Source organism: Arthrobacter sp. SD1074B, from assembly GCF_056780195.1.
In genome coordinates this window covers 55,816-168,376 of the sequence record NZ_JBRAZT010000003.1, presented here as the reverse complement: position 1 = coordinate 168,376, position 112,561 = coordinate 55,816, and the positions used below count along the sequence as shown (strand labels likewise).

At 63.6% G+C, this 112,561-nt stretch carries 109 protein-coding genes, 1 tRNA gene, 7 pseudogenes and 1 other annotated feature (1 of these 118 cut by a window edge); of the genes and pseudogenes, 51 read left to right on the top strand and 66 right to left on the bottom strand.

Features of this window, described 5'->3' with window-relative positions:
- Positions 1-242: 242 nt before the first annotated feature.
- The gene (locus tag ACUYM2_RS19225) at positions 243-887 is read right to left on the bottom strand and encodes a helicase associated domain-containing protein (RefSeq protein WP_481601616.1); all 645 of its coding nucleotides are present in this window, start codon (positions 885-887) and stop codon (positions 243-245) included.
- A gap of 451 nt (positions 888-1,338) precedes the next feature.
- Between ACUYM2_RS19225 and ACUYM2_RS19220 the strand changes: the two genes are divergently transcribed.
- Positions 1,339-2,544: an IS110 family RNA-guided transposase gene (locus tag ACUYM2_RS19220; RefSeq protein WP_481601615.1), complete on the top strand. Its 1,206-nt coding sequence runs from the start codon at positions 1,339-1,341 to the stop codon at positions 2,542-2,544.
- Positions 2,545-2,561: 17 nt separating this feature from the next.
- On the opposite strand, the gene ACUYM2_RS19215 is transcribed toward ACUYM2_RS19220, so the two are convergent.
- The 3 genes from ACUYM2_RS19215 to ACUYM2_RS19205 form a co-directional block, all read right to left on the bottom strand.
- Positions 2,562-3,161, bottom strand: a complete 600-nt coding sequence (locus ACUYM2_RS19215) for a TetR/AcrR family transcriptional regulator (protein WP_481601614.1) — start codon at positions 3,159-3,161, stop codon at positions 2,562-2,564.
- A 101-nt stretch (positions 3,162-3,262) separates the two neighbouring features.
- Positions 3,263-3,994 (bottom strand): ABC transporter ATP-binding protein, encoded by a 732-nt coding sequence (locus ACUYM2_RS19210; protein WP_481601613.1) that lies wholly within the window; start codon positions 3,992-3,994, stop codon positions 3,263-3,265.
- A complete protein-coding gene (locus ACUYM2_RS19205; RefSeq protein ID WP_481601612.1) occupies positions 3,991-5,133 on the bottom strand; it encodes an ABC transporter permease in 1,143 nt (380 codons plus the stop codon). The genes ACUYM2_RS19210 and ACUYM2_RS19205 overlap by 4 nt, the downstream gene beginning before the upstream one ends.
- A 490-nt stretch (positions 5,134-5,623) precedes the next feature.
- Here ACUYM2_RS19205 and ACUYM2_RS19200 point away from each other — a divergent pair, with 490 nt between their 5' ends.
- On the top strand, positions 5,624-6,049 hold the full coding sequence (locus tag ACUYM2_RS19200) for a hypothetical protein (RefSeq protein ID WP_481601611.1): 426 nt from the start codon (positions 5,624-5,626) through the stop codon (positions 6,047-6,049).
- Positions 6,050-6,183: 134 nt separating this feature from the next.
- Here ACUYM2_RS19200 and ACUYM2_RS19195 read toward each other — a convergent pair whose 3' ends face one another.
- Positions 6,184-7,422, bottom strand: coding sequence for an IS110 family RNA-guided transposase (locus ACUYM2_RS19195; protein WP_481601610.1), 1,239 nt, complete (start codon positions 7,420-7,422; stop codon positions 6,184-6,186).
- 741 nt (positions 7,423-8,163) lie between these two features.
- On the opposite strand from ACUYM2_RS19195, the pseudogene ACUYM2_RS19190 reads away from it, so the two are divergent.
- Positions 8,164-9,207, top strand: a pseudogene (locus tag ACUYM2_RS19190) (IS110 family RNA-guided transposase); the annotation flags it as partial.
- 137 nt (positions 9,208-9,344) lie between these two features.
- On the opposite strand, the gene ACUYM2_RS19185 reads toward ACUYM2_RS19190, so the two are convergent.
- On the bottom strand, positions 9,345-10,367 hold the full coding sequence (locus ACUYM2_RS19185; protein ID WP_481601609.1) for a hypothetical protein: 1,023 nt from the start codon (positions 10,365-10,367) through the stop codon (positions 9,345-9,347).
- Between the two features lie 258 nt (positions 10,368-10,625).
- Between ACUYM2_RS19185 and ACUYM2_RS19180 the strand changes: the two genes are divergently transcribed.
- From ACUYM2_RS19180 to ACUYM2_RS19155, 6 genes and pseudogenes are all read left to right on the top strand, one after another.
- The gene (locus ACUYM2_RS19180) at positions 10,626-11,183 is read left to right on the top strand and encodes a hypothetical protein (RefSeq protein ID WP_481601608.1); all 558 of its coding nucleotides are present in this window, start codon (positions 10,626-10,628) and stop codon (positions 11,181-11,183) included.
- Positions 11,184-11,316: 133 nt separating this feature from the next.
- Positions 11,317-11,676: pseudogene (locus ACUYM2_RS19175) on the top strand (DNA-processing protein DprA); the annotation flags it as partial.
- 562 nt (positions 11,677-12,238) lie between these two features.
- Complete coding sequence (locus tag ACUYM2_RS19170; protein WP_481601607.1) at positions 12,239-13,264, top strand: DUF4192 domain-containing protein; 1,026 nt, start codon at positions 12,239-12,241, stop codon at positions 13,262-13,264.
- 492 nt (positions 13,265-13,756) lie between these two features.
- Positions 13,757-13,909 (top strand): hypothetical protein, encoded by a 153-nt coding sequence (locus ACUYM2_RS19165; RefSeq protein ID WP_481601606.1) that lies wholly within the window; start codon positions 13,757-13,759, stop codon positions 13,907-13,909.
- Between the two features lie 508 nt (positions 13,910-14,417).
- Positions 14,418-15,761 (top strand): annotated as a pseudogene (locus ACUYM2_RS19160) (ParB/RepB/Spo0J family partition protein).
- A gap of 374 nt (positions 15,762-16,135) precedes the next feature.
- Entirely contained in the window at positions 16,136-18,613 is a 2,478-nt protein-coding gene (locus tag ACUYM2_RS19155; protein WP_481601605.1) for a helicase C-terminal domain-containing protein, read from the top strand.
- Between the two features lie 51 nt (positions 18,614-18,664).
- On the opposite strand, the gene ACUYM2_RS19150 is transcribed toward ACUYM2_RS19155, so the two are convergent.
- From ACUYM2_RS19150 to ACUYM2_RS19115, 8 genes are all read right to left on the bottom strand, one after another.
- Positions 18,665-19,519, bottom strand: coding sequence for a hypothetical protein (locus tag ACUYM2_RS19150; RefSeq protein WP_481601604.1), 855 nt, complete (start codon positions 19,517-19,519; stop codon positions 18,665-18,667).
- A 3-nt stretch (positions 19,520-19,522) separates the two neighbouring features.
- Positions 19,523-20,599 carry a DNA adenine methylase gene (locus tag ACUYM2_RS19145; RefSeq protein WP_481601603.1) on the bottom strand — a complete coding sequence of 359 codons (1,077 nt, stop codon included), beginning with the start codon at positions 20,597-20,599 and terminating at the stop codon, positions 19,523-19,525.
- Between the two features lie 163 nt (positions 20,600-20,762).
- Entirely contained in the window at positions 20,763-22,862 is a 2,100-nt protein-coding gene (locus ACUYM2_RS19140; protein ID WP_481601602.1) for a KAP family NTPase, read from the bottom strand.
- Positions 22,863-23,131: 269 nt separating this feature from the next.
- A complete protein-coding gene (locus ACUYM2_RS19135) occupies positions 23,132-23,848 on the bottom strand; it encodes a DsbA family protein (RefSeq protein ID WP_481601601.1) in 717 nt (238 codons plus the stop codon).
- 72 nt (positions 23,849-23,920) lie between these two features.
- The gene (locus ACUYM2_RS19130; protein ID WP_481601600.1) at positions 23,921-24,526 is read right to left on the bottom strand and encodes a cadmium resistance transporter; all 606 of its coding nucleotides are present in this window, start codon (positions 24,524-24,526) and stop codon (positions 23,921-23,923) included.
- 51 nt (positions 24,527-24,577) lie between these two features.
- Positions 24,578-25,096 (bottom strand): signal peptidase II, encoded by a 519-nt coding sequence (lspA, locus tag ACUYM2_RS19125; RefSeq protein ID WP_481601599.1) that lies wholly within the window; start codon positions 25,094-25,096, stop codon positions 24,578-24,580.
- Complete coding sequence (locus ACUYM2_RS19120) at positions 25,093-27,045, bottom strand: heavy metal translocating P-type ATPase (RefSeq protein ID WP_481601598.1); 1,953 nt, start codon at positions 27,043-27,045, stop codon at positions 25,093-25,095. The genes lspA and ACUYM2_RS19120 overlap by 4 nt, the downstream gene beginning before the upstream one ends.
- The gene (locus ACUYM2_RS19115; protein WP_481601597.1) at positions 27,042-27,443 is read right to left on the bottom strand and encodes an ArsR/SmtB family transcription factor; all 402 of its coding nucleotides are present in this window, start codon (positions 27,441-27,443) and stop codon (positions 27,042-27,044) included. Before ACUYM2_RS19115 ends, ACUYM2_RS19120 begins: the two co-directional genes overlap by 4 nt.
- A 120-nt stretch (positions 27,444-27,563) precedes the next feature.
- On the opposite strand from ACUYM2_RS19115, the gene ACUYM2_RS19110 reads away from it, so the two are divergent.
- Entirely contained in the window at positions 27,564-28,313 is a 750-nt protein-coding gene (locus ACUYM2_RS19110) for a cytochrome c biogenesis CcdA family protein (RefSeq protein WP_481601596.1), read from the top strand.
- A gap of 13 nt (positions 28,314-28,326) precedes the next feature.
- Entirely contained in the window at positions 28,327-28,956 is a 630-nt protein-coding gene (locus tag ACUYM2_RS19105) for a TlpA family protein disulfide reductase (protein ID WP_481601595.1), read from the top strand.
- Positions 28,957-29,124: 168 nt separating this feature from the next.
- Here the strand turns inward: ACUYM2_RS19105 and ACUYM2_RS19100 are convergent.
- A protein-coding gene (locus ACUYM2_RS19100) for an IS3 family transposase (RefSeq protein WP_481598994.1) occupies positions 29,125-30,389 on the bottom strand; the annotation gives its coding sequence in 2 pieces (ribosomal slippage) (positions 29,125-30,116 and positions 30,116-30,389; 1,266 coding nt in all).
- Positions 29,986-30,120, bottom strand: a sequence feature (AL1L pseudoknot). Its footprint overlaps the gene before it by 135 nt.
- Here ACUYM2_RS19100 and ACUYM2_RS19095 point away from each other — a divergent pair.
- Entirely contained in the window at positions 30,388-30,966 is a 579-nt protein-coding gene (locus ACUYM2_RS19095) for a DinB family protein (protein ID WP_481601594.1), read from the top strand. The two genes, ACUYM2_RS19100 and ACUYM2_RS19095, sit on opposite strands and share 2 nt — an antisense overlap.
- A 63-nt stretch (positions 30,967-31,029) precedes the next feature.
- Positions 31,030-31,341, top strand: a complete 312-nt coding sequence (locus ACUYM2_RS19090; protein WP_481601593.1) for a thioredoxin domain-containing protein — start codon at positions 31,030-31,032, stop codon at positions 31,339-31,341.
- 399 nt (positions 31,342-31,740) lie between these two features.
- Here the strand turns inward: ACUYM2_RS19090 and ACUYM2_RS19085 are convergent, their stop codons facing one another.
- Both ACUYM2_RS19085 and ACUYM2_RS19080 read right to left on the bottom strand, forming a co-directional pair.
- Positions 31,741-32,265: a DUF3105 domain-containing protein gene (locus ACUYM2_RS19085; protein ID WP_237739579.1), complete on the bottom strand. Its 525-nt coding sequence runs from the start codon at positions 32,263-32,265 to the stop codon at positions 31,741-31,743.
- 171 nt (positions 32,266-32,436) lie between these two features.
- Positions 32,437-33,624, bottom strand: a complete 1,188-nt coding sequence (locus ACUYM2_RS19080) for a TDT family transporter (protein WP_024366863.1) — start codon at positions 33,622-33,624, stop codon at positions 32,437-32,439.
- Between the two features lie 106 nt (positions 33,625-33,730).
- Here ACUYM2_RS19080 and ACUYM2_RS19075 point away from each other — a divergent pair, with 106 nt between their 5' ends.
- The 5 genes from ACUYM2_RS19075 (at position 33,731) to ACUYM2_RS19055 (ending at position 39,454) form a co-directional block, all read left to right on the top strand.
- Positions 33,731-34,684: a LysR family transcriptional regulator gene (locus ACUYM2_RS19075; protein WP_024366864.1), complete on the top strand. Its 954-nt coding sequence runs from the start codon at positions 33,731-33,733 to the stop codon at positions 34,682-34,684.
- Between the two features lie 246 nt (positions 34,685-34,930).
- Positions 34,931-36,595 (top strand): Mu transposase C-terminal domain-containing protein, encoded by a 1,665-nt coding sequence (locus tag ACUYM2_RS19070; RefSeq protein ID WP_481601592.1) that lies wholly within the window; start codon positions 34,931-34,933, stop codon positions 36,593-36,595.
- 2 nt (positions 36,596-36,597) lie between these two features.
- Complete coding sequence (locus ACUYM2_RS19065; RefSeq protein ID WP_481601591.1) at positions 36,598-37,506, top strand: TniB family NTP-binding protein; 909 nt, start codon at positions 36,598-36,600, stop codon at positions 37,504-37,506.
- Positions 37,506-38,732, top strand: coding sequence for a TniQ family protein (locus tag ACUYM2_RS19060; RefSeq protein ID WP_481601590.1), 1,227 nt, complete (start codon positions 37,506-37,508; stop codon positions 38,730-38,732). Before ACUYM2_RS19065 ends, ACUYM2_RS19060 begins: the two co-directional genes overlap by 1 nt.
- A 101-nt stretch (positions 38,733-38,833) precedes the next feature.
- Entirely contained in the window at positions 38,834-39,454 is a 621-nt protein-coding gene (locus ACUYM2_RS19055) for a recombinase family protein (RefSeq protein WP_481601589.1), read from the top strand.
- Between the two features lie 100 nt (positions 39,455-39,554).
- Here ACUYM2_RS19055 and ACUYM2_RS19050 read toward each other — a convergent pair whose 3' ends face one another.
- The 10 genes from ACUYM2_RS19050 to ACUYM2_RS19005 form a co-directional block, all read right to left on the bottom strand.
- Positions 39,555-40,127, bottom strand: a complete 573-nt coding sequence (locus tag ACUYM2_RS19050) for a sulfocyanin-like copper-binding protein (protein WP_481601588.1) — start codon at positions 40,125-40,127, stop codon at positions 39,555-39,557.
- On the bottom strand, positions 40,124-40,381 hold the full coding sequence (locus tag ACUYM2_RS19045; RefSeq protein ID WP_463886290.1) for an SHOCT domain-containing protein: 258 nt from the start codon (positions 40,379-40,381) through the stop codon (positions 40,124-40,126). The genes ACUYM2_RS19050 and ACUYM2_RS19045 overlap by 4 nt, the downstream gene beginning before the upstream one ends.
- 194 nt (positions 40,382-40,575) lie before the next feature.
- Entirely contained in the window at positions 40,576-40,986 is a 411-nt protein-coding gene (locus tag ACUYM2_RS19040) for a DUF302 domain-containing protein (protein WP_481601587.1), read from the bottom strand.
- A gap of 210 nt (positions 40,987-41,196) precedes the next feature.
- The gene (locus tag ACUYM2_RS19035; RefSeq protein WP_301226316.1) at positions 41,197-41,466 is read right to left on the bottom strand and encodes an SHOCT domain-containing protein; all 270 of its coding nucleotides are present in this window, start codon (positions 41,464-41,466) and stop codon (positions 41,197-41,199) included.
- 178 nt (positions 41,467-41,644) lie between these two features.
- Complete coding sequence (locus ACUYM2_RS19030) at positions 41,645-42,106, bottom strand: hypothetical protein (protein WP_481601586.1); 462 nt, start codon at positions 42,104-42,106, stop codon at positions 41,645-41,647.
- Between the two features lie 7 nt (positions 42,107-42,113).
- A complete protein-coding gene (locus ACUYM2_RS19025) occupies positions 42,114-42,992 on the bottom strand; it encodes a F510_1955 family glycosylhydrolase (RefSeq protein WP_481601585.1) in 879 nt (292 codons plus the stop codon).
- Positions 42,993-43,070: 78 nt separating this feature from the next.
- Positions 43,071-43,682: a DUF305 domain-containing protein gene (locus tag ACUYM2_RS19020; protein ID WP_481601584.1), complete on the bottom strand. Its 612-nt coding sequence runs from the start codon at positions 43,680-43,682 to the stop codon at positions 43,071-43,073.
- Positions 43,683-43,820: 138 nt separating this feature from the next.
- Entirely contained in the window at positions 43,821-44,282 is a 462-nt protein-coding gene (locus ACUYM2_RS19015) for a hypothetical protein (protein WP_481601583.1), read from the bottom strand.
- A gap of 74 nt (positions 44,283-44,356) precedes the next feature.
- The gene (locus ACUYM2_RS19010) at positions 44,357-46,486 is read right to left on the bottom strand and encodes a copper-translocating P-type ATPase (RefSeq protein WP_481601582.1); all 2,130 of its coding nucleotides are present in this window, start codon (positions 46,484-46,486) and stop codon (positions 44,357-44,359) included.
- 72 nt (positions 46,487-46,558) lie between these two features.
- Positions 46,559-46,861 (bottom strand): heavy-metal-associated domain-containing protein, encoded by a 303-nt coding sequence (locus ACUYM2_RS19005; RefSeq protein ID WP_481601621.1) that lies wholly within the window; start codon positions 46,859-46,861, stop codon positions 46,559-46,561.
- A 287-nt stretch (positions 46,862-47,148) separates the two neighbouring features.
- Between ACUYM2_RS19005 and ACUYM2_RS19000 the strand changes: the two genes are divergently transcribed.
- Both ACUYM2_RS19000 and ACUYM2_RS18995 read left to right on the top strand, forming a co-directional pair.
- Positions 47,149-48,378, top strand: a complete 1,230-nt coding sequence (locus ACUYM2_RS19000) for an MFS transporter (protein ID WP_481601581.1) — start codon at positions 47,149-47,151, stop codon at positions 48,376-48,378.
- A 4-nt stretch (positions 48,379-48,382) separates the two neighbouring features.
- Positions 48,383-48,742, top strand: a complete 360-nt coding sequence (locus ACUYM2_RS18995) for an ArsR/SmtB family transcription factor (RefSeq protein WP_481601580.1) — start codon at positions 48,383-48,385, stop codon at positions 48,740-48,742.
- On the opposite strand, the gene ACUYM2_RS18990 is transcribed toward ACUYM2_RS18995, so the two are convergent.
- The 3 genes from ACUYM2_RS18990 to ACUYM2_RS18980 form a co-directional block, all read right to left on the bottom strand.
- A complete protein-coding gene (locus ACUYM2_RS18990; protein WP_481601579.1) occupies positions 48,717-49,082 on the bottom strand; it encodes a recombinase family protein in 366 nt (121 codons plus the stop codon). The two genes, ACUYM2_RS18995 and ACUYM2_RS18990, sit on opposite strands and share 26 nt — an antisense overlap.
- 154 nt (positions 49,083-49,236) lie before the next feature.
- Positions 49,237-49,710, bottom strand: a complete 474-nt coding sequence (locus ACUYM2_RS18985) for a universal stress protein (protein ID WP_481601578.1) — start codon at positions 49,708-49,710, stop codon at positions 49,237-49,239.
- A 37-nt stretch (positions 49,711-49,747) separates the two neighbouring features.
- Entirely contained in the window at positions 49,748-50,827 is a 1,080-nt protein-coding gene (locus ACUYM2_RS18980) for a YeiH family protein (protein ID WP_481601577.1), read from the bottom strand.
- A 162-nt stretch (positions 50,828-50,989) separates the two neighbouring features.
- Here ACUYM2_RS18980 and ACUYM2_RS18975 point away from each other — a divergent pair, with 162 nt between their 5' ends.
- Positions 50,990-51,922, top strand: a complete 933-nt coding sequence (locus ACUYM2_RS18975) for a LysR substrate-binding domain-containing protein (RefSeq protein WP_481601576.1) — start codon at positions 50,990-50,992, stop codon at positions 51,920-51,922.
- A gap of 268 nt (positions 51,923-52,190) precedes the next feature.
- Positions 52,191-53,507, top strand: coding sequence for a transposase (locus tag ACUYM2_RS18970; RefSeq protein ID WP_481601575.1), 1,317 nt, complete (start codon positions 52,191-52,193; stop codon positions 53,505-53,507).
- Here ACUYM2_RS18970 and ACUYM2_RS18965 read toward each other — a convergent pair.
- Entirely contained in the window at positions 53,495-54,697 is a 1,203-nt protein-coding gene (locus tag ACUYM2_RS18965) for an IS110 family RNA-guided transposase (protein WP_481601574.1), read from the bottom strand. The two genes, ACUYM2_RS18970 and ACUYM2_RS18965, sit on opposite strands and share 13 nt — an antisense overlap.
- A 185-nt stretch (positions 54,698-54,882) precedes the next feature.
- Here ACUYM2_RS18965 and ACUYM2_RS18960 point away from each other — a divergent pair, with 185 nt between their 5' ends.
- Positions 54,883-55,401 carry an IS30 family transposase gene (locus ACUYM2_RS18960; protein ID WP_481601573.1) on the top strand — a complete coding sequence of 173 codons (519 nt, stop codon included), beginning with the start codon at positions 54,883-54,885 and terminating at the stop codon, positions 55,399-55,401.
- A gap of 347 nt (positions 55,402-55,748) precedes the next feature.
- A complete protein-coding gene (locus ACUYM2_RS18955) occupies positions 55,749-56,273 on the top strand; it encodes a DUF2199 domain-containing protein (RefSeq protein ID WP_481601572.1) in 525 nt (174 codons plus the stop codon).
- A gap of 216 nt (positions 56,274-56,489) precedes the next feature.
- Here the strand turns inward: ACUYM2_RS18955 and ACUYM2_RS18950 are convergent, their stop codons facing one another.
- The 6 genes from ACUYM2_RS18950 to ACUYM2_RS18925 form a co-directional block, all read right to left on the bottom strand.
- Positions 56,490-56,984: a DUF1801 domain-containing protein gene (locus ACUYM2_RS18950; protein WP_481601571.1), complete on the bottom strand. Its 495-nt coding sequence runs from the start codon at positions 56,982-56,984 to the stop codon at positions 56,490-56,492.
- A 204-nt stretch (positions 56,985-57,188) separates the two neighbouring features.
- Entirely contained in the window at positions 57,189-57,461 is a 273-nt protein-coding gene (locus tag ACUYM2_RS18945; RefSeq protein WP_226774167.1) for a DNA gyrase subunit A, read from the bottom strand.
- 100 nt (positions 57,462-57,561) lie between these two features.
- Complete coding sequence (locus tag ACUYM2_RS18940; protein ID WP_175323851.1) at positions 57,562-58,818, bottom strand: IS110 family RNA-guided transposase; 1,257 nt, start codon at positions 58,816-58,818, stop codon at positions 57,562-57,564.
- Between the two features lie 88 nt (positions 58,819-58,906).
- A complete protein-coding gene (locus ACUYM2_RS18935; protein ID WP_175323851.1) occupies positions 58,907-60,163 on the bottom strand; it encodes an IS110 family RNA-guided transposase in 1,257 nt (418 codons plus the stop codon).
- Positions 60,164-60,826: 663 nt separating this feature from the next.
- A complete protein-coding gene (locus ACUYM2_RS18930; RefSeq protein ID WP_476982621.1) occupies positions 60,827-61,027 on the bottom strand; it encodes a hypothetical protein in 201 nt (66 codons plus the stop codon).
- A gap of 339 nt (positions 61,028-61,366) precedes the next feature.
- Positions 61,367-61,996: a hypothetical protein gene (locus ACUYM2_RS18925; protein ID WP_481601570.1), complete on the bottom strand. Its 630-nt coding sequence runs from the start codon at positions 61,994-61,996 to the stop codon at positions 61,367-61,369.
- Between the two features lie 110 nt (positions 61,997-62,106).
- On the opposite strand from ACUYM2_RS18925, the gene istA reads away from it, so the two are divergent.
- The 4 genes from istA to ACUYM2_RS18905 all read left to right on the top strand — a co-directional run bounded on the left by istA (position 62,107) and on the right by ACUYM2_RS18905 (position 66,052).
- The gene (gene istA / locus ACUYM2_RS18920) at positions 62,107-63,648 is read left to right on the top strand and encodes an IS21 family transposase (protein WP_476975978.1); all 1,542 of its coding nucleotides are present in this window, start codon (positions 62,107-62,109) and stop codon (positions 63,646-63,648) included.
- Entirely contained in the window at positions 63,645-64,424 is a 780-nt protein-coding gene (istB, locus tag ACUYM2_RS18915; protein WP_476975977.1) for an IS21-like element helper ATPase IstB, read from the top strand. Before istA ends, istB begins: the two co-directional genes overlap by 4 nt.
- Positions 64,425-64,645: 221 nt before the next feature.
- Positions 64,646-65,119, top strand: coding sequence for a GNAT family N-acetyltransferase (locus ACUYM2_RS18910; RefSeq protein WP_476982623.1), 474 nt, complete (start codon positions 64,646-64,648; stop codon positions 65,117-65,119).
- A gap of 705 nt (positions 65,120-65,824) precedes the next feature.
- The gene (locus ACUYM2_RS18905) at positions 65,825-66,052 is read left to right on the top strand and encodes a hypothetical protein (RefSeq protein WP_476982624.1); all 228 of its coding nucleotides are present in this window, start codon (positions 65,825-65,827) and stop codon (positions 66,050-66,052) included.
- Positions 66,053-66,151: 99 nt separating this feature from the next.
- On the opposite strand, the gene ACUYM2_RS18900 is transcribed toward ACUYM2_RS18905, so the two are convergent.
- The 7 genes from ACUYM2_RS18900 to ACUYM2_RS18870 all read right to left on the bottom strand — a co-directional run bounded on the left by ACUYM2_RS18900 (position 66,152) and on the right by ACUYM2_RS18870 (position 70,826).
- Entirely contained in the window at positions 66,152-66,595 is a 444-nt protein-coding gene (locus ACUYM2_RS18900; RefSeq protein WP_476982625.1) for a hypothetical protein, read from the bottom strand.
- A 450-nt stretch (positions 66,596-67,045) separates the two neighbouring features.
- On the bottom strand, positions 67,046-67,255 hold the full coding sequence (locus tag ACUYM2_RS18895; protein ID WP_476982626.1) for a hypothetical protein: 210 nt from the start codon (positions 67,253-67,255) through the stop codon (positions 67,046-67,048).
- Positions 67,256-67,283: 28 nt separating this feature from the next.
- Complete coding sequence (locus ACUYM2_RS18890; RefSeq protein ID WP_481601569.1) at positions 67,284-68,579, bottom strand: ABC transporter permease; 1,296 nt, start codon at positions 68,577-68,579, stop codon at positions 67,284-67,286.
- Between the two features lie 5 nt (positions 68,580-68,584).
- Positions 68,585-69,463, bottom strand: coding sequence for an ABC transporter ATP-binding protein (locus ACUYM2_RS18885; protein WP_476982628.1), 879 nt, complete (start codon positions 69,461-69,463; stop codon positions 68,585-68,587).
- 143 nt (positions 69,464-69,606) lie between these two features.
- Positions 69,607-69,768 (bottom strand): hypothetical protein, encoded by a 162-nt coding sequence (locus ACUYM2_RS18880; protein WP_476982629.1) that lies wholly within the window; start codon positions 69,766-69,768, stop codon positions 69,607-69,609.
- Positions 69,769-69,879: 111 nt separating this feature from the next.
- A complete protein-coding gene (locus ACUYM2_RS18875; RefSeq protein ID WP_481601568.1) occupies positions 69,880-70,182 on the bottom strand; it encodes a DUF4193 domain-containing protein in 303 nt (100 codons plus the stop codon).
- A gap of 335 nt (positions 70,183-70,517) precedes the next feature.
- On the bottom strand, positions 70,518-70,826 hold the full coding sequence (locus ACUYM2_RS18870; protein WP_481601567.1) for a hypothetical protein: 309 nt from the start codon (positions 70,824-70,826) through the stop codon (positions 70,518-70,520).
- 244 nt (positions 70,827-71,070) lie between these two features.
- On the opposite strand from ACUYM2_RS18870, the gene ACUYM2_RS18865 reads away from it, so the two are divergent.
- The 4 genes from ACUYM2_RS18865 to ACUYM2_RS18850 are packed head-to-tail and all read left to right on the top strand — an operon-like array spanning position 71,071 to position 75,212.
- Entirely contained in the window at positions 71,071-71,466 is a 396-nt protein-coding gene (locus tag ACUYM2_RS18865; protein WP_481601566.1) for a plasmid mobilization protein, read from the top strand.
- A gap of 7 nt (positions 71,467-71,473) precedes the next feature.
- Positions 71,474-73,078, top strand: coding sequence for a relaxase/mobilization nuclease domain-containing protein (locus ACUYM2_RS18860; protein ID WP_481601565.1), 1,605 nt, complete (start codon positions 71,474-71,476; stop codon positions 73,076-73,078).
- Positions 73,079-73,087: 9 nt separating this feature from the next.
- Complete coding sequence (locus ACUYM2_RS18855) at positions 73,088-73,846, top strand: hypothetical protein (RefSeq protein WP_481601564.1); 759 nt, start codon at positions 73,088-73,090, stop codon at positions 73,844-73,846.
- Between the two features lie 55 nt (positions 73,847-73,901).
- Complete coding sequence (locus tag ACUYM2_RS18850; RefSeq protein WP_481601563.1) at positions 73,902-75,212, top strand: PDDEXK nuclease domain-containing protein; 1,311 nt, start codon at positions 73,902-73,904, stop codon at positions 75,210-75,212.
- A gap of 895 nt (positions 75,213-76,107) precedes the next feature.
- Here the strand turns inward: ACUYM2_RS18850 and ACUYM2_RS18845 are convergent.
- The 11 genes and pseudogenes from ACUYM2_RS18845 to ACUYM2_RS18795 all read right to left on the bottom strand — a co-directional run bounded on the left by ACUYM2_RS18845 (position 76,108) and on the right by ACUYM2_RS18795 (position 85,399).
- Positions 76,108-77,184: a maleylacetate reductase gene (locus tag ACUYM2_RS18845; protein ID WP_476975729.1), complete on the bottom strand. Its 1,077-nt coding sequence runs from the start codon at positions 77,182-77,184 to the stop codon at positions 76,108-76,110.
- Positions 77,168-77,425, bottom strand: a complete 258-nt coding sequence (locus tag ACUYM2_RS18840; protein ID WP_476975998.1) for an aromatic-ring hydroxylase C-terminal domain-containing protein — start codon at positions 77,423-77,425, stop codon at positions 77,168-77,170. The genes ACUYM2_RS18845 and ACUYM2_RS18840 overlap by 17 nt, the downstream gene beginning before the upstream one ends.
- Before the next feature lie 26 nt (positions 77,426-77,451).
- The gene (locus ACUYM2_RS18835) at positions 77,452-77,601 is read right to left on the bottom strand and encodes a hypothetical protein (protein ID WP_350005786.1); all 150 of its coding nucleotides are present in this window, start codon (positions 77,599-77,601) and stop codon (positions 77,452-77,454) included.
- A 137-nt stretch (positions 77,602-77,738) separates the two neighbouring features.
- Positions 77,739-77,934, bottom strand: a pseudogene (locus ACUYM2_RS18830) (iron-containing alcohol dehydrogenase); the annotation flags it as partial.
- 60 nt (positions 77,935-77,994) lie between these two features.
- A complete protein-coding gene (locus ACUYM2_RS18825; RefSeq protein WP_481601562.1) occupies positions 77,995-79,593 on the bottom strand; it encodes a 4-hydroxyphenylacetate 3-hydroxylase family protein in 1,599 nt (532 codons plus the stop codon).
- 29 nt (positions 79,594-79,622) lie between these two features.
- On the bottom strand, positions 79,623-80,195 hold the full coding sequence (locus ACUYM2_RS18820) for a flavin reductase family protein (protein WP_476975903.1): 573 nt from the start codon (positions 80,193-80,195) through the stop codon (positions 79,623-79,625).
- Between the two features lie 5 nt (positions 80,196-80,200).
- The gene (gene catA / locus ACUYM2_RS18815) at positions 80,201-81,049 is read right to left on the bottom strand and encodes a catechol 1,2-dioxygenase (RefSeq protein WP_476975902.1); all 849 of its coding nucleotides are present in this window, start codon (positions 81,047-81,049) and stop codon (positions 80,201-80,203) included.
- 94 nt (positions 81,050-81,143) lie between these two features.
- Positions 81,144-83,006 (bottom strand): FAD-dependent oxidoreductase, encoded by a 1,863-nt coding sequence (locus tag ACUYM2_RS18810; protein WP_476975901.1) that lies wholly within the window; start codon positions 83,004-83,006, stop codon positions 81,144-81,146.
- A 189-nt stretch (positions 83,007-83,195) separates the two neighbouring features.
- A complete protein-coding gene (locus ACUYM2_RS18805; RefSeq protein WP_476975900.1) occupies positions 83,196-84,173 on the bottom strand; it encodes a helix-turn-helix transcriptional regulator in 978 nt (325 codons plus the stop codon).
- Positions 84,174-84,480: 307 nt separating this feature from the next.
- Positions 84,481-84,684, bottom strand: coding sequence for a hypothetical protein (locus ACUYM2_RS18800; protein WP_481601561.1), 204 nt, complete (start codon positions 84,682-84,684; stop codon positions 84,481-84,483).
- 556 nt (positions 84,685-85,240) lie between these two features.
- On the bottom strand, positions 85,241-85,399 hold the full coding sequence (locus ACUYM2_RS18795; protein WP_476975898.1) for a hypothetical protein: 159 nt from the start codon (positions 85,397-85,399) through the stop codon (positions 85,241-85,243).
- Positions 85,400-85,826: 427 nt separating this feature from the next.
- Here ACUYM2_RS18795 and ACUYM2_RS18790 point away from each other — a divergent pair, with 427 nt between their 5' ends.
- Positions 85,827-86,543, top strand: a complete 717-nt coding sequence (locus ACUYM2_RS18790; protein ID WP_476975897.1) for a GntR family transcriptional regulator — start codon at positions 85,827-85,829, stop codon at positions 86,541-86,543.
- 161 nt (positions 86,544-86,704) lie between these two features.
- On the opposite strand, the gene ACUYM2_RS18785 is transcribed toward ACUYM2_RS18790, so the two are convergent.
- The 6 genes from ACUYM2_RS18785 to ACUYM2_RS18760 all read right to left on the bottom strand — a co-directional run bounded on the left by ACUYM2_RS18785 (position 86,705) and on the right by ACUYM2_RS18760 (position 92,106).
- Complete coding sequence (locus tag ACUYM2_RS18785; RefSeq protein ID WP_481601560.1) at positions 86,705-87,154, bottom strand: FCD domain-containing protein; 450 nt, start codon at positions 87,152-87,154, stop codon at positions 86,705-86,707.
- 66 nt (positions 87,155-87,220) lie between these two features.
- Positions 87,221-88,609, bottom strand: coding sequence for an MmgE/PrpD family protein (locus ACUYM2_RS18780; RefSeq protein WP_476975895.1), 1,389 nt, complete (start codon positions 88,607-88,609; stop codon positions 87,221-87,223).
- The gene (locus tag ACUYM2_RS18775) at positions 88,606-89,748 is read right to left on the bottom strand and encodes a CaiB/BaiF CoA transferase family protein (RefSeq protein WP_476975894.1); all 1,143 of its coding nucleotides are present in this window, start codon (positions 89,746-89,748) and stop codon (positions 88,606-88,608) included. The genes ACUYM2_RS18780 and ACUYM2_RS18775 overlap by 4 nt, the downstream gene beginning before the upstream one ends.
- Positions 89,748-90,617: an HpcH/HpaI aldolase/citrate lyase family protein gene (locus ACUYM2_RS18770; protein WP_476975893.1), complete on the bottom strand. Its 870-nt coding sequence runs from the start codon at positions 90,615-90,617 to the stop codon at positions 89,748-89,750. The genes ACUYM2_RS18775 and ACUYM2_RS18770 overlap by 1 nt, the downstream gene beginning before the upstream one ends.
- Complete coding sequence (locus tag ACUYM2_RS18765) at positions 90,614-91,135, bottom strand: MaoC family dehydratase (protein WP_476975892.1); 522 nt, start codon at positions 91,133-91,135, stop codon at positions 90,614-90,616. Before ACUYM2_RS18765 ends, ACUYM2_RS18770 begins: the two co-directional genes overlap by 4 nt.
- 404 nt (positions 91,136-91,539) lie before the next feature.
- Positions 91,540-92,106 (bottom strand): hypothetical protein, encoded by a 567-nt coding sequence (locus ACUYM2_RS18760; protein WP_481601559.1) that lies wholly within the window; start codon positions 92,104-92,106, stop codon positions 91,540-91,542.
- A 184-nt stretch (positions 92,107-92,290) separates the two neighbouring features.
- Here ACUYM2_RS18760 and ACUYM2_RS18755 point away from each other — a divergent pair, with 184 nt between their 5' ends.
- From ACUYM2_RS18755 to ACUYM2_RS18700, 12 genes are all read left to right on the top strand, one after another.
- Entirely contained in the window at positions 92,291-93,451 is a 1,161-nt protein-coding gene (locus ACUYM2_RS18755) for an acyl-CoA dehydrogenase family protein (RefSeq protein WP_476975890.1), read from the top strand.
- A 14-nt stretch (positions 93,452-93,465) separates the two neighbouring features.
- Positions 93,466-94,278, top strand: coding sequence for a citryl-CoA lyase (locus ACUYM2_RS18750; RefSeq protein ID WP_476975889.1), 813 nt, complete (start codon positions 93,466-93,468; stop codon positions 94,276-94,278).
- A 155-nt stretch (positions 94,279-94,433) separates the two neighbouring features.
- Positions 94,434-95,441: an AraC family transcriptional regulator gene (locus tag ACUYM2_RS18745; RefSeq protein ID WP_476975905.1), complete on the top strand. Its 1,008-nt coding sequence runs from the start codon at positions 94,434-94,436 to the stop codon at positions 95,439-95,441.
- A gap of 251 nt (positions 95,442-95,692) precedes the next feature.
- Positions 95,693-96,193, top strand: a complete 501-nt coding sequence (locus ACUYM2_RS18740) for a flavin reductase family protein (protein WP_481601558.1) — start codon at positions 95,693-95,695, stop codon at positions 96,191-96,193.
- 51 nt (positions 96,194-96,244) lie between these two features.
- Positions 96,245-97,816, top strand: coding sequence for a 4-hydroxyphenylacetate 3-hydroxylase N-terminal domain-containing protein (locus tag ACUYM2_RS18735; protein ID WP_476975866.1), 1,572 nt, complete (start codon positions 96,245-96,247; stop codon positions 97,814-97,816).
- Positions 97,817-97,861: 45 nt separating this feature from the next.
- Positions 97,862-98,140, top strand: coding sequence for a muconolactone Delta-isomerase (catC, locus tag ACUYM2_RS18730; RefSeq protein WP_476975865.1), 279 nt, complete (start codon positions 97,862-97,864; stop codon positions 98,138-98,140).
- Between the two features lie 73 nt (positions 98,141-98,213).
- Complete coding sequence (locus tag ACUYM2_RS18725) at positions 98,214-99,044, top strand: dioxygenase family protein (protein WP_476975864.1); 831 nt, start codon at positions 98,214-98,216, stop codon at positions 99,042-99,044.
- A 59-nt stretch (positions 99,045-99,103) separates the two neighbouring features.
- Positions 99,104-100,207, top strand: coding sequence for a mandelate racemase/muconate lactonizing enzyme family protein (locus ACUYM2_RS18720; RefSeq protein ID WP_476975863.1), 1,104 nt, complete (start codon positions 99,104-99,106; stop codon positions 100,205-100,207).
- A gap of 9 nt (positions 100,208-100,216) precedes the next feature.
- On the top strand, positions 100,217-101,011 hold the full coding sequence (pcaD, locus tag ACUYM2_RS18715; protein ID WP_476975862.1) for a 3-oxoadipate enol-lactonase: 795 nt from the start codon (positions 100,217-100,219) through the stop codon (positions 101,009-101,011).
- A 10-nt stretch (positions 101,012-101,021) separates the two neighbouring features.
- Positions 101,022-102,587 (top strand): AMP-binding protein, encoded by a 1,566-nt coding sequence (locus ACUYM2_RS18710; protein ID WP_476975861.1) that lies wholly within the window; start codon positions 101,022-101,024, stop codon positions 102,585-102,587.
- Positions 102,584-103,402, top strand: coding sequence for a citryl-CoA lyase (locus tag ACUYM2_RS18705; protein WP_476975860.1), 819 nt, complete (start codon positions 102,584-102,586; stop codon positions 103,400-103,402). The genes ACUYM2_RS18710 and ACUYM2_RS18705 overlap by 4 nt, the downstream gene beginning before the upstream one ends.
- On the top strand, positions 103,399-104,967 hold the full coding sequence (locus ACUYM2_RS18700; RefSeq protein WP_476975859.1) for a 4-hydroxyphenylacetate 3-hydroxylase N-terminal domain-containing protein: 1,569 nt from the start codon (positions 103,399-103,401) through the stop codon (positions 104,965-104,967). The genes ACUYM2_RS18705 and ACUYM2_RS18700 overlap by 4 nt, the downstream gene beginning before the upstream one ends.
- 148 nt (positions 104,968-105,115) lie before the next feature.
- On the opposite strand, the gene ACUYM2_RS18695 is transcribed toward ACUYM2_RS18700, so the two are convergent.
- A tRNA-OTHER gene (locus ACUYM2_RS18695) sits at positions 105,116-105,188 on the bottom strand.
- Between the two features lie 452 nt (positions 105,189-105,640).
- Here ACUYM2_RS18695 and ACUYM2_RS18690 point away from each other — a divergent pair.
- The 3 genes and pseudogenes from ACUYM2_RS18690 to ACUYM2_RS18680 all read left to right on the top strand — a co-directional run.
- Positions 105,641-106,795: an IS30 family transposase gene (locus ACUYM2_RS18690; RefSeq protein WP_476975858.1), complete on the top strand. Its 1,155-nt coding sequence runs from the start codon at positions 105,641-105,643 to the stop codon at positions 106,793-106,795.
- 72 nt (positions 106,796-106,867) lie between these two features.
- Positions 106,868-107,155 carry a hypothetical protein gene (locus ACUYM2_RS18685; protein ID WP_481601557.1) on the top strand — a complete coding sequence of 96 codons (288 nt, stop codon included), beginning with the start codon at positions 106,868-106,870 and terminating at the stop codon, positions 107,153-107,155.
- A 315-nt stretch (positions 107,156-107,470) separates the two neighbouring features.
- A pseudogene (locus ACUYM2_RS18680) lies at positions 107,471-108,062 on the top strand (transposase); the annotation flags it as partial.
- A 220-nt stretch (positions 108,063-108,282) separates the two neighbouring features.
- Here ACUYM2_RS18680 and ACUYM2_RS18675 read toward each other — a convergent pair.
- Positions 108,283-108,468 carry a hypothetical protein gene (locus ACUYM2_RS18675; RefSeq protein WP_476975856.1) on the bottom strand — a complete coding sequence of 62 codons (186 nt, stop codon included), beginning with the start codon at positions 108,466-108,468 and terminating at the stop codon, positions 108,283-108,285.
- Between the two features lie 27 nt (positions 108,469-108,495).
- Complete coding sequence (locus ACUYM2_RS18670) at positions 108,496-109,539, bottom strand: LLM class flavin-dependent oxidoreductase (protein ID WP_476975855.1); 1,044 nt, start codon at positions 109,537-109,539, stop codon at positions 108,496-108,498.
- A gap of 109 nt (positions 109,540-109,648) precedes the next feature.
- Here ACUYM2_RS18670 and ACUYM2_RS18665 point away from each other — a divergent pair, with 109 nt between their 5' ends.
- Complete coding sequence (locus tag ACUYM2_RS18665) at positions 109,649-109,861, top strand: hypothetical protein (RefSeq protein WP_275216452.1); 213 nt, start codon at positions 109,649-109,651, stop codon at positions 109,859-109,861.
- Positions 109,862-110,023: 162 nt separating this feature from the next.
- Here ACUYM2_RS18665 and ACUYM2_RS18660 read toward each other — a convergent pair.
- A pseudogene (locus ACUYM2_RS18660) lies at positions 110,024-110,265 on the bottom strand (NAD(P)-binding domain-containing protein); the annotation flags it as partial.
- Positions 110,266-110,360: 95 nt separating this feature from the next.
- Between ACUYM2_RS18660 and ACUYM2_RS18655 the strand changes: the two are divergent.
- The gene (locus ACUYM2_RS18655; RefSeq protein WP_275216454.1) at positions 110,361-110,867 is read left to right on the top strand and encodes a MarR family winged helix-turn-helix transcriptional regulator; all 507 of its coding nucleotides are present in this window, start codon (positions 110,361-110,363) and stop codon (positions 110,865-110,867) included.
- Positions 110,868-111,336: 469 nt separating this feature from the next.
- On the opposite strand, the pseudogene ACUYM2_RS18650 reads toward ACUYM2_RS18655, so the two are convergent.
- Positions 111,337-111,509, bottom strand: a pseudogene (locus ACUYM2_RS18650) (IS256 family transposase); the annotation flags it as partial.
- Positions 111,510-112,239: 730 nt separating this feature from the next.
- On the opposite strand from ACUYM2_RS18650, the gene ACUYM2_RS18645 reads away from it, so the two are divergent.
- Positions 112,240-112,561 carry the 5' portion of a LysR substrate-binding domain-containing protein gene (locus tag ACUYM2_RS18645; protein ID WP_275216456.1) on the top strand. The gene runs 590 nt beyond the window's last position, so only the first 322 of its 912 coding nucleotides appear in the window; its start codon is at positions 112,240-112,242; the stop codon falls past the right edge of the window.

Sequence of the window (112,561 nt, the reverse complement as noted above, 5' to 3'; positions counted from 1 at the left end):
GCTTTGAGCTGTGCGGAGGGCTCCACCTGACCCCAATGGGCACAACCCGCAAGGACAGTGGGGGGACTGTGTTCAGGATGGCCTGGCCGCGGTGGGGGACAGGGCATGAGGAAGCCCCCGCGCGAATCCAAGGACTCAAGCGTGGGGGCTCCCGGCTCTCCACGCTGGGGGGACTGGAGAGCCTTCACGAGTTTACTGGCAGGGAACGACGGGACGGGGGAGTTTCCGGGACGGTGGCGTGTTCACCGGCGGGCCCGGCGGCCGCGGCCCCGACCGGCCCGCCAGCCGGGTGCGGCGTCATCGAGGAGCCGGACCCTGTACGGATCCAGATTGTCGTTGCGGTGACTTTGCCGCTGGGAGTGGATCCACACCCCGAGGGTGTGTTCCTGTTCCGAGGCGTAGCCGCGATGGCGGGGCCAGTCGTTGCCTTCGGCGCGGAAGCGCACGAGCTCGGCGAGCCGATCATGCCACCGGGCCTCGTCGGCGGCTGCCCTGGCGTTGGTATCCCAGCCGGGGACCCGGGCGAGGCCTTTCCGGTAGACCGGGTGAGGTGTGCCGTCGGCTGCTTCGTGCCGGCGCTGTCCGAGCCAGGCGCCCATCGATCGTTCGCTCAGGTCCTGCGAGTTGCTGCGGGGGAACCGCCCCTGGGCGCTTGTCCAGGCGATGATCTCTTCCATCCGGGCCGTGGCGGCGGGGGAGAGGGCCGTGCCTGCAGCGGCCTGGTGGGCGGCTTCGAGGCCGGGGTCTTGGCGGCGGCCGACGGCCAAGTGGTAGCCGACGGTGGCCGGTGCAGCGCGCACGAGCGCCGCGATGCGTTTCCGGCTCAGTCCGTGCCGGTACATCAACACCCATTCCGGGTCCGGGGCGTGGCGTAACCGTCTGTCCATAATGGGGCCCATCCTGCCACGGTGACCGGCCCTGAGCCGGGCAGCGGGGGCGTGCCGCGGTGCCCGGGCGAAGTGACTGGTTTCCGCTGCGCTCCAACCAGTTGGCGGGCGTCCGCTGGCGCGGCCGGCTGTTGGGTCCAGTGCCTCCGTCGCAGAGCTCCGGCTGCCCTGTCCCTGTTGTTGACGTCTTCGACGTTTTTTGGCTGCTGTCCTTATGTTGTTACCGGGATCAGTTCCTCGGCCGTTGTAGGGTCGTGGCTACCCAGGGGAGGAGGGTATGGCTTTGGTTGCTGTGCCGGACATGTTGTGTGACGGCTTCGAAGGATTGGCCGCCCGCCACCCCGCGATGACCCGACCGCTGATTGAGAGACGCGACATGATCGCCGGATAAGGACACGACGGCGCGGTTATCTGCTGGGCCCCACCCAAACCGACAGACTGGAGGCTGTTCTTGGTGAACCTATGGGCCGGTATTGACGCCGGCAAAGCCCATCATCACTGCGTTGTGATCGACGCCGACGGAAACCGGCTGCTCTCCCAACGAGTCCCCAACGACGAACCAGCCCTGCTCCAACTCCTCGCCAGCGTGCTCGAGATCGCGGACAGTGACGAGGTGGTGTGGGCGACCGACCTGAACCATGGCGGACCGGCGCTGCTGATCGCCCTGCTCATCGGCCACGGCCAGAACATCCTCTACATCCCCGGCCGGACAGTGCACCACGCCTCCAAGATCTACCGCGGCGAAGGCAAGACAGATGCCAAAGACGCCGCAGTCATCGCCGATCAGGCCCGGATGCGAACAGACCTGCAACCGCTGCGTGCAGGGGATGAGATCAGCACAGGGCTGCGGCTCCTAACCGCCAGGCGTGCCGACAAATCCGCGGACCGTACCCGGGCAATCAACCGCCTGCAGGCCCAACTGCTGGAATACTTCCCCGCACTGGAAAGGGCCTTCGACTACAGCCGCTCCAAGGCAGTCTTGACACTGCTAACCAAACACCGGACGCCGGACGGGATCCGCCGCGCAGGGCAGGCGAGGATCCACGCCTGGCTGAAGAAGCAAGGGACCCGGTCCTCGGCCGCCGTTGCCGCAACCGCGGTCGAGGCCGCCAAATCTCAGCACACGATCGTTCCGGCCCAGCAGATGGGGGAGGGGATCGTCGCCGCACTCGCCCGGGAAATCCTGACCCTGAACGAAGAGCTGACCGAACTCGACGCGCTGATCAGCGCGACAGTCACGGAACACCGGCACACGCAGACCCTGCTCAGCATGCCCGGATTCGGGCCCGTTCTCGCCGCGGAGTTCCTCGGCGCCACCGGCGGGGACCTCACCGTCTTTGAAACCGCGGACCGGTTCGCAGGCGTCGCCGGGCTCGCCCCGGCACCCCGTGACTCCGGCAGAATCAGCGGCAACCACCACCGCCCCCGCCGCTACGACCGCCGGCTCCTGCGGGTCTTCTACCTTTCCGGGCTCTCAGCCTTGAAAAGCTGTACCGCCTCGCGCGGCTATTACGACCGAAAACGCGGTGAAGGCAAAACCCACATCCAAGCCATGCTCTCCCTCGCCAGACGCCGACTCAACGTCCTCTGGGCCATGCTCCGCGACGGCACAATCTATGCTCCTGCAACGGCTCGGATGGATCCGATGGCAGCCTGACTCTCGGCTCCCGAGACTTAAATCCGGGTGTCTTCGGCGTTTTGGTGTTCGGTCACGAAGGGACCGAGCAGCGTGCTGAGGTGGGAGTGGACCTGTTCCAACGTTTGCCCGGATTCGAGCATGCGGGTGCCGGCGTGGACGACGGAGTTGATCATCTCTGCCAGCGACTCGGGGTCCGCAACCCCAAGCTCTGTGAGGGTCTCTATAAGCGGTTCCTGAAGCTGGCGGTGCATCCGGGTCGCTTGTTCGTCGAGTTCGGCGCCCGGGGCCAGCGCGGCCAACGCTGCCCCGACGGCGTGAGCTCCTTCGGCTACAAGATCCACGTTGGCTGTGGCGTAGGCCAGGATGCGGTCCGCTTTGGTGGGGGCATCGGCCATGGCGTCGGTGACGCGCTCGGTCCAGCGTGGGAAAATGTCGCGGACCAGAGCCTGAAGGAGGTCCTGTCGGGAGTCGAAGTACTGGTAGACGCTGGGCCTCGAGAGTCCGGCCCGCAAGGCCACGTCGGCCATGGTCGGCGATTCCGAGGTTTCCTGCAGCAGTTCGTGGGCAGCGTCCAGCAGTGCGCGCTCCTGTGCGGCGCGGTGCTCCACGACGGTGGCGGCACTGATTCTGGGCATTGCGGGATCCTCTGACACTGACAGACTTACGCATTAAGAGTACGGGGCGGGACGGCGGCCTGCTGAGCAGGCCGCCGTCGTCGTGCCGCAGGCGAAGCGTCTTAGCGGACCGGGGCAGGTGCACCCAAGCGGCCGTCCACCATTTCAACGACGCGGTCGCAGTAGCCGAGGACGTCGTGGTCGTGGGTGACCATGACGGTTGCTACGCCGTGCTCGTGGCTTTGCCGTGCGAGGAGTTCTACGACTTCGCGGCTGCGGGCCCGGTCAAGGGACGCGGTCGGTTCGTCCACGAGAAGGAGTTTCGCCCCGGAGACGAGTGCCCGCGCGATGCCGACGCGCTGGCGTTCGCCGCCGGAGAGCTGGCCGGGACGGTTGGCGGCACGGTGGGCCATGCCGACGGATGCCAGCAGCGCAACCGGGTCGAAGGTCTTCGGACCGCCCGCGAGCCGGTTCACCAGCCGGAGCTGGTCCGCCGCGGTCAGGGCCGGGATGAGGTTGCCGGACTGGAAGACGAAGCCGATGTTGGACAGCCGGAACGCAGCCCGTTTGCCCTGGCTCAGCTGGGAAAGGTCCTGGCCGTTGACCGCGACCGTGCCGGAATCCGGGCTGGCGAGGGCGCCGGCGACGGCGAGCAGGGAGGATTTGCCGGAACCGGACGGCCCGACAATGGCAAGGAACTCGCCCGGGGCAACGTCGAGGCTGACGTCATCAAGGGCTGTCACCCGGGTGTCGCCGTCGCCGAGTTCCATCACCGCGTGGCGGATGGACAGGCCGGTGGGTTGGGGTGTGTCGGCACGGCTTGCGCCGGCGGCGGGAAAGGTGGAGCTGGTCATCGCTGTCCTCCGAGGGCGTTGAGCGGGTCGATCCGGGAAATGCGCACCACGGCCACGGCGGCACCAATCAGGCCAAGCCCAATGGTCAGAGCCGTGGCGGTAGCGATCGGGGCCGCCTCCAGCGCGAACGGCATGGCGTCCGGCATGGCGGCGCCGAGTCCCAGACCGGCGGCCACGCCCAGCGCGGTGAATCCCACCAACAGGATGGCGGCCTGGGCCAGCCCGTCGCGCAGCAGGTAGCCGGTCGAGGCGCCGATGGCCCGCAGGACCGAGATTTCGTGCTTCCGCTGAATCGTCCAGACGGTAAAGAACGCGCCGACCACCAGGGCGCAGATCGCGTAGAGGAAGACCTGGATCATGGACAGGGTCATGGTCTCGGCCTCATAGCCAGGAGATGCATTGAAAGCAGCGGACAGGGACTTGCTGGACGTTCCGGCGGCAGCGTCGCCGGCGGCAAGGTCCACCTTGGCTCCGGGCTTGGCCTGGACGGCCACCACGCTGGCGGTGTCGAAATGGAGTGCGGACAGTTGCCCGGCGGTCGGGGCTCCGGCGGCGGCCTGGCCGGAGGCGATCAGCTGCCAGGTTTTCAGCGGCAGGTAGGCCACGTCGACGTGGCCGAACGTCGCCTGCCCATCGGTGAAGCCAACAACTTTGAGCTTCGTGCCGATCCTGTCCAGCGTCACGACCGTGCCGAGATTAATGCCCTCAGCCTTTGCGGTCGAGGACAGGACGATGCCGTCAGTCCCGCCGAGGCCGGTACCTGCCGAGCGGGACGGTTCAAGGAAGGACCCGGGCTCGACGCCGAAAAGCGTCAGGTCAATCTGCTTGCCGGAATCGGTGGTGGCATTGGCCATGCCGACGCCCATCTTTTCGGCGGCGGCCACGCCCTCGACGCCGCGCCAGGCATCGAGCTGCTGGTCATCGATCGCGGAGCGGGAGAAGGCGTTGTCGGTCTTGGTGCCCTGATCAAAGGCAAACGCGGTCACGGGCATCGATTTGAGGCCTGACACGCCGTCGTTGACGAGGCCGGAGGAAAGGCCGGAGAGCATCACCATCAGCACGGCGATGAGCGCAATCACACCGCCCATCAGGCTGAAGCGGCCACGCGCGAACATCAGTTCGCGGAGTGCAAGGAACATTGGCAGTCCTAGGTTCGGAGGAGGATGAATTAAGTTGCTGACAAGCTGTCGGCATCTTTCCGACAGCTTGTCAGGAAAAAGTGATTCTTTCAAATCTAGGACCCGGTCGCGTGGCGGCCTCACCCGTTACACGCTGCCTGACCTGCCCGGGTACTTCCGGCCAACACTCGGCGACCGAGCCGGGAGGAAAAGGTCCTCGCTGCGCTCGGGCTGCAGGAGCATTTTCCTCATTTTTGCCTGCTGTCCTGCGGATCGTACGTGCCCGCTCCACCGGCGCAACCGTCCTGCGGACGGCAGCGCACCGGATGCCTTGTGTCGGCGCTTCGCTTATTTCCTCCCACAACCCATCCGCTGCTTGCCCTTCGGGTTGTCCCGGCTCCGTCGGGCACAGCTACGCGAAGCTTCGCCAGCAGGCAAAAAACATGGTGGGGGAGATGGAAGCCGGTACTTTCGGCGCCCGCCCCGCCCGAGCGAAACGGAGCATCACCTCATGAGCAAAACCATGACCCGCGCGGTCACGACCGACACCGCGGAAGCGGTTTCCGCCCCGGTCCTTCCCGCCGATGACCGGTCAGGGGACGGGTACGACTGGATGGACACCCTCGATGGCACCGCCTGGTCGGCCCTGCCGAACTGGGGCAGTGAGGGCTGGGACGCCGGTTCCTGGCCCTACATCATCTTCGCCGTCGCCCGTACCCGCGACGGGAACGGGGAACTGTTCGGCTACGGCACCTACGTCGAGGGCGACACCGCCACGCACTGGTTCCGGTCCCAAGACGCCTGCTTCCAAGCGATCACCGCCGAGGTCTTCTTCCACTGGGCCTCCGGGCAGTCCGACGGCCCGGAGAACCTCCCCGCCACGGCCGCCGGACTGCCCGACCAGGACCGCGGGCCCTACCCCGGCTGGACGAGCTAGAAGCTCCTGAGGTGTCCCGGCCGCCACCGGCCGGGACACAGGAGCGGCACACAGATACCCGTTGACAACATCATTGAGATTCCTTCGGATCGTACGTGCCCGCTCCAGCCCGTCTAATACGAAAGTAAGGGTTGTCAGGCTGCGGTGGCCGGGGTGATGGTCACGTCAAAGCCGAGGCTGTTGAGCTTTTTGATGGCGTTGGTTTTGGCTTTGATCGGGTCAAGACGGGTATATCGGTCGGCGCCGGGGTCGGCATAGCATTCGCCGTCGGCGAGCATATGCCAGGCCGCGCTGAGGATGGAGTGTTCTACGGCGACGAGGGCTTTCATCGGTCCGCGGCGGGCAGCAATGCGCCGGTATTTGGCGGCGAGGTAGGTGTCCTTGCTTCGGGACGCGGAGAGGGCCGCGATGCCCAGGGCTGCTTTGAGGTATTTGTTGCCGGGCAGGATGTGCGCGGATTTAATCCGGCCGGCGGATTCGTTGGATCCGGGGCAGACACCGGCCCAGGACGCGAGCCGGCCGGGGGTCTCGAAGACGGTCATGTCCGCCCCGGTTTCGGCGATGATCACCTCGGCGACTTTGAGTGAGATTCCGGGGATGGTGGCCAGGAATTCCCTGGCGGCACGAAAGGGTTCCATCGCCTCCTCGATCCGCTCGGTGAGTGCGTCGATGATACGGGACTGGGCGTCGATCTGGTCCAGGTGCAACCGGGCCATGAACGCGTGATGGGACTTGAACCGGCCGGTCAGGGCGTCGACGAGCTCGGGGATTCTGGAGCGCAGGGTGCCTTTGGCGAGACCGGCCAGGACTTCCGGGTCCCGTTCACCGCTGATGAGGGCTTCGAGCATGGCCCGGGAGGACACTCCGGTGAGGTCCGCGACTACGGAGGAGAGCTTGATCCCGGAGCCTTCCAGGAACTTCTCCAGACGCTGGATCTCCCGGGTCCGGTCACGGATGGCAATAGACCGGGCCCGGGTCAGGTCCCGCAGTTCACGGATCGGCTCCGGCGGGACGAACGAGGCCCGTAGCAGTCCGTGCGCGCCGAGCTGGGCCAGCCAGGCCGCGTCCGAGACGTCGGTTTTGCGGCCGGGGATGTTCCGTGCGGCCTTGGCATTGACCAGCATCACCGGCAGCGTCTCTTCGAGGAGATAGTAGAAAGGCTTCCAGTAATCACTGGTCGCTTCCATGACGACCATGGTGACGTGCTCGCGTTCCAGGACATCCCGCAGCTGAAGAATCTGCCCGGTGGTCGCACCCCAGGTGGTGACCGTTGAGGTGTAAGTTCCGGCCCGTTGCCCGGGGACCCGGAGACAGACCTTCGCGTCGCGTTTGGAAATATCCAAACCGGCTGCCCGTTCATGCACGATATCCATGACAGTTCCTCCTGACACCTTGACCTGGCCATCTGGCGTCTGCCATGGGGAGGACAGGGAAAATTCAGGAATCTAACACTCGTGCTCCAAGGCAACAATCCACGGTTCCCGTGGAAGCCCTCCGCGCCACGCTAGCCCACAGGCTCACCCACAGCACCATAGACGAACCGGCGTCCACCACGGCAGACACCACCATGATCCGCCGGAAACCTCATCCCAGACCAGAGCCCGGGGCGAGGTAACCGCATACTTTCTCCCGCCACGGCGCGACAGCGACGCTGGACCGCTAGCCCCTCCGTTCCTCCGGGGCCTGCGGTGCAGGAATTTCCCTCCGGCGCTCCTTCGTCGCTTATTTCCTCCGGGAATTTCCCGCCCCTTGCCCTCGCGGGTAGACAGGCCTCCGTCGGGCACAGCTCCGCAAGCTCCGCCAGCAGCCAAAAAACAACTGTGAGTCTTGACGTGGTTGGTCTGGGACTAGCTGGCAGTGTTGATGCCGGTCGTTCTGCCTGGCGCGTGACTCGAAAAAACAATTGCCCCTTGAGGGTGCGTTTCCCCCGACTTGTCCGCGCTGGGTGGAGCGGCCGGCGTTGACCTGTCCCACGTCGGTGGCTTGATTAGAAGCTTGCCCGGCCCCTTTGGGGTTGTGGCTCATCACAGTATTGCCTCGAAGTGACTCTTCCCAGGTCCAGTGCCGGTCGTGATGCGATCCGTCTTGCCCGTTCGAAAGGAAGGAGGGCCGCGTTGACTATCGTTGCGCAGACCCGCCCGTTCGTCATCGGTGTGGACTGCCACGCCCGCACCCACACGTACGCCATCATCGAGGCCAGCACCAAGCGACAGGTCGCGTGCGAGCAGTTCCCGACCACCCCGGCAGGGATTTCCCGCGCTCTTGCCTGGGTCGGCCGACGGACAGACGGCGACATGGCCTGTCTATGGGCCGTTGAGGGTATCGGCTCTTACGGGGCGCGCCTGGCCCGGGCAGTAACCGACGCCGGGTACGACGTCGCTGAAGCTCCGCGGATGAACGCCCGCGGGCGCCGGGGAATCGGCAAATCCGACCCGCTGGACGCCGCCGCCATCGGAACCGCAGTCCTGGCCATAGAGGAGTCCCAGCTCCGCGCCCCGCGCAAGGATGAAGGAACCCGCGCCGGACTAAGGATCCTGAGCGCAGCACGGGACCAGCTGACCCGGGAACGAACAATGAACGTCAATGCACTCATCGCCCTACTCCGGGCACACGATCTGGGAATCGACGCTCGTAAACCGCTTGTACCCGCCCAGATCGCCACAATCACCAGATGGCGGGAACGACACGAGCAGATCGAACTGTCGATCGCGCGCGAGGAAGCAGTTCGGTTGGCGCGCCGCGTTCTCGAAGTGACCACCCAGCTGGCCGCGAACCAGAAGCGCATGACAGAGCTGATCCGGGAAAGCCCCGCTGCGCCGCTGTTGGAGATGGTGGGCACCGGGGCTGTCACAGTCGCCACCGTCCTGACAGCTTGGTCGCATCCAGGAAGGGTCCGCAGCGAAGCTGCCTTCGCCTCACTGGCAGGGGTGAACCCCTTGCCAGCCTCAAGCGGTAACACTGTCCGCCACAGGCTCAACAGGGGCGGTGATAGGCGCCTCAACCGAGCCTTGCACACCATCGCCATGACCCGGATGGTCCACGACCCCGGTACCCGGGACTACGTCACCAAACGCACCCAAGAAGGCCGCAGCTACCGCGAAATCCGCAGATCCCTCAAGCGCTACATCGCCCGAACGCTCTACCGCCAGCTCAACGCCCTTTACGCCACCGCGGAACCAACCTGGTCCCATGCTGCCGGGCAGACCCCTACCCGGAATAGGCGCTTCTGTGCCAGTAATGGTGCAACCGATAGCTGCACCTAGCGTCTGCCCGCTCGGATTGCTCGTGCTGCGTTCTACTCGGCGTAGACGAAAAGCACATCATCCACCGGCGTACCTCGGGTTATGCCATCGCCGCTGTCGAGCCAAAATAGGCCGGCTCCATCTTGTCCCGTAAGCATGTATTTCCGCTGGCCGTTCTCGCCGTCCCAAGGCGTGGATTTCAGTCCGTGCTTAGTCAGCGCGGCATGGACCTCGAAGAAATCGGTATCAGTCCAGCCAAGGTTGTGCGTCACTGTGCCACCAACCGTCTCGATCCGCAGTGCGCAGTCAGGCTTCGGGAGGTCGATACCAAGAGGTTTGGAATACTCCTGGGGACTCAGCCACTCCGCATGCGCGACAGTGGGATCGGAACCGTTCTTGATCGCTGTCAGGTAGCCCTCGCAGACACCTGCAGCCGAGTTGTCGGAGACGCTCTTCCCGGTGCTGTTCTCTGATGCTCCACCGCACGAGGTGCACGCGGTTACCAGACCTTTTGTTGCCGCGGTTAGCCACGACTGTGCTTCGCCACTGGTGATGGGTCCGGATTTCGCTGCTCGCTCGACGCGGATGCTCAACCCGCCGTTTGGCGACGCTGCAGCGTACTCGAACACACTGCGGTCATTGCGGTCGCATATCATTGCTGTTTCATCGGGCATTCCGATCGATACCTCGGGAAGGGAGGCGCCCTTTGGGCACTGCTCCTTCGCGTTCGCGGAGCCGTCGACGAACAGGGCGAAGGTCGACGCCCTGTCGGTGACGTTGAACAGGTCGTAGTTGACGGTGACTTTCGCGAGTTGTGCGTCGCCCGAGGAGACGCACCACAGAGCCCGACCGTGTTGTTCCATCTGATCGTCAACAGCGACGCCAGGGAGGGCGACCGGCGCCAGCACGTTCCGCGTGATGTGGCACAGGCTTTCGCCGGTAACGTTTTGCGCGAGCGTCACATCCGTTTTCTGCGGGCTCGTAGCTTCGCCGGTGAGCGGTTGGGCAACGGAGGCACATCCCGCCAGAATGATTACGATTGCTGTCGACAGGGCGACGTGGACTGCGCGCTTCATCTTTTCCCCCAAGGTATTGGCGCCGGCCCCAAACGAGCTGGTTTTGAAGACCTTAGCAGGAGCGTCGTGGGCGGGGTATGGCCCCGCATGGCCGGGTCAAGGCCGTCGAGGACGGCGTGCGCCCGACGATTAAGGAGCGAGGGTGACCGAGATCGTGGAACGCCCGTCCGGGCCCCCGGCAAACCGAGCCGGGGATACAGGGGCCGTTCAAACGCCGAGTATGTTCCATTTCGCGGTGGCGCTGCTATTTTTTTGCACATGGGGTTCGCAGATGACATTGAGCAGCACATGGCTGCGAGGCAGCGCAGCGAGGCCGATTCCGCGGCAGCGATGCGCCGGGCCGATGACCATTTCTCGCGGTTGAAGCGACAATTTATTGGGCGTTTCCAAGAGGCGACTGACTATCTGCGCAGCGAGGGTGTGCTGGAGCGACGGGTGGTGGCGATCCAGCGTGGTTCTCTCGGATTCGTGAACCTCGAGCGCGTGTATTCATATTCGGCTATCGACATCGGAACCTGGTTCCTGCACGAAGGGGAGTTGCACCGCGGGTATGAAGAGACTGCCGGCGTGTCTTCGCTGCTACGTCGCGTGCGAAAGCACGATTGGATCATCAATGCAAAGGAATTGTCCGTCTCCCAGCGGCTGAAGCTGGCTCCCGATAACGGATACTCCCGCCCAGGTTTGTCTCCGGGGGATCTCTGTGTCGTCGAAGAGTACGACGGTGAGTCCTATTACAATGCCGACCAGTGGCTCTTGGAGAAGACCGAGATCCGGCTCCAGCGGGCACGCGAGCGGCGGAATATGAGGTCCGGGTGAAGGGCCGGCTGCCTCGAGAACCCGGGTCTTAGGCGGCACTCGCACGAAACAGCCGCCCCGCGGTCCAGGCAGGGCGGCTTTTTCATTGTGAGGGAGTTCCCTTGTTGGTTCCTGGCCAGGCGGCCCCGGCGGCATGGGATGTGGGCCACGCCGACCCCCTCCTGCCGGTAATACTTATCTCGCGGCCGCGATCCGTGGCAACGGCCTGAGCCTCTCAGAGCTCCCGCCCGGTTCCGCCCCGACCCGGCACAGGTTCCTGCAGAGAAACCGCATCATCGCCGCCCTCGCAGGCGTGACCTGTGTCGTGGAAGCCCGCTGGCGGTCAGGGGCGCTGAACACCGCCCACCACGCCGAAACCATTGCCCGGCACATCGCGGCCGTCCCCGGCAGCGTGCACAGCGCCAACTCCGCAGGATGCCACCGGCTCCTGAAAGAAGGCGCGGCGGTGCTGGTCTCCGATGCGGCCGAACTGGCCGAACTGCTCGCCGGCTAGTCCTTTCAGGTGGCCGTCCCGTTGCCGGGGCGGTCACCGCTGGCGGTCCGCCGTCTTGGCCGGCTTGGGCGGTGGGTTGGCCGCGGCGGACCGCCAATCGCACACGCAGTGCCGGGGATCGGGGGTGCGCGGCCGCCGGTGCCATGGACGTCGTGAGCAGACCCGGGGTGGTGATGGAAGGGTTCGCAGGGCTCACCCAGGAAAGGGCGTCCGCTGGCGCGGCCGGCAGTGGGTCCAGTGCCGGCTCCGCAGGGCTCCGCCGCCCCCGGCCCTGGTCTGTCTACGACGTTTTGGCTGCTGTCCTGTCGGATTGTACGTGTCCGCTCCGGCCCGTCTAGCCCCTCCTTCGTCGGGGCCTGCGGGACACGAAATTTCCCTGCGGCGCTCCTTCGTCGCTGATTTCCTCCGGGAATTTCCCATCCCTTGCCCTGCGGGTAGACAGGCCTCCGTCGGCCACAGCTCCGCAAGCTTCGCCAGCAGCCAAAACAACGGGGGAGAGGGGAAGCTGGCCGGTCACCACGAGCCGCCCCACCCACCATCATCCTCAGCAAAGGACTCGAACATGAACGACGCAATCCGCATCTCCAGCCCCGCCGACATCCTCGGTTTCATCCCGCACACCCTCGGGTTCGTACCGCAGGAATCCTTCGTGTTCCTGACCATGCGGGGCAGGACACTGGGCGCGACACTGCGCGTCGACGCCCCCGCGTCAGCCGAACCCGCCGGGTTCGCCCGCTCCATGGTGGACTACCTCGCACTGGACACTCAGGCCACGGCGGTGTTGCTGGCCATCTACACGGCCGGCACCCCGGCACCCGGTCAGCCCCGCCCCTTCCACGACCACGTCGAGGCTTTCATTGAGGCCCTGGACAGCGCGGGTACCCCGCTGCGGGACGCGTGGCTGGTCACCCCGTCGCACTGGCAAAACCTCCTGTGTGACAGCGACGCCGGGTGCTGCCCGCCCGAACCGCTGGAATCCATCACCGACGGGCAGCTGAACGCGGAACTGGTGTTCCGCGGCAGTAGCTACCAAAAGACGCCCGGCACCAGCTACGCACCGTTCGCAGGACCGGCAGACAGGGAGGAACAGATCCGCCACGCGCTCCCGGGAGTGCTCGGCGCGGACCTGCGCCCGGGCCGGGAACTGTGGGCAGGGGCCCTGGCCCGGGACAGCTGGACGGACCCGCAGACGGCGGCGGAGCTGCTGGCGTGCTTCCAGCGCCCGGACCTGCGCGACGTAATGTTCTGCAACGTCATCGACCCGGAACGGACCGACGCCGAGGAAAGCGGGAACCTGCTCGTGGGGGAGGGGATCGCGCCGGACTGGAACCATGTGGACCGGGCGCAGGAAACCGTCCGGAACCTCATCGACGCCGCGCCGGAGGGCTACCGGGCGCCCCTGCTGACCTTGATCGGCTGGCTGGCGTACCTCAAAGGCCAGTCGTCGGTAGCTTCGGACCACTTCAAGCTTGCTCTGGCTGATACGCCGGGCTACCGGCTCGCGGAACTGATGGACCAGCTGGTCAGCCGGGGAACCATAGCCCCGGTCGCGAAGAACCAGGACACTGCCTACAAGCGGCACCGCTAAAAACAAACGGGGCCGGACCGGGAAATCGGTCCGGCCCCGTTGGGTGCGTCGGCGGCCTCCCCCGCATGCGCTCCTCCGGCCGCCGATGGCGCGACAACGGCGCAACTCGGGTAAGGCGTGGCCGGATTGGGAGCTGGTACCAGAGGCCGTAGCCGCACTGGACTTGAAGCGCTCAGACCACAGGTTCTGATTCTCGGGCTTTATCCAGATCGTATGAACGCAACCCGTGCTTCACGCCGAGGCGAATAATCCAGCGCGATTGCAGCTAAAACCCCAGGCGCAACCACCCACACCACGCTAACGACTATCGAAATGTCCAAAGTACTTCCCCCGAAAGTGAGTCTTTGCGTAAAGCCTCTCATGAGGGTAGGAACATCTCCTCCGGCCGCCGATCGCGATTCCGCGGGCGCAGCACCACAAGCGGGCAACCGGCCCGACGCCGGGCTACAGTGGAAAAGGAACACGATCCACTGAGAGCCCTGGGGGCAGCACATGAGCCACGAATACATCCTGACGGACGATGACGCAGCACCTGCCGACGCGACCCACGCCCAGGACATCCTCGAGCTCTCGATGTTGACCATGCCGCAGCCAGACGCCCCCATCGTTGATATCTCCTGGGAGAAATCCCCGCTGGACCCGTAAGTTACCTGTAGCGATGACGCCGCAGCACTGAGTTTCCTTTTGCTGAGGGAAAGATGAGGCCGGCCCTAACGGGCCGGCCTCATCCCTTTTAACGCTGGAAAGGGCCTCGCTCCGCTCGGGCTGCAGAAGCGGTCTTCTTGTTTTGGCTGCTGTCCTGACGGATTGTACGTGTCCGCTCCGGCCCGTCTAGCCCCTCCTCCGTCGGGGCCCGCGGCGCACAAAATGTCCCTGCGGCGCTCCTTCGTCGCTGATTTCCTCCGGGAATTTCCCGCCCCTTGCCCTGCGGGTAGACAGGCCTCCGTCGGCCACAGCTCCGCAAGCTTCGCCAGCAGCCAAAACAACGGGGGAGAGGGGAAGCTGGCCGGTCACCTGAGCCGCCCCGCTATGGTCCGCGCCAGCACCCTTTTCCAGCCGCTTGACAGACATAGAAGCGTCGGGGGGAGAGGGGAGCTGGCCGGTCACCTGAGCCGCCCCACCCACCGGAATCCTCTGCAAAAGGAGCACCACCATGAGCACCAACCCGACCCTCGAAATGCTCGACCCGGCCACCCTGACCGTCGACATCAACGTCCGCAAAGACGCGGCCCTGACCGCCGACTTCATCGCCAGCATCAAAGAACACGGCGTGATGGAACCGGTGATCGCCCACCGGAAGGAGGACGGCACCGTGCACGTCCTGATGGGCCAGCGCCGCACCCGCGCCGCCGTCGAAGCCGCCCGGACCCTGATTCCGGTGATGATCATCGAATCCCCCGAGGAAGCCGAACGGATCGTGACCCAGGTCGTGGAGAACATCCAGCGGGCCGAACTGACCGAAGCGGACGAAGCCGACGCCTACCACCAGCTTTCCCTGATCGGCGTCTCGGCCGCCGCGATCGCCAAGAAGACCGGACGGACCAAAACCACCGTCGAGGGCGCACTGAAGGCCAAAGCCTCCGACGCCGGAGCCGCCGCCCTGGGCAAGGGTTACAGCATCGATGAAGCGCTCATCATGGCCGAATTTGAAGGCGACGAAGAGGCCACCGAGGAATTGGAGTCAGTGCTGGCGGACGAAGCCGACCAGCTCCTGCACGTCGCACAGCTCCTGCGTGACCGCCGGGCCAGCGAAGCCGCACGCGCCGCGCTCATCGCCGAGCTCGAGGCAGCGGGCAAGACCATCGTCGAGGATGCCGGGCACTACGCCGACGAGGAAAACCTTTACGTCTCGGCCGCGAAGCGGGCCGACGAGGAACCGGCAACCGACGAGGACGCCAACGCCTACAAGATCAGCACCGACTACCGGGGCCAGCACAACGCCACCCCCGTCATCACCGGCTGGAAAGACCTGGGCTTCACCCCGTAGTACGAACGCTACGACGGCGGCACACAGGCCCAGAAAGGCCCGATGACCGAGGAGCAGAAAGCCGAACGCAAGACCCTGATCGCGAACAACCGCGAGATGGAGAGCGCGACCAAGGTAAGGCGCGAGTTCGTGAAGACCCTGCTCTCGCGGAAGACCGCGCCGAAGGGCTGGCAGTACTTCACCGTCCACGCCATCACCCACTACTCCGAAACGGCCAGCGGCTACGACGGCAAGGTCGCCACCGAAATGCTTGGGGCCAAGACGGGGGAGGACGCCGACCGGTGGGGCTGGAACCCGCTCCGGGACCACACCGCCAAAACCACCGCACGCCCCGAGTTCTCCCTGATCGCCCTGATCTGCGCCGGGTACGAGAAGACCATCCAGAAAGACTCATGGCGATCAGCTGAGAAGCGCCACTTCGACTACCTGAACCAGCTCACGCAGTGGGGATACGCAGCCAGCGCCGTCGAAAAATTCATCCTCGACAAGCACACCGCCGAGTCCGAATAATTGGAAGTGGGCCGGGCGGCTGGACCCCCAAAACAGCCGCCCGGCCCTACCATTCCCAAGGTACGGAGCCTGCCGTACGCCGGGCGGTCCGCCGCCCAGGACGAACCACAGGAGCCACGCACCAGCGACGGACCGCCATGAATCGCGACCACGCAGCTAGCCAGTTCCCAGCCGCGCGACCAGGAACAACGAGGTACCGGACCGTGGCAGCCCCACATAGGGAGCGCCGGGCCGCAGTTATCCCGATCGCCGGCACCAAACTAGCGTTACCCCTCGGACGGGCTCTTTCCTGGCTGTTTGAGACGGGCGGGGCTGTAGCCTGATACCACCTCGCCGGAATCCTGATCGGCGACCAAGCATCTGTTGGGGGAACCATGGATTTCGGTAGCTTATTGCGTGAGGAAGTCATGGGGGCGGTCATTGAGCCCCGAGAGCTCCACAGTCAACTGCCGAATAAGACGGTTGGGTACGGCTATCTGCGAGATGTGCAGGCCCAGGTCCTGACAGCGTGGCATGAGCGGCGAAACGAACGCGACCTCGTAATGAAGGTGAACACGGGTGGTGGCAAAACCATCGATGGATTGGTGATTTTGCAGAGTTACCTCAATGAGGGCCTCGGCCCCGCGTTGTACGTTGCACCTGACAAATACCTGGTGAAGCAGGTACTGAAGGAGGCCAAGAAGCTTGGCATCGACACCGTGGCCGATCCTGACGACTCTCGCTATTTGGCCGGAGAAGCTATTGCGGTCGTGAACGCATACAAGCTCTTCAACGGGAGGACAGTCTTTTCGGACCGGCGCACGGCCAAGCCGGCACTCCCGATTGGCTCGGTTGTAATCGACGATGCACATGCCGCACTTGCTACGACCCGAAAGCAGCTTTCCCTCACCGTAGAGCGAGGCACCGTCGCCTATCACACGCTTCTGGATCTCTTCCACGAGGACCTGAAGCAACAATCACCCGACGGCGTACTTGACCTGGTTGAAGACAGCAACAGCGCTCTCGTTCGGGTCCCCTTCTGGTCGTGGCGTGCAAAGAATGATCAGGTCAGGGAGATATTGAGAAGCATTGCTTCAACTGATGATGATCCGCTCTACTTTCAGTGGCCAGCAGTCCGCGAAGCTCTACACCTCTGCCGAGCAGTATTTACCAACAAGTCGGTTACCATCACTCCTCCATGCCCGCTTGTGAAACATGTCAGCGCTTTCTCCCAGGCGCAACGGAGGGTATATCTCACGGCGACCCTCGCAGACGATAGTGTTCTGGTCACAGACTTTGGCGCCGACCCGACGAGCATCGCGACAGCGATCACGCCTCTGACCGCCGGGGACATTGGCGAACGCATGATTCTCGCGCCCCAGGAAATCAACCCGAGCGTCACCGAACAGCAAATTCGGGACGAGATTGTGAAGCTCAGCAAGAATTACAACGCTGTGGTCTTGGTTCCGAGCGATTCCGCTGCTTCGCTTTGGCCGGAGGCAGACATAGTTGCATCCGCAGACGAGATCGAGACCGTTGTAGATCGACTCAAGGACGGTAAGCACCTGGGCCTAGTCGTCTTTGCCAACAAATACGACGGCATAGACCTTCCACAAGACGCATGCAGGATACTAGTCATCGACGGTCTGCCCGCGGCCTTCAACGGCGAAGAGAGGCTGGAGTCCCTACTTACGAGCTACGAATACGGTGTAGACGACCGTCAGGTTCAACGTATCGAGCAAGGTATGGGGCGAGGCGTACGGAGTAATGAGGACCACTGCCTCATTTTTCTCATTGGATCGAGGCTCGCTCAGCTGACCGTGGATCCCAGGACTGCCTCGCGATTTAGCCCCGCGACTCAGGCGCAACTAAAACTGTCTCGTCAAGTGGCCCGGCAAATGGACAATCAGCCCCTCTCGAAAATAATCGAAACGGCAAACCAGGCGCTCAACCGCGATGCAAACTGGGTCAAGCTCGCGAAGCTCTCGCTACGCGGAATCGGACCTCAGCAAGGGCACATCTCGGACAGCGCATCGGCCCGCCGAGAAGCGTTCGATTCGGCCCTTCGAGGGGACATCAATTCTGCGGTTCAGCGCTTAGAGACCGTTGCGGACGAAGCTGAGGTATTCAAAATGAAGGGCTGGCTGCTTGAACAAGCAGCCGCCTATCTAGATCAAATAGACCCGGCTCGGGCGCAGGCTGTACTGGCGGTTGCTCACGCGAAGAACAACCACGTCACTCGCCCTCTGTCCGGCGTGACATTTCGCAAACTTGCGTCCACCGGGGCGCAGGCCGAACGTGCGGCACAAGCGTACGCCGGGAAGTTTGGGAACCCGTCCTCACTCCGACTCGGGTTCGAGGCCATACTCGCTGACCTGAAGTTCGACCCAGAGGCAACTGAAGACTTTGAGGAAGCCTGGTTTCAACTTGGCATAGTCCTTGGACTCGGCTCTCAAAGGCCTGAACATGAAATGGGCGAGGGACCCGACAACCTCCTCCATCTCTGGAACAACGCCTACTGGGTTATCGAGGCCAAAAGTGGCGCCACTAGCACTGCCATTGGAAAGCGAGACGCCGCCCAGCTGGGGCAGGCGATGCTGTGGTTTAGCAAACGGTACGACCCCGCTGCAAAAGCCCTCCCGGTCATGGTGCATCCCAGCCACGCCCTCTACGGAAATGCAACGGCAGTTCCAGGAATGAAGATACTCACACCGAGAGGCCTCGGTCAGCTCATATCGGCTGTTCGCTCTTACAGTGAGGCGCTGGCCTCAGTCACCTGGACCAACGCAACAGACATCGAACGATTGCTTACCGGCCATAATTTGGCAGCGGAAAACCTCGAATCCTATCTGGCGGTGCCTACTCACAAGTGAGCCGTGTTCCGGTGCAGCTCAGTTCCGAGCCAGAACCGTCCAAGGGCGATTTCAGGGCCCAGTCAGTCGCAGGATCGCTGCGGCCTCTGCCAGGTCTTCCTGAAATTGTCCCAGCGACGCCATCGTGTACATGCCATTAATCTGACCGGAAGACCACAGGTTGTAAATCCGGCGCAAGTCGTTGATGCGCCCCTTCCACCCGATGCCGTCGATGACAGCAAAGACAAACTGGGTTGGCTTACGTACAAGTGCCATCTCTTCGATCTCTCGAACGGCATCGGTGAGTTTGCTTCCGGTGGACCCGAATGATTTGGCCGCTACGACGATCTGAGCTTGGGAGTCACCCGCGGGCAGCGCCAGATCACAGGGGGCCGTGGCGGTCCTGCCCTCAAACCTGCATCGGGTCTGGTACGGCAGACCAAGGTTCTTGGCGATTTCTTCGATTTCGTCTTCGAGTTGTCTGCCGGCCTGGCCTGCGCGCGTTGCAAGAGCTCTTGTTCCGGCTCTGGCTACGAGAACGTCGCCAAAGTCATATTGGCGGTGGCGTTGGGCTTCCAGGAGGCTCAACAGCGAATATTCGGCGTCCATGTACGCAACGAGACCAAGAGGATTCTCACGGGCCAATTTACCGAACGCGGGGGAGCCTAGCCCATGCCGCAGGCTGTTCCTCAACCGTTCTTGCGACAATCCTACGACCAGTCCAAAGACACCAACTCCAGAACCGGACGGTTGGGCAGCAACCCAAGAAGCGAGAGTTTCCTGGGTGATCGTTTGAAGGCCGGCCAGCTCATCGGCGGCCCCCTTGATGAGGCGTCCTTCTTCGTTCTCCAGGGTCGGATCGACATGGGCGGTCAGAGCTCCGAGGGAGGCTACATACTCCTCGAAGCTGGGTATCGCGGTAGGCACGTGTCATTCTCTCCCGATGAAGATGTATTCCTGGACAGAGCGCCTCGATGCCGCGGAGTGGGTCCCGAAATGATACTGGTGGTCAACCATCCGTACTTCGACATTTGGTTTTACCTCGCCGAGCAGCTCTTTGATTCTGGCGTCGCCCGGAAGCGCGTTTGATGAATAGGACAGCACGATCGCCCCGGAGTCTTTGAACTTGTCGAACGTCCGCTCGAGAGCGTCTTCTATGGTGCGCTTGTTGGCGAAGACCGACCGCTGCTTGGGGATTTTTTTGGTTTTGGTCTCCTGCATGATTTCGCGGCCCACCCAGTAGTCCGAAAGACCCTCGAGGAAGTGATAACGCTTTGTATAGTCTGCGTCATCGCTTGGGGGTGCGTACGGAGGGTCCAGATACACGACGTCGTAGTCCGTCTTTTCCAGGTCGAAGATATCCCCGGTGAACGCACGCCCGGTCCGCCCTGTGGCGAAGACTGCGGCGTTGTACTCAGCCGCACGCTCCCGGAAATGATCCCGGAGAGGCAAGGAAAGATCCCGCCGGCCGTCGTCATAGTGCGACAAGTCCCCAGAAATCGTGAAGACGCCGCGAGGCTGTTTCCGCGCTGCGGACAAGATGAGGGCAGCAAGGGCGAGATCGCGTTCAGTTCCCGTCATGCAGTCAATGTGCGACCACGCGGAATCCAAGAAGACCCTGTCGTCTTCGGCAAAGAAGACGTCCTTGAATGTGGTTTGGATGAAGTTCCGGCTGTCACGTGCCGGGCCGCAGATCGTTGTGATCATTTCATCGGTCAAGAGAGTGCTCTCGTTGACCATTGAGGCCCGGGAGATTACCGACGGGAAATGAAGATAGTCGTTGGTGGTGACCGCGTAGCCCATGGCCTTTGCCAGGTAACCGACGAAGCCGGAGCCGCTGAACGCATCCAGGAACGTCGTTCCACCTACCTCGCTGAAGACCGTTCCGAGGTGGGGCGCCAGCTTGTACTTGGAACCCATGTAGCGGAGGCGCGGGTACGCGGTTGCTCGCGCCAGCGCGGCAACTATGCTGCGCTGGGGTGTCTTCGTTTCGACTGCGATGCTCATACGACCTATTCCTCCAAGTACCACTGAGGACCCAAAACGCTTCGCATGGGTTGCACGTTTCGGGTCCACTACGAGGTTACCGCCTGGGGAAGACAAAGCTCTGCCAACTGGCCGCTGAACCGATGGGGAGACACACTCAGGGCATTCTGGACGTGCGCTGATCCTACCGTTGCCCGTCAATGCCGGAAGGGGGTCGCCTGACACGGCCGGCAGCATACTTTCGTCGGTTCGCCCAGCTCAGGTCTCTGATATTGACCTCTCGCGCGGGTTCCTCGTACCACGGGTCATCTTTGGGCGGCGCGAGTTGGTTGAACGTCTCTTGGTCGAAGTCGGGTGACAACTGCCAGTCTGGCTTGGTGCCGCTAACTGTTCGAGCCGACACGAGCCTTGAGGCCAAGATCGAGACGTCCACTTCCTTCGACTCAAGGAGTTCGTGGACAGCAGTCCGAAGCTGTTCTGCACGATGGGAGAGAACGAAGAGGACTTGGTATCCAACACCGGAGCTAGTCGCAGCTTCGTCACCTTGCTTGAGGTGCCTTAAGAAGTCGGCGGTTGAGTCATCAGCCAGCATCGCCGTTACTGCGTCGTACCAAGACGGTTTCGCAGATCGATGTGCGCGATCGATGCTGTACTCCAACCTCCTCCATGCCCGGATGCGAAGAGGAGGACGATCGAAAGTCCACATCACGGTCCGGAGCTTTTCCGCAGGCGTTTCTTTATCAAGTCCTACGAGTACGTCACCAATCCAGGAGAGAAGCTGGTCTTGGTCGGTGAACGGCGCGCCGTCGTCCTCCGGGAAATCGTTGGCAATCCCGGCAAGTACTTTAGCCAACTGGATGCGCCCCTCGTCCGTGGCTGGCTGGCTCGCCGGGTTGAGGCATTTGCTCAGGACCAGGTTTCGCAATTCACTCTGGGTTCCGATGAGGAGATCCCTCAAGGAGGCTGCAGCCCCGTCCGTCGCCGCCTTCACCGCGGCTTGGACGGTTGCGTCGCTGACATCATGATCGAGGATCCCCATCGCGAAGTACCGGTCGAAGTATTCCTCGTGTTGCACACTTTGGCGCCGGTGACTCCCATGAACCGAGATCTGGCCCTTTTTGGCAACTTTGGGAAACAGCGAAACCAACAAGTCCCCAGCAGTGAGGCGGAGCGGTTGAGGGACGACCTCTAACAGAGGCCCGATGTCGAACGGCTCGTACTCGATTGACCCGGCATCGACTTTCCATTCACCGGTGTGGCCGGAGATGAGTTCGCTGCGGTACCGCGGTATTGAATTGAACAAGGACGGGAAGCTGACGCGAATGAGAGTCAGCAGTTGAACGTCCTCGTCATCGACCTCGTCGGAAGGTAGGAGCGGAACATGATGTTGCAGCTGGGCGATGTAACGGTCAATGGCTCGAGGAGTCGTAAGTAGGCTCGTGAAACAGTCGACTAGGCCGCTGAGACGCTGGCTGGCCGAACCATCGTCGACAGTTTGCCGTGAGATGCGCGCAAGGCCCTTTCTCAATCGTGAAATCTGTTGGTGTCGCAGCAGCGGAGGTACAAAGAGCGGATACTGAACGATCTTTTCCATGAACCGCTCCGCCGTACCGTCGTGTGGATTGACCCCGCTGGACGCGGACATGCTCCGATAGAGGGTCTCGTCGTCGTAAGCGAGAAGGTACTGAACGCCGTCGAACCTGCCCAACAACCGAACCACTTTCAGGAGCGCCAGCAACTCGTCTCCATGCAGCCGATCGATATCATCGACCACAATCAGAATGGGCTTTTTCAGCTCCTTTAATTCCTCTGATGCCTTACTGAACGCCGCTTGCCACGAAGGCGACTTTGCCAAAGCACCAGCTGCAAGCTTGACTCCTTCGGCGGCGACGTCCCCAGCGATTGGAATGAGCTTCGCAGCAGGGGCAGCGACTGACGCGGTCATGGCGAGTGCCCGCCGTACTTGTTTGCCCTTCTTCTTAGGAAGCACCTCAGCAAGGGACGAGTAAAACTCACTTAGCAGCCCGGGAACATCGCTAGTCGCCCACGGGGTGAACCTTGCTACACCCCACGCTGGGTGATCCTTCTGCAACTCCTCTACGATCATGTTGACCAGTGATGTCTTGCCACTACCCCAAGGTCCAGTGAGACCAAAAACTGCACTTGATTCGAACGAGTGAGTCGTCTGGATAAGTTCCGCGGCGCGTTGTGCATACGGTAGGCGCCCAAGAGCGTCTTGCTTCCCCGCGCTGAGAGCTTCATCTGTCCAAACGGTGTTCGTCATGTGCCAATCATCCCTTGCGACCGGATGGAATTTCCCCGAGCCCCGTAGGGCTAAGTCAATAACGACCCTTTGTGCCTGTGTCGACACGGGCGGCCGGTGACCCCTCCAAATTGTGGAGTTTGCCGATAAATGGCGGCGTTTTGTGATCGCTCTTTGTCGCACCACTGCGCGTCGCCTGTCTTGAATCTCTAGGGATCCGCGACAGATAGGTTTCGAGACACTTCCCCCCGGCCGCAGTCGCCGACAGTGACGTACTACTGGCCGGAGGCTTACTTCGCGGCGGCCTCGAGGAGCTGGCGGAACTGGTCTTCGCTGTTGAGGACGAGTTTTTCGCCATTGAGAAAGAATGTCGGTGTTCCGGTCACGCCTAGGGCCTTGCCGTCGGCGACGTCCTGGCGGATTCGGTCCTTGCTCGCTTCATTGGCGACGGCGGCATCGTAGGCTGCCATGTCCAATCCGAATTCCTGCGCGTAGGTGCGGAAGAGCTCGGCCTGGGATTCCTGCTGTTCGCCCCATTGCGGCTGGGTTTCAAACAGCTTCGAGGACATCTGTTCGTACTTGCCCTGCTGGGCTGCGGCCTCTACAGCCAGTGCCGCCGTGCCGGAATTCCTGTGACCGGGCAGCGGGAAGTACCGGTGAATGAACGTGATCCTGTCCCCGTATTCGGCCTTGAGTTCCTGCACGAGTGGTTCAGCGGCGCGGCAGGACTCGCATTCGAAGTCCAGGAATTCGACCAGCTGTGCCTTTTCTACGGTGGGGGTGGTGACGCGGTGACTGTCCTCCCGGATGAGTTGGGCGTCAATGGCCGCCGGTGTTGGTGCGGGGGCTGGGCGGGTGGCAGTGAAGACCGCGTATCCGGCTACGCCTGCAGCCACGATGATAGCCAACAGAATCCAGATGATCCTGCGGATCCGGCTCGCCTTATCGGGGTTGCCCGGGTGGCTCGGGGTTTCGGTCCGGGCTGTTGGTGTCTGAGCGGGCGTCATGGCTCCATGTTTCTTGTTGTCGGATTTCGGGGCTGGCTCTGTGCCCCGGGGTTGCTGGAAGTTGGTCGCGCCTCAGAGCCAAAGGCCGATGAGGCGTTGCAGGGACCCGGATGCGATGAGGATGGTCAGGCCCAGGCCGATGAAGACAGCCGGGACGAGCCAGTGTTCGATTTTTTCGAGGGTTTCAACGACTTTGTGGTGGGTGCCGATGATTCTGCCCAGGGCGCACCACAAAGCGACGAGGACCAGGAAGACGATGACCGTGATGGCCGTGTCGGAGGGGGCCATGGTGCGGAACACCGGAGTGTAGATCGCGATGTTGTCAGCGCCGTTGGCGATGGTGATGCCGGCGATTCCTAGCAGGCCCAGTCCTTCGGCGAGATTGTTCTCATCATCATCGGCGTGGTTTCTCAGTCCCCTGATGAGGCCCACGATGCCCAGGATCAGCGGGAAGATTCCGAGCAGCCCGACCCATTCGTCCGGGACGATGGTCAGGCCCAGGGCAGCCAGGAGACTCAGGCCGACGAGGGTGATGAATCCCGTGTACTGGCCTCCGACGATGTGCCAGGGACGGGGCCGGCCTTTGCTGGAGGCCAGGAAAAGCGCAGTCAGGACCACGATGTCATCGATGTTGGTCGCGGCGAACATGGCCGCCGCGGCCAAGATGGTGGCAAGCATGGAGGAGTCCTTCCCATGTCAGTAGGCGCCGGGTACCCGTCGTGCGGCTGTTTAGGCCTTCTGCTGTTCCCGGGCCCCGAGCAAGGTGCCCAGGATGTACAGGCCTACGCCAACGGTGACAAAGGCGTCGGCGAGGTTGAAGGTGGGAAACCAGCCGCTGTGCAGGTAGTCCACGACGCCTTTCCCGTCGAGCCGGTCCACCAGGTTCCCGATACCGCCGCCCAGTACCAGCGCTGCTCCGGCCCGTGAAAGGGCCGGCATGGCCGGGGCAGTGGATACCGCATACCAGGTCATGGCCAGCACGATCGTGGCGGTGGCTGCGATGACGAGCCACGGGGCAAGGTCCGCGCCGAGGCTGAACGCGACCCCGGTGTTGTACAGCAGCTTCAGGTTCACCAGGCCCAGATCGACCGTGGCACCGGTGGAGAGCAGGGCTTCGGCCAGGGCCTTGATCCCCAGGTCGGCGGCCGCGAGCACGGCGGCCGAGACGAGCAGGGCGATCTTTATCCGCCGTGCTCGTCTCGGGCCCGAGGGTGAATCCTCTGGGCTTTTCCCGGATTGCTCGCTCACGCGGCCGGTTCCAACGCCGGCGCGGGTGTGGTTGGCTGGAGTGCGGTTTTGCGGCTGATCCGGCCGGCGCGGACGCCGTTGGCGATCACCACGATTTCTGCGAGTTCGTGGATCAGGACGACCGCTGCCAGACCGAGAAGGCCGAACAGGGCCAGCGGGATCAGGATCGCGATCAGCAGCAGGGACAGGCCCACGTTCTGCAACATGATGGACCGGGTCCTGCGGGCGTGCTCCAGGACCTGCGGCAGGTGGTTCAGGTCCTCACCCATCAGGGCGATGTCCGCGGTTTCGATCGCGACGTCGGTGCCCATGGCACCCATGGCGATCCCGGTGTCGGCGGTGGCCAGGGCCGGGGCGTCGTTGACGCCGTCACCGACCATCGCGGTGGGCTGGCGGGACTTCAGGGTCCGGATGATCTCGGCTTTGTCTTCGGGGCGCAGATCGGCGTGGACTTCGGTGATGCCGGCCTCCTGCCCCAGGGCAGCGGCGGTGATGGCGTTGTCACCGGTGAGCATGGCCGTGGTGTACCCGGAGGCCCGCAGCCGGGCGATGACGTCCCGGGCTTCGGGGCGCAGTTCGTCGCGGACTGCGACGGCACCAATAACCTCACCTGCGGATTCGATGAGTACGGCGGTCGCGCCGGCCGTTTGCATCCGCTCGACGTCTGCGGCAAGGGTGCCGGGGTTGATCCAGCCGGGGCGGCCCAGCCGGACAGTTTTGCCTTCGAACAGGCCTTGAAGGCCGGCGCCGGGAACGGTGTCCACGTCGGTCACGTCGGACCGGGCAGGGGACGCGGCGAGGATGGCACGGGCCAGGGGGTGTTCGCTGCGGGCCTCGAGTCCGGCCGCGAGGGCCAAAACCTCTTCGCGGGTCGCGGTCCCTGCGGTGGCGACATCGATGACTTCGGGCTTGTTCCGGGTCAGGGTGCCGGTCTTGTCCAGGGCGATGGTGCGGATCTTGCCGAGGGTTTCCAGGGCGCCGCCGCCCTTGATGAGCACACCGATGCGGCTGGCGGCGCCGACGGAGGCGACGACGGTGACCGGGACGGAGATCGCCAGAGCACACGGGGATGCAGCCACGAGGACGACGAGGGCGCGTTCAAACCACAGCAGCGGTTCTCCGACGATGAAGCCGAAGGCGATGATCAGGGCCGCGGCGATCAGGATGCCGGGGACGAGTTTCTTGGCGATGTTGTCTGCCAGCCGCTGGCCGGGGCCCTTGCGGGACTGTTCTGCCTCGACGATGTGCACGATGCGGGCCAGTGAGTTGTTTTCGGCGGTGCTGGTGACTTCGACTTCCAGCGGCCCGGTGCCGTTGATCGACCCGGCGTAGACCTCGCTGCCGGGTCCGACCTCCACGGGCACGGATTCGCCGGTCAGGGCTGAGGTGTCCAGGGAGGTGCGGCCGGTGATGATCCGGCCGTCGGTGGCCAGGCGTTCGCCCGGGCGGACCACCATCCGGTCTCCGGCAACGAGCTCGGCGGGGTCAACGGTGACCTCGGTTCCGCCGCGCAGGACTGTAGCTTCGGCCGGGACCAGGTCCAGCAGGGCCCGCAGACCGCGCCGGGTTTTGGCCAGCGAGTATTCCTCCAGGCCCTCCGAGATTGAGTAGAGGAAGGCGAGCAGCGCTGCTTCCTCGTACTCGCCCAGGGCGACGGCGCCGGCGGCGGCGATCGTCATCAGGGTCCCGACGCCGATCTTGCCTTTGACCAGGCGCCGGAGGGTGGAGGGAACAAAAGTCCATGCCGCGACCAGCAGCGCCCCGATTTCCAGGACCGGGCGCAGCCATTCCGGGCCGCCGGTCAGGGACAGGATCCAGGCGGTCAGGAGCATTACGCCCGAGATTGCCGCGGCCCTGATTTCGTTGATCTGCCAGAACCCGACCGCTTCCTCGGCTTCTTCGGCCGCTGTTTCGGGCTTGTCGTCGCTGCAGCCGCAGGCGTCGCTCATCGGGTGTTCTCCTTCGTCAGTTCCACGTTTGTCAGTTCCGCTCCGGTGCTTCCGGTGCCGTAGTTCGGGCACAGGCTTACCGCGTTGCCGGTCGCGGCAAGCAGGATCTCAGCCTGGGCAAGCATGTCCATCAATTCCGGTCGGGACAGTGAGTAATAGACGCTACGGCCCTGCGCGCGGCCTTCCACCAGGCCGCAATCGCGCAGGCACGCCACATGCGCGGACACGGTGGACTGGGCAAGCCCCAGCTGCCCGGCCAGATCCCCGACCCGGGTCTCTCCCGCGGCCATCCGCTTTACGATGCTCAGCCTTGTCGGATCGCTCAGGGAATGAAACAAAGCCGCGGCGGGATCGAGCTGGCCGCAGTCATCGGCAGCGCCCCCAATTTGTATCGTCATATGGCGATGATAGCGTAAAGCGGTGATGTTATCGACGAGAAGCTGTTACTGCCGGTCCTCGGGCCGTCCCTCCCCGGCTGCAGCGCGGCCAGGTTCCCATAGCCACCGAGGGGCGCGGACATGACGATCGGCGGATTTTTCGCTGAGATGGTTCAGTCGGGCACCCTGCTCGTAGCCATTCCGCTGGCGATGATCGCGGGGACCGTCTCCTTCATCTCTCCATGCATCCTGCCGCTTGTCCCCGGGTACCTTGGCTACGTTTCCGGCATTTCCGATCCGGGCCGCCCAGATAACCGGCGCCGGGTCCTGGCCGGAGTTGGGTTGTTCATCCTTGGGTTTGCCGCCGTTTTCACTCTTTACGGGGCGGCCTTTGGTGTCATTGGCGGTTGGCTGGTCCGGTGGCAGGACACCCTGATCCGGGGCCTCGGGCTATTCGTCGTGCTGATGGGTCTGGTCCTGGTGGGCAGAATCCCGTTCCTGCAAGCCACCCGCAAACTATCCTTCACGCCCCGGACAGGCATTGCCGGCGCCCCGCTGCTGGGAATTGTCTTCGGCCTCGGGTGGACGCCCTGCATGGGTCCGACCCTGAGCGCGGTTCTGGCCCTCAGCACGACAACCGGCGATCCATGGCGTGGTGCACTGCTTGGATTCCTCTACTGCCTTGGGCTTGGAATCCCCTTCGTTCTGGTCGCGCTGGGCCTGAACTGGGTGAGCAGGACCCTCGGGTACATCCGACGGCACATGCGCGCGTTCAACATCATCGGCGGTTCCTTGCTGATCCTGGTCGGGCTCCTGATGGTCTCAGGCGTCTGGATGCTCTGGATCTACCAACTGCAAAACCTCGCCGCGACCATCACCACACCTGTCTAGGAGATACCAGCACATGAGTTCACAACAGCCCGGCAATCCAATGACAGCGCACCTGCCGACCCGGCGTGGCGTTCTACTAGGAGCAGCATCAGCAGCCATCCTGCTCGCCGGGTGCGCCGGACCGGGCGACTCACTGGCCGCCCAAGCACGGGCGGGGGATAACAAGAACTACATCGCAGGAGACGGATCCGTCTCTGAGTACGCCGCCGAAACCAGGGCGCCGGCGGTTGATCTCACCGGAACCCTCTTTGACGGCTCGGCGGTCAGCTCAGCTGACTGGCAAGGCAACGTCACGATCCTGAACGTCTGGTACGCCGCATGCGCGCCCTGCCGCAAGGAAGCACCCGACCTTGAAGCACTGCATCAGGAGTTCAAAAGCGACGGCGTCAGGTTTTACGGGATCAACGTCCGTGACACCGCTGCCACCGCCGCGGCGTTCGAGCGCACTTTCGGCACCACCTACCCCAGCTTCAACGACGTCGACGGCGGTATCCTCCTGGCCCTGGCCGACCACGTACCCCCACGGGCAGTCCCCACAACCCTCGTCCTGGACAAGCACGGCAAAGTCGCCGCCCGGGTTCTTGGCCTCGCCGAAAAAAGCACCCTCAAGGCCCTGATCAGCAGCGCACTCAGCGAATCGTGAAACGACGCTGCAGGGTCCCCGGCCGAGGGTCATGGAAGTACCACACGGAACCTCAGATTCAGCCTCTCCACGTGCCCGCACTCCCAAAGTGGTTTCATCGTCGATCCCGCACCTCCCCGACGCCACTAAACAACCTCAACACCAGTCCAGACTGAACCGTACCGGGTTTTAGGCCGTCTTCTTGCTGGTGGCCTCGTCGTCTGATGAGGCGTCTATTTGAGCATAGTAGTTCTGCTCGAACTCGTCGGGCGGGATCATGGACAAGGTGCTGTGAAGCCGCTTGGTGTTGTACCAGTGGACCCAGTTCATGGTTGCCTTCTCCACATCCGCCAACTGCTTTAGCGGGCCTGTCATGAAGGGACTGCCTTTGCGGACGCATTCGTTCTTGTACAGACCGATCGTGGATTCCGCGAGGGCGTTGTCGTACGCGTCGCCGACGCTGCCGACGGAAGCCGCCAAGCCTTCAAGCAGCAGTGCCTCTCCGAACCGGATCGAGGTGTACTGGGAGCCGGCGTCACTGTGATGAACCATGCCAGCAGGGACCGGCGTTCCGGCATGATCCCGGCGCCAGAGCGCCATCTTCAAGGTGGTGAGCACCATGTCCGTGTCCTTGATCGTCGAGCCGTGCCACCCCACGATCGCCCGGGAGAAGACATCAATCGCGAAGGCCACGTACGCAAAGCCGGCCCACGTTCTGACATAAGTGAAGTCGGTGACCCACACGGCGTTCGGCCGGGCCGCGGTGAAGTCCCTGTTCAGCAGATCCGGGGCCCGCTGGGAGTCCTTCGCTGGCGCACCGGCTCTGGGTTTCCGGCCCCGGACGAGGCCGTTCATGGCTTCATCCCGCATGAGCCGGTCGACGGTACATCTGGCCACTTCGTGGCCCTCTCTGCGCAGCCAGGCTGTCATTTTCCGCCGTCCGTACAGGGACTCGGGTTTCTCTGCGGTGTCTTTCAGCGCGTTGACGATAGCAGCGTCCGTGACAGTCCGGGCAGCGGGTGCTTTGGATTTCCAGGACCGGTAAGTCCGCGGGGCGACCTGAACGCCCTGCTCACGCAGGACCTTGCAGGCCGGCTCGACCCCGTGGCCATCGGCACGCATTTCGTCGATGAATCCGGCTATTTGCGGCGGCGAGGGTCGAGCTCCCTCGCGAAGAAAATCGAGGCTTTCTTCAGGATCTCGTTGGCCTCCCGCAGTTCCCGGTTCTCACTTTCCAGCTCCCTGAGCCGGGTCTGCTCGGCACTGGTGACGCCGGGACGTTCGTCGGCGTCGATCTGGGCCTGGAGAACCCACCGGCGCAGGGACTCCCTGCCGATATTGAGCTTGGGTCCGATGGCGGAGCAGGCGGCGAAAACGGAGTCGTACTCACTGAGGTGGTCCAGGACCATCCGCACGGCACGCTCACGCTGGTCCTGGGGGTATCGCTTGGGCATGATCGCCATCCTTCACAAAAAAGGAAGCGGCATCAAACCCGGTACGGTTCAACCAACCAAGGCTGAGATTCTGGCCGGATATAGGCTCGCACGTGCCGAGCTCTCAACCTGGCTGGAGAATGCCACAGCACCTGACCTCCGCCGCCGGAGCAACGGCACCCGCTGGACCAATGAAGAGCTGCTGTTTCACATGGTTTTCGGCTACATGGTGGTCCGGGCCCTCCTGCCGCTCGTTCACCTAATCACCCGTCTCCCGAAACCCGTCGGGAAGGCCTTTGCCGCCCTCCTGAACGCAGGCACGCGCCCGTTTGACCTCATCAACTACTGGGGTTCCCGTAGCGCAGCCCTCTTCTACAACAGCCGGCGAATGGGAAGGAAGCTCGACAAAACCATGGCCGCCATCACACGCAGGCTCGAAAGTGAGAGCCCCGCATCTTTGGCCAGATCGATGCCGTTCCCGGACAGATGGGACCCCTTCTTCGAACCATCAATGACGCTGAACGATGTCTACGCCTATCCCACCAAGCACTTCGACTTCCATGCCCGACAGTTGGACCTCAACGTCCCCGAACCTTAGCCTCGGTCAGCCGGGGGCCACGACGAGGGCAATCAGCTGCCACGGGACCGGGAGAATGGAATCATGAGAATCGAACTGCTTTACATCGATCAATGCCCCAACTCGGACCGGGCATATGAACGCCTGGAAGAAGCGCTGTCTGCCCTGGGACGGAGTGAAGTCAAGGTGGACATGCGGCTACTGACCACACCCTCGGACATCGCGGGCAAGGGATTTGCCGGATCACCGACCATCACGATCGACGGGGCCGACATCTTCCCTGCGGGAGCTGCGGCCGATGAACTCGCCTGCCGGGTCTATCAAACACCGCAGGGCCTCTCGGGACTACCAACCGTTGATCAGCTAATCGAGGCGCTCAGGAACCATGGCCTCTGACAGCCAGCACACCTGCACGTGCTGCGGCAGAACCATGAGCCGCAGAAAACTCCACGCCCTTGGCACGGCCCACACCTATATATGCCGACGGTGCGGCCTGTGGGTAGCCTTCAGGCTCCGGTCTGACCGGCCCTCAACGGGCTACCCCGGAAGCGAAGCGCCACTCCAGTAGGCTGTCTCATTACCCTTGGGATACGAGACGTCTCATTGGCCGTGTCCCGTAAGATCCTGATTCCTGTGAAATCACGCGACTGTGACTTTTAGTCGGAGTTGGCGGTTAAATCGCAGTTTAGATTGGCGGTTTGTCGTCCCGCCAGGGAGCCATCAACGGGTGAGCGGCAGTTCATGGGACAGCGCGCATTGGGGGCTGACCGGTCGAGCGGCGGTATGTCTCCTGATTTATCCGTTGACTCCGCCGCTGCAGGTCTCGCCGGGTTCGGGTGTCTGCGGACCCTGCTGAAATGCTTTGATGAATGCGAACAGCCGCGGATCTGCCGGGTCTGTGACGCTTAGTTGTTTTCCCCAGGCGGTTGCTTCGATGAGGGATCCCTGTCCGGGAAAGGGACTGACCAACACGTGGCTCTGGTTGGTTGCAAGCCGGGCGAGTTTGGCGATGTCATCGGCGGGAAGCCCGGGTTGGTAGCTGATCCAGACGGCACCGTGTTCAAGGGAGTGCACTGCCCGGGTTTCCTGCACGGGCCGGTCGTAGGCTCCGCAGTTCGTCCACACCGGTGAGTGGTCTCCGCCGACGCCGGGACGTTGCGGATAGGTCGCCGCGGTCTGGACGTGGTTCCTGCTCAGGCCGGCATAGCTGATGACTCCTTCGATCACGGTCGGGCCCTTCTCTGCTGACGGGGTCGGTTGACCGCTGCCGTTTGCGGTGAGCCCGTAGGTGAGCGCGCCGGCTGCGAGGAGGAGTGGCACGCCGACGGCGATCAATGGCCGCTGCAATCGGGCGGGCGACCTGGACCCTTTTGTGTTGGTGGGTGAGCGTTGCTGTGAACCGGGTGTTGACCGGGGTTTCATGAGGCCACCTTCGGGCGCTGTTAACGGTTGCTTGTTTGCGTGACGGGTTGCTGGTCCGCTGCGGCCCGCCTACGGTGCGGTCGTGGCAGGCTTCTGGAAGAGGGTGCCTTCGAGGATGCTGCCGTGGAAGGTCCGCGCGGCGACGATGATCCACGCGGCGACCAGCAGGGTGTAGCCTGCGACGGCCATTGCGTCGAACACGGCGAGGTGGGTGTGGGCGGCGAGGCCGGTCAGGCCGGTGACGCAGGTTCCGATGGGGAAGGTGAAGGACCACCAGGTCAGGGAGAACGGCAGGCCCCGACGGGCGGTGCGGATCGTGATGGCGGTTGCGAGGGCGGCCCACATGAGCGCGAAGCCCAGAACCGGCACCCCGTACAAGACGCCGAAGGCTTCCATCGCCCGGGCCAGGGTCCCGGACACGGCGAGGTGGGCGTTCCCGCCCAGGAGGTTCGCGGCGGTGATGGACTGGCCCAGCGGGCCCAGCACGATCCACAAGGTGGGCACTGCCGCGGCGGCCCCGATCTTGTGCCCGGCGAGGCGGTTCCAGATCAGTGTGGTGATGATGATGGAGGCCAGCAGGCTCAGTCCGAACATCGCGTAGCAGCCCATCAGCAGGGTCAGGCGTGCTTGCCCGGCCGGGACGTAGGGCAGCAGCAGGGCCCCGGTGGAAGCCGAAACCATGGGCGGGACGACGGGCATAAGCCAGCCGCCGAACGCACTGTCCTGTGTGACCTGATGCCGGGTGAACTGCAGGTACGGGACAGCGACGGCGCTGGCCAGCCCCAGAAGGGTCCCGGCGATCCACAGCACCGCATCGATGCCGAGTGCCAGCTGTTCGCCCAGGACGTCTTTGCCCAGCAGCAGGGTACCGGCGCCGACGGTGAGCAACGCCATGGGCGGTGCGCCGTAGAAGTGCGCCATCACCGGATGGCCGTGGTGGCTTCGGGCGGTTTCCCGGTGCCGGATCCAGTGCACCCCGGTCGCGGCACTCAGCAGGATCAGCAGCAGGGACGCCAGAGCCCAGACGACGGTGGCGCCAGTGCGCAGGCCGGGAAACTGCAGGGGCAGCGTCGCGGCCGCGGTCGCGACGATCCCGGTACCCATGATGGAGGCGAACCAGTTCGGGGTCAGGTTCGCGAACAGCTCCGAGGACCTATCCAGACGGCGCAGGACGCGCCGGCCCCCAGTACGGCGACCATGGGTCTGTGCCGGTGGTGTGGAGTGGTGTTCGTCGGCGGTCAGCAGCAGAGATTCCATACCTTCCATGCTCCCGGACCGGGACCTGCCGCAGTAGGGGGCATACACTTGTCAGGGTACAAGCCGGACTTGTATCACATGTGACGTTTCTGAAGGAGATTCCCCGATGCTCAGCCCCCGGATACCGGATCTCTCCGCCCTGGAAATGCTCGCCGCGGTCCATGATCTGGGATCCCTCTCCGCCGCCGGGAAACGCCTTGGACTGTCCCAGCAGGCTGTCTCCTCCCGGATGCGTTCCCTGGAGTCCCAGATCGGATCCGCCCTGCTGACCCGGACACCGCGGGGATCCACCCTGACAGAATCAGGTGCACTGGTCGCAGGGTGGGCGGCGGAGGTCCTCGCAGCCGCGGAACGCCTGGACGCCGGAATCGCCTCGCTCCGATCCGACACCGCCCGGCAACTGAAGGTCGCGGCCAGCCAGACCATCGCCGAACACCTGCTGCCGCTCTGGCTGGTCGCGCTGCGCCGCCAGCAGGAGAGCCTCGGACTCGTCCCCACCGTCGTGGAGTTGACGGTGAACAACAGTGAAGCCACCGTAGCCCTGGTCCGATCCGGACAGGCAGCCATCGGCTTCATCGAAAGCCCGCACCTCCCCCCGGACCTGAGCGCAGCGGCGGTACAGAACGATGACATGGTCCTGGTCGTCGCCCCGGAGCACCCCTGGGCCCGGCGCCGGACCCCCGTCACAGCAGCCGAACTGGCAGCAACCGCGCTGGTCACCAGGGAACACGGCAGCGGCACCCGGGACGCCCTCGAGCACCTGCTCACCGCCGCAGGGGCCCCGCCCCTGGCAGATCCGCTGGTGGAACTCTCCACGACGGCGGCCGTCCGCTCCGCCATCGCAGCCGGCACGGCCCCCGGAGTACTCAGCGCACTGGCCGTCCGCGACGACCTCGCCCTGCAACGGCTCATCGCCGTTCCCGTCCGCGGGCTACCCCTGCGCCGCACCCTGACCGCCCTTTGGCAGACCGGCCCCACACCACCGCCCGGACCGGCCCGTGACCTGGCAGCCATCGCCGCCAGAGCTGTCCCGGGAGCCGGCACCCGCCGTAAGTCATGAAACCAGGCGACTTCGCGAAGTAGGGAGGTTGGGCTGCCTAAAACGACCGTATCTGCTACAAACCAGCCGACTCAATTGTCGTTTTTCGAAGTCGTCTGCACTGGCATCCGCGGTAGCCCGGGGGTTGTGCAGGCGGGTTTGAACACGCGTCTGTTCAAACCCGCCTGCACAACGGGCATTCTGTCTCAAAGCCGTCTGCACTACCTTTAACTATGGCTTTGAGGCGCCGACACGGTCGTTGCCGGCATGAATGAAGAGGAACCGCCGATCGTTGAGCGTGGCCTGCTGGCCATGTCCGATCCGGAGTGGGATGAGGCAGTGCGACAGGCTGCGGTGATTGCTCCCTTGGCTGCGTTGGATGTTGTCGGGCAGGGGGCAGTCAATGATGCTGTTGCGCTGCTGGGTGTGTCGCGTCGGCAGGTTTACGTGCTGATCGACCGGTACAGGCGCGGCACCGGCAGAGTCACGGATCTGGTTCCTGGCCGATCGGGCGGCGGCCGCGGAGGCGGCCGGCTGACGCCACCGGTGGAAGCGGTGATCGACGAGCTGATCCGCAAACGCTATCTGAAGCGGCAGAAGCTTTCCCTGGCGGTGGTTCACCGCGACATCGTCCGCGCGTGCACGGAGGAGGGATTGCCTGCCCCGTCGCGCAGCACTGTTGCCCGCCGCGTCGCTGAATTGCATCCAGCGACCGTCGCCCGCCGTCGGGAAGGCGCGGACGCCGCCCGTCCGCTGCAGTCGGCCGGAGGTATCGTTCCGGAAATCTCCGCCCCGTTGGAACAGGTCCAGATCGATCACACCGTGATTGATCTGGTCATCGTGGACGAGCGCGATCGACAACCGGTCGGCCGCCCGTATCTGACCGCGGCCATCGACGTTTACAGCCGCTGCCTGGTCGGCATGGTGGTCACTCTTGAGCCCCCATCGGCAGTTTCCGTCGGGCTCTGCCTGGCCCACGTGTGCAGCGACAAGCGTCCGTGGCTGGAGGGCTTGGGGAGTGGAGGGGACTGGCCGATGAGCGGCAAGCCGCGGCTGCTGTACCTGGATAACGCGTCCGAATTCAAGAGTGAGGCCCTGCGCCGCGGCTGCGGACAGCACGGTATACAACTGGACTACCGACCCCTGGGGCGGCCGCACTACGGCGGCATTGTGGAGCGGGTGATCGGCACGGTCATGGCGCAGATCCATGAACTCCCTGGGACGACGTTCTCCAATCCCGTGGAACGACGAACCTATGATTCGGAGAAGACTGCCGCATTGACGTTGAATGAGCTGGAGCGATGGCTGGCCCTGGCTGTGGTTTCCTATCACGGCAGCATCCATAGCGGCCTGGCCCAGACACCTGCCGCACGCTGGGATCAGGGCATCACCGAATTCGGGAAACCGCTGGTGGTCACCAGCCCCACGGCGTTTCTGGTGGACTTCCTGCCGGTGCTCCGCCGCAAGCTCGGACGCACCGGTTTCGTCATCGACCACGTGCATTACTTCGCCAACGTGCTCAAGCCCTGGATCGCCCGACGGGACCGGTTGGATCGGTTTGTCATCCGTCGGGATCCTCGTGACATCAGTAGGATCTGGGTGCTGGATCCGGAGGGCAACAACTACGTTGAAGTCCCGTACCGGACCCTGTCGAATCCTGCGGTGACACTGTGGGAACACCGCCAGGCTGTAGCGCGGCTGCGCGAGCAGGGGCGTGCGCAGGTCAACGAGCAGGAGCTGTTCCGCATGATCGGACAGATGCGCGAGATCGCCAGCACCGCGCAGCGCGATACCCGGCGGTCGCGCAGGGATCGGGAGCGCCGGAGCCAGCTGAAATCCGGGCACAATCTCAATGTTTTGAAACCGCCGCCGGACGGGACGGCCGGCGAACCTCCGCAGGCCGCGCCGTTTGATGACATCGAGGAGTGGTAGCTGTGGATGAATATCCTTTGGAGGACCTGTCCCATCTCCAGGACTCCGCACGGGAAACAGCACGGTTGCCGGGGCCGGAACGGACCCAGCGGATCCGTGCCGACCGATGGATCGGCTACCCCCGCGCCCAGGAAGCCCTCGCCCGGCTCCAGACCTTGTACGAGTGGCCGGTCAGGCAGCGCATGCCCAACCTGTTGCTGGTCGGGCCGACCAACAACGGCAAGTCAATGATCATCGAAAAATTCCGGCGCCGGCATCCATTAGTTTCCGGACCCGACCGGGAACTAATCCCGGTGCTCAGCGTGCAGATGCCCTCCGATCCCTCGGTCGCCCGCTTCTACGCCGCGTTATTGGCGGCAACGGGAGCTCCCGTCCAACCGCGCCAGCGGCTGGCCGAACTCGAACGGTTAGCCGTGTTCCTGCTGCGCGAGGTTGGGGTGCGGATTCTGGTGATTGACGAACTGCATAACGTGCTGGCAGGCAGGGAGAGCGGCCGCCGGGAGTTCCTGAACCTGCTACGGTTCCTGGGAAACGAACTGCGGATCCCCCTGGTAGGGGTCGGAACCCGGGAGGCCTACCTGGCCATCCGCTCCGATGACCAGCTCGAAAACAGGTTTGAGCCCATGACCCTGCCCTTATGGGAGGTCAACACCGACCTGTTGTCCCTCCTGGCCAGCTTCGCGTCATCCTTCCCGCTACGCCAGCGCTCGGATCTGGCCACCGAGGATATGGCCCGCTACCTGCTCACCCGCAGCGAAGGGACCATCGGCGAACTGACCATGCTGCTGACCGAGGCAGCCGTGGCGGCCGTAGACAGCGGCGAGGAATCCATCAACCACCGGACGCTGACCCTGGCAAGCTACGACGGTCCCGCTGCCCGGCGCCGCAAGTTCGAACGCGAACTGATGTGATGCCCCCGCCGCGCTGGCCCCTACACCCGGCCCCAGCAGAGGCCGAGGCCCTGTCCTCCTGGCTGAACCGGCTGGCCTGCACCTACCGGATGGACACCTCCGCGCTCCTGGAACACGGGCTGGGCCAAGGAAGAATCCAGGACCGGCAACTCGACGAGAACCCACCGGCCACTCTGCTGACGGAACTGGCCAGGTGCAGCGGCGTCGGCCGGGACCGGCTCGGTGCGATGAGCCTGGCCGGCTGGATACCGTGGCTGTTCGACAGCCTGGAACCTGACCCCGAGGCCTACAAAACCTACGTCCATCAGTTCTCCATGCTGCTGCCGCCCGGACGGCGCACACTCTACAGCCCTCCTCGGTGGCTGCCGTGGATCCCGGAACACGGGCCCCGCAAGGCCTGCCCGGACTGCCTGCAATCCCCGGAACCCGCGGCGCTTCTGCTTTTCTGGCAACTGCCACTCATGCTCAGCTGTCCGCGGCACGGCCGCCGCATCGAAACCTACGAGGGCCTGCCCCCCGACTACCTGCGCTGGACCTCCGCGACCGCTGACCCGCCCTCGACCCGGGACGCAGTCACACTCATGGACCGGCGAACCTGGCAGGCAATAACGACAGGATCAGTAGACCTGCCCCGCCGCCGCGTTCACGCGGGCATCTGGTTCCGGCTCCTGCGCACCCTACTGGACGAGCTCTCAACCGCCCAAGGACGATACGGGCGGCAGTTGGCAGAGGTCCGCCTTGTCTGGGAGTACTGCGGTCACCCGTTTCGGGCAGGCATGCATGCGTGGCGCCCGTTCGAGAACCTGCACTGGGAGAAGCAAAAGCAACTGCTCGAAGCCGCCGCCGCCACCATGGAACTCATCGAAGCCGGCACACTCAGGGCATTCGGCACCTCGGCAGACCTCCTGCTGCCCGAGCCCGCCAGCAGGATCGGCGACGGAACCCCGCCCAACCGACCGACAGCAACGGCCGCCAAACGGACAGCAACTGCCAGCCACCGTTCGGAAGCAGCGCCGGGCGACGTGTGGGAGCAGGCGTTCGCTGCGCTGGAGGAAATCGTTGCCGCAGCCAGAGAGGACCCCGCAACCGCCCAACAGTTCTACAGCTTCGCACTGTATGGATGCCGGGATGAAGACTCCGTCCGACGCCTTCGGCAGACCTTCGCCGAACTTCAGATACCCCTCAACTTTCTGTCACAAACAAAAGATCAGCCACCCTTTGCATGACTTAGAATAAATTACGGGTTAAGTGACATCTACTGATTCCAGCGGGACTCGGAATCACGCTGTCACTTAAACGAACGTATAAATGACATAGGAGAACTGTTGTGCTGGTTGGATATATGCGCGTCTCCAAGGCCGACGGATCCCAGACCACGGACCTTCAGCGCGATGCGCTCTTGGCCGCCGGCATCGCCCCCGACTCTCTCTACGAGGACAGGGCCTCCGGAAAGAAGGAAGACCGGCCAGAGCTGGCCGCCTGTCTCAAAGCCCTGCGCCACGGTGACACCCTGGTCGTCTGGAAGCTCGACCGGCTGGGCCGGGACCTGCGGCACCTGGTCAACATCGTCCACGACCTCACCGAACGCGGCATCGGGCTGAAAGTCCTCACCGGGCAGGGCGCTGCCATCGACACCACCACCGCCTCAGGCAAGCTCGTCTTCGGGATCTTCGCCGCCCTCGCCGAATTCGAACGTGAACTCATCTCCGAACGCACCCTCGCCGGACTCGCCTCCGCCCGGGCCCGCGGCCGCAACGGCGGCCGACCCTACAAAATGACGCCCGCCAAGGTCCGGCTCGCCATGGCATCCATGGGCAAACCCGAAACCAAAGTCAGCGACCTCTGCACCGAACTCGGCATCACCCGCCAGACCCTCTACAGGCACGTCTCACCGACCGGGGAACTGCGCCCCGACGGTGAAAAGCTCATCTCCCCAAAGGGTCGGTGAAGTTACCGGGCCACCACCGATGTCGGTGACAGAACCATCTGTCACCAGTGTCGTCTGCTTGCGGGCGTCAATGTCGCGAGGCGGAGACTTCCCGAGGGGACTAGGTGACCGTGAGTTGGGTGTACATGCCGGCGGCGTAGTGGCCGGGGAGGTTGCAAACGAGCTCATAGCGCCCTGGCGGCAACGTGACGGTGACCCAGCCTGACGCGCCGGGAAGGATTCCTTGCCCGGTGCCTTCGGCGCAGGTGTTGGACGCTTCCCCGAGACTGCCCGCCTCATCGATTTTGGCGTCCGCGCCGATCGGGCGGGTACCGGGTATCTGGCTCTCGGGAAGGGGAAGGATGACGAGTTCGTGGCTGATGGTGCCCGCGTTGGTGACCAGGAAGGATACCGGGCCGTGCGCCACAGTGTTTCGGTCTGCCGTCATTCGCATGGCGCCGCCCATCATGCCGTTGGGCCGGCGCATCATGGGTCCGCCCATGTTGGTCAGTGAAACGGAGACGACCGGTCCAGGAAGATTCGGTGCCACGCAGCGGGTGCGGGACAGAAAACCGGTGCCCCCGGGGTTCACAACACTGCCCACAACGCCGACCGCCACGAGGGACAGTGCGGTCAGAAGAATCACAGATGTGATTCCGAGGATGATCTGGCCGCGGCGGCTCAACGAGTTCAATCCTGGCGCCTGAGCGCTGTGCGACGGGCAGTGAACTCCTGCTCGTCGATTTCCCCGCGGGCGAAGCGCTCAGTAAGAATACGCTCAGCGTCGTGGTGCGGCGGCCGCTGTGCGGCCGGTCCCTCACCCGGATGGGGGCGCCGGAGCAGGAGCACAACGACAGTGACTACTCCGCCCCAGAAAATCAGCATCAACACGGCCATGGCTACCCACGCGCCGATACCCCAGCCATTCCCGTCCCAGCCATACATCATGATCAGACCTCCTCTGGCGAAACTACGTCGGTCCCGCTTCCCGGAACAGTGCCCAAAGGCCCGGCGGGTTTATGGCGGGTATATACAGTCTGCTTCAGGGGCCGGCGGCGGCAGCCATGCTCCGATGCGCATGCGGACACAATGATCTCTCTTTTCGCGTCCCATGAGCCGCCGGTCCGGAGGCCGGCCGGGTTTCAGGCGGTTTGGAGCTCTTTCAATGCGGCCCGGAGCCGGTCATCGGCTTCGCCGGCGACCAGGGCGACGGCAGGGGCGTCACTGAGCTTGACCATTGTCTGCGGGTCGATCGTTTGGATGACGGTCGCGTTGGCGTCGCTGCCACGACGGATGACGACGTTGCACGGAAGGAGCAGGCCCATGTCCGGTTCCGCGGTGAGAGCGCGCTGGGCCAGGGCGGGATTGCAGACACCCAGGATGAGGTAGTCGCCCAGGGCCTGTCCGCTCTCCTCCCCGAGCTTGGTCTCGAAGGTTGAGCGGACATCGATTTCGGAGAGGACACCGAAGCCCTGGCCCTGGAGTGCCTCCCTGGTCCGGCGCACCGCTTCCTCGTACGGCAGGGCGACGGTGATGGTGTGTGCGTAGCTCATGGTTATGCTCCTTCATTGGGTTCACTGTGAGTCAATGACGCCGCATCGCCGTATCACTGCTGCGGAGGACCCCGGGTTCACTGATGTCCCGTCCGCCGGACGGCTGGAATCCGGCTCCGGAGCCCCACAACAGGTCAGCCGCGCCCGTCAGCGCGGCTGCGGTTCCGGCGCCGCCGAGGGTGAGGGCAGTGCGTCGGCGGACAGGCCGCATCAGTTGTCGCCCTTGAGGGTCCTGAGTCGCTCGTGGTACTCCTCCGCTGTCAGCTCGCCTCTGGCAAAACGTTCATCCAGGATCTCTCTGGGTGTGTCTCCACTGCCCGCAAGCCCGGCGCCTCTGCCGTCCGGGGATCCCGCGGATCCGCCGCGGCGCCTGCCGGCAGAGAACCATATCCCGAGACCGGCAAGCAGCAGGACCCCGACGATCAGCAGCAGCCAGAACATCCACGTCCAGCCCATGCCGGATCCGTATCCACCCATCATTTACTGTCTCCTTATCCCGCGAAACCGGTACTGACCGGCCTGCAGTGATATTTATGAGGCTACACCTTAATACCCGTAGGGGTATATGCTCGAGCGTTCTCGTGGACGTTCTTGAAAATGTCCTCAATGCGGTCCCGCCGGCCTTCGAGCCTCAGGACTCGCACCGGGGCCACACAGGCTAGCGAAGTATCAAGCTGGCCAGCACGGTGATCAGACCCAGAAGAAAGAGCAGGAGGCGGAGGAAGGCGCCCGTGTATTCGACGGCTTTGATCTGGGCAGGTTCCGCGGGTCTCGGAAGGCCGTAGAGAGCTGTGCCGAGCCACAGCTGGTACCGGCGGACTTCGTCACGGAAGATCGACCACACGACGGCGAGGACCACCATGGCAAGCCCGAGCTCCACGGTGATGCCGCTACGGGCGGAGGATGATGTCCCGATCCCGTATGAGGCGGCAACATCAAGACCAGCCGCGGCCAGCAGGACGCAGCCGGTCAGTTCCCAGCGGCGCACCGTACGCCTGGCCGGGGTGTTCTCCGGACGTCTCCGGGCGCCCTGCCGACCCGGGCGGTTCAGGGCAATCCAAGCCGCGATGGCCGTGAAAATGATGAAGCCCCCGAGCAGGACCATGAACGGGTCACGCATGGCGCGGTCAGGGGGCGTTGGCGGGGCGGAACGTAATTCCGCCGTCGGTGGAGACGACGAGTCCGCTTGCCGTAGCGGCCCAGATCGACAGGGTTGCCTCCGGGCCCTTCACTGCCGCCACTGCCTGGACCGTGCCCTGGATTTTGCCCTTTCGGGTCCAGGTCGCGCCGGCGTCCGCGGAGGTGTGGACTGTCCCGCCGGGTTCGACTCCAACGGCCTCGGCGGGGCTGGCGAAGGCGGCGAACTGGACCACGGGTCCGGAGTCCACCATGGTCCAGGTTTGACCGCCGTCCGTTGAGCGGCGGATCCCCTGTGGCGTGGTGGCCAGGACGGTGTCGCTGGTGGGGTTACCGGCGAGGACGGCCGGGACGAAATCCGCGGCCACCGTGTTCCAGGTATTGCCGTCCGGGCTGGTGCGAAGTGCGCCGTCAAAGCCGACGATCCCGGATTTGGTCGCGGTGAGCGCGTGGAAGTCGGATTCACCCTGTCGGGAGAGCTGTTCCCACGTTTTACCGGAGTCGGTTGACCTGATCAGCCCGATCGGGTTGGGAAGGCCGGAGCCTTCCCCGGGGTGTCCGGATGCGTAGAGGACGCCGTGGTCGGTGCCGGCGGTGAATCCCATCAGGTCGTTGGTGGCGCCGAGTTTGGCAGCTGGTTCTTTCGTGACGTCGAACAGGCCTTCGTGGGTGGCCAGGAGCACCTGGCCGGTTTCGCTGCTGACGCTCAGACCGTGAATGTGCGCGTTAGGCAGTCCGCCGCCGGTGCCGGCCGGTGAGGGTCCTGCCGTGCCGGAGGCGGGACTGCAGGCCGAGAGGGCGAGGATGAGGCCGGCGCCGGCTGCCAGGATGGCGGCGGCGCGGCGGCGGGTATGGCAGGGGTTGGGCATGGTGGCTCCAGGGATTCAGGCGGGGCGTGGCAGGGCGATGGCGCCGGCCTGTGAAGGGCCGGCGCCGGAGGACCCCGGTCAGAGGGTGGCCAGCAGGTCCTGCATTTCCTTGATTTCGGCTGTCTGGGACGTCACGATTGCCTTGCTCAGCTGGATGGCATCGGGGTTCCTGCCTTGACTGATTTCAGTCGTGGCCATCGCCACGGCGCCCTGGTGGTGGGCGATCATCCCGGTCAGGAACAGCTTGGCCGCTTCGCTACCCTGGGCGGTGTCGAGCTTCTTCAAGTCATCATCGCCCATCATCCCGTCGCCCATGCCATGGCCGGAGGCCATCTGCGCCGGTTCGTTCCAGCTCTTGAGCCAGCCCGTCATCTGCTCAATCTCGGGGGCCTGGGCGGCTTTGATCTTGGTGGCGAGAGCGGTGATCCGGGCATCCATGCCCTGCTTCTTGAGCATCATGTCGCTCATTTCCACGGCCTGGGCGTGGTGCGGGATCATTCCCTGCGTGAACATGGTGTCCGCAGCGTTGTGGTCCGAGGCGGACGGGGCGGAGCTGGAGGACATCCCCATCCCGTTTTGGCCCATGCCCGGCATGGAGCTGGCAGGTGTACTTCCGGAGGTCCCGGCGCAGCCCGCAAGGGCTATGACGGAGGCAAGGGCAAGGGCAGAAATGGTCAGAGTTTTCTTCATGGAGTTCAAGTCCTTCAATCATCAAATCGTCGTTGTTGCACGACTGCGGAGAATACGCCCACAACGGGCCGGAACAGCCGGCAGGTGCGTATCGGGTAAGCGGGGCGCGCCGGGCAGGGCACGGCGCAGCTTGGCCGTTTACGTCCGGCTGATGGAAAGTTGGCCCGGAGAAGGACTTCGCGGAATGAACCCGTACCCGGTGTCGGGAAGGCCGGTGATGGGCCCGCTGCTGGAAGGGAGGGGGGTCGTGCCCGGCGGCGGAGCTGCCAGTGTCGTGGTCCCGAGAGAGGGGACGCAGTTCCCGCCCATGGCGGAGATCATCGTGCACCCGCCCGTATCGGCGCATGACGGTCCTGGTGCGTGCGTGATACCCGGAGCTGCAGTGGTCCCCGTGACCGCGGTGATGTCCGCGACGTGGTCGGGGTGCGCCGGCATGGCATGCAGCGCCCCGGTGTCGTGACCGGTGGCCGCCGCCGGCATGGCGTGCGTGCCGATCATGATGTGCATTCCCAAAATGCCGGCGACGATCGCCAGCAATCCCGCGAGAAGGGCACCCCGGCGGAGAGACGCCGTGGCGCGCCCGGATGAGATGGCGGTCATGGTGTTCCTCCTTCCGTGCGGTCTGGTTGGCTTCAAGGTTACCGGCCCGGGATGCGCCCGGGTGGCTGACGGGTTTAGCGGACCTGGGCGGGATTGAGTTTCAGCCGGCGCAGGAGCTGGGCGTTCAGGGCGACGACGATGGTGGAGACGGACATCAGCACGGCGCCGGCGGCAGGGGAGAGCACAACCCCGGCGAAGGCCAGCACGCCGGCGGCCAGCGGGACGGAGATGATGTTGTAGCCGGTGGCCCAGATGAGGTTCTGCCACATTTTCCGGTAGCTGGCCCGGGACAGGTCCAGCATCGACAGGACGGCCCGGGGATCGTTGCCGGCCAGGACCACGCCGGCGGATTCCATCGCGACGTCGGTGCCGGCGCCGATCGCAATGCCGACTTCGGCCCTCGCCAGGGCGGGGGAGTCGTTGACGCCGTCCCCGACCATGGCGACCTTGAGTCCGCGGGCCTGGAGTTCGGCGACCTTCTTGTCCTTGTCGGCCGGGAGGACTTCGGCGAACACCTCATCGATGTTGAGCTCTTCCGCGACAGCGCGGGCGACCTGTTGGGCGTCACCGGTGATCATGGCGACCTTGATGCCACGGCCCTGCAGGGCCTTGACGGCCTGGCGGGACTCGGTGCGGACGGCGTCCTCGAGGCTTACGGCCCCCAGGATCCTTTGCCCGTCAATGACGTGCAGTACGGCCGCGCCGCGGTCCATCCACGCCCGGGTGGTAATTGCCAGTGCCGGCGGTTCTTCCAGGTCGAGGTCCCGGAGCAGAGCCGGGCCGCCGACCTGGACGGTCCTGCCGTCGACCGTGGCGCGGACACCGCGGCCGGTCATGGACGAAAATCCGGAAGCCACCGGAATCTTCAGCGTCTGTTCTTGGGCGGCCCGGACGATGGCCCGGGCCACCGGGTGCTCGCTGTCTGCTTCAACGGCTGCGGCAAGTGCCAGGAGATCGTTCCGGTCCACACCCTCGGTGGCGGCGACGTCCTTGAGCGCGGGTTCGCCCTTGGTGAGGGTCCCGGTCTTGTCGAAAAGTACGACATCGACGGTGCGCATGCGCTCCAGGGCCATCCGGTTCTTGATCAGGACACCGGCCCTGGCCGCCTGCTCCGTGGAGATTGCGATCACCAGGGGGATGGCCAGGCCCAGGGCATGAGGGCAGGCGATTACGAGCACGGTGACGGTGCGGGTGACGGCGTCGGGAACGCTGCCCAGCATTGACCAGACGATGAACGTGATGACGCCTGCGCCGGCGGCGAAGTAGAACAGGAACGCAGCGGCCCGGTCGGCCAGGGCCTGGGCCCTGGAGGAGGAGGCCTGCGCCTCGGCCACCAGCCGCTGGATCCCGGCCAGGGCAGTGTCATCCCCGACCGCGGTGACCTGCACGCGGACGGTGTTGTCGGTGGCCACGGTCCCGGCGATGACCTTATCCCCGGGTGAGCGGAGGACGGTTTTGGATTCGCCGGTAATCATCGACTCGTCGAACTCGGCCTGGCCGTCGACGACCATGCCGTCGGCAGGCATCCGTGCCCCGGAGCGGACCAGAACGGTGTCCCCTGCCGCGAGTTCGCTGACCTTGACGGTTTCCGTGCCCTCAGCGGTGATCCGGTCCGCCTCATCGGGCAACAGTGCGGCCAGAGCGTCGAGCGCGCCCCGTGCCGAGCCGAGGGCGCGCATCTCGATCCAGTGCCCCAGCAACATGATCGCCACCAACAGGGCCAGCTCCCACCAGAAGTCCAGGTCAAAACCGCCGATCCCGAGACTAGTCACCCAGGACGCGATGAAAGCGACACTGATGGCCATAGCGATCAGCAGCATCATGGCCGGTTTCCGGCTCTTCAGCTCCTCCAGGCCACCCTTGAGGAAGGGCTGCCCGCCGTAGAAGAAGATCACGGTGCCCAGCACCGGCGGAATCCAGGCCGAGCCGAGGAAAACCGGGGGCATGTAGCCGAGCAGATCCGCGAACATGGGGCTGAAGTAGACCACCGGCACGGACAGGGCCAGCGTGACCCAGAACCTCTTCTTGAACATCGCAACGCTATGTCCGGCATGCTGGCCATGGGTATGCACCATGTGCTCGTCGTCCATGCCATGGCCATGGACGGCGTGGGCGTCAGGTGCATGCGCGACGGCGGACCCGCCGTGCGGAGCGTTTGGTGCGTCCTGCCGGGCGGAAGGTCCGTTGTGGTGGTCCTGGTCCATTGCTGTGCTCCTTAGGAATTTTGCCGGTGCCGGCGGCCCCGGGGCCCACCCGCGACGGGTGCGCCACCGGGATTACGGGCTGGGCGTGAAGCTGTATCCGGCGCCGGTCACGGCGTCCCTAACCGCGTCTGCGCTGGCGGTCCCGGCTACCGCCAGGCGGGATGTGCCCCCGGCGACGAGTTCAACCGTCGCGGATTCCACTCCGTTCACGGAGGCGACTGCCTTTTCGACGGTCTGGACGCAGTGCCCGCAGGTTAGTCCCTCAATCGAGTAAATGGAACCGCCGGCCGTGGGCGGCGGCGTCGTTCGGGCCCCGGTTGAGCAGCAGCGGCAGCCGGACCGCTCCGGCGCGGCGAGGGGAAGTTCGGTCCGCATCTCTGTTCCGCACATGTCAGCTGGGTCCTTTACGAGAAGGAGTGATGGGGTGCTGGGGTTGAACGGCTGTGACGGCCCGGCGAATTCCGCGGAGCCTGGACAAACCAGTTCACTGACAACACCCTAAACATACCCCTAGGGGGTATATGTGGCAAGCAGGTTCGGGCGTGATGTTCCCCTCATGCGATGCGCCGGCGTTGTTTTGGATCAGGGATGAGATGCACTAGCCTAATAAGTGCGCATATAAGCACGTATTGGCGTATCGGTGGTGGTTTCGAGGAGTCCCTTTGATTGAAGTTCTGGCCGTTCCGGCCTACCGGAAGCTGTTTTCGGCCCAGGTTGTGGCCCTGCTGGGCACCGGGCTGCTGACGGTGGCGCTGGGCCTGCTGGCCTTTGATCTGGCCGGCGGCCAGGCCGGCGCCGTTCTGGGCACGGCACTGACGATCAAGATGCTCGCCTATGTGTTCGTTGCCCCGTTGATGGCGGCACTGGTGGAGCGGCTGCCGAAAAAGGCGGTGCTGGTCGGGGCGGACCTGATACGTGCCGGTATCGCACTGATGCTGCCGATGGTGGATCAGGCGTGGCAGATCTATGTCCTGGTCTTCCTGCTGCAGAGCGCCTCGGCTACTTTCACCCCGGCGTTCCAGTCCCTGATCCCGGTCATCCTCCCCGATGAACGCCAGTACACCCGCGCCCTTTCCCTCTCGCGCCTTGCCTACGACCTGGAGTCGCTGGTCAGCCCAGCCCTCGCCGCAGCGCTGCTGACCGTATTGTCCTTCCACGATCTCTTCCTCGGGACCGTGGCCGGATTCCTGTTCTCCGCAGCCCTCGTGGTCACGACCAGGCTGCCGCGAGCCGCTGCCGTGAAGCAGGAAGGGACGCTGTGGCACCGGACCACCCTGGGCACGCGGATCTTTGCCCGCAACCCTGAACTGCGGGCCCTGATGGCCCTGAATCTTGCCGTCGCGGCCGCCACCGCCCTGGTGCTGGTGAACACGGTCGTCTATGCCCGGGACATGTTCGGCGGTTCCAACGCCGACGTCGCGGTCGCCCTGGCCTGTTTCGGTGCCGGGTCGATGCTCGTCGCGCTGACCGCGCCCAGGATCCTGGACCGGGTGGCGGACCGGGTCCTCATGCGCGCCGGCGCCGTGCTGCTCTCCGCTGGCCTCGTCGGGGCTTTTGCCCTGCTCGCCGTGCCGGGGACCTGGCCGGTGCTGCTGGGCTTGTGGGTGGTTCTCGGAGCCGGGACCTCGATGATCAACACACCCTCCGCCCGCCTCCTGCGCCGGGCGGCAACCGAGAGTACCCGGTCCTACATCTTCACCGCCCAGTTCTCCCTCTCCCATGCCTGCTTCATCATCACTTATCCCGTCGCCGGCTGGATCGGCGCAGCAGCCGGCCAGCCGGTAGCAGCCGCCGTGCTGGCCGTCGTAGCTACAATCAGTACACTGGCGGCGTTCCGATTCTGGCCCGCAGCATCCAGAACCGGTCCTGTGCCGGAGACTGTGAAGGGCTGAGCCGGTGGAAAACGCACAACCCATTCCGGCCGCCAGCCTCAACCACCCCGACGCACCGGATGCCCGCCGGCTGGACGCGGCCACCGCCACGTTCCGGATGCTCTCGGACCCCACCCGGCTGCACCTGCTCTGGCTCTTGGCCCAGCAACCCTCCGACGTCGGAACCCTGGTCGAGCAGACCGGAGCCTCGCGCACCTCGGTCAGCCAGCACCTGGCCAAGCTACGCTTCAGCGGCCTCGTCACCACCCAGAAGCACAGCCGCCACGTCATCTACAGCCTCATAGACGGGCACCTGACCCGGCTCGTCATGGAAGGCCTGAACCACGCCGACCACAAAGTCACCGGCGAACCCGCCCACGACTGACCCGCACCGGGTCCAGTGCTGCCCCGAAGAGAGCCCGATCCTTATCGGCGCAGCAAAACGCCAAGGACACCGGCCAAGGTAGGGCTCGTACCAGACCTTGCACGACCAGTACAGGTCCCGCGCGGAGCCCAAACCATAAGCGGTGCAGACGACTTCTGACATTCCGTGCAGGCGACTTTGGACATTTCGTGCAGACGACTTCGAAAAATGACAACTCCAGAGACCCGGAAGCCGTGTCCGTGAAGATGCGGTAGCAGCCGGCCGCCTTCAACGCGTCCTGCTGCAGAGCCGCGTCTTGGTCCCCGGTCGATACCCGGGCGTAGCCCAACAGATGTCCCATGCGCCCAAATGTACCAATACCCGTCAACCAGCAGAAGAACCGGCACATAGAATTCGGCACTAAGTTCCGCTACAAAATTCGGGGGTGCATTGAACCTCTTCAATGAGTCGGCTGGGTTGTAGCAAATACGGTCATATGTGGCACTAGCGGAGCGTTACTCATTCCACCCGCCGGTTGCAGTATTCGTGGAAGGGGTTGTCCCCGGTGCCGGGTTCTGTGGTAAGAGGAGCACGGGGCAGGGGGATTGGTGTGCGATCTGGTCGCTGATGCTGGTGCCAAGGAAGGCCATCCAGGCGTGGTGGTGGCGGGATCCGAGGATGATGAGCTGGTCCGGGCCGGTGCGAGCCCGTTGCAGTATTTGCTTGCCGATGCTGCGGGCATCGGCGCCCACCAGGTCCGCCCCGGCGGTGATCCCGGCTTCGGTCAGGCTCAGCAGGGCGTGGTTGACCTGCTCCTGGGACCTGGACTTGTCCTCCATGGTCAGGTCCTGGCCTTCGATCCAGTCGTGGCCGATGAAATGGATGATTTCAACGGAAGCACCGGTCGCGACGGCGAGATCGCGTGCCTGCTCCAGGATTGCTTCGCTGTGGGGTGTGGTGTCGATGGCGACGAGGATGCGGGAAAACATGGTCTCTCCTGGGTGAAGGGTGGCTCAGGTGGGGTGGTTAGTTCAGTCCGGTGGCGTATTGGAGTCCGAGGCTGGTCAGGGTGACGATGATCCACAGCAACGCGCCCAGGAAAAGGGGCTTCATTCCGGCGCGGCGGAATCCGCCCAGATCCGTGGACAGGCCGATGGCCGAGAGGGCGACAGTGATCAGGAAGACCGAGAGTGTGCTCAGCCCGGGGTGGGCGGCGTCGGGGATCAGGCCGAGGGTGTTGATGGCGGCGATGAGGAGGAATCCGATCAGGAACCACGGCACGAGGCGGAACACATTCACCCGGGCCCGGGGAGCCGGTCCTGTTTCGGCAACCCCGCTGGCGGGGAGCCGGTTCCCGGTTTTGAGGCGGTGCCCGGCCCAGGCGGCGAGTCCGAGGCAGATGGGGATAATCATCAGGGTGCGGACGAGTTTGACGACGACGGCGAAGTTGGTGGCGGCGCTGCCGTAGCTCGCGGCGGTGGCGACGACGGAGGACATGTCGTTCACGGCGGTGCCGGCAAAGAGTCCGAAGGCGTGCTGGCTCATGCCCAGCAGGTGCCCGATCAGGGGGAAGGTCAGGACGGCGGCGATGTTGAACAGGAAGATCGTGGAGATCGCGTAGGCAACGTCAACACTGACGGCGCCGATCACCGGGGTGACCGCTGCGATCGCTGAGGCACCGCAGATTCCGGTGCCGACGCCGATGAGGGTACGCAGGTCCCCAACGATCCCCAGCCAGCGGCCCAGCAGGTAGGCCGCGGTCAGGCAGACGACCAGGGTGCCGAGCATGACGGGCAGGGATTCCAGACCGACTTGGGCGATCTGGGCTAGGGACAGCTGGGAACCGAGGACGACGACGGAGAGCTGCAGAATGAACTTGCCTGCTGTGTTGATGCCTGGCCGCAGGCGGTCTCCGGGTTTGATGAGCGTGGCCAGTGCCACACCGATGACGATGGCGCTGACCGGGCCGCCCACCAGCGGAACGAAACGGCCGATCACGGTCGCAACTACAGCGATCACCACAGCCAGGGCCAGTCCCGGGACCCTGGCCGCGGTCCCCGAACGCAGGCGGTGGAACCGCCCCGTTGCGCGATGAAGGTTGGGCACGGTTCCTGTGCCTGTGTCTGCTCCGGTGGGTGTGTGCATGGTTCCCATCCTCGCGTTCCCGCAGTCCCGTCAGTAGGGGGCATACACTTGTAGGGTCACAAGCCCCGCTTGTATGTTTGAGTATTAATGAAGGAAGAAGGACCTGCCATTCTGAGTCCGCGAATGCCGGAATTGTCGGCGTTGGAGATGCTGGTCACCGTCCAGGAGCTGGGAAGCCTGTCGGCCGCCGCTGCCCTGCTCGGGTTGTCCCAGCAGGGTGTGTCCTCACGGATGAGGGCATTGGAGACGCAAATCGGATCCACACTGCTGACGCGATCCCCGCGCGGGTCAAACCTGACGGATACCGGCGTGCTGGTAGCCGGCTGGGCCGCCGAGGTCCTGGCCGCGGCCGAACGCCTGGACACCGGGATCGCTTCCATCCGCTCGGAGAGCGCCCGGCAGCTGCACGTGGCGGCCAGCCAGACCATCGCCGAACATCTGCTCCCGCAGTGGTTGGTGAGGTTGCGCCGTCAGCAGCAGGCCCTTGGCTCGACCCCGGCCCGGGTAAGACTGAGCGTGACGAACAGCGCCGAAGCGGCTGCCATGGTCCGTTCGGGGGCGGCCGTGTTGGGTTTCATTGAAAGTCCCAACCTTCCCCACGATCTTGCGACGCAAACCGTGCAATACGACAGCATGGTCCTCGTCGCCGCCCCGGACCACCCATGGGCCCGGCGCCGCAGCAAGGTCAGCCCCGCCGAATTAACCCGCACACCACTGGTGACACGGGAGCCCGGCAGCGGCACACGCGAAGCACTCGAACACCTTCTCAACGCTGCGGCGGCAGAACCGATGCCCGCGCCGGCAGTGGAGCTATCCACCACCGCAGCCGTCCGGACAGCCATAGCAGCCGGAATCGGCCCCGGCGTCCTCTCTGCCCTGGCCGTACGCGATGACCTCCTCCTGCACCGGCTGGTCGCCGTACCCCTGTCCGGAATCACACTCCGCCGACCCCTGACCGCGATCTGGGCCTCAGGCGCCGCACTCCCCGCAGGACCGGCCCGCGACTTGGTCACCATCGCCGCCACTCCCCAGACCGACAAAACCACTCCGAATTGAACCGGACCAAAACAGCCGATGACCCGGTATACGAAACCGGGACCGAAGCACCCAAAGGCGACAAACGGTCCCTCAGAACCGCCATTCTGAGCTGCGAATCAACCGCCAATCAGAACGAACAATCACACCTGGCACCGTCATCGTGGCCTCCGCGAGGTCCGGTGAGACGTCTCGTATCCCATGGGTTTTGAGACAATTCAGCGTGTTGCGTTTAGGGCACGCGGGATTCTGTTGATCGAAGCAACACCTTCTTTCAAGGTGGTTCGACATGTATCTCAGCTCCTCGTCAGCAGCAGGCATCCGGTTTCTTGCTTCGATTAAGCACGGGCACGGTCTCAGACCGTCCGCCCGACATGCTGGCATTGATAAGGAAGTCGGCTACCGCTGGCTGCGCGAGGAATACTTGCGCCTGCGTCGCAACGGCAAGACTCCGAGCGAGACGACAGCGGAGCTCGGGTTCAGCACGTCCCGGCTGGCGGCGTGGGAAGCTGACGTCGGCCAGGTCAAAGACCGCCATCATCTTCGGGTGAATATTGACGAGGAGGCCAGCTTTTGGGCGGCGTTTGGTCGGGAGGAAAGCCTTGGTGAGGCAGCCAAAAACGCGGGTGTGAGCCGTTCGACCGCCTATCGGTGGATGCACCGTCGTTTCGACCAGCTACGTCAGTCCAAGGTGTCCGTTAGGCGGTGCCAAGACCAATTGCGCCTGACCGACCACCTCAGCCTGAACTTCGAACGCGACCGATTATCGCGACTATCGAACGAGCGGAATGCGGCCACGGCGGCGCAGCACGCCGCAGTCCTCTCCTCCGGTCGCTATGCAGACCAGATGCTCGGCGCGGTGCTCTCAGAGGCGCAGCAGCACCGTGCTGCGCGGACCGAGAAGTATTGGCAGCTGATGCGCAACGGGGTGAGCAACGCAGAAGCATGCAGACTTCTCGGTATGCACCGAAGAACAGGGACGCAGCTGCGTCGAGCCAGCAACTTCCAGATCCCGCCCATCACAGCGCCGGCCGTAACCGCGGGCCGCTACCTGGATGCGCGGGAGCGGTTGCAGATCGCGGACCTGCTGCGCCTGGGGCACTCAATGCGGCGAATCGCGGCGGAACTGGGCCGTCACGCCTCCACGGTCAAACGGGAACTCGACCGTCACCGGGACGCTCAGGGCCTCTACCTGCCCCGCACTGCCGATCATGACGCCCGGCTGCAACGGGCCCGACCGAAAGTGCATAAGCTCGCTGCCAACACCCGGCTGCGCACCCTTGTGCAACGTAAGCTCAACCGTTTCTGGTCCCCGGACGAAATCTGCGGGTGGATGAAGAAGACATACCCCTATGACCAGACGATGCGGTTGTGCCCGGAAACGATTTACCGGGCACTGCTGCTGCGCGAGGACCACGGCCTGCACCAGCGGTATGCCGCCAAGCTGCGCACCGGCCGTAGGATCCGCAAGACCCGTTGGCGCACCCGCACCGGGAAAGGCTCGCGGATCCGCAACATGACCATGATCGGTCAACGGCCGGCAGAGGTGGAAACCCGTCTGGAGGCCGGCCACTGGGAATCTCAATGTTTCTGTCAAGCAGCTTGAGCGCGGACTCTTGGTATTGGTTCTTGGTAGGTGGTGTGGTCGCGGAGCATGGCCCAGAGGACGTTGATGCGGCGGCGGGCCAGGGCGATGAGGGCCTGCTTGTGGGACTTTCCTTCTCCGCGCTTCCGGTCGTAATAGGTTCTTGAGGCCGGGCTGTTCTTCAGGCTGGAGAGGGCGGCGAGGTAACAGGTTCGCAGGAGCCTGCGGTTGAAGCGACGTGGCCGGTGAAGGTTCCCACTGATCCGTCCGGAATCGCGCGGGACGGGGGCCAGCCCGGCGACGCTGGCGAGCCGGTCCACGCTGTCGAACGCGTCCAGGTTGCCGCCGATGTTCGCGAGGAAAGTTGCTGCGAGTACGGGGCCGAAGCCGGGCATGGTGAGCAGAATGTCCGCGCTGTGGTGCTGCCGGAAGAGCTCGGTGATCTGGGCATCGGTGGCGGCGATCTCTTCATCAAGGGTGCTGATTTGCTCGGCCAGCCGGACGACAAGGGCAGAGCCTGTGGTCTGAGTTGGCAGGACGGTGTGCTGGGAGTTCGCGGCCATCAGTGCCTTCTCTGCCATCTTTGCACTGTTCCGGCAGCCGCGTTTCCTCAGCCAGCCGGTGAGCCGGGTCAGTCCTGTCCGCCGGATGCCCTCGGGGGTCTGGTAGCCGCCGAGGAGGATCAGGGGCGCCTTTTTGGAGTAATCGAACGCGCGCTCGAGCGCGGGGAAGTATTCCAGCAAGGTGGCGCGGAGCCGGTTGATCGCCCGGACCCGGTCGCAGATCAGATCCGTACGGCGGGCGGTCAGGAGCCGCAGGTCCACGCTGATCTGGTCAGCGCCGCGGACTGGTTGGAGGTCGGTACGCATGCGTGCCTGGTCGGCGATGATCCTGGCGTCTTTCGCGTCGGTCTTGCCATCTCCGCGGTAGGTCGCTGCGGCGTGATGCACGATCCGTCCGGGGATATAGAGCATCTGCTGGGCGTGCGCGGCCAACAACTCGATCAACAGGGCCGCACCGCCAGCGTTCAGATCCGTGGCCCAACAGACTTCACCGCCGGCGGCGATCTCCGCAACCATGGCTATGAGTGCGAGCAGTTCGTTCTCGTCATTCTCGACCCGTTTCGAGAGCAGCACCGTCCCTGTCTGATCGATCACAACGCAATGATGAGCTCTTTTGCCCGAGTCGATTCCTACCCAGAATGCCGGCATATTCAGTCCCCTTCGCTCAGCTCCAATTTCGTTGGCCCTGTCGATAACTGCGCCGGCACGTCCTTACCCAACGATCAATGTCGTAATTCTCAATCAGCGGTCGAGTCATCGGCGGGCAGCGGGCGGCCATTCCCAGTGAGCCGTCCAAGCGGCAGGGAGATCTGTGCCATACCCGCCACCCGAGGGTGATCGAAACACTACGACAGCTCCGAAATCACCCTCAACAAAATCGTAAGGAAGGGGACCTCATCGTCGGCGTCGGGTCAGTCTCGGCGATGATGACACTCAGGGAAAGGAAAACCCAGTACGGCATCATCATAAATCTGCCCCTGGATCACACCGCTGCGAGCGTCAACGCGGCCGCCATCAGCGCGTTCGCGAAGCTGCCAACACACCTGAAGCGAACACTCACGTGGGATCAGGGCGTGGAAATGGCCAGCCACGAGGAACTAACAAAGAAGACCGGGGTTCCGGTTTACTTTGCCGAACGCTCCAGCCCCTGGCAGCGCGGCGCCAACGAGAACTTCAACGGGCTCGCCCGCCAATACTTTCCCAAAGGCACCAACCTCGCCGTTCACAGCGTTGAGCACGTCTCCCACGTGATGCGCGAACTCAACGAACGGCCACGAAAAACCCTCGGCTACGACACCCCGGCAGCACGCTTCAAAGCCGAACGCACGGCCCCGCCCGGTGCTTTGCGATAGCCTCAAAGCACCGGGAAACGACCCGAAAATCACGCATCTGTTGCGTCGACCCCCAGAAACCGCCGCACCTTCACCGGGCAATTTTGCGGGCGGGGCATGCGGGACACCTCAAACCGCGCTCCTGTATTGCAGCACGTCAGAGACGGGTTGTCGCAGTAGGGGACCGGCTTACGGGACAGTTAGCGGGCGGCCCCCTTACGGGACAGCGGTCGGTCGTTACGTCAGCCGCGCGTACTCTTCAAGATGGGACGACCCCGTGACGGTCCTCCAGCGAACCCGAGGAAAGAGGCTCCTTCGCAGGTAGGCTTCGGGAAGCTAAAAGTGATCACGAAATTTCGGGGGAATCAATGGATAGCCGGGGCGGGAACGAATGGCGCTGCGGGACGTGCGGAGAGCCGCATCAAGGGCTGGCTACGGTTTTCGGAGCCCAAGCTCCGGACGTTTGGCTGCAGGCCAGCGCAACTGAACGGAAAGCCGGCGAATTGAGCGGCGACGTATGCGTGCTTGATGTCGGAGGAGAACGGCATTATTTCCTTAGGGGACACATTGAGATCCCTCTCATTGATTCCCCCGGTGAGGTCTTCAGCTGGTCTGCTTGGGTCTCCCTCAGCCAGGAAAGCATCCAAAAGATTGCTGACCTTTGGGATGATCCTGCACGAGCTTCCATGCCCCCGGTGTTCGGCTGGCTATGCAATGAGTTGCCCTACGAGTCTCCCACGACCTCAATCGCGACGCACGTGCACAATAGGGTGCCAGGAATGGTTCCCTACATTGAGCTCGACCCGTCCATCGACCACCCTTTGGTTAGAGAACAAGCGTCCGGAATCTCGCTGCATCGGCTGGCCGAAATCAATAAAGCTGTAATGGGCTAGGCCCCGACGCTAGTACGGTCCATGGGGTGTCCGTTCAGAGATCGGCCTAGGGGCATGTGTCGCCCGTTGTGTGGCCCCGGGCAGGACGTGCGGCGTCCAATGCTTCGCCAAGGAGGACTATGTCTGCCGCGTCTTACATCAAACCACGTTCCTGCATTGCAGCACGTCAGAGGGGGGTTGTCGCAGTAGGGGACCGGCTTGCGGGACAGCCCCGGCTCAACGCTTCTTGCTGCCGACACCAGGCACGGAAGCGACTTGTTTCATCCACGAAGCGATTTGTTGTTCATCGATGCCTTCCAAGGCTTCGAGCTCGACACCTCGCGTCGCCTTTCCCATCCCCACGGGTGCCACGGGCGGTACGGGATCGAGCGCCGCGCCGTTGACAAACATGAGCTTGACGTGGCTTGCAAAGGCGCCGCAGCTGAAGCACCAGCCGTCGCCGACGCCGTAGTACGCCATGCCCCATTTCACCGAGCGTTGGAGGCCCGGTAGCGTCTTGGCCGCCAGAGCATCGACCGCTTCGGCGATGCCGCGCTGCGGCTGTGGCAGGCTGGCGATGTATGCGAAGACCGGTTTGTCGCCGACCGCCGCTTTCGCGGGGCTTGCCCTGCCGGTCATGGCCTCCGGCAACGTGAAGGCGGTACCGGCCTGCGCCCCAGTGCGCGCGGCCGGATTCTGGACGTCCTTCTCACCGGACTCCCTGCTGGTCATGTCGGCATATTATTCGCGCCCCCGTCGAGCAAACAAGGGCTGCCTATCGTGGCGGCAACCAGGCGCCTCGGCAATACATCTTGAATGTGCCAAGCAGCCACAGCCATCTCCCAGTTCGCCTTCCTATTCAGGGATCGGCTTATGGGAAGCCCGCCACGCGAGCCGCGACGAGGGAGACAGCAATTGATGGACGGCGCCGAGTCCTCAGCGCCGATCAGGCAACCGTGATCTGAGTTCTTCTGCGAAGGACGCGATGGCCTGACGCCGGTCTCGGGTGAATGTTCTGGCCTGCATGTCCAAGACCGCCCGGCTGCCGTGCTCGTCCAAGCCCAACAGCTGACCCACCCGACGGATCGCTTCGTCCATGTCCTGTGAATCCTCAATCTCATGGAAGACCTCGTCCCGCCGATCCATCGCCTGCACCAGAGCCTCGTGGAGCATCAACTGCTGCCTAATCTGCCGCTCGTCCTCATCCATGCGGCGATTCTCGCACGACGAAGGTCATGGCATGGAGCACCGGTGGAGGATCCCGTTACGGGCACCTGAACCGGCCTCCAAGTCGGAATCGATGTGTCTACTAAGAAAACGAAGGTGAGCTCCCCGCGGAAAGGGGGGTGAGGTTGGGCTCGAATCCGAGCGCTACCATTCGGCGTTGGAGGCGTTTCCTGGCGCGTTCGGGGTTGGTTTTGTCGTAATGATCGATGCCGAGTTCGTCGTAGGCGACTCCGTCGTGGAGCATGTTCCAGACGATCACGAGCAGCGTGTGTTGGAGCGCGACTACGGCACGCAGCGCGCCGGCATGGGACTGAATGCGACGGTATTTCACGGCGAGGTAGGTCGTTTTTGATCGGGACACGGCCAGGGCGGCGATTCCCAGTGCGGCTTTGAGGTAGTGGTCGCCGGGTCGGGTTTGGGTGGACTTGACCCGGCCAGCGGATTCATTTTGGCTCGGACATACTCCCGCCCACGATGCCAGATGGCCCGCAGTGTCAAAGACGTTCATGTCCACGCCGGCTTCGGCGATGATGACGTTAGCGACATTCTTAGAAATCCCAGGGACGGTCATCAGCAGCTCCCGGGCAAGCGAAAAGGGTTCCATCACTAGGTCGATGCGGGTGTCGAGGGCTGCAAGGGTCGCTTCGATCTGATCAATGCGGTTCAGATGCAGGTGCACCATGAATGCGTGGTGGTCGGTGAAGCGGCCGGTGAGGGCTTCGACCAGCGCCGCGGATTTGCGGCCCATCGAGGAGTGCGCCAGCGAAGCTAAGGCCTGCGGGTCACGTTCTCCGGATACGAGAGCGTTGAGGATGCTGCGGGCGGATTGGGTGGTCAGCGTGCTGACGACTGAGGACAATTTGATGCCGGAGTCCTCCAGCGCTTTTTCCATTCGTGAAAATTCACGGGTGCGCTCATGAGTCAGGTTCGATCGGGTCCGGGTCAAATCCCTCAACTGACGGATCGGCTCTGGTGGCACGAAACTGGCCCGCAGGAGATTGTGGGCGGCGAGCTCCGCCAGCCACGTCGCGTCGGAAACATCACTCTTCCGGCCCGGGATATTCCGCGCAGCTTTGGCATTAACCAGTTGCACGTTCAGCGACTCCGCCAGCAGGAAGTAGAAGGGTTTCCAGTAGTCGCCGGTGGCCTCCATTACGACCACCGTGACCGCGGCTGCCTCGAGATCACGGCGCAGACGCAGGATCTCATTCGTCGTGGCCCCGTATGTGGCAACTGTCCTACTGGACGTTCCTGCCCGCGTTCCCGGTATCCGGACGCAGACCTTCGCATCACGTTTGGAGATGTCCATTCCCGCGGCACGCTCGTGCACGATGTCCATCATTTACTCCTCGCATCCGGTCCAACAACACCACCGGCCGGCAGTGTTAGGTGCCGCGGGAAGGGCGGGGAAATGATTCAGGAATCTACTAAGAAAACGAAGGTGAGCTCCCCGCGGAAAGGGGGGTGAGGTTGGGCTCGAATCCGAGCGCTACCATTCGGCGTTGGAGGCGTTTCCTGGCGCGTTCGGGGTTGGTTTTGTCGTAATGATCGATGCCGAGTTCGTCGTAGGCGACTCCGTCGTGGAGCATGTTCCAGACGATCACGAGCAGCGTGTGTTGGAGCGCGACTACGGCACGCAGCGCGCCGGCATGGGACTGAATGCGACGGTATTTCACGGCGAGGTAGGTCGTTTTTGATCGGGACACGGCCAGGGCGGCGATTCCCAGTGCGGCTTTGAGGTAGTGGTCGCCGGGTCGGGTTTGGGTGGACTTGACCCGGCCAGCGGATTCATTTTGGCTCGGACATACTCCCGCCCACGATGCCAGATGGCCCGCAGTGTCAAAGACGTTCATGTCCACGCCGGCTTCGGCGATGATGACGTTAGCGACATTCTTAGAAATCCCAGGGACGGTCATCAGCAGCTCCCGGGCAAGCGAAAAGGGTTCCATCACTAGGTCGATGCGGGTGTCGAGGGCTGCAAGGGTCGCTTCGATCTGATCAATGCGGTTCAGATGCAGGTGCACCATGAATGCGTGGTGGTCGGTGAAGCGGCCGGTGAGGGCTTCGACCAGCGCCGCGGATTTGCGGCCCATCGAGGAGTGCGCCAGCGAAGCTAAGGCCTGCGGGTCACGTTCTCCGGATACGAGAGCGTTGAGGATGCTGCGGGCGGATTGGGTGGTCAGCGTGCTGACGACTGAGGACAATTTGATGCCGGAGTCCTCCAGCGCTTTTTCCATTCGTGAAAATTCACGGGTGCGCTCATGAGTCAGGTTCGATCGGGTCCGGGTCAAATCCCTCAACTGACGGATCGGCTCTGGTGGCACGAAACTGGCCCGCAGGAGATTGTGGGCGGCGAGCTCCGCCAGCCACGTCGCGTCGGAAACATCACTCTTCCGGCCCGGGATATTCCGCGCAGCTTTGGCATTAACCAGTTGCACGTTCAGCGACTCCGCCAGCAGGAAGTAGAAGGGTTTCCAGTAGTCGCCGGTGGCCTCCATTACGACCACCGTGACCGCGGCTGCCTCGAGATCACGGCGCAGACGCAGGATCTCATTCGTCGTGGCCCCGTATGTGGCAACTGTCCTACTGGACGTTCCTGCCCGCGTTCCCGGTATCCGGACGCAGACCTTCGCATCACGTTTGGAGATGTCCATTCCCGCGGCACGCTCGTGCACGATGTCCATCATTTACTCCTCGCATCCGGTCCAACAACACCACCGGCCGGCAGTGTTAGGTGCCGCGGGAAGGGCGGGGAAATGATTCAGGAATCTACTAAACGGGCTCGTCAACCCCAGGCTGTTGGGTTAGCGGCACCAATCCACGGTTCCCGTGGAAGCCCTCCACACCATGCTCATAAACAGGCTCTGAGCACTAAGACACAGCGGCGTCGACCGCGGCACCGCCAATCATCCGCCGCTACCCAAGCCAGCCACAAGGCCGTTTTCTCAAGCCCCCAACGCCGCGGAGCGGCTCCCCAGCTCGTAACTTCAGCGTCTCAAAACCCTAGGGTTACGGGACGCTGGCGTGCATAACCGCGTGCGATGAGTCATTGGCGGTGGCCCGTGTTATCCGGCCCTTCGAAGTGCGAATGGCCCAAGGTCTGCCGCGGTGAAAGTCCCGCAGCTCCCGCTCCATACCTGGCCACAGCCGGCACGCCTAGCTTTCCGGCGCTGAGGTGCCTTCGCGCTGTTGACGTTCCTTGAGTCCTGAGCGAACGGTAGTGAAAATCGCGATTCCCATGGCGACTGCTGTGAACCACAGACCGGGAGATCCTCGCAGGGCGAGAGATACCGAGACGATCAACAGCACTATGGCAAGTAGGAGAAATGCCCACCGTCCTGCAGCCATCAAGTCCCCCGCTCGGCGGATTGGTGGAGCGTGCGGATCTTCGTGTCGCGCCAGCGAAACATCAGCGTGCAAACCAAGGTCGCTACGAGGCCGACCGCTATAGACGGCACGAAGCCGATGGAATGCCGGAACAGAGCAAACGGCAGAAACCCGGCCGCGTAGACCACCAGGCTACGGAGCGTGCGGGTCCTGGAGTTCATCGGCTTCTTTCATGCAGTGGTCTCGTGAGACCGGTGGGCGGCCGATGAAGTGGTTGATGATCAGTGGCAGGCCGATCGGCGCAAAGATAATCCCGTCGGGCGCTGATGATTGCTAGTCCGATAACGCTTCCTGCTGCAAGAAGGAAGAAGAACAGCACCAGGAATGGACCCATCATCCCCGGGAAGAACCCGATGTGGCCGCTCATGAAGATCGCAGCTGCTAGGCCCGCCATCGATAGGCTGAATATCAACTTCAGCGCTTTTGGCATGCCGCTCCGTTGTTAGTTGTGTCTGTACCGTTCCGTTCGGTGTGGAGGTGGAGCAACCTTTGATCGAAACTCATCGGGGAGTCCTCGGGCGTGCCCTGAAGCCCAGAACTGAGCGATTACGGCCGCTGGATTCACTGTCCCACGCTCCGCGAGTGGAAAGCGCCACCAGTCCAGGGCCCACGGTGCACAGAACCCAGGATAAGACGTGCGACTGATCCAGCAGGACCCGGAAGAGGCCGGTCAGAGTCGACATGATGCCCAGTGAGAACAAGACACGGGTCACCTGCCACCCAAACAATTCACCGCCGGCTCGCTCGCGACTAGCGGCCCGGCGCCCGAAAAGACCCTTGAGGATCAGAGCCAGACCGATCGGTATGAAGATGATGCCGGTAACCAAACGCAGGGCATCCACCGCCGTCCACGTCAGAAAGACCGTCGCCCAAACCAGAAAAAATGCCCCGGCGGCAAGCTTCGTGCCGGGTGTTTGGCGACTCATTGGTTTCCCCTCAGTGTGACGCATCGCCTCATTCTCCGGCGACAGTTCACAGCCCAGTATCGTGACATCCGGCGAGCCTACCCGCTGGGGCAGCGAACGCAAGTCACAGCGGAGCGCTCCGGTGTTAGCGGCCATGAAAAACTGCCCGTAGGCGGCCACGGAACTGCCCACTGACGGCCATGAAAACTGCCCGTTGGTGGCCATGAGATCTGCCCACTTCCTTACTGAACCCTGCCGCTTAAGCGGCGGGAGCCTCTCCCCGGGGTTTGATGACGGTGTCTAGTCGCACCAAAGTCGCCCGGGAAGAGGCCCTAATGAAGTTTGACGGAGAAATCATGGAAATACTCGCTGCGTATGATCTGACCGGATCGTTGCGCGCCGCCGCGGAACTCACCGGCTGCTCGCACCACACGGTCGCCAGGCACGTCGCTGCCCGCGACGCCGGCCAGCCGATCGCCGAACCGGTCTACCGGGGCCGGGTCACCGATGCGTACCTGCCCAAGATCGAGGAATGGATAGAAGCGTCCAAGGGCAAGATCCGTGCCGACAAAGCCCACGCGAAACTCCGAGACCTCGGCTACGAGGGTTCGGAGCGCTCGACCCGCCGGGCCGTCGCCCAGGTCCGCGCTGCCTGGCGGCTCGGCCATGTCCGGGTGCACCGGCCCTGGATCACGGAACCGGGCATGTGGCTTCAGTACGATTTCGGCGACGGCCCCGTGATCGAGGGGAAGAAGACCGTTTTGTTCGTGGCCTGGCTGGCATGGTCCCGCTTCAGGATTGTCATCGCGCTGCGGGACCGGACGGCGCCGAGCGTGTTCGCGGCGCTGGACCGCAGCTTCCGTGTCATCGGCGGCGCCCCGACCTACGTCCTGACCGATAACGAGAAGACCGTAACGGTTTCCCATGTTGCCGGGGTCCCGGTGCGCAACCAGCAGACGGTCGAGTTCGCCCGCCACTACGGGGTGACGGTGTTGACCTGCCAGCCGGCTGACCCGGCGTCCAAGGGCGGCGTGGAGGCCTCGGTGAAGGTCGCCAAGGCCGACATCGTGCCCAAGGACACCAACCTGCGTGCCGACTACGCTTCCTTCGCCGAGATCGAGGCGGCCTGCCAGGCGTTTATGGACGAGGTCAACCACCGTGAGCACCGGGCCACCCGCCGCAAACCCGTGACGATGCTGGCCGAGGAAGCGCCGCGGTTGCACCGGATCCCGGACACCGCGCACACCGTCGCGTTCGGGCTCTCCCGCAGTGTCCCGGAGAACACGCCGATGGTCACCTTCGAGAACGGGCAGTACTCCGTCCCGGCGTATCTGCTCGGCGCGCGGGTGTTCGTCCGCGCCCACGGCGCCGGAGCCGACGAGCAGGTCATCATCGTCCACCTCGGCGGCCAGGGGCCGGTGGAAGTCGCCCGGCACCGGCGCGCCCGGCCCGGCAGCCCGGCGATCAACGACGCCCACTTCCCTGACCACCGGCCGAAAATCCCGGGTGAGTACACGGTGAAAGCCAGGACGGCCGCGGAGACGGAGTTCCTTAGCATCGGCGACGGCGCCCGGACCTGGCTGCTCGAGGCCGCAGCGGCGGGCACGGCCCGGATGAACGTGAAGATGGCCGAAGCGGTCGCCCTGGCGAAGATCGCCGGGCAGTCCGAGGTCGATCAGGCCCTCGGGACTGCGGCCATCCATGGCCGCTTCGCGAACAAGGACCTGGCCTCGATCCTGAACGCCGCGAGCACGCGAACGACCACCCATGCTGCCGGGGAGACCCGGTCCTTGACCCAGGGCACCGCCGGGTGGGCGGCGATTGGCCGACCACCCGTTGCCGCCCGTGTTGACGGCGCCCTGGAGGAAAGCGCGTGAGCCCGGTCCCGGTCACCGCGCCCGTACTGGCGCCGGAGCTGGAGGCGTTGATGCGGCAGTTGAAGATGCCCCATGCGCGGGCGCTGGCGCCGGAACTGATCGCGACCGCCCGCGCCCAGCGCTGGGAACCGGCCGAGGTCATCAAGGCACTCTTTGTCGAGGAAGTCGCCGGCCGGTCCCGGTCCATGCTCGCCACCAGGCGCAAGGCCGCGGGCTTCCCGACCGGGAAGACTTTCGACACCTGGGACCCTGACGCCTCCTCGATCCCGGCACCGACGCAGCAGGCGCTGCGGACGCTGGAATGGATCGGGCGGAAGGAAAACGTCGTGATCTGCGGCCCCTCCGGCACGGGCAAGACGTTCTTCCTTGAAGCCCTCGGCCAGCAAGCCGTCGAGGCCGGCCTGCGGGTCGCGTGGTTCCGGCTCGAGGACCTCGGCGCTCTGATGCGCGCCCACCGCTCCGATGACAGCGTCACCAGAGTCGTCGCCCGGATCCTGCGCGCAGATTTGGTGGTGGTCGATGACATCGGCCTGTTGCCGGTGGGCACGGACGCGGCCGAGGGCCTCTACCGCCTCGTCGACGCCGCCTACGAGAAACGCTCCATCGCGGTTTCCTCAAACCTGCATCCGGCCGGCTTTGACGAGCTCATGCCCAAAACCCTCGCCACCGCCACCGTGGACCGGCTGCTGCACCACGCGCATGTCTGCCAGACCTCAGGAGAATCGATCCGCCTCAGCCAGGCACTGGCCGGAAAAGGAGTCACCCCAATGAACTAAACCCACACCCCAACATGGCCAACGCCACCGAACACCCGGTGGGCAGATCTCGTGGCCATGAGTGGGCAGTTTTCATGGCCACCAGCGGGCATTTTTGCTGGCCGCCCGTGGGCACAAACTATTGGCCATTGACACTCCGGTTAGGGACTATTTCTTCACGCGGGAGGGTCGGTAGGGTGGCGCTGAAGTCGTTACGACCTTGCACGAAGAGGGGAACAGGTATGCGGCCGCATCCATTAGTTCGACGTTGCACGGAACAGGACCTGGCCGCGTTGGAGGCGGGCGAACCGCCCGGTTCAGGGATGGCTCGCTATTTTCTCGGTGAGCAGGCCAAAGGAAAAATTGTGTTCGCCGCGGCATGGCAGGATCAGCAGCTGCTCGGCTCAGTGGTTTTGGATTTCCGCTCGGACTTTTCACCGGAATTGAAACATCTCTTCGTTCAACAAGCCTTGCGGGGCTTGGGTACGGGAACGGCTATGTGTGCCTGGGTTGAACAGCGGGCACTGCTGGATGGGTTCGACAAGCTCTACCTCGGAGTCGGAGTCGAAAACGCTGCGGCCCGCAGGCTTTACCAACGACTGGGATTTACGCCGGCAGGGCGGACGAAGACATCGACGTATCAATACGTCGATCAAGACGGACGCAAGCAATGGGCCACTGAAACGGACGACATACTTGAAAAGGCCCTAGCTTGATGGTCACCACGCTCGGGACTGCCCCAAGACTAGCCGTAGCTAGAGGGTCGTCCGACCCGGCCTCTCCACGGCGTCCATCGTTGATCGGTCGGTTGGTCGATGTTAGCGTGAGGGCGATTGGGGGAAATAGTGCTATTGCTCGGGTGGGGCTTGTTGGAGAGATTTGTCCGGGCCGACGTTGCGATCCGCACGACGGTCTATGCCGGTGTGCCTCCGGTGCCGGCTCTCGTTCTCATGGCTATGGTCGTTGCCCTGGCAATCCTCATGGCGCGTACCTTCCAATCGCTGCTCTGCACCGTTCCGGCTCCAGGTGTCCCCTCTGTCGCCCTGGGTCTGAGTGACTTAAACGGTCCAGATTTCCTGTCTTCGGTCCTATCCGCACCAGTCGGTGGGTCAGGTCCTCGCGCTCCGGGCGGACGTCCCCGTCGCCCCGGGAGCCTCCAGGCAGCCCTCTAGGATCCGACTCCGACTGTTTCCGCACTCTAGCCGTACCCGGTCGGAACGTGCCTCCGTGCTGCGTGCATTACTCCTCTCGGGCGACCCTCAGAACACCTCTCTGACTGTCGCTACAAGGAGCTCATCGCCATGTCCCGCAATAACCTCTTGCCCTCACATCGCTCCAAGCCCCCGCGGTACCGATCACCGGCTCTCCGTCGCCTTGGACTGGTGTGCAGGCTGGTCCCTCGGCTCTGCCGCCGTGTGGCTATGCGAGCCACTCTGTTCGGCGGGTGGGTCTGGTTCGCGGCCGGCTCGCTGGTTGGATTCGAGGCGTTCGACATCATCTTCGGCACGTTCGCCCTCGCCCCGGAGCTGCTTCCGCTCGTCATCCTCGGGCTCGCACTTACTTGGTATTTCCGCGGTCAGTTTCGGAGGTTTTCGACGCGTGCCCGCGCGTATCGGCGCCTCCGACGCCTGCGTGCCGGTCGCAGCTGACTCTGCCCGCAGCCCTTGGTTCTGCAGACGCCCTGGCACCCGATAGTGGATCCCTTACCGGACAATTTGGGAGCTACGGTAGTGCGTCCGTGTCCGCCCTCAGCCCTGGAGGTGCGCGCGGATACGCGCGACCGCATCTTCCGGGTCAGCGCACGTGATAAGCAGCCAGGTGCCGGCGCACTGTATCCGGATGGTCGGACCGCCCACCAGATAACCGGTTCCTCCGCCGGGGAGTATGCGCAGGCCCATCCCCTCACGAAGTCCGGTGGACGGGCCGGTGGAGACGGCCGATATCTCCTTGTAGGCGATCGTGGTGGAAAACAGGGCCGCTACCCGCACGGAAAGGCCGGCCTCTTCGAAGCGGATGCGGGCGTTCATCCGCAGTGCCGGCACGAAGACCAATGCCATCGTCAGCCCCAGCCAGGGCTGGCCCGTCACCGACAGTACGATGGCAGCTGCGAAACCCACTCCTGAAAGCACCGCCTGGTAGCGCGGGGGCATTCCGGTCCGCAGTTCCGCGCGCGCGTTTTCTCCCCCGCTCATCCGGGCAGTCTCCGGGGCCTACGTTCTGCCGGCAACTTCAGGCGGGTCGAGTGACACCCTGCGCCAAAGGATGAACCCTGCGGAGTTGATTTTCTCCGCGGTGGTCGGGGAGGTGGCAGGGTGGAAGTTCTCAGCGGCAGGGTACGCTCAAAGCCACCACAGTCTGAGGGGGCAGAGGGATGAGGCAGCGTGCGACCACGCCGAAAACGGACGATGAACGCCGGTCCTTCAAGGCAGGGGCCCTGATGGGCGTCGGTGCGGCCGTTTTGGTGATGGTCCCTTCGTTGTACCGTCTCTTGAACGGACCGTTTCAGTGGGTTGATGCCACCCTCGTAGCCGGCGGTATCGGTCTGATTGTGTTTCATGTTGCCCGTCTGGTCCGGCTGCACAGGTCACCTTGAGCCTGGCGCCGTGGGGGTCATGGTAGGGCCGCCGGCGTTCGGGGCGGCTTCAGTCTCTGGTTTCCAGTACGGCCAGCACTTGTCTGGCGTCGTCCAGGTGGCGGGCCACTAGGTCGGCGGCGTTGCGCGCCGTGCCGTGCACCTGTTCGGCGTCCCGGGCCAGGGTCAGCCGATCTTCTCTGACCAGCTCACCGAGCCGGTCCTGTACGGCCAGCAGCATCCGGTACAGCTCGTCCGCTGTAGCTGTTTCGATTTTCACTGGGAGTCCTCTGTTGGACGGGGCGGTGTCATTTTCCGGTGAGGGGGGTGCGTTTGCGGAACGTCCCGGCGATGGAGAGCTTGCCGGAGTACTGGATGGAACCGTACCGGAAGAGGTGAACGGCGAGGCGGAGGATGAGGAAGCCGACGATGAAGAGTTCGGCGATGACGATGCCCGCCTCTACGGCGGTGAGGGTGCCGAAACCGTTGCGGAGCAGGGCGGTCACGGGTGCTGAGAGCGGGAAGTACGTAAAGATCTGCACGATGGGTGCCCGCGGGTCGGAGATGATGAGGCTGATTGCGTAGAACGGGACGAAGATCAGGGCCATGAGGGGCCCGAAGATCGTGCCGGCGTCCTTGGCGGTGGGCATGACCGCGCCGATCGCGACCAGGACACCGGTGAAGACGGTAAACCCGCCCAGGAGCAGCAGCCCCCCGACGATCATGGTGCCGGGTTCAAAGGTGATCGTTGACAGGTCCAGGTCGGGGAGGGCCAGTTTGTCGCGGAAGAAGAGGTATCCGACGAGGATCGGTGTGAGGAAGACCAGGATCTGGACCAGGCCGACCATAAACAGGGCGATGACTTTGCCGACGATCAGGGTGGTCGGGTTCAGGGTGGTGAGGATCATCTCGGTGACCCGGTTTTCTTTCTCTTCCAGGGTGCTGTTGAGCATCTGGTTGGAGAGCAGAATGATCGAGATGTAGAAGATCAGCAGGAACATCAGGGGCGGGACGGCTGCGCCGAAACCGCCGGATTCCTTGCCGTCTTTGAAGGTCGTGGCTTCGGTTTTGACGTCGCCTCCTGCCGCGGCCATCAGCTGCGGGGAGCCGACTTTGATCTGGGCTGAGGCGGTGAGGAGCTGTTTGGCGACGGCGTCGTACTTACCGTTCTCAAAGATCCCCTTGTCCGCCCCGTAGACCTTGACCGGCTGGGTCGCGGGTTCGGCCGGGTAGGCGAAGTACGCGTCGGTGAGGCCCTTTTTCACCTCCTGCAGCGCCTGCCCTGGGTCAGTTACCTTCTTACCGCCCATCGCCGTGGCAACGCCCGGGGCGATGAGTCCGGAGTCGTCGGTGTAGGTGAAGGACATGGAGGCTGTTTTTTGGGCGTCGGAACTGGCCGCGGTGGAGGAGTTGCTGAGGTAGACCAGGGCGAAGACGATGGCCATGACGACGGGGATGGCAAGGGTCGCGATCCAGAAGCCGCGTTTCTTCATGGTGCGGGTGAACTCGAACTCCACCACGGTGCGCAGGTTGTGCCGGGCGAAGGGGCGCTTGGGCGGCGGGGTGGCGGGGGAGGGGTGCTGGGTGGTGGTGTGCTGTGTCATGGGGGTTATGCCTCTGCCAGTTCGTGCTGTTCGCCGTAGACCTTGATGAAGACCTCGTCCAGGGAGGTCCTCGCGGTGGTGAAGGACCGCACGGCGACGCCGTGCTCAACGAGTTGACGCAGGACGGTTGTTTCGTCCCCGCCCGGGAGGGGTGAGAGCTCAGCTTCTCCGCCGGCATCAGTGACGATGTCATACAGGGCGGAGGCGGGCAGGTGCCCGGTGTATTTGATCCGGTAGAGGGTTCCGCCGAATTGTTCCTGGACGTCGGCGACGGTGCCGTAGGCGCGGGCGGTGCCGTCCTTGAGCAGGATGACGCGGTCGCAGAGGCGTTCGACTTCTTCCATCTGGTGGGTGACCATGATGACGGTTGCGCCGGCGAGTTTTTGTTCTTCGATGATGTCCATGAGCAGGCGCCGGTTGACCGGGTCGAAGCCCTTGGTGGGTTCGTCCAGGATGAGCAGCTCGGGGTCGTTCATGATGGTGACGCCGAGCTGGACTTTTTGTTGTTGTCCGCCGGAGAGCTTGTCCAGCCGGGTGGTTGCTTTGTCGGCGAGGTCGACGCGTTCCAGGTACTCCCGGGACCAGGCTTTGGCGCGGGTTTTGTCGAGGCCTTTGAGCCTGCCGAAGTAGACCATGACGTCGAGGACGTTTTCCTTTTTGTAGAGGCCGCGTTCTTCGGGCAGGTAGCCGAGCCGGGCGCCGTCGCGCGGGGCGAAGGGTTTCCCGCCGATGTGCAGGGTCCCGGCGGTGGGCTGGTAGATCCCCAGCAGCGCACGCAGCGTGGTCGTTTTTCCGGACCCGTTGCTGCCGAGGAACCCGAAGGTTTCCCCTGCCCGGACATCGAAGGACAGGTCCTTGATGACCGTTTTGTCTCCGAAGTCCATTCGGAAGTCTTTGATGTGTACAAGCGGCTCCGCGGCCGCGCCCCCCAGCGTCATGAGCACCAGCCTAGCTGCAGGTGGGTTCCGCCGTTCTCAAGGACATGCAGGGGGAGCGTGGGCGACGGGCAGCCGGGCTGACGGGGGAGTCAGGGGCGGTTTTGCTGGTTGCCCGGTTCCGGAGGCTGGGTTGTCTTGAGCTCCTGAATGCGGAGGCGAAGAAAGATGATGACGAGTACCAGCGCGTAGATCACCATGACGGCGATCGCTGCCATCACTACGAAGTACAGAATGCCCAGAATTCCAAACATGATTCCCCTGATCTCGTGTGCCGCAGGTCGCGGCGCAAGGGTCCGAGACTAGCACCGCGGGAGGGCGTTCTATAGTCACGTCCGACCCGGCGATGTCCTTGGTTCTGCGGGTCAGGCTTCGCAGTCGATGCAGTAGTGGTGTCCGTCTTTTGTTTGTGCGATTTGGGAGTTGTGGCGGACGAGGAAGCAGGAGTAGCAGGTGAACTCGTCCTGGGCCTGGGGGATGACCTGGATGATGAGTTCTTCGTTGGAGAGGTCGGCGCCGGGGAGTTCGACGCCGTCGACGGTGTCTGTTTCGTCGAGTTCGAGGACGACGCTGCGGGCGTCGGGGGAGTTGGCCTCTTTGAGGGCTTCGATGGAGGCGTTGCGGGATTCGGCGACGTCGGGTTTCACTTCGTCGTAGTCGGCTGCCATGGGGCTGGTACTCGCTTCCTTTAGTGGTGTGTTCGGGGTTGGACATTACCCGACATCGCGCGCACGCGACGTGCCGGCGCGGACGGGCGAGGATGGAACCAAGAGGGTGTTACGCCCGGGTGAAGGGGTGCCGGTTTTGCGGTCCTGGGCGGGGTCTTATTCTGTGGCACGGCGGTGGGAGGCTGTGCACGATCGCCGGTCCCGGTGGCGACGTGCCTGCCTGGGGTGACCTGGCGGTGGTGTGCAGCCGGTCAGATGGGTCCCGTCGTCCACGTGGGTGCGGGAAAAGCCCGAAGGAAATTGCTTTTGCCGTGCCCAGGTGGGCGAGGGGAAACCTACTCAGCCGCGGACGCCCCATTGGTGGAAGACCGGGAACCCTCGGTTGCAGATGAGGAGGTTGCCGGTTTGCGGCGGCGGGCTGCGGCGCCGGACTCGAGCCCGAGTTTCTTCAGCTCTTCGGGGCTCCAGCCGTCCTTGGTGGCGCGGGCATAAGCGCGCTTGTCCTCGCGTTCGGCCTCGGTGAGTTGCTCGCGCAGGTCGGTGATCCGTTGCCGGGTCTTGACCAGGGCGGTGACGGACTCGATCCGCGAGTCGAGGAGGGCGCGGGCTTGGTTGCGTGTCTGTTCCATATCGATCGCTGGCATGCCATCAACCCTAGCCAGGAGGGGCCACGGTATTGGTGCATCGACGCGCAGCGATGGGCCAATAAATTCTGAACCACCACGAAACCGTTGCCCCGCCGCTATCACCGGCTGCGACCGAGCAAGCTGGGAAGTTAGCCGGGCTAAGTTCGTGTCGCTACCGAGAACTGCGTTCCGGTGGCGGCAGACTGAAGTCTGATCCCGGGCACTCCGGGTCGCTGCGCTGGCAAAAACGAAGGGCGGGACAATGACGGAAGGCAACGGCTTCGCCGGATGGAAGTCCCGCCGGCGCCGGGCGAACATCGACGGCGGCAGAATGCACCGCCACGAGGTCAAGGTCAGCCCCGAAGAAGAAGCGCAGCTTCTCGCCCTGGCGGAAAGGCACCGGGTCACGATCCCGAGGCTTCTGATCGAAGCGGCGCTCAATGAAGACAGCGAAAGCCCCTCGGAGCGGCGGGACCAGTTCATGCAGCTTTCCAACCTGCAGCGCCTCGTCGGGTCCGTCGCCAATAACATCAACCAGATTGCCCGGCACGCCAACTCCACCGGGGAAGTGCCACCGGAAGCGGCAGCAACAATCGCGCACGCGAAGAGCGTCATTATCCGAATCGACCGGCAGCTCGCCGACATGGCCGGCAGGTGATCCTGCCGTGATTCCGAACATCACCCAGGGCGACCGCATGGCGGGCCTGCTGATCTACCTTGCCGGCCCGGGGCGTGCGAACGAACACGAGGAACCGCACCTTGTCGCCGGCGACTCCGCACTCATGGCCTGGCACGACGACAACGAACTGAACCGGGACGCGGCCCTGGACATCGCCAACGCCCTCGACCGCGCCCAGCAGTTCTACAAGGCCGAAGTGGACGGTGGCCACGTCTTCCACTGCTCCCTGAGCCTGGCCGCGGAAGAAGGACAACTCACCGACGCCCAATGGGGCGCCATCGCGAACGACTTTATGAAGGACATGGACTTCACCGAAGACGGCGGAAAGGCCCCGGCCCGGTGGGTTGCCGTCCGGCACGGACTGAGTAAGAACGGCAACGACCACATCCACATCGTGGCATCCATGGTCCGGGACGACGGCACCAAATGGAACAGCTGGAAGAGCAAATACAAGTCCCAACAGGGCGCCCGCGCACTGGAGAAAAAGTACGGCCTCAACCAGCTCGACGCGGTCCGTGCCGAACGCGGGTACACGCCCGCTGAACAGGCCAAGGCCATCCGCCAGGGGCTGCCCGAGGTCGAGCGCCACAGCCTCGCCCGCAAGGTCCGCACCTGCGCAGCAGCATCAACGGACGAAGCAGAGTTCGTCCGCCGCGCACGCCAGGAAGGCCTGCTGGTTCGCCCCCGCTACGCCGCCGGCCGTACTGACGTCGTCACCGGATACTCCGTCGCCGAACGTCCCCGCAAGGGCGAGCGTGCCGTCTGGTTCGGCGGGAATTCCCTGGGACGCGACCTCGCACTGCCCAAACTCCGCACCGCGTGGGAAAGCACCCCGGACTCGGCAACGGCCGCCGTCGCCGAATGGAACGCCGCGGCGCGCAACCGCCGGCCGGCCCGCCCCGGCCGGGAGACACTGCAGCCCTCGGCCGAACTGTGGAACAAGTACGCCCACGACGTCAGCGCCCTCCGGGAGAAACTGGCCACCACCCCGCATGATGACCACGCCGCCTGGGCGCAGGCAGCCCGCGAAACAGCGGCAGCTTTCGGTGCATGGTCCAAGCGCATCGAACCGACACCGGGACCGCTGGCGGACGCCGCACGGGAATTGTCCAAATCAGCCCAGCTCCGGCACTACCCGAAGCGTCCGGCCATAGCTCTGCCGTCGGCACGCGGTGCCACAATGATCCTTCTGGCGGCGACGTCCAAGAGCGACCGGGCCGCCTACGCCCTGATGTTCCGGCAGCTCGCCCTGACCGCCCGGGCGATCCACGACATGCACAAAGCCACCGATGACCTCCGCCGCGTCCGCGGCCTCGCAGCTGCCGTGACCGCCGCCAGCAAAGCCGTCGAAGCCAGCGCCACCGCCCACACCATCACGGCACATCCGATGACGATGGACGCCCTGCGGGAACAGCGCCCGGGAGCCAGCGAAGAAGCCCTCCGCGCGCGCCTCATCGCCGAACGCTCGTGGGGCGGCTCGCCCGTCCCCACAACACTCACCAGGCCAGAGAAAAAAATGCAACAGGCCGGGCCCACCCGGCCCCAAGAACCCAACCGGGACCACCATCGGAATCCAGGCATCGAGCGATAGGGGAAGAGCATGAGCGAAGCAGACGGAATGGACGACGCAGTCGACGGTGCGATGCGTACAGGGCTGATGGTTGCCAGCCGCATCGGCGAACAGCTGGCCAGAATGCGCGAAGAAGAGCAGCGCACTATCGCCGCCGCCGAGGAATACCGGGCCCGCCAGCTGCAGGAACGCTATGACGCCCAGCGCGCAGCAGCCCGTGCCCAGCTCGCACCGGTTGCCCGGGATGACTGGTGGAACAAGACCACCCCCGAAATGATCGAAAACGTCCACGAAACAGCCACCGCATGGAAGGCCTACGACCCCGAAGCCGCCCGGGCGTCAGAGCGGATCCGCGAACAGGTGCAGGCCCGTTACGGCATCGACGTGCACAACCCCGGCGCCGACGAGGCCTCCGTTTCCGCAGCCCTCGCCCGGGCACAGCAGGGGCGCCTTGAGGCCGAAAATGAAAGGACCAAAGCCTCGGCTGCCCGCACCGACGAAGTGGTGGCCGGCGCCGCGGTTTCAGGAGCCAACGGCGAGGACAGGACCGCTCAAAAAGCCCGGGCCGAACCGGTTTACGATTCCCTTGAGCGCCGTCAGCAGCTGGCCGAAAGCCTCGACGGCAAGGGTGACCGCGAAGCGGTCAACTCCCGCCTCCTGGCAGACAAACACCAGGGCACGCCGGCGACGGCGGCCGTCGCGCAGAAACCCTCGCTGGCCAGGACCTCGAAGACGGCCAGACTGGGCGGTAAGGGCAAAACGCTGGAACGCGGCGGACTCGAACGCTAAGGCTTGCGGGGACTCGCGAGCTCGCCCGTCCGGGCGGCTCTTTAGGATGGAACCCATGACTGAACCGCGCGATCTCGCCCTCCCCTCCGGCTACACCGATCTGCTGGGTGAGCTGAAGACCCGTGTCCGGGCCTCGCGCAGCAAAGCACTCCGGACCGTCAACACCCAACTTATCGAGCTGTATTGGTCCATCGGACAGGCAGTGCGTATTCAGCAGGAGCAACAGGGGTGGGGGAGCCAAGTCATCAAGCGGCTTTCGGAAGACCTCCGTAAGGAGTTCCCGGATATGAAGGGACTCTCAGCCCGCAACATCCAGTACATGACGACTTTTGCAGGAACTTGGACCGAGGGGCCAATTGCGCAGCAACCTGCTGCGCAATTGCCCTGGGGCCACATCATGGTCCTCCTCGACAAAAAACTCGACACCGCCCGCACCCAGGCCTATGCCGCCGCAGCCATCGAGTACGGATGGTCCAGGAACGTGCTGCTGAACATGATCATGAACAAGACGCTGGAGCGGACCGGCGCAGCACCATCCAACTTTGCGCAGCAGCTTGCTGCGCAGGATTCGGAACTGGCCCAGCAGGTCGCCAAGGACCCCTACAACTTTGAATTCCTAGGCCTGACGGGCGAGATCGCCGAACGCGACCTCGAAAACGCCCTTACCAGCAGGATCACCGAAACCCTCCGCGAACTCGGCCCCGGCTTCTCCTTCGTCGGCCGCCAGGTCCACTTCGACGTCGACGGCGATGACTTCTACGTGGATCTACTTTTCTTCCACATCGAACAATCACGCTACGTCGTCATCGAACTCAAGACCGGGAAGTTCCAGCCCGAATACGCTGGAAAACTCAACTTCTACGTCGCACTCGTCGACGACGTGCTCCGGCGGGACCACCACAACGAAACCATCGGGATCCTGATCTGCGGGACCAAGAACGACCGCAGCGTCCGGTACAGCCTGGGACGCTCCACCTCACCCATGGCCGTCGCCGCCTACACCTACGACAAGCTCCCCCCAGCCCTTGATGGCGCACAGATCCAGATTGCAGCGACAGGCCATGTGACCACCTCCAGCCTTCAAGCGCTTTATCCCATAGTCCAACGCACAAGCAGCCTCAGTCGGGGCCTGGGCGTGGAGGTCGACCTGTCACAGGCCTGGTTGAGCCGGACGCGCTGGAACAACTGCAGGGATATGCCAAAATCCACGAACTGCCCATCCGGGTCGACTCCGCACGAACTGGTCGCAATATCACTGCCTTGCCGACCCGCCACCCATCTTCCCGCACGCCCTCGGCCGCAGGCCGGGCTGCGTAATTCTCAACCAGGTAAGCGATTCCGAAAGCATATAAGTTGGAAGCTTTAGTGAATTCTTGAAGTGCGGAAGAACGCGATCACAAGGGCCCATCGGCCGTCTCGATAGTGCGCGGCAACGGGTTGAGACGGCCGTACGAGGATCATGCGATCCTGGATCCACGAATGGCCCTTAACTGACGCCAGGCCCGTGGCGGCATAGGGCGGCGTCAGCCGTGGATCTGTCCCCGATTATCGCGACAGCCACTTCCGCAACGTCCTTGACGCGCATGTCCCGGATTGACTCGATCGGGGACATCTCATCTAGCCAGGGGTTCGCCCTAAGTATTTCCGATTTTCTGCCCCGGGCAAACGACTTACAGACTCCGGTAGTCACGGACTGTCGCGTCGTATGGTTCGCCACTCAGAGGTTCTCCCGTACCAATGTGAACAACAAGCGCACCTTTGCCGCAGCCAATTGTCCAGACACCGTCCGGACAATTGGCTGCGGTCACCACGTTGCGCTGCCGAACAGGTTCGATGGCTGGAGCTCCAAGATCGTACGCATCAAGAGCGGTGGAGCCGGACTGGTCGGTGTTCCGAGGCGCGCACCGTGATGTACCCGATTCGTTGACCTGCCATCGAAGTCTCCGCGCCGAAACGTCAGATTGAAATCTATGACCTTCTCAAACCAGTGTCTGGAAATGGCATTTTGGACCCTATTCCGACAGCCATTCGGAGGAGTGCCTGACGTCAGGTTGGGGTGTGCCGTAACCGGACTATCTCCCCACCCGCGAGCCAGGTAATTTGGACCTGACTAGTCCGGTTACACAAGCGGCCGTGTGGCAAAACCTTTGAGCAGGCCCGCTCGGGGCTGATGGACGCCCGGGCATCGGTGGTGTTAGACATGCTGTACTCCTTAGGTTCGGGGTAGGAAGCGTGCGCTGGCGGCATGATCAGAGGCCGGCTCAGAGGTCCAGGAGGACCCGGGCGTCTTCACCGGTGAGGGCTGCCTGGAGGAGGCGGGTGAGGTTTTCGGCGGTGACGGGGCGTGGGTTGGATGCCGGAACGGCGGGGAGGACGATGGCAACGGCTTCGGCGATCCCGTCGGCGGTGAAGCCGTAGTCCGCCAGCGCCTTCGGGGCGTCGATGCGTTTACGGAGATCCTGGAGCCCGGTCAGGGCGTCCGCGGTCCCGAAGGCTGCGGCGATGCGGGCCGCGGCTTCGGGCGCGGCGGGTGCGTTGAACGCCAGGACGTAGGGCAGCACGGTGGCGTGGGTCTGCGCATGCGGCAGGTTGAAGGTCCCGCCCAGGACGTGGCAGATCTTGTGGTGCAGCCCGGACCCTGCGGAGGCGAAGGCGACCGCGGACAGGTACGCGCCGTAGAGGGCCTGCTCGCGTCCTTCGGTACCGGACGGGTCCTCCGCGATCAGGGGCAGTCCGCGGCTGAGGGCACGGATACCTTCGGCGCCGAGCGCGGCGTTGATCGGGTCCACCCGCGGGCCCCACATCGAGTCGATGCAGTGGGCCATGCCGTTCAGGCCGGACGCGACGGACATCTCCACCGGCAGGGACAGGGTCAGTGCGACGTCGTAGATGACCGTGACGGGCAGCACCGCGTCGTCCACTCCCGTGGTTTTCCGGGACGATTCGGTCAGGCCCCACACGTTCGTGGTTTCGGAGCCGGCGTAGGTGGTGGGCACGGCAATGATGGGCAGGCGTGAGGTCATGGCGATCGCCTTGGCCAGTCCTGTCGTCGAGCCCCCACCCACGCAGACGAGCAGGTCAATGCCGGCTTCAGCGGCGGCGGCCCTCGCTTTCTCGGCGACCTCGATCGGCACGTGCATCACCACGTCGTGGTGCCACAGCGCCACCTTGATGTCAGCGGCGACGGTGCGGGCCACCGGTGTCTCACGGTCCCAGGCGATCACCATCACCCGCTGTGCGCCCAGTCGGGCGACTTCCGCGGCGAGGTTCGCAGCGGCCGCGCCGGTGCCGAAAAGGACCCGCTGGCCCAGGGTCACATGCTCAAAAGACAGGTTCATGGTCAATTCTCCTGTAAAGGGCGCCTTCAGGATCACCCGGCAAGCGGTCCGTGGGCCAGCCGACGTGTTTATCAGGGCGGACCAGTACGGGGCCGTTTTCGGCCACGCCGCGCAGTTTCGCCCAGTCGCAGTATAGGTCCGTGACGTCCTGGCCCGGGCCGATGACGGAGCCGAGGGTGACGCCGAGCCGGTCGCTGACTTTCTGCGCGGCGGCTGACCAATCCGGAAACCCATCAGCCACGGGCTGCGCCGATGAATTCTGCCCGGTCAGTCCACGGGGTCCACTTCGTGCCAGCCCACCCAGGCGGACGAGGTCAATGTGACGGTGGGGGCCGCCAGCTCGGCCTCCCACAGTGCCAGGTCCTGCCTGCGGGTGACGTGGAACAGCAGTCCCAGGTGATGCGCCAGAAAAATCATGGGGTCTTTCCCTTCCAAGCGGATTTCAGCAGCGGTTCCAGGTCCGCAGCGACGGTGCTGCGGGATTCGACGGCGGCACGTGGGGCGTTATGAGATACACGGCTTCGGGTATTTGCTCTTCGCGGAATCCGAGGCCGGCCGGTGTTTTTCTGCGTCTTACCCGAGGACTCCTCCGTGATTCCCCAGACGTTGGTGGTTTCTGAACCGGCGTAACCGGTGGGTACCGCGACGATGGGAAGTCCGGTGGTCCCGGCGATCGCTTTTTGCCAGGGCGACGGCGGAACCCCCGCCCACAGCGACCAGGAGGTCGGTGTGGGCGGATCGCGCTACTGACGAGCCGGTTGCAGGTACGGCACGGAATGCCGTGCCGTACCTGCAACCTTTTCCCGTCGGCTAGTGTCGTTTCAAGAACAGGCTGACGTCGTCGTTGCTGATGAGGTCCGGCACGGTCCAGCCGTCGAGGTCGTACTCGGCCAGGCACTGGTCCGCGAAGCCCTTCATGTAGTCCGTGGTCCCCTGGGCCTGGGCTGCGAAGAGGATCTCGGCTTTCACGTTCTCGTGGTTGCCGGAGTAGTTCCGTTCGTAGAGTTCGTGGCGGCCGCCGAATTCGGTGCCGATGGAGTCCCAGAGGAGTTTCATGAGCTTGACCCGGTCCACGGCCTCGACGCCGTCGGAGCCGCGGACGTACTTGTCGAGGTACGGGCGGATCTCGGGGGTTTTGAAGTCCAGCGCGGAGGAGTTCAGGTAGATCAGGCCGGACGCGACGTCCTGTTCGATGATTTCCTTGATCCGCGGGTAGCCGATGGACATGAACATCCGGTAGGACAGGCCGTAGTCCAGCTTGGGCAGCACGGTGCCGTTCGGGCCCTGGTCCGGGTTCAGTGTCATGCCGTCGATCAGGGCGTAGAACATGTTGCGCCAGCCCAGCACCTCGCCGACGCGTGTCTGGACGCCGCGGAAGTCCTGCGTGCCGGCGACTTCCAGGGCCTTCATCAGTAGTCCGGCGATGAAGTCCAGCTTGGTGGCGAGGCGGATCACGCCCTGGAAGGTGAAACGGTTGATGAAGCCGGTCTGCGGGAAGAAGTTATTGATCTTCTCCACGTCGCCGTAGGCGAAGACGTTCTCCCACGGGATCAGGACTTTGTCGAAAACAAAGACGGAGTCGTTCTCGTCCATCCGGCTCGAGAGCGGGTAATCGAACGGGGTACCCATCACGGCAGCCTGGTGGCTGTACGAGGCACGGCTGATGAGCTTCACGCCGGGGGCATCCATGGGGACCGTGCAGATCAGCGCGAATTCCTTGCGCTTGATCGGCAGTCCGTAGTGGGCGATGAAGTTGTAATTGGTGATCGCCGATCCGGTCGCGACGACCTTGGCGCCGGAGACGATCAGCCCTGAGTCGGTTTCTTTCTCGACCTTCATGAAGACATCGCCGACCTGGTCCGGCGGGAGGTGGCGGTCCACCGGCGGGTTGATGATCGCGTGGTTCCAGTACAGGACCTTTTCCTGTGACTCCTTGTACCAGCGCTTGGCGTTCTCCTGGAAGGGCTCGTAGAAGTCCGGCATGCCGCCGAGGGTGCCCAGAAACGCCGCCTTATAGTCGGGCGAGCGGCCCAGCCAGCCGTAGCTCATCCGCGCCCAGGTCTCGATCGCGACGCGGTCCTTCTTAAGGTCCTCGACGCTGTGCGGTGTGCGGAAGAAGGACATGGTCTTGCCGCCGGACCCGGTGTCGGTAGGGACCATGAGCTTGTCCTGCAGCTCGGGCTTGTGCATCGCGTCGTACAACCGGGCCGCCATACGGATCGAGTTCCGAAAGGCGGGGTGGGTGGTGACGTCCTTGACCCGTTCCCCGTAGATCCAGACCTCACGGTCGTCTTTGAGCGAGTTGATGTACTCGTCCCCCGTCATCGGCATCTTCGGGTTCGCCGGCGTAGTCCGCTCACCCATCGTGGGGGCGGTGGTGGGTGCTGTGTCATCCATGATCTCGGTCATGTCGATTCCTTTCGGTAAGAATTGCGGGTTTAGATGCTGTTGAAGGCTTTGAAGGAGTCCGCTCCTGAGAACCAGCCGGATTCCAGTGAGTCACCGCTGTGGTGCCAGTGGCTCGAGCCGGTCAGGGGTCCGATTTCGCGGAATTTCCCGCCAAAGAACAGCAGGGGTTCGCGGTTTGTTACCTCGAGCTTTTGGACTTCGCCGATGACGATGATGTGGTCGCCGCCGTCGTAGATCGCCCAGGGTGTGCATTCCAGGGTTGCCTTGTTTTCCAGCAGGATCGGAACGTTTCCGTCCAGGGCCCAGGCCGGCTCGTAGGACAGTGGTTTGCCGGCGAAGTGCCAGGCAACGTCCAACTGGTCCTGGGAGAGGATGTTGATGGCGAAGGGGGCTCCGTCAAGGTACTGCGCGGCCCGCGAGGTGCGGGTGAGCGTCACCTGGGCGAGCGGCGGGTCCAGTGACACCGCGGTGAAGGCGTTCACCGTAGCGCCGTGCGGGACACCGTCGTCGGACCGGCAGGTCACAACGGTGACGCCGGTGGCGAACTGGCCGAAAGCGTTCCGCAACTCGCGCGGGTCGACGGGGACTGCTTCCTGAGTCATTTCCCTCACTCCTCCGGGTCCAGAACGAAGTTGTAGGTGACTTCACGCCCGGCGCCATCGGCGCGGTTAGTCGGGGCAAGCACCAGTTCCGGCTTCACAGCCGAAGCGATATCATCCGCCACGTGTTCGTCACCCTCGAAGTACAGCTGGGTGGTGATGAGCTGATGCCCCGGCGCCGACACTTTGAGGTGCAGGTGGGCCGGGCGCCACGCGTGCCAACCAGCCGCGGCGATGAGCTGTCCGCAGGCACCGTCCGTAGGGATCTGGTACGGCGCGGGCTGCATGGTGTTGATCTGAAAGTTGCCGTCCTGGTCCGCCACCACAGTTCCGCGAAGGTTCCATTCGGGCAGGCCAGGCGCGAACTGCGAGTAGAAGCCCAGATCGTCTGCATGCCAGATCTCGATGCTGGCGCCGGGAAGGGCCTGGCCGGCAACATTGGTGACATGCCCCTGGAAGAGGAGAGGGGTGCCGGGTTCATCGTCACGCATCGGAAGTGTTGCCGGGGAGTGCTGCTCGGGCGAGCCCGGAAGGTAGTACGGTCCCTCGATGGTTCCCTTGGAGCCGTGCCGGTCCGCATTGGCCACTTCCTCGACCGAGTGCTCAACCCAGACGTCAAGGAACAGCGGCCACTCGCCGTCTTCGCCGACCTTAATGAGCCAGGCTTTCAGGGCGTTGTATTCGTCGTAGCTGACCTCTTCTTCCAGCACAGTGTCGTTGATGGCTTTGATGACGCGGCCGGCAATCTTGCTGACGCGTTCCTGGCTGGTGGCCGCGGCGAAGTGCTTGTTCTCGCGGAAGCGGGCGGTTGCGCCTGCACCTGAAGCGGCGGCGGTTGCCTGGGTTTCTACTGTCATGATGACTCCTTTGTCGATACATCCTGTGTGCGTGAGCGGACTCCGTGATTCCTCAGCCCCACTTTGGGCCCCGCACCAGTTGGGCAGTCGGTCGTCAGCGGCCCAGACCGGCGGGGGCGAGAACGGCTTCGGCTTCCTCTGCGAAGTGGCCGGAATCGTTCTTATCAATGCTCAGGATTTCGGCGAGCACAGCAGAGAGCGCCGTTTCCGGATCCTGAACCATGGCGTGGGCGCGCCAGCCGATGTGCTTGTCCGGGCGGACCAGGATGACGCCGTCCTCTTCTATTTCGCGCTGGCGGAGCCAATCCCCGTAAAGGTCCTGGACCTCCCGGCCTTCACCGATCACCACTGCCTTGAGCTCGACGCCCAAGCGATCGGCAACTCTGGCCGCGGCGTCTGCCCATGCTTCACCGGTGATCCCGGTGAAAATGGTGAAACCCGTGCCCTTGGCAATGTCGTGGGTCGAGTACTTGGACTTTGCGTCTCCCAGCCAGGCGTGTGGCAGCCGGAGGCCAGGGAATGTGGACTTCTGGTGATGCAACAGCTCATCCTCTGTCAGCGCTGGCCGCTCCCCGCCGTCGCTCACTACAGCCGTTGACTCATAGAACTGACCGATCTCCGTGCCCTGTGCGTTGAACTCGTAGTCTTTCGCGTCGAGTGCGGCGCGCAGTGCCGTGCGGCGGTTGGCACCTTCGGGCGAGTTTTCCTTGCGCAGCTGAAGTTTTTCGGTGAATTCCTGATCCGTGATGGCGTCCGTGACCCCCAGGGCGTCAAAGATAGGCTTGTAATCGCGGCTGGACTGGTTGGCCCGGTTTACAATCTGCTTAGCCACGGGGGCGCGTTCGGTGGAGTAGGTTTCCAGCAGTTCGGGACCGGCCTGGCCCTTGATGACGGCGGCCAGCTTCCAGGCCAGGTTGTAGGAATCCTGAATGGACGTGTTGGAGCCGAGTCCGTGGCTCGGCGGGTGCTTGTGGATGGCGTCTCCGGCGCAGAAGACGCGGCCCTTCTGCAGGTGGGTGGCCCATTGTTCGTTGTTGCCCCACAGCGAGTAGCCCAGGATTTCGACGTCAAGGTCCGCGACGCCCACCAGGTTCCGGATGATCCGGATTGCTTCGTCCTTGTCCAAGACCGGCGGCTCACCGTTGATGTCGAAGCCCCAGCAGATCAGCCACTCATTCCACGGGCGGACCATCCGGATCAGGCCGGCGCCGAGGCCGCCGATATTGGAGCCCGGGTTGAACACCCAGTACAGGACTGACGGGCGGTGCTGCACGAGGTGGGTCAGGTCCGCCTTGAACGTGATGTTCATGGAACCACCGATATCCATCAGCCCCTCCATGGGAAGGTCGATGTCGGCGGCTACCTTTGAGCGCGCACCATCGGCACCGATGAGGTACTTCGCCCGGATTGTGTACTCGTGTCCGGTGAGACGGTTCAGCACCTGTACGCTGACGCCGTCTGCGTCTTGAGTGTGGGACAGGTATTCAGTGGAGAACTGGACCTGTGTGCCACGCATCGCCGCATTCTTGACCATGATCGGTTCCAGCAGGGTCTGCGGAATATCGCACGGCATTGAAGGTGATGCGAGTTCGTAGTCAGCCCGCCGATCGGGACGCGTGCCCCAGGTAGGGCGGCGGCCGATCTCCTCGCCGGCGAGGGATTCACAATAGACCGTGTCACCCATGAGTTCGTGCGGTGTTGCCTCGGCCAGGACCTGGTCCTCGATGCCGGCGTCGCGCAGCACCTCCATGGTGCGCTGGTTGGTGATGTGGGCGCGGGGCGTGTTGGCGGTCCAGCGGTACTTGGTGATCATGATGTTCGGGATGCCCTGGTTGGCGAGGAACAGTGATGCGGAGCTGCCGGCAGGGCCGGAGCCCACAATCAGCACGTCGGTAGTGACGGCGCCGGTACCTTCCGGGCGGGCAGTGGCGGTGATTCCGTCATTGAAAACTGGCATGACAACCTCCGTTGGTTGTGGTTGGGCGCATTGGCCGGCGCCGGGCTTTGCGGTGGTGATGCAGCCGGACCATGCCTTCCAAGGAAGTGTTGCAGATCACTACCGCCCTTGGACGTGGTCGGCGCTGATGCGTCCGGCGGGTGCTAAAAAGCGTCGGCGCAGTACTAAAAGACCCGTTCCAGCTGCGGGCTACTCCAGCGCTACGCCTGCCCTGGCTGCCTTGCGCGTCTGTAGTGGCGTGGCGTTGAATCGCTCTTTATAGGCACGGGCGAAGTAGTTCTGGGACTGAAAACCGACCCTCGCGGCGATCTCGCCAATGCTCAAGCCGTCCGCGGCCGGCGAAGCCAGAAGCTTCTGGCCGCGGTCCAGCCGCAGCCACAGCACATATCGTCCCGGCGTGAGCCCCGCAGCCGCGAAGGCCCGCCCTAGCTGCCGCTCACTGATGCCAAGGGCGGCAGCCACCTCCGCCGTCGAAAGTTCCGGATCGCTGTGATGCCGTTCTATGTATCCTTTGGCGGCTGCCAGATAACCGGAGTCACTGCCGGCGCTGCCGCCTGAAGCGATAGAGCGGAATAGTTCAATGACGGTATCCTCGGCGTCGTCCGTCGGCTGCTCGGCCGCCAGCGCTGCGCGGATCCGCCGGGCGAGCTCCTGCCCCTGAGGGCCCGCGCCAGGTCCGAAATCGAACCGCACCGGTCGCTTGAGGGCAGTCCCGCCGGACAGCTCCAGGAATAGCGACCGGGGAAGGGTAAGGACAAGTTCCTGAAGCCCTTGCGCGAAACCGCGCATGAACGGCAGGTCTGCATCGTACATGATGGCTTGGCCCGGTTTCAGGGACTCGTGGCCGCCGCGGTGGTAAAAGAACGCATCACCGGCCAGGGCGAAGAAAACCGCCACCATATCGGTGGGGTTCTGCCGGATAAACGATTCCGAACGCTCCACAATCTGGGCAGTCCCGTGCACGTGGGCAAGACGCAGGGACGGGAACTGGAGATTCACTTCAGCCGCCTGCAGCGGGGACTCGTCGATGGTCCGGATATCGAGCGAAATCAAGGCCTTGGCGTTATGGCCCTCCCACAGCTGGACACGGTTGACGGGCGCGATGCCCTGCGTGGTGAACCGAAAGGCGCGAGGCGGGGCGGGCAGATCATTCTGCTGACTGGCCATAATCCGTCAATTCTAGTCTGTCCTAGCCGATCGTCCCCTGCTCGCCGGCGCAGGAAGAACTCTACCTCGTCCCAAAACACCGTTGCCACAGACTCGGCAAAACCCTCCACCCGGAAGACTTCCCTGAGCGTTTCTTGAATCAACGGATTCCGGGGGAAACCGACACGAATGACGGCAGGATGTGGCTTGCCAGCCTACTTGGCCAGCGCAGTAGGTAGGTGGCCAAGAGAATTGCGCCTATCTCAGGGTCGCGGATGGTCTCCTGTTGTCAGCGGAGTTGGCCAAAAACCGTCGTGGGGTTCGTTCATCAGGACCGGGGCGGGAGGAATTCGCTGTCGCGGAGGCTGAGCGCTGCTATCAGGGCGACGACGCCATCGATGATCCGATAGCTTTCCGGGGCCGATCCGATCCATTCCAGGCGTGGCCGCAGATGAGTGTAGAGCCGTCGTTGCTCGGGGCGTGGGTGCACAAACATGTCCTTGTGGCGCTCGGGGCGTGGGTGCACAAGCATGTCCTTGTGGCCGTTGGTGATCGGCCAGTAGAGCTCGAGGTACTCAACCGCAAAGGTGAGGATTCGTACGACGGCGGGATACAGGTCGAGTCGAGGCTGCCGTGGAGACCACCGCTAACGTGGTGATGGTCTCGGCCGGTGGGGCAGAGAGCCCCTTGGCAAGAATGGCCAACTATCCTGTCAATAGGCCAACTGCCTTGGCAATCGACAGTGGTGTGGCTTGCCAGCTTAGTTGGCGAGACTGACAGCCCAGTTGGCGAGCCGTGAAGCGTGGGAATGCCCCGGCTTTGGTTGACTCACTGACCTGGGGCAGGTCAGAGAGTCAACAAAACCGGGGGCAGTCCTTGATTCCGAGCTGCTCGATGGCGATGGCGATGGCGATGGCGATGGCGATGGGGATCCGAGAGGTCGTGTGACGGCACTCGGTGCCAGAGGGAGTCGGTTGGAGTTATAGGTGGGGTGTGTGGTCATTGAGGGTGGCTGCCATCGTTATGCCTCCTTGAGGAGTGCCCGGGAAGCACGCCCGTAGACGGGCTTCCCGGGTGCCGTGTGGATGTCAGCTGCGTTTGAGGAAGAGGCTGACGTCGTCGTTGCTGATCAGATCCGGGATAGTCCAGCCGTCGAGGTCGTACTCGGCCAGGCATACTTCGGCCCGGGCTACACAAACATCTCGGTCATGGAGGAGACCGGAGGCAGCTTCGTTCTCTACGGCCACCCGTCTGTATCGAAGGCGTTTGCACGGAGGTCTGACCGGAAGGGGCATGGGTTTCGCCTCCGGGGCCCGGCTCGGCGGCAGAAACGTGAAAGGTACGTCAATGACGGCGACGTTAGCGGAGCGCGAGCTGGCCGCGTCGAGGGCTCTGTACGAGCAGGAAAACTACGTGCGCAGCTTCGGTCGCCTAAGTGAGGAGGAACTGAGTCAGCATCTGGTCCATTCCATGGTAGTCACTGTCGATCGTCACATCCCTTCTTTTGACCGGACTCCTTAGCAGCGCTCCGGGTCCACCAGTTATCAACGTGGCCGGAGCCGCGCACGTTGATAACTGGTTGGCACCACCAGATCGACGGGATGCACGGGAGCGGACACTGGCATGACGTATCTTTGGTACGAGCAAATATTTAGCCAAAAGAAAAGTCTCTCCATGCCCCGGCAGCCCCAGAAGAAACCCGCCCGCCCCCAGCTAAGCCAGGAGGCAGCTGCGCATGTGCGGGCCCGGATCATGTCGGGTGAGTTGAAACCGGGGACACCCGTGTTGGCCGAGAGCGTCGCCGAGGACCTAGGCATTTCGACCACTCCGGCACGGGAGGGCCTGCAGGCCCTGCGCGTAGAAGGTTTTTTGGAACTGATTCCCCGCCGCGGTTTCCAGGTGGCCCCGCTCAACGGCGATGATATTCGCGATCTGTTCCAGGTCCAGGGACTGATCGCCGGAGAGCTGGCGGCCCGGGCTGCTGCGGCGGCTACAGACGAGGACATAGAGGAACTGGACGCGCTGCACCACGCGCTCATCGATGCCGCCCGGCGGAAAGATCAGCTGCTGTTGGAAGAGAAAAACCATGCATTCCACCGGGAAATCAACCTCATGGCCGGCTCCCGGAAGATCATCTGGACCTTGGTTCTACTGTCCCGCTACGTGCCCCGTGAATTTTACGCTTCCATCACAGGCTGGCCCGAGGCCACCGTGGATGACCATGCGGCACTGCTGGAAAGTATCCGCGACCGGAACCCAGCTGCTGCCCGGTCCGTGATGCACGATCACCTGATACATTCCGGGGAGCTGCTGGCTGCTTACTTCGACCGGCGGGTAGCCGCGAGCGACGGGGACGAGCCTGCAGCGGCGCGAGAGGACCGCACCGCCTGATCCGCGGTCCGACACGCTCGGAGGGTATTTGCCCGCGCCTTCCTGCCGTACCCCGATGACCGATTCAAGGCGGAGGACCTGTGGGCCGCTAGACTGGCCTAGCAGCCGATAGGGAGACTGGAGGAGCCATCCGAAGCGGCCTCCGTGAGCGGCAGGCCCTGTCAGATGGCGTCCCTCCCTTCGAGGAGCCCGTCCGACTCCGCGGCTGCTGCCCCGGGCGGAGAAAGACCATCTGCACATCTTTCCGCGACACCCATCATTCGTTCTGTGCCCTCAGGCTGACGCCCGCTCGGTGAGCTGCCGGGCCAGTAGCCGGCGGGCATGCATCCGTGTGCTCCTGCATGGCTTCGCGTGCGCGATCCGGCGATCAGATTGATCTCCCGATGGAATGCATGGTTTTTCTCTTTCAACAGCAGCTGATCCTTCTGTCCGGCGGCGGAGAGCAGCTCATGGTGCAGGGCCTCCAGTTCCTCTATGTCCTTGTCTGTAGCCGCCGCAGCAGCCCGGGCCGCCAGCTCTCCGGCGATCAGTCCCTGGATCTGGAACAGATCGCGACTATCATCGCCGTTGAGCGGGGCCACCTGGAAACCGCGGCGGGGAATCAGTTCCAAAAACCCTTCTACGCGCCGGGCCTCGCGGGCAGGGGAGGTGGAGATGCTCTGGGCTGGGTGGGCGGCTCATCTGACGGCTGAGTCCTTCTGCGGCACTGTGACCTGCCCGGTCAGGGGTGCGTCCAGCACCAGCTCCGCGATGGATTCGTCCAGGGCGCGGGCGGCAGCCGGGGACAGCAGGCCGGCAGCCTTGTCGACCAGTTGTCCGTGGGTGGCCCGGTCCTGCGGGGCGCCGCGGAAGGAGTCCTCACTCTTGTTGACGACGCGGCCGTCCTTGAACCGGACGCTGACCTCTGCCTGCCAGCTGGCCGGGAAGGCCGCTTCGAGCCGGTCGCTGGTGTAGCAGTGGACCTTTTCCAGCCACGGAGCCAGCTCGGCGGCGACGGCCGGGGCGTTGTCGAACTGTTCGACCGTCGCCTGGCCAGTTGTGAGTGCCACGGCCGCACCGAACGGCATATTGAATTGGGCATCCACGGGGGTGTTCACCACCATTTTGCGGGCCGGCGGCTCGGAGACTAGGGTGGCGCCGGCTTTGATGACGCCGACCTCGATGGATTCGATGTCGGCGATGTCCAGCTCCGGGTACTCGTTGTGGAGGTCGCGCAGCAGGTCGATGTTGCCGTGCATATACCGGCAGCAGGGGTAGAACTTGATGCTGGTGTCCAGCGCGCTCTTGCCGAATACGAGGCCCAGGCTGCGGCCCTCTACCAAGCCATGGCCGTACTGGTTCAGGAAGCCGTCGCGGCCTCCGATGGAGGTCTCCGGGGCGGTGAAACCGGCGGCGGCGAGCCTCGCTGCGCGGATGCCGCTGGCTGCGGCGTGGCCGGCGTTCAGGCGTTTTGTCCAGGAGCCGTCGGAGAGGAATTCCAGGCTACCCGCGGCCATATTCGCTGCCAGGCCCAGGGCGTGGGTCGTTTGGTCCTCGCTCAGCTCGAACAAGACTGCGACGGCTGCTGCGACGCCGAGCACGCCGGCTACCCCGGTGGGGTGGAAGCCGCGGCCGTAGCTTTCCGCCGCGCCGAGCAGGACACCGGCGGTGCACATCACGTCATAGCCGATGGTCGCCGCATACAGCACGTCCCGCGCGGTGTAGTCACGTTCGTCAGCCAGCGCCAGCACCGCCGGGAAGATAACCACGGCCGGGTGTAGCGAAGACTCCTCGAAGGTGTCATCCAGTTCCAACCCGTGGGCGGTAATCCCGTTAACCAGGGCGGCATCCTCAAGGGTGGACCACAGGTTGGTGCCGTGGACGGATGCCGGGCGGAACTCGGTCTGGGTACTCGCGGTGTTGACCGCGCTGCGGGCGACGACGGCGGAATCGCGTTCGACCCCGCCGGTGGTGACGGCGTAGTAGTCCAGCAGCAGCAGTTTCATCCAGCCGGTGATTTCTGCGTTGAGCTCATGGTCTGCGGTGACATGCCGTGCCAGTTGGCGGGCGAAGCTGATGTCGGTCATGCTGACTCCTCCAGTTCGGTCAGGATCTTTTCGGTGTGCTCACCGATGCCGGGGACGGCATCCATGCGGTAGGTCGAGGTGCGGGTGGAAACGGGCGGTATGAGGCTACGCACCGGTCCGGCAGGGGAATCCACTTGGCTCCAGCGCCCCCTTTCGATCAGCTGCGGATGCTGGGAAAATTGGTGCAGAGTGCGCAATTTAGCGTTAGCGATCTTCGCCGCGTCCAGCCGCGACAGCACCTCGTTGGCGCCGAGACCGGAGAGGACGGCGTTGATTTTCCCATGCAGCATCGGACGGTTGTCCACACGCAGAGCATTACCGGCGAAGAGAGGATCCGCTGCCATCTCTGGAGTCCTGAGCACCTCTGCGCAGAAGGCTGCCCATTCGCGTTCGTTCTGGATCGCGAAGAACACCGTACCGTCGGCTGCCGGGAAAGGACCGTACGGGGCGATGGTGGCATGTTCGGCCCCGCTGCGAGGCTGTTGGACGCCCCCGTATTCTGCGTAGAGGTACGGTTGCTGCATCCATTCGCCCAGGGCCTCCAGCATGGAAATCTCCAGGACGTCCCCGTGTCCGGTCCGGCCGCGCTGGATCAGCGCCGTCAAGATCCCGGAGTAGGTGTACATGCCCGCGGCGATGTCGGCGATGGAAATCCCCACCTTGGCGGGTTCCTCCGGCGTACCGGTGACGCTGAGCAGGCCGGCCTCACACTGGACCAACAGATCGTAGGCTTTCTTCTGTTCGTACGAACCGCCCTTACCGTAGCCGGAGATGGACGCATGGATCAGCCGAGGATTCAACGCTAAGGCGTCATCGCCTCCGATGCCGAGGCGATCGGCGGCGCCTGGAGCCAGGTTCTGCACCAGCACGTCCGCCCTAGACACGAGCTTCTTCAGCACGCCAAGGTCCTGCGGGGACTTCAGATCCAGAACAATGCTTTCCTTACTGCGGTTCAGCCAGACGAAGTAGCTGGCCATGCCATTGACCTTGGTGTCGTAGCCGCGGGCGAAGTCTCCGGTGTCCCGCTCGACTTTGATGACCCGGGCGCCCAGATCGGCGAGTTGGCGCGTGGCGAAAGGGGCCGCGACCGCCTGCTCGAGTGAAACGACGGTGATCCCTTCGAGTGGGAGGCCTGCCATTACTGCTCCTGTCCTGCCAGTTGGAGAATCCGCCGCGCACGTTCCACGACGGGGGCGTCCACCATTACGCCGTCAAGTTGGAGGGCGCCGCCAGCGCCGCCAAAGGCCTCCACTACGGTTCTCGCCCATGCCGTCTCCCGAGCTGTCGGGCGGAAGGCTGCGGCAACCGCGCCCAGCTGCGCCGGATGGATGCAAAGCTTCCCCCCGAAGCCGAAGCCCTTGGCCAGCGCGGCGGATGCGGCGACCACCGCCTGGTCCGTGATTTCCGTGGAGGGAGAATCTAGCGGTGCGGCAATGCCGGCCGCGCGGGATGCTATGACCAGCCGCGAGCGGGCGTAAGCAAGGTACTGGTCGCCGCTGCCGGCGTTGATGTCCAGGGCAAAGTCGATCCCGCCAAAGGCGAGCCGGGTGACACCGGCGACGGACGCCAGCGCGTCCGCCTCGCGCAGCCCCATCGCTGATTCCACCAGCGGAACCACGGCCAGGTGATCCGGCAGCATGGCGCGCAGGGCTTCAACGTCCGCCGCATTTTCGGCCTTGGCCAGCACGACGCCGAGCAGGCTGGATAGTGATTTCGCAGGCACAGCGCCGTCCGCCAGCAGTGCGGCAAGATCCGCTCTGAAGGCATCGGTTCCGGCGGGATTGATTCGCACCAACGCCCGGATGCCGCCGACAGCCGACTGAGCTCTCAGACTGCGGACCGTCGCGGACCTGGCCGCGGCCTTGGAATCCGGGCCGACAGCGTCTTCGAGGTCGATGATGATCACTTCCGCGCCGCTGGCGGCCGCCTTCGCGAAGCGTTCGGGTCGGTCGCCGGGGACAAAGAGGGCGGTGACCGCTGTCTCCACCGGGATGGGGGCCGGGTTCATTTACCGGCCTTCACATTTGGCAGGGTGGCCTCATCCGGGCGGACGTCGCTGACCTGCGGCCCCTGGCCGCGGCGGTAGACCATAAATGTTCGCTGGTAGGAGAGCACGATGGTCCCGTCCTGGTTAAATCCTTCGGTGGCGGCGGTGACGATGCCGGTGGTGGGGCGGGACCCGGAGCCGCGCAGGGCAAGGATCTTCGAGCGGGAATAGATCGTATCCCCTTCGTACACGGGCGCCGGCATCCGGACCTCGTCCCAGCCCAGGTTCGCAAAGACGTTCATGGACAGGTCCGTGGTGGACTGCCCGGTGACGAGCGCCAGCGTGAATGTGGAGACCACCAGCGGCTTGCCCTGTTCGGTCTGCAGCGCATAGTTGGCATCGACATGCGTCTTGGAGGTGTTCTGCGTCAACAGCGTAAACCACTGGTTGTCCGTTGTGGTCACGGTCTTGCCGGCCGGGTGGTAGTAGATGTCCCCTACGGTGAAATCCTCGAAGAACCTGCCATTCCAACCTGCCACTACCCGATTTTCGACTGGGGACTCTTCCATCTGGGGACTCCGTATCACACGATATCATCGACGAATATATTTTGTATTGAGCGTTATCTTTTCTTGATAAATGCGCCCGTGTCAATGATCTAGCGGCCTTTCGTTCTTATGCCGGACCTCGGGTCGCCTCACTGCAATATCGCCGGGAAGGATGATTCGTTGCCTTGTTCCACGTGGGCGCCGTCGTGCTCGTTCCCCGGCCGGGGCCGGGTGAAAAGTGATCTGGTCAGCATGGAAGTAACCCAGCAGGTGGTCATCGATGAACTCGGAGCCGTTGTCCAAATCGATCCCGATGATCGGGAAAGGGAATACCGCGATGACGTGCTAGAGGGCTTCGAAGACCCATTTGGCCGCCTTGTTCCGAACGGACCGGTTCACCGTCCAGCCCGTGGAGATATCAGCCACCGTGAGGATGGAACACATTCCCCGAAACAGTTGCTTCCCCCGTGGCCGACCAGATCGCTCTCCGCGAACCCCGGGACGGCGCCGTCCCGCTCGGCCCAGGTCCGGACCGGGATCTGAGACTTCAGGAGCGTACCGGGCTTGGCATAGGACCGGTCCCGCGCGAAGAGTTTCGCCCGCTCCCCGGCGAGTCTACGGTCGATGGTCGCCGCGCTCATCCGCATCAGTAGCTCGGCCTGCACATCCGTGATCGCAAGCTCTTTGTCCCGGCGCAGCAGCGGCACCAGGACCGGAAACATCGGAGCGAGCAGCCTGCCGGCAGGGGCGCGCAGCACCGCCCAGCACCTGACCAACGGTGGCAGCAGATCAGGGCCGTAGACCGGCGTCCTGTCGGGCCAGGGCTTGACGATCTTCGGAACCAGAGCCTCCCGCAGGGCCGACCTGGCGTAGTCGCGGTGCCAACCGGTCAGCTCGACCAGGATCCGGGACTTCCCCGCACGATCGGCGCTCTTATAGGCGAGGGCTTCCTTCTTTGTCACAGCTTGTCGCTGTACCATCGTTAGTTCCATGAAAACGGGCACAGTCCCCAGGCGCCGCCCCGATCGGCAACCACGACGCTACGGAGACCTTGTAAGGATAAAATATATTATGTAGGGTTTTCCCAGCAGTCGCACGTGCACCCCAACGGGGGCAGCGCATTATTGCGATCCGAGGAGAATCCCTATGCCCGAACTGCAAGACAAGCTGGATGAGTACCGGGAACGGACACGGACCATCTGCTCCAAGTTCCCGGCGGAATACTGGCGCGAAACGGATCTGAACCGTCGGTACCCGCAGGAGTTCGTCGACGCCCTGACCGCGTCCGGACTGCTAGCGTCGCTTATCCCCACTCAATACGGCGGCGGTGGGCAGGGCCTCGCCGTCGGCAGCGTCATCATGGAGGAAATCAACCATTCCGGCGGTCACTCCGCGGCCTGCCACGCCCAGATGTACACAATGGGTGCACTCTTGCGCCACGGCAGCGCGGCCCAGAAGCAGGCCTACCTGCCGGGTATTGCCAGCGGAGAACTGCGACTGCAGGCCTTCTCCATTACCGAGGACGCCGGCTCGGACACCACCAACATCGTGACCCCCGCGGTTCCCGACGGCGATGACTACCTCATTACCGGCCACAAGACCTGGACCAGCCGCGTGGATGAATCCGATCTGCTCTTCCTCCTGGCCCGCACCTCGGAAAAGGCCGCAGACAAGACTATGGGCCTGACGCTGTTCCTGGTGGATCTGCGCGAGGTCCGCGCCCGTCAGCCGGAGGCCATGGAAGTGGTCAAGGTCCGCACCATGTTCAACTACGCCACCAACCAGATCTTCTACAAGGGCTTGAGAGTGCCCAAGAGTGCGGTGATCGGCGAGGTCGGAAACGGCTTCCGCTATGTGCTGGACGGCTGGAACGCGGAACGGATCCTGCTTGCCGCCGAGGCGATCGGCGACGGCTACTGGTTCGCGGAGAAAGCCACAGCGTACGCCAACAGCCGAGAGGTTTTCGGCCGCAAGGTCGGCTCCAACCAGGGCGTGGCGTTTCCGATCGTGGACGGCTACATGAAGACGCGCGCCGCGGACCTGATGCGCTACGAGGCCGCCCGGCTCTTCGACCAGGGCAAGCCCTGCGGCGCCGAGGCCAATATGGCCAAGCATCTGGCCGCGGACGCGAGTTTTGAATCCGCCAATGCCTGCATGAACACCTACGGTGGCTTCGGCTTTGTGGACGAGTATGACGTCGAACGCAAGTTCCGGGAGACCCGCATGTTCCAAACGGCGCCGGTGAGCAACAATCTGATCAAGAACTTCATCGCCACCAAGGTCCTGGGCCTGCCCCGTTCCTACTAGAAAGGCTGGATCACATGCCTGCAAACGAGCGCGGCGGCAAACCGATCCGCTCTGAGATCGCCCGTTCGACGGCCACCACCGTCACCGTCTTCGGCCAGGACCTGATGGGCATGCTGGGCACGGTCAACCTCGGTGATTTCGCTTACCTGGAACTCTTCAAGCGGCTCCCGGACGAGCGCGAATCGGTGCTCTTCAACGCCCTGGTGGTCACCTTGGTTGAACACGGCGTCACACCCAGCGTGTTGGCTGCCCGAATGACGTACCTCGGCGCACCGGAATCGCTGCAGGGTGCGGTGGCAGCCGGCATCCTGGGCCTAGGCAACACCTTCGTCGGCACCATCGAGGGCGCCGCGAAGATCTGCCAGGAACGTCTCCCCGCCGCTGGCAGGCACGCCGTGCCGGAGAGGGACCGACTAAACGACGAGCAGATCGAGGCCCTGGCCGCCGAAATTGTTGCCGAGTTCGCTGCCGCAAAACGCCCGATCCCGGGCCTGGGACACCCGGTCCATAGGCCCGTGGATCCACGGGCCCGCAAACTCTTCGAACTGTGCCGTGAACTTGGGTTCGATGACTCCTCCTCTCGGCTGCTCCAGGCGCTTTCCCGGCTGGCGTCGGAGCGCTCCGGCAAGGTGCTGCCAGTGAACGCGACCGGTGCTATCGGCGCGTTGGCCTCCACTCTCGGGGTGCCGGCCCATGTGGCCCGCGGCCTCGGCGTCATGGCCCGTGCCATTGGCCTGGTCGGCCATCTCATCGAGGAGAAGGCGGACCCGATGGCCACCACCATCTGGTACCGGGCCGAAGACGAAGCCAGCGCCGGCGAAGCCTAGAACTAACCCGACGGGTCCTCAGCTCTCAGGACGGCCGCCGCCCACGCAGAAGTTGCCGGGGTAGGGCTCCGGCATTTGTTGGGAAGTAAACGCCACCGAGCGCTTACCGCCCCCGGCGGGCTCGTTTGGACTTCTACATCAAGGAAATGGTTGTGATGCAGAAAGCAGCACCTTTAAAGACGGTGGGCGGAGTTCGCCCGTGCCGAGTGATTCAGCACAGGGCGTCGCACCTGGACGAGGCGCGCGTGGCTTTAGCCCAGAATTTTTATCCTCATCGCCTGCAGGCCTTGGCTGCTGGCTCCGGTCTGAACATGTCGCTGAAGACGGTTCAGCTCGGAGGCGTCACCTTAGGCCGTCTCGCCTACGGCGCCGAGGTGAGTCTTGATTTCGGTGAGCTGAGCAATGCCTACCACATCAGTATCCCGCTGTCCGGGCACGTGGAGGCCGTGGCTGGTCGGCAGGTGAGTGTTTCCATGCCCGGGCTGGCTTCTGTTTACCTACCGGAGGGGCCGACGAAGATTTCCCGGTGGAGCGCCGATTGCGCACAGTACGGCTTGAAAATCGACCGCGAATATCTCGAAGCTGAACTGACGACTTTGGTCGGGCACCCCCTTCGTTCTCCTGTCAGGTTTGACGCGCTGGTGGACCTGACTCGAGGACCCGCGGCAAGCTGGCTCGCGCTGATCCACACGCTTGCCGCCGACCTCGACCGCGAGGAGGGAATGCTTTATGACCCGCTGATGTCGAGTTCGCTCGCGCAGGTGGTGACCACCGGATTTCTCCTTGCTGCGGGGCACGACCATCAGGAATCACTGCAGGAATCGGGTCGTCCCGTCCGTCCACGCATCGTCAAGCGCGCCGTCGACGCCATACATGCCAGTCCCGAGAAACCATTCACGGTCAACGACCTGGCCGAACTGGCCGGCGCAAGTGTGCGGAGCCTGCAGGACGGTTTCCAACAGCACCTCGGTGTTCCGCCGATGGCCTACCTCAGGAACGTCCGGCTTGAACGCAGTCACGAGGAGCTGAGCCGAAGCGATGCCGACAAGCTCACAGTGGCCGATGTGGCCCATCGCTGGGGCTTCGGACACCTAGGCAGGTTCGCAGCGGAGTACCGCAGGCGTTATGGCGAGACACCCTCCCGTACGCTCAACGGCGGCTGAACGCAGCTACCCCCGACAGCCCGACCACGAATGCACTAATTTCGTGGCCGGGCTTCGCTCTGCTGTGATTCGGCCGCCGTTCTGTTCTGATACCCATCTTGCGGGCCGCTAGAACTGATCGCGCAAAGCGGACAAAAGCAGCGTCGAACGGATCGACGGACAAATGTGATCCAGATAACTTTCATGTAATGAGTCGGGCCGAACAAACAGGATGAGTTTGGCCGTAAGAAACAGGAAAGGTTATGGGCTTCATGACTATTGACAGCCGCCTTCTGCGGAACTCTCTCGGACACTTTGCAACCGGTGTCACCGTAGTGACCTACGAAATCGACGGTGAACGCCTTGGGCTGACTTTGAACGCTTTTACTGCCGTATCCCTCGATCCAGCGCTAATTCTGGTCTCCCTAGACCGGCGCAGCAACGCTAGCAAGAACCTAGAAGGCCGGCCTTTCGTTGTCAACATCCTTTCGGGAGGTCAGCTGCCGCTCGCGATGAACTTTGCCGGTAAACCACAGCAGGACTGCGTTATCGATTGGTACCACCACGCCCCGGCCCAACCGCCGAGATTGGCTGGTTGTGCTGGCTACTTCGAATGCGCGCCGTGGAATTCGTACGACGGCGGCGATCACATCTTGTATGTCGGCGAGGTTAGGGACTTTGCGATCGTCCCCGACGTTGAGCCACTGCTGTTCTACGGCGGCAAGTTCCGCACTGTCGGGGGATACGCCGACGAAGTACTCCAGGCATCTTGAATACGAGATGCCTTCGACAGATTCGTCTCTACGGCAAGGAGTTTAAAGATCATGACCCTAGATCAGACTGCACCCGCACCCGCACCCGGCGTCACCACTCGACCTCTAAACGGTGAGGAATACCTGGAGAGTATCCGCGACGGGCGCGAGGTTTGGATCTACGGCGAACGTGTAAAGGACGTTACGACCCACCCGGCGTTCCGCAACAGCGCGCGCATGGTCGCCCGCCAATACGACGCTCTGCACGACAAAGAGAACTACCCAAGCCTTCAGGTTCCGACTGACACAGGCAGCGGCGGTTACACCCACCCGTTCTTCAAGGCCCCCTACTCGAGCACTGACCTGCGTGAATCTGCGGACGCCATTGCGAGTTTCGCTCGCTTAAATTACGGCTGGATGGGCCGTAGCCCCGACTATAAGGCCAGTTTCTTGGCGACGCTGGGCTCGAACACTGACTTCTATGCCCCCTTCGATGGGAATGCACGTCGTTGGTACAAAGAGGCCCAGGAGAACTGCCTTTATGTCAACCACGCCATCGTGAACCCGCCGATCGACCGCAACCGTGTGGGCGAGGATGTCGAGAACGTCAATGTACATGTTGTTCGCGAGACCGACGCAGGTCTGATCGTCAGCGGCGCGAAGGTCGTCGCCACGGGTTCGGCGTTCACCCACTACAACTTCATTGGCAGCTATCAGCCGGTCAAGTCCAAAGGCTACAGTGCCATTTTCATGGTGCCGATGGCAGCGAAGGGTGTGAAGCTGTTCTGCAGACCGTCGTATGAGTACACAGCCGCAACGGTGGGCAGTCCGTTCGACTACCCATTGAGCTCACGCCTTGATGAGAACGACGCGATTTTCATCTTCGACGAGGTGTTGGTGCCCTGGGAGAATGTGTTTGCCTACGAGCCGGAGAAGGCCAACAACTTCTTCGCTGGCTCCGGATTCCTTCCGCGAGCAATGATGCATGGCTGTGTCCGGCTTGCCGTGAAATTCGACTTCCTGTGTGGCCTACTGCTCAAGGGCCTCGATATGACGGGTACGGGCGATTTCCGTGGCGTGCAGACCCGCGTCGGGGAGCTGCTCAACTACCGCAACCTCTTCTGGACGTGCGTCGACTCGATGGTCAACAATCCCACGACCTGGAGCGATGGTACTGCGGTCCCGAACGTCGACGCATGCAATACCTATCGGATGATGTCGAGCATTGCTTACCCCCGTGCGAAGGAAATCTTCCAACAGGACCTTGGCAGCGCATTGATTTATCAGAACTCCAATGCCGTGGACTGGAACAATGCAGAGATGCGGCCGTTCCTGGACAAGTACGTCCGCGGATCAGGTGACCGCTCCGGCGTCGACCGCATCAAGATCATGAAATTGATCTGGGACGCTATCGGCACCGAGTTCGGGGGCCGCCATGAGCTCTATGAGCGCAACTATTCCGGGAATCACGAGGCGGTCCGACTAGAGACCTTGTGGGGTCAGAACGCCAGCGGACAGACGGACAAGTACCGCTCGTTTGTCGACGAGTGCCTCTCCGAATACGACCTCAATGGATGGACCGCCCCTGACCTCATCAGCTCGGATGACGTCAACGTGATCAAGAAGCGCCTCGGACGAAAGTAAAGCGTCTGCGGTGTACAGCGCAGCCGAACTGACGAAAGGACTACTATGCACTTCCTGGCCCAGATGGAAGTCACTATCCCACACGACATCGACAAGGCAAGGCTGGAGAGCCTAATGGCCGCCGAGCGCGAACGCGCCCAGGAACTGCAACGACAGGGAAAGTGGCCGGAACTCTGGCGGGTTGCCGGCCGCTATGCCAACGTCAGCGTGCTCGACGTCGAGAGCGTCGACGAACTGCATGAGCTCCTGTCATCGCTGCCGATGTTTCCGTTTCTTGACATCAAGGTGACGGCGATGACCCGGCATCCATCGAAGATCGACTGACAGCAGCTGCGCTAAATACGTTCTCCGCCAAAGTCTCTGCCCCGTTCCATCCATCTACTCGAAGGAAACAATCATGACCGCTTCATCCGGACAAGCGACCTTCCGCGATAACCGTGCTGCCACCGTGGTGGCCGACATAATGCAGCGCATTCGCGACGTCATCCTGGAACATAAGCTGACATACGAGGAATACTCCGCTGCCAAGGAGTTCGTAATCGACCTTGGTGTCGCCGGCGAATGGCCGCTCTTCGCCGATGTGTTCTTCGAGCAGACAGTCGAACAGGTCGACTCGGATTCTCGTGACGGCAGCCCAGGCGCTATCCAGGGACCCTACTTCATTGAGGGAGCCCCCCGCCTCGAGCTGCCGTACGTCATGCCGATGCGCGACGATGAACCGGGCGACGTCCTGTACTTTTCCGGCAAAGTCACGAGCCCGGACGGTCAGCCGATCGCGAACGCCCAGGTCGACCTGTGGCATAGCGATAACTTGGGAACGTATTCGAACATCCCGTACAACGACGATCGCGAGCTGCCGCCCGCGTTCAACCTTCGCGGCCGTTTCTCGACCGACGAGGAAGGACGCTATGAAGTTCGAACGATCATTCCCGTCCCCTACGAGATCCCGACCTCGGGCCCGACCGGCGCGCTCCTCACTACTGTCGGCTGGCATGCATTCCGGCCTGCGCACCTGCACATCGTCACATCCGCTCCAGGCTATACGTCACTGACCAGCCAGCTGTACTTCGACGAGGATCCGTACATCGATTCCGATGTCGCTGGAGCGGTGAAGCCTGATCTGATCCTGAAGCTGGACAAGCACGACGCCGCCGAGGACCTGCAGGCCAAGAACCTCGACGTCCCGTACTTCACGACTTCTTACGAGTTCCGCCTTCCCCGAAGCTGACCACTATGCAGGCTGCCACAACGCCGACGTTGTGGCAGCCTGCCCTTGAAAGGACCATCGTGAAGATCGACTCCATAGAGGCTATACCGTTCAATATTCCGCTGGAACGACCGACGGCATTCGCCCATGCCAGTATTTCCAGTGCAGAACACGTTCTCATCCGAGTGACGACCGACGACGGCGTGGTCGGGCACGCCGAGGCCCCCGCCCGCCCCTTCACCTACGGCGAGTCGCAGGAGTCGATCGTAAAGGCGGTCGATGCCTGGTTCAGCCCTGCGATGGTAGGGACAGATCCCTTCGACCGTGAGGTCGCACGTAATGAGCTGAGTTGGTTGCGCCACAATCACACGGCTCGTGGCGGCGTCGACATGGCGGTCTGGGACGTCATTGGCAAATCCCTGGGGCAGTCTTGTCACAAGCTTTTTGGTGGCTATACAGATTCGATGGAAGTAGTCCATATTCTGTTTGCGGCCACACCTGAGGGCATGGTGGACGAAGCCCGCGATATGCGGGAGCGCTTCGGCTTCAACACGTTCAAGATCAAGACCGGCAAAAACGTCAAGGAGGATGCCCGGGCGATGCGCATGCTCCGGGCAGAGCTGGGTGAAGTGCCCGACATGTACGTAGACGCAAACAAGGGATGGACAGCGGACGAGACAATCCGCCTGCTGCCGGTGATGGAGGAAGTCGGCATCACTATGCTCGAGGAACCGACACCGGCATTTCGTCCACTGGCTCGCCGCCGGGTTGCGGAAAAGAGCTCGATCCCGATTATGGGCGACGAGAGCGTGACGCGTCTCGGCGAGGTCGGCAGGGAAATACTCGACAACCATTCGCAGATCATCAGCATCAAGGTGGCCCGTACCGGATTCACCGAGTCAGACCGAATCGTCGGGCTATGCGAAGGGCTTGGCATCGGGTTGGCCCTGGGCAGCCAGATGGACGGAACGGTCGGGACTCTGAGTTCGCTGGCCTTCGCGGCGGCTTACAAGAGTACATCTGACAGGGCAGGGGAGCTGGACTACTTCATGCAGCTGACCGATGACATTGTCGCCGTGACCCCTGTCATCGAGAACGGTCGGATGCATGTCTCCGGGAAACCCGGGATCGGCATTGAGATCGACGAAGACAAGCTCAACCACTACCGCATCGACAAAGACTAGGTGAAGCAGATGGGAACTCAAGGGAAAACGGCCCGGCTCAACTACCGCCTCGAGGGGCCTGCCGGGGCGCCGGTAATTGTGTTCGGGCCCTCACTCGGCACCGACCTGGGGTTGTTCGAGCCTCAGGCAACGGCACTTTCCGGCGACTTCCAGATCCTGCGGCACGATTTGCGCGGGCACGGTGCATCAGAAGTCCCCGAAGGCCCCTACACCATCGGCGAAATGGCCGACGACGTCATTGGACTACTGGACGATCTCGGGATCGATCGCTTCAGTTACGTCGGTGTCTCCATCGGTGGCGCGATCGCCCAGTGGCTCGGCGTTCATCACGGCCATCGGCTCGACGCGCTGGTCATCTGCGCATCCGCCGCACAGTTTTACGACCCGCCGAGCTGGCCCCAGCGTGCCGCAAGAGTGCGCAGTGAGGGAACCGACTTCCTGATCGAGTCGCGCTACGGCGCCTGGTTCACGCCCGAATGGGCAGAAGGCTCTCCGGAGGGCGCAGAGCGGCTCCTCAACATGCTCGGAAACACACCGCGTGAGGGTTACGCGGGCTGCTGCGAAGCAATCGCGGCGTACGACCTGCGCGACCGCCTCGGTGAGATCACGACGCCCACGCTGGTCATTGCCGGGGAGGAGGACCCGGCCACTCCGGTCGCCACCGTGTCCGCTATCGCCGAGGGCATTCCTGGAGCGAAACTGCTGGTCGTTCCCGATTCCTCTCATCTGGTCAATTTCGAGAAGCCCGAGGTTGTCAGCGCTGCGATCGCCAAGCACATCGGTGCTGTGAGGATTGCTGGATGAGGTTGCGACAGTGACGGATCGAACCATTCCAGCGTTGCTCGACGAGGCAGCGGCCCGATACGGCGACCGGACCTGGTTGCGCACCGATCACACAGAGATTACGTTCCGTAGCGCTCGGGAACAGGTCCACTCCGTGGCACAGTCGTTGGTGGCGGCCGGAGTCGAGCGAGGCGATCTGGTGATACTGACGGCGCGCAACGAGCCGCGTTACCTACTCACCATTCTCGCCGCCACGACACTCGGCGCCGCTGCTGTCCCGACCAATCCCCGCGGAACCCAAGCGGAACTGGCAGGCCTTCTCACGCAGGTGGGCAATCACGCCCGCGTCATCGTGACCGACAACGGGCTGATCGGCACGGTGCGCCGGGCAAAGGCTTCTGCCAGCGTCGACGCCACGATTGTTGACGTCGACGACATCGTTAGCGATAGACCGAGTGTGGAGGCACAGCCAACCTGCATTACCGACGGCAGTGCCGTCCGCGAGACGGACGTAGCCATCATGATTCCAACCTCGGGCACCACCGGGCGGTCCAAGCTGGTCATGCAAACGCACCGCGCCTACACGATGGCGGGCGAAGGCTTTCCGTACTGGATGCAACTCTCCGCCGCAGATCGGCTGATGACGTCGCTGCCGCTGTTCCACACGAATGCCCTCGCCTACTCCACGATGGGATCATTGACCTGTGGGGCCGGTCTGATACTGCTGCCGCGCTTTTCGGCATCGGGCTTCCTGGATTCCGCGCGACGCCACGGGGCGACGTCATTCAACGCGATCGGCGCAATGTTCGAGTTCCTCATGGACCAAGCCCCGACGCCCGCCGACTCGGATTCGCCGCTGGTCAGTGGCTACTGCGCTCCGGCGCCGCCAAAGGACCGCCACCTAGAAATCGAGCGCCGCTTTGGTATCACATTGGTGTGCGGATATGGCATGTCGGAAAGCCTGTACGGCATGTCCTGGAGGCCCGGTACGCGCCCGTTCGGAACGCTCGGTGAGCCACGCCAGCATCCGACGCTCGGAGAAGTGAATTCAGTCCGCGTCGTCGACTCTGCCGGCCAGGACGTGATGGAAGGTCAAAGCGGCGAATTGTTGCTGCGCAACCCGACCGTAACGCCCGGTTACTACGGACTGCCCGATGAAACGGCCGCAGCTATACGCGACGGCTGGCTATACACCGGTGATCTGGTCACGGAGAACAGCGACGGCACATACACGTTTGTTGCCCGCCAGAAAGAAGTGATTCGGCGGCGAGGCGAAAATCTGGCGCCGGCCGAGGTCGAGGGAGCATTGCTGGCGCACCCTGATGTCGATGAATGTGCGGTGGTTGGAGTGGATGCGGGGCAGTCCGAAGAGGAGATCAAGGCATACGTGCGGCTCGCGGACGGTAGCGACGCGCTACCGCAGGATCTTGCCAGGTGGGTTTCGCAGCGTTTGGCCGCGTTCAAGGTGCCCCGCTATTGGCAGTTCGTCGCCGAACTTCCCCGCACCCCAACGGGCAGAGTCGCGAAGCATCGACTACCCGCCGACGGCCATCAGTACGACCTCGCCGCGACACCCTTGAGAGGAAATTTGACATGACCGAGACTTATCGGACCAGCTTGGGTACATCAAGCCTCGACAGCATCCGGCTGCTGGGAAAGGAGGTCGCCACGGAACTCATGGGTGAAGTGTCCTTCGGTGACCTCGCCTTTTGGATGGTGGCTCTTCGACAGCCGACGCCGGGCGAAAGCCGGCTGTTCAACGCAATTCTCGTGGCCCTGGCCGATCACGGATTCACGCCCACGGTGCTCGCAGCACGGCTCACTTTGACCAGCGCGCCCGAATCCATACAGGGTGCCATGGCGGCGGGCATACTCGGCGGCGGCTCCCGCTTTCTGGGCGTGACTGAAGACGCGGCAAAGTTCCTGGATCAGAGTCTGTCGGCTGCCGGCGAACTAGGGAGCGACTCCGACTACGACGATCTCGCGAAGCAGATCTTGAACGACAGCCGGTCCCGCGGACGCTTGGTACCCGGGCTCGGCCACCCCGTCCACAAGAACGGTGACCCCCGCACCCCAGTCATTTACGAACTGGCCGCGGAAGCCGGAGTGTTGGGGCCGCATCTGTCGTTACTGGCGGCCATCGAACGAGTGCAGGCCGACGTGTTCGACAAGCACCTACCCGTAAACGGTGCCGGAGCGTGCGGTGCCGCACTCGCAGATCTGGGATTTCCCCCGGGAATCATCCGTGGATTCGCTCTTGTAGCCAGGTCGGCCGGCCTGCTCGGACAGATCGCCGAGGAGATGCGCGACCCGATCGGCCTCCAGCTCTATGCAGCCGTGGACCGCAACGCACAGTACGTGGACCCATCAGAAGTTCTGTATTCCCGCTCAACCCTTAAGGATGAATCGTGACTGTTACAGACCCGACAGACAGAATGTCCGCCCAATCCCCGACCGCGGTCCCGTTCACCGGCGACGAATACCTCGAAAGCCTGAAGGACGGCCGGGAGGTCTACATCTACGGCCAGCGTGTGGAAGATGTCACCACCCACCCCGCGTTCCGCAACAGTGCGCGTTCCGTAGCCCATTTGTACGACGCACTGCACGATGACCCGGACGGCATTATAACCGGCCCCACGGATACGGGTAACGGCGGCTTCACCCACAAGTTCTTCAAGGTCCCACACTCGGCCGAGGACCTACTAGAGTCCCGCGATGCGATCGCCGGCTGGGCGCGCCTGTCGTACGGTTGGATGGGACGTTCCCCTGACTACAAGGCGTCGTTTCTCGGAACGCTCGGAGGAAACACCGAGTTCTTTGACCCTTACCAGGACAATGCACGGCGATGGTACAAGGACTCGCAGGAACAGGTGCTGTTCCTCAACCACGCACTGGCAAACCCTCCTGTGGATCGTCATCGGCCTGCCTCCGAAGTCGAGGACATGTTCGTGCACGTGGTCAGCGAAAACGACAACGGACTGGTGGTGTCCGGGGCGAAATGCGTGGCAACAGGGTCGGCGTTGACTCACTACAATTTTATCGGTCACTACGGGATGCCGGTAGATAAGAAAGAGTTCGCCGTCATCTTCATGCTCCCTACCAACGCGAAGGGGGTCAAGCTGATTTCCCGGCCCTCATATGAGTACCAGGCGACAGTGACCGGCAGCCCGTTTGATTACCCCCTGTCGAGCCGGTTCGACGAGAACGACGCGATCATGGTCATGGATCGCGTGCAAATTCCTTGGGAGAATGTCTTCGCCTACGGTGATCCACAGAAGGTCAACGACTTCACGCCCATGTCCGGATGGCTGCCCCGGCTGACATTTCACGGTCTCACCCGGTTGTGCGTCAAGCTGGACTTCATTGCCGGGTGTGTGCTGAAAGCAGTAGAGATCACCGGGACCAACCAGTTTCGCGGTGTCCAGGCGCATGTGGGTGAGATTCTCGCATGGCGCAATCTGTTCTGGGGTCTGACCGAGGCCATGGCCCGCAATCCTGAGCCGTGGGTAGGCGATGCAGTTCTGCCGAACAACGACCAAGGCGCGGCCTATCGTGTTCTTGCGCCGCTGGCGTACCCACGCATCAAGGGCATCATCGAAAATCATGTCGCCAGCGGGCTGATCTACGTCAATTCCCATGCCGAGGACTGGAAGAGCACCGAAGTGCGGCCGCTGCTTGACCGCTACCTTCGTGGTTCCAACGGCGTAGAGGCCATGGACCGGGTGAAGCTGATGAAACTTCTGTGGGACTCCATGGGAACCGAGTTCGGCGGTCGACACGAACTCTACGAGCGGAACTACGCGGGCAACCAGGAAGACACCCGGATCCACCTGCTGAAGGGTGCGCAGGCCAAGGGAACAACCGACAAGCTGATGAGTTTTGTGGACGGATGCCTCGGTGAGTACGACATCAACGGATGGACCAGCGAGCACCTGATCAACCCAGGCAGCATGAGCAGCATTCCGAAGCTACAGTAAGCATCTCCCGCATTGCACGGGTCCGACAGTGCTGGAAGCGGCCCGGAGAGGCTCGCGGCACCAGGAGAAAAAGAAACACCCTGGTCCGAGGACCAGGGTGTTTCGCTGTCGCGGAACAGATGCGAACCATGTTCCGCGTCATCATGCGTGCCCTCGATTGGAATCGAACCAACCGACCTTCTGCTCCGGAGCAGGCTCTCTATCCCCTGAGCTACGAGGGCAGTCATGGGAGACCGACAACGGTGAGGAAATCGCCAACGAAACATTTCCGGACACCACAGCTGGAGGGAACCGGGCACTGTCCTGGATCCTGCGTCACAGTGTAGGAACCGTTCACAGGGTGCTGCTTTCCATCGAAGGAACAAACTCCTACGGCGCGAAACTCAGACACCAGGCTGCAGCTGCTGGCTTCCGTGCCACCGGAGCTCCGGCCACTGATTATCGGTTGGGCAGATATCTGAGCAAATCTGGTTGAATATGTCAAGTCTTTTTGGCCCCGGCCGGACGGGGTTGGCTGTGACAGGCTTGGATGGCCCCGGTAGGACGGGGTGGATTCTAACCATCGTCGCAACACCTGAGCATTTCAGGAGTTGCAATGGCAGTAGACAAGAAACGGCAGTTGAAGCCGGGCCCCGCGGGGAAAACGGCCGAGCGGGCGCACTATATTCGGCTCATGAAGCAAGGATTCAACAATTCTGAAGCCTGCAGGATCGTCGGAGTAGGGCGGAAGACCGGCTCGCACTGGCGCAACGGCCGCACGGTCCGGGATCCGGCGACGGGGCGGACACGCACCTACGCGGCAATCACCATGGTGCGGGAGCAGCCGGCGGTCATCTCCGCCCGGTACTTATCCGAGGAAGAGCGGATCACCATTGCCGACCGGCACCGCACCGGAGAGAGCCTGCGCTCGATAGCCGCCGGGCTGGGCAGAGCACCCTCCACCGTGAGCCGTGAACTGCGCCGGAACCGGAATCCGGCGGGACAATACCGCCCGCACTACGCCCAGAAGAAAGCCCGGACCCGCCGTCAGCGACCACGGCAGGGAAAGATCGCGGTGCTTCCTGAACTGAAGACCTACGTCCAGGCCATGCTGGACCGCTGGTGGAGTCCGGCCCTGATCTGCCGCCAGCTGAAGAAGGCCTTCCCGGGGCGCAAGGATCTGCACATCGTCCACGAAACGATCTACCAGGCCCTCTATATCCGCGGCCGCGGCGGTCTCTCCAGGGAACTCGTCAAATGCCTTCGCACCGGCCGGGACCGACGGAAACCCAACAGATCAATTGCCAGAAGAACCTCCCGGTTCGCCGGCGACGTGTTGATGATCGGCGACCGGCCGGACGAAGCCGGCGACCGTTCCGTTCCCGGAGCATGGGAAGGCGACCTGATCATGGGCACCCAGAACCGTTCCGCCATCGCCACGTTGGTCGAAAGGAGCACCCGCTACCTGCTCCTGGTACACATGCCCGGAATCAACCGTGCCGAGGACCTGCGCGACGGACTCATCAAGGCCTTCAATCAGCTGCCGCCTGCGTTGGGAACCTCGCTGACCTGGGACCAGGGCAGTGAGATGGCCAAGCACGCCGGATTCACCGCAGCCACCGGGATTCCGGTCTACTTCTGTGATCCCCACTCACCATGGCAACGCGGCACGAATGAAAACACCAATGGGCTGCTGCGCCAGTACTTCCCTAAATACTCTGACCTGTCCATTTACACTCCCCAGCACCTGGCAGATGTCGCCATTGGCCTCAACAACCGACCACGGAAAATACTTGACGACGACACCCCCGCCGAACGTTTCGCCAGACTCCTGAGCCTCCACCAGTGATGAGCGACCCGCTGCGACAATTGCTGCAATCCCCATGTGGACGACTCTGACTCGGAGTTGTAGGCTCCGACCATGTCAGCGACAGAGGGTCGCAGGCGGATGGCGCCGAGAATGACGCGCGGCGGCTTCCGTTTCTCGTTCTGGGTTTGCGTCGTCCTAACCCTGGGCAACTTGGTGAGCGCTCTGCTCGCGTTCGTTGGTCGGGGTGATTCGTTGGCCCTATTTCTGGCGGTGGGAGTGGTGGTTGTCGGCGTGATATTTCTCGCTTACCTGCTCCGCGTCCGCCGCAATGACGAGCCGTTCTGGGACGAGGAAGACGGCCGCCGGGCTGACTTCGACCGCAGAGGTAGGCAACTATAGATCACAGAGCGGGCGGCTCGCAGGATGTAGTTGATGTGGTGGGGTATCAACGCGACTGACGGAATAAGGGTTCTCCCGGCCGCTGCGGCTACCACTTTCTGATACGACGCCCCAGAGCATTTGCGCTGGGGCTTCCAAAATAGAGGCTCCCAAACACCCACGCCCAACTACCCAGTGTTGCGACGATGGTTAGAATCCACCCGGTTCTCTCTGGCCCCACTTCGTGACTCGCCGGGCAGCTTGTGACGGTTATATGTGGCCCCGCCTTCAATGTTGGATTCATCGGTGGATGGATGAGGCGGAAGGCTGGTCTGGATGGAGTCGAGGGTGGAGTTGTTCGCGCAAATCCGAAGGGAAGCCCGGGTCGAGGGCCTCTCGGTCCGTGCGCTGGCAGTCCGGCACGGGGTTCACCGAAGAACACTGCGGCAGGCTCTGGAATCAGCCGCCCCTCCGGAACGCAAACCGCGACAGGGGGTGTCCTGGCGGCTGGAGCCGTTCAAAGCGGTGATCGATGCCATGTTGGTCGAGGACACGACAGCGCCGCGGAAGCAGCGCCATACTGCCCGCAGGATCCTTGCCCGGCTCATCGAAGAATACGGAGCGAGGGAATTGTCGTATTCGACCGTGCGTGACTACGTGCGGCTCCGCCGGGCCCAGATCGATCTTGAAGCCGGCGCAGAGTGGAGGTATTCGTCCCGCAGGAACACGCCCCGGGCGCTGAGGCCGAGGTGGATTTCGGCGAAGTCTGGGTGGTGCTGAACGGGGTCAAGACGAAGTACCACCTGTTCGTCTTCCGGCTCTCTCACTCGGGTAAGGCCATCCATAGGATTTACCCGACCAGGCCCAGGAAGCTTTCCTGGAAGGCCACATCGAAGCGGTCCAGGTCCTCGGCGGCATCCCGGCCAAGCAGCGAACCGGGCCGGGGTGCCGCCGATGATGCCGTAGGAGACGGGTAGGCCCAGCTTTCCGGCACGGGCAGCGGAGGGGGCGCTGCCACCGATGCCGAGCCAGATCGGGAGCTGTCCGCGGACCGGGCGGGGAACCACCGCGAGGGGCTTCACCGGTGCTGAGGACATTCACGGAACTTCCGAGCCGTATCTGCCTGGTTGTCCCGGCGGCGGCGGCAATCACCGCCCCGGGGATGAGGCGGGCATGTCTGTCGTGTGGTGTTCGCCCACGCCGAAGTAGTCCAGCCCGGTCCGGCCTGCCAGGACAATCGCCTCGAAGAGGTCGCCAATCGCCTCCGCGGTCGAGCGAAAAATCCCGTCGGGATTGCGCTGTGTATCGCCGAAGCTGTAGACACCAAGTTCCATGATTGCCTTAGTCCTTTGATTCCGGGGCTACTTGCCGGCCAAGAGGCGTTCGACGCGGGGCTTGACCTCGGTGGCCAGCAGGATCAGGGATTCCAGAAAGTGCTCCTGGGGCAGGCCACCGATGTCCATCTGCAGGAAGTGGCGCATGTGCCCCATGTGGCCGTGCAGGTCCACGATGCGCTGGGCGATTTCGTCGGGGTCTCCGACGTAGTACGCGCCGGGGAACTCCGCCTGGGCCAAGAACTGGCGCTTGTCAGGGGCGGGCCAGCCGCGGAGTTTGCCCATTACGATGTTGAGGTTGTACCAGCCGGGGTAGAAGCGTTCCATGGCTTCCTTCTTGGTCGGGGCGATCAGCCCCAGGGCTGCGACGGAGACCTTGATATTCTCTCCGGTGTGCCCGGCCTGCTCCGCGGAAGCGCGGTAGAGGTCTGCCAGCGTGGCGAACCTGGCGGGGGCTCCGCCGATGATGCCGTAGGAGATGGGCAGGCCCAGCTTTCCGGCGCGGACCGAGGACGGGGCGCTGCCGCCGGTGGCCACCCAGACAGGCAGGGAGCCGTTGACCGGCCGTGGCACGACGGCCAGCTCGTCGAGTGAAGGCCGGACGGTCCCGGACCAGGTCACGTTTTCGGTCTTGCTGTTGTTGATGGTCATCAGCAGGTCCAGTTTTTCGGCGTAGAGCCGGTCGTAGTCGTTCAGGTCGTAGCCGAAGAGCGGGAACGTCTCCACCGAGGATCCGCGGCCGGCGGTGATTTCCACCCGGCCGCCGCCGGAGACGGCGTCGGCGATGGCGAACTGCTGGAACACCCGCACCGGGTCGTCGGTGCTGATGATGCTCGCGCCGCTGCCGAGCTTGATCTGCTTCGTTGCCGCCGCGGCGGCGGCGATCACGGTACCCGGCGATGACGCGGGCATGTCCAGGGTGTGGTGTTCGCCGACCCCGAAGTAATCCAGCCCGTTCTGGTCGGCCAGGACGATCGCCTCGAAGAGGTTGCGGATGGCCTCGGCGGTGGGCCGGAGGCTCCCGTCGGGGTTGCGTTGGGTGTCGCCGAAGCTGTAGGCGCCCAGTTCCATGATGTTCTCCTGTGTGCAGTGCTGTGTGGTTGTTGAATGCAGGGTTCAGGCGCGGGCGGGTTCGCGGTCCGCGGTCCGCGGCCAAGATGGAGCGCAGCTGGTCTGCGGTGTGGCTGCCGTTGAAAATCTCGGTGCCGGGCTGGAAGGCCCGTCCGGATTCGAGCGGACCCGCATCCACCGGATCATAGCCGAGGCGGTCGATGAAATCGGCCACGATGGCCTTCGCCTCGACGCTGGCGCCGGCCAGGGCCAGGGCGCGCCGGCCTTCGGCGCCCGGTTTTCGGCCGTCTTCTTCGAGGTCGTGGTAGCCGATGTGGTTTAGCGTCTTCACGATGTCCGAGCCGGAGAGGTAGGCCTGCACAATTTCGCTGCTCGACCTGACATCGTTCTCGAAGTCGTCGATCTCCCCGTCGACCGGCGCCCAATAGTTCATCGCGTCGATGACCGTCCGGCCGGCCAGAAGATCCGGGTCGAGGGTGCGGTGCTTGTGCAGGGGAACAGCCACGACGACGATGTCCGCCGCCGCCGCTTCGGCGGACGTGACGGCCACCGCGCCGGGGGTGATGATCTCCACCAGCAGAGCGATTTCGTCTGCCGGCTTGAGGTTGCGATCTTCACGTCGTAGCCGGCTTTGAGAGCCTGGCGAGCGACGGCGGTTCCGACCCTGCCGGCCCCGAGTATTCCAATCGTCCAGGCCTCTGCCGGCCGGTGCTGCGCATCGCTCATACTGCTGGTCCTCGCTGATCAATATATGTTGTGTAACAGACTATATTCCCCACAGAACATCTGCGCAACTTCACGCTTGAGGGTATAATGTGTTCATGACCGAAAGCACACAGACCCGCCCCGGGACCACGACGGCAGCCGTTCCGGGCGACCTGGGATGGCATCTGGCACTGGTGCTGCGCGGCTACCAGACCCGCTTCGAGGGCGCTGTCGCCGAGATGCCGGCCGGCATCCGCGGCTTCCAGGTGCTCTCCGCCGTCGTGCACAAAGATCCGCCGAACCAGCAGGCCCTCGGGGCACACCTGGTCATCGACAGGACCGTGCTGACCTACCTGCTCGATACCCTCGTGGACGCCGGCGTCGTCCAACGCATCCCGGATCCGGCAGACCGCAGGGCGCGGAAAATCATCGCTACAGCAGCCGGACGGCGGATGCTCGCCGCCTACGAGGATCGCGTCGCGGCAGCAGAGGCCGACCTCCTTGCTGGAATGGCAGAAGACGAAGCCCGGACCCTCGGCGCACTGATCAGTCAGCTGGCAAGGGCTGTTCACCGCGCCCAGCCCGGAACCAGCCCCTGCGAAGCGATGGACAATCTTGTCTAGGGCAGGCGCCTCCGCCATGCCGGGCGCATGGTCCCTTTGCTCGATGGCGGGATTGGCGTTCGCACCTCAAATCGAGCTTCTCCTGAGCCGCCGCTCGTAGTCGTTCGGATCCCGACATGACCGCGCGGCAGTCGGCCGCGTGGGCCTTCTGGTCGCATCGCTGCGGCGGCCGGGAGCGTGCCGTCGAGTGCGGGCATCCCCAGGCGGATGCGCCCGCTAAGGCCTAGGCGGACCCCCCCCAGCCCCCGCCTGCCAACTGGCTGGCCGGTCCCAAAAAACTGCCCGCGGACGCGGCTAACGAGTCGGTCGGGCCGGTGTCCGGTCTCAGTCAAGTTGGCAACACCGACCTGGGGTTTTGCCAGGTGCATTGAGACGGATCCGGGGCCAGCCGTCTCACTTGAGTTAGCAATTCCGTACTTGTCTCACGGACTGCGCCGGCCCTGCTGGTACTCTCACGGCCCGATTCTTGGCGGTGGGTGGTGCGGTCAGGGCTGCGTTCGCCACACTCCGCGCCGACAACGGCATCAGCGGACAGCAAAGCGTTGATCATGGTCTGCAGCAGATACCGCATCAGATCCGGGGACGCGTCGGTCAGGGCATCGCCGAACACGGTCGCGGGTCGACAATATGGGGAACGGTCATCGTGTTGATGCCTTTCGAGTGGGATGTGAGAGTTTCCTCGAAGGATCACACGGTGACCGCCTTCACGTCAGCAACGACGCCAGACAACCACCGTGGCGTTACACCACTATGCGGGTTGCAGATCGCCTGGATATCGAGCTCAAGGCCGTGGTGATCGGTGAAGGCCGTGAGGTCATGACACCGTCCTCCTCGATTTCGCACTGGCGGAGCCAATCCCCGTAAAGGTCCTGGCATCCTGGTCCGCCCGGACAAGCACATCGGCTGGCGCGCCCATTCCCTGGGTCAGGATCCAGAAGCGGCGCTCTCTGCTGTGCTCTCCGAAATGCTGAGCGTTAACAAGAAAGTTCTGGCCGCTTCGCAGAGGAAGCCGAAGCCGTTCTTGCACCCGCGGTTTTAGTCGCTGACTGTGACAGTCTTGGCGGCAGAGATGCAACGGGTGCGGAATCAGGCTCCCGCCGCCTGCTGCCGTGGCGGGAGGCCAGCTAAACACCCTCCAGCTGACACAGGTCCTGATCGACTCAGGAATTGCTGCCAGCTACGGCGACCACCAAAGCCGCGACCGCCGACAGCCGGGTTATGGGCATGCGATGCCAACACTTGAAGGGGTGGCTACGGCGCGATTAGGACCCAATAGATCCTAGTTACGGATAAATAGGTATTTATTTTTACGAATACCGGCTCTTAGGCTTGTTTCATGGCAGTGCGCCAGTAGACCTACTGAGAGGCCTCAATGGAGACGCGACATCTCAAGTACTTCATCGCCGTTGCGGAAGAACGGCATTTCGGCAAGGCGGCGGCCAGGCTGCATATGGCCCAGCCCCCGCTGTCCCAGCAGATCCGGCAGCTGGAGGAACAGCTGGGCACACCCCTCCTGGTTCGGACCACGCGGAAGGTGGAGCTAACACCGGCGGGGCAGGTCCTGCTGGACCGGGGGCGTGTGCTGCTGCAGGAGTTGGAAGTGCTCGAATCCGATGTGCGGCAGGTTGGCGACGGCGCCATCGGGGTGCTGCGTGTGGGCTTCACGGGCACGGCAACGTACCGCTTGATGCCAC

Bases quoted from the DNA above. Each gene is read 5' to 3' on its own strand.
- ACUYM2_RS19225 (WP_481601616.1), bottom strand. From the start codon at position 887: ATGGACAGACGGTTACGCCACGCCCCGGACCCGGAATGGGTGTTGATG.
- ACUYM2_RS19215 (WP_481601614.1), bottom strand. From the start codon at position 3,161: ATGCCCAGAATCAGTGCCGCCACCGTCGTGGAGCACCGCGCCGCACAG.
- ACUYM2_RS19210 (WP_481601613.1), bottom strand. From the start codon at position 3,994: ATGACCAGCTCCACCTTTCCCGCCGCCGGCGCAAGCCGTGCCGACACA.
- ACUYM2_RS19205 (WP_481601612.1), bottom strand. From the start codon at position 5,133: ATGTTCCTTGCACTCCGCGAACTGATGTTCGCGCGTGGCCGCTTCAGC.
- ACUYM2_RS19200 (WP_481601611.1), top strand. From the start codon at position 5,624: ATGAGCAAAACCATGACCCGCGCGGTCACGACCGACACCGCGGAAGCG.
- ACUYM2_RS19195 (WP_481601610.1), bottom strand. From the start codon at position 7,422: ATGGATATCGTGCATGAACGGGCAGCCGGTTTGGATATTTCCAAACGC.
- ACUYM2_RS19185 (WP_481601609.1), bottom strand. From the start codon at position 10,367: ATGAAGCGCGCAGTCCACGTCGCCCTGTCGACAGCAATCGTAATCATT.
- ACUYM2_RS19180 (WP_481601608.1), top strand. From the start codon at position 10,626: ATGGGGTTCGCAGATGACATTGAGCAGCACATGGCTGCGAGGCAGCGC.
- ACUYM2_RS19170 (WP_481601607.1), top strand. From the start codon at position 12,239: ATGAACGACGCAATCCGCATCTCCAGCCCCGCCGACATCCTCGGTTTC.
- ACUYM2_RS19165 (WP_481601606.1), top strand. From the start codon at position 13,757: ATGAGCCACGAATACATCCTGACGGACGATGACGCAGCACCTGCCGAC.
- ACUYM2_RS19155 (WP_481601605.1), top strand. From the start codon at position 16,136: ATGGATTTCGGTAGCTTATTGCGTGAGGAAGTCATGGGGGCGGTCATT.
- ACUYM2_RS19145 (WP_481601603.1), bottom strand. From the start codon at position 20,599: ATGAGCATCGCAGTCGAAACGAAGACACCCCAGCGCAGCATAGTTGCC.
- ACUYM2_RS19140 (WP_481601602.1), bottom strand. From the start codon at position 22,862: ATGACGAACACCGTTTGGACAGATGAAGCTCTCAGCGCGGGGAAGCAA.
- ACUYM2_RS19135 (WP_481601601.1), bottom strand. From the start codon at position 23,848: ATGACGCCCGCTCAGACACCAACAGCCCGGACCGAAACCCCGAGCCAC.
- ACUYM2_RS19130 (WP_481601600.1), bottom strand. From the start codon at position 24,526: ATGCTTGCCACCATCTTGGCCGCGGCGGCCATGTTCGCCGCGACCAAC.
- ACUYM2_RS19120 (WP_481601598.1), bottom strand. From the start codon at position 27,045: ATGAGCGACGCCTGCGGCTGCAGCGACGACAAGCCCGAAACAGCGGCC.
- ACUYM2_RS19115 (WP_481601597.1), bottom strand. From the start codon at position 27,443: ATGACGATACAAATTGGGGGCGCTGCCGATGACTGCGGCCAGCTCGAT.
- ACUYM2_RS19110 (WP_481601596.1), top strand. From the start codon at position 27,564: ATGACGATCGGCGGATTTTTCGCTGAGATGGTTCAGTCGGGCACCCTG.
- ACUYM2_RS19105 (WP_481601595.1), top strand. From the start codon at position 28,327: ATGAGTTCACAACAGCCCGGCAATCCAATGACAGCGCACCTGCCGACC.
- ACUYM2_RS19095 (WP_481601594.1), top strand. From the start codon at position 30,388: ATGATCGCCATCCTTCACAAAAAAGGAAGCGGCATCAAACCCGGTACG.
- ACUYM2_RS19090 (WP_481601593.1), top strand. From the start codon at position 31,030: ATGAGAATCGAACTGCTTTACATCGATCAATGCCCCAACTCGGACCGG.
- ACUYM2_RS19080 (WP_024366863.1), bottom strand. From the start codon at position 33,624: ATGGAATCTCTGCTGCTGACCGCCGACGAACACCACTCCACACCACCG.
- ACUYM2_RS19075 (WP_024366864.1), top strand. From the start codon at position 33,731: ATGCTCAGCCCCCGGATACCGGATCTCTCCGCCCTGGAAATGCTCGCC.
- ACUYM2_RS19070 (WP_481601592.1), top strand. From the start codon at position 34,931: ATGAATGAAGAGGAACCGCCGATCGTTGAGCGTGGCCTGCTGGCCATG.
- ACUYM2_RS19060 (WP_481601590.1), top strand. From the start codon at position 37,506: ATGCCCCCGCCGCGCTGGCCCCTACACCCGGCCCCAGCAGAGGCCGAG.
- ACUYM2_RS19045 (WP_463886290.1), bottom strand. From the start codon at position 40,381: ATGATGTATGGCTGGGACGGGAATGGCTGGGGTATCGGCGCGTGGGTA.
- ACUYM2_RS19040 (WP_481601587.1), bottom strand. From the start codon at position 40,986: ATGAGCTACGCACACACCATCACCGTCGCCCTGCCGTACGAGGAAGCG.
- ACUYM2_RS19035 (WP_301226316.1), bottom strand. From the start codon at position 41,466: ATGATGGGTGGATACGGATCCGGCATGGGCTGGACGTGGATGTTCTGG.
- ACUYM2_RS19030 (WP_481601586.1), bottom strand. From the start codon at position 42,106: ATGCGTGACCCGTTCATGGTCCTGCTCGGGGGCTTCATCATTTTCACG.
- ACUYM2_RS19025 (WP_481601585.1), bottom strand. From the start codon at position 42,992: ATGCCCAACCCCTGCCATACCCGCCGCCGCGCCGCCGCCATCCTGGCA.
- ACUYM2_RS19020 (WP_481601584.1), bottom strand. From the start codon at position 43,682: ATGAAGAAAACTCTGACCATTTCTGCCCTTGCCCTTGCCTCCGTCATA.
- ACUYM2_RS19015 (WP_481601583.1), bottom strand. From the start codon at position 44,282: ATGACCGCCATCTCATCCGGGCGCGCCACGGCGTCTCTCCGCCGGGGT.
- ACUYM2_RS19010 (WP_481601582.1), bottom strand. From the start codon at position 46,486: ATGGACCAGGACCACCACAACGGACCTTCCGCCCGGCAGGACGCACCA.
- ACUYM2_RS19005 (WP_481601621.1), bottom strand. From the start codon at position 46,861: ATGCGGACCGAACTTCCCCTCGCCGCGCCGGAGCGGTCCGGCTGCCGC.
- ACUYM2_RS18990 (WP_481601579.1), bottom strand. From the start codon at position 49,082: ATGGGACATCTGTTGGGCTACGCCCGGGTATCGACCGGGGACCAAGAC.
- ACUYM2_RS18985 (WP_481601578.1), bottom strand. From the start codon at position 49,710: ATGTTTTCCCGCATCCTCGTCGCCATCGACACCACACCCCACAGCGAA.
- ACUYM2_RS18975 (WP_481601576.1), top strand. From the start codon at position 50,990: ATGCCGGAATTGTCGGCGTTGGAGATGCTGGTCACCGTCCAGGAGCTG.
- ACUYM2_RS18970 (WP_481601575.1), top strand. From the start codon at position 52,191: ATGTATCTCAGCTCCTCGTCAGCAGCAGGCATCCGGTTTCTTGCTTCG.
- ACUYM2_RS18965 (WP_481601574.1), bottom strand. From the start codon at position 54,697: ATGCCGGCATTCTGGGTAGGAATCGACTCGGGCAAAAGAGCTCATCAT.
- ACUYM2_RS18955 (WP_481601572.1), top strand. From the start codon at position 55,749: ATGGATAGCCGGGGCGGGAACGAATGGCGCTGCGGGACGTGCGGAGAG.
- ACUYM2_RS18950 (WP_481601571.1), bottom strand. From the start codon at position 56,984: ATGACCAGCAGGGAGTCCGGTGAGAAGGACGTCCAGAATCCGGCCGCG.
- ACUYM2_RS18945 (WP_226774167.1), bottom strand. From the start codon at position 57,461: ATGGATGAGGACGAGCGGCAGATTAGGCAGCAGTTGATGCTCCACGAG.
- ACUYM2_RS18940 (WP_175323851.1), bottom strand. From the start codon at position 58,818: ATGGACATCGTGCACGAGCGTGCCGCGGGAATGGACATCTCCAAACGT.
- ACUYM2_RS18935 (WP_175323851.1), bottom strand. From the start codon at position 60,163: ATGGACATCGTGCACGAGCGTGCCGCGGGAATGGACATCTCCAAACGT.
- ACUYM2_RS18930 (WP_476982621.1), bottom strand. From the start codon at position 61,027: ATGAACTCCAGGACCCGCACGCTCCGTAGCCTGGTGGTCTACGCGGCC.
- ACUYM2_RS18925 (WP_481601570.1), bottom strand. From the start codon at position 61,996: ATGGCCACCAACGGGCAGTTTTCATGGCCGTCAGTGGGCAGTTCCGTG.
- istA (WP_476975978.1), top strand. From the start codon at position 62,107: ATGAAGTTTGACGGAGAAATCATGGAAATACTCGCTGCGTATGATCTG.
- ACUYM2_RS18910 (WP_476982623.1), top strand. From the start codon at position 64,646: ATGCGGCCGCATCCATTAGTTCGACGTTGCACGGAACAGGACCTGGCC.
- ACUYM2_RS18905 (WP_476982624.1), top strand. From the start codon at position 65,825: ATGCGAGCCACTCTGTTCGGCGGGTGGGTCTGGTTCGCGGCCGGCTCG.
- ACUYM2_RS18900 (WP_476982625.1), bottom strand. From the start codon at position 66,595: ATGAGCGGGGGAGAAAACGCGCGCGCGGAACTGCGGACCGGAATGCCC.
- ACUYM2_RS18890 (WP_481601569.1), bottom strand. From the start codon at position 68,579: ATGACACAGCACACCACCACCCAGCACCCCTCCCCCGCCACCCCGCCG.
- ACUYM2_RS18885 (WP_476982628.1), bottom strand. From the start codon at position 69,463: ATGGACTTCGGAGACAAAACGGTCATCAAGGACCTGTCCTTCGATGTC.
- ACUYM2_RS18880 (WP_476982629.1), bottom strand. From the start codon at position 69,768: ATGTTTGGAATTCTGGGCATTCTGTACTTCGTAGTGATGGCAGCGATC.
- ACUYM2_RS18875 (WP_481601568.1), bottom strand. From the start codon at position 70,182: ATGGCAGCCGACTACGACGAAGTGAAACCCGACGTCGCCGAATCCCGC.
- ACUYM2_RS18870 (WP_481601567.1), bottom strand. From the start codon at position 70,826: ATGCCAGCGATCGATATGGAACAGACACGCAACCAAGCCCGCGCCCTC.
- ACUYM2_RS18865 (WP_481601566.1), top strand. From the start codon at position 71,071: ATGACGGAAGGCAACGGCTTCGCCGGATGGAAGTCCCGCCGGCGCCGG.
- ACUYM2_RS18855 (WP_481601564.1), top strand. From the start codon at position 73,088: ATGAGCGAAGCAGACGGAATGGACGACGCAGTCGACGGTGCGATGCGT.
- ACUYM2_RS18850 (WP_481601563.1), top strand. From the start codon at position 73,902: ATGACTGAACCGCGCGATCTCGCCCTCCCCTCCGGCTACACCGATCTG.
- ACUYM2_RS18845 (WP_476975729.1), bottom strand. From the start codon at position 77,184: ATGAACCTGTCTTTTGAGCATGTGACCCTGGGCCAGCGGGTCCTTTTC.
- ACUYM2_RS18835 (WP_350005786.1), bottom strand. From the start codon at position 77,601: ATGATTTTTCTGGCGCATCACCTGGGACTGCTGTTCCACGTCACCCGC.
- ACUYM2_RS18825 (WP_481601562.1), bottom strand. From the start codon at position 79,593: ATGACCGAGATCATGGATGACACAGCACCCACCACCGCCCCCACGATG.
- ACUYM2_RS18820 (WP_476975903.1), bottom strand. From the start codon at position 80,195: ATGACTCAGGAAGCAGTCCCCGTCGACCCGCGCGAGTTGCGGAACGCT.
- catA (WP_476975902.1), bottom strand. From the start codon at position 81,049: ATGACAGTAGAAACCCAGGCAACCGCCGCCGCTTCAGGTGCAGGCGCA.
- ACUYM2_RS18810 (WP_476975901.1), bottom strand. From the start codon at position 83,006: ATGCCAGTTTTCAATGACGGAATCACCGCCACTGCCCGCCCGGAAGGT.
- ACUYM2_RS18805 (WP_476975900.1), bottom strand. From the start codon at position 84,173: ATGGCCAGTCAGCAGAATGATCTGCCCGCCCCGCCTCGCGCCTTTCGG.
- ACUYM2_RS18800 (WP_481601561.1), bottom strand. From the start codon at position 84,684: ATGCTTGTGCACCCACGCCCCGAGCGCCACAAGGACATGTTTGTGCAC.
- ACUYM2_RS18790 (WP_476975897.1), top strand. From the start codon at position 85,827: ATGCCCCGGCAGCCCCAGAAGAAACCCGCCCGCCCCCAGCTAAGCCAG.
- ACUYM2_RS18780 (WP_476975895.1), bottom strand. From the start codon at position 88,609: ATGACCGACATCAGCTTCGCCCGCCAACTGGCACGGCATGTCACCGCA.
- ACUYM2_RS18775 (WP_476975894.1), bottom strand. From the start codon at position 89,748: ATGGCAGGCCTCCCACTCGAAGGGATCACCGTCGTTTCACTCGAGCAG.
- ACUYM2_RS18770 (WP_476975893.1), bottom strand. From the start codon at position 90,617: ATGAACCCGGCCCCCATCCCGGTGGAGACAGCGGTCACCGCCCTCTTT.
- ACUYM2_RS18755 (WP_476975890.1), top strand. From the start codon at position 92,291: ATGCCCGAACTGCAAGACAAGCTGGATGAGTACCGGGAACGGACACGG.
- ACUYM2_RS18750 (WP_476975889.1), top strand. From the start codon at position 93,466: ATGCCTGCAAACGAGCGCGGCGGCAAACCGATCCGCTCTGAGATCGCC.
- ACUYM2_RS18745 (WP_476975905.1), top strand. From the start codon at position 94,434: ATGCAGAAAGCAGCACCTTTAAAGACGGTGGGCGGAGTTCGCCCGTGC.
- ACUYM2_RS18740 (WP_481601558.1), top strand. From the start codon at position 95,693: ATGACTATTGACAGCCGCCTTCTGCGGAACTCTCTCGGACACTTTGCA.
- ACUYM2_RS18735 (WP_476975866.1), top strand. From the start codon at position 96,245: ATGACCCTAGATCAGACTGCACCCGCACCCGCACCCGGCGTCACCACT.
- catC (WP_476975865.1), top strand. From the start codon at position 97,862: ATGCACTTCCTGGCCCAGATGGAAGTCACTATCCCACACGACATCGAC.
- ACUYM2_RS18725 (WP_476975864.1), top strand. From the start codon at position 98,214: ATGACCGCTTCATCCGGACAAGCGACCTTCCGCGATAACCGTGCTGCC.
- pcaD (WP_476975862.1), top strand. From the start codon at position 100,217: ATGGGAACTCAAGGGAAAACGGCCCGGCTCAACTACCGCCTCGAGGGG.
- ACUYM2_RS18705 (WP_476975860.1), top strand. From the start codon at position 102,584: ATGACCGAGACTTATCGGACCAGCTTGGGTACATCAAGCCTCGACAGC.
- ACUYM2_RS18690 (WP_476975858.1), top strand. From the start codon at position 105,641: ATGAAGCAAGGATTCAACAATTCTGAAGCCTGCAGGATCGTCGGAGTA.
- ACUYM2_RS18685 (WP_481601557.1), top strand. From the start codon at position 106,868: ATGTCAGCGACAGAGGGTCGCAGGCGGATGGCGCCGAGAATGACGCGC.
- ACUYM2_RS18675 (WP_476975856.1), bottom strand. From the start codon at position 108,468: ATGGAACTTGGTGTCTACAGCTTCGGCGATACACAGCGCAATCCCGAC.
- ACUYM2_RS18670 (WP_476975855.1), bottom strand. From the start codon at position 109,539: ATGGAACTGGGCGCCTACAGCTTCGGCGACACCCAACGCAACCCCGAC.
- ACUYM2_RS18655 (WP_275216454.1), top strand. From the start codon at position 110,361: ATGACCGAAAGCACACAGACCCGCCCCGGGACCACGACGGCAGCCGTT.